The sequence below is a fragment of the Hungatella sp. SL.1.14 genome (assembly GCF_024460495.1).
Classification (GTDB): Bacteria; Bacillota; Clostridia; order Lachnospirales; family Lachnospiraceae; genus Hungatella; species Hungatella hathewayi.
This window is the reverse complement of the sequence record NZ_JANFYJ010000002.1, coordinates 1-115,343: the sequence shown is the minus strand read 5'-3', so window position 1 is coordinate 115,343 and position 115,343 is coordinate 1. Positions and strand designations below refer to the sequence as shown.

The following is a 115,343-nucleotide window of genomic DNA, read 5'->3' as shown; positions in this document are numbered from 1 at the left end:
CAAGAATTGAGAGAGCATCGGGAATCCGGATGCCCATCTGTTCAAAACGCCGGATCATCCCCAGCGCAAACTCATCGTTAAAGCAGATGACGGCTGTAGCGTCACAATTACGGGCCAGAAACTGGTCCGCACAGTTCATCCCCTCCTCAAAGAAATTTTCTCTGGCAAAGGGCAGACGCGCTTTTCCGGTATTATCGATCACATAATCTTTTAACCTTTTTCCATAAACCGGCCTCATCTGATTTCCAAAGGCCACATGCCTTGGATTGACCCTGCTGTCTCCAAAAAAATCATAAGGAGTTGCAAAGGCTGTTTTTTTATGTCCCATCTTTTTTAAATATGCCAGCCCGATCTCCACTGCATCGTGTGTATCCACATCCACATACGGAATCCGTTTCAGACTGACAATGGGGGAACCATAGGAGGCGGTTACGATGGGCATAAAAAACTGTTCCCCAAGAAGTGCCTGCACCTTCTCCGCCACAGTATCATTCTCCACAATCATGCCATCCATCAGCATGGTCTTAACCCGCTCCTCGTTAAATTCAGAAAAAAGGAACATCGTATACCCCCGCTCCGCGGCATAATCGGACATATAATTAAAAAGTTCCATATAAAAGGAATTGTAAATATCGGCTCCAAAAAAGCATAACTGATACGTCTGTCTGTTTTTCAAAGAATGACTGAGTGGATTCGGCCTGTATCCCAGTTCCTCCACCGCCTTGTAAATCGCTTCTTTCTTATCCTTTGCAACGTATCCCCTGTGATTCATGGCCCTGGATACTGCGCTGACTGATACTCCTGCCCTTTTCGCCACATCTTCTCTCGTGATCACGGAATCATCTCCCTCCTCACTCCCTATTTTACCGTATCTGTCATTTATTTCAATTCTTTCTTATGTGCACAGATGAGTCATAGTGCATAATCCCAAAAAATATGCGCCAGAGTCTTGTGAACTCTATGCGCATATTTTTCGAATCCCTATTTCTGTTCTTCGTAACTGTATTTCAACAATTCATAGATTTCATCCGTCACCGGATCATCCTTAAAATATCCATCCAGCAGACTGATTATCTTCTCCGCAAATTCCGATGGAGCCTGACGTCCTTTCAAAGCGGCGTTTAAATCGGCTTTCATCTCGCTGACCATCTCCCGTTTTTCCGGAATCGGCAGACCATATAATTTGCAGAGCATGCCGATTGCCGCACATGCCTCATTGGGTGAAGTGAGCGGCGCATTTTCGAACCGCGTCTTGATCTCCACCGCCTGCTTATTGATATAAAAAACCATAACATTCTCCTCCTGTTTACCGCTGCGTACCACCTGCCAGATAATTCGTGCGGTACGCTTCCACACACTCTGCCATGTCCATCTTGTGGATCATGCGGTTAATTACATCGACCGGCACGCTCCTGTCCCGAATCATATTCCGTTTCAGAATTTCTGCATAGGGCATTTCCAGATACTTAAGATTCACCCTGGCGCCATAGGCCGCGCACATCCTGCATACCTTCTGCCGGTTATCCAGAATCAGATTCGTAGCATTCCAGACAAAGGGAGTCTTGGCCCGCAAATACGCCTTCGCCCGCTCCCTGGCTTCCGCTGCCACCGGCCCTGACGGCTCATCCGGCCGGATCCCCATTTCAGCCCGGATAGCGTCAAGTGAAACTACAGGAAAGCCTGCCAGTTCTTCACTTATGTACGTATCCTTTCCCGCCAGCGGAAGGCCCGCCATCACATAGACATCGAATTCCGATGCGTCATAAAGCCTGTCTCCGTACCATAAATCTCTTTTCTCAAAATAGGAAAAACGCGTGTACTCGTTGGCAAAAGAAATCTTCTTTCCGTAACACCCCAGTTCTCCTGCATACGTTTTAAAGTACTCCGTGGTTTCCAGCGCATTCTTCTGATCAGAACACACCCGTCCCTGTACATCAGACCTTCCGAGCTGATACAGAAGCGGCAGGGAGACGCTTTCCGCCGCCCGTATCAGATCATAAGAGGGATCAGCCTTTTCCATAAACAGAAGCGGCAGCCCATGATAACGGATCAGCCACGCGGTCTCTTCCCGCATGGAAAACGGAATCTGAAACCGTCCCTCCAGTTCCCGGTAACAGACCTCCCGAAATGCCTTCGCCCCCGCAATCGCGTGACCGGGGGAAATAATTCTTCCCGAAGGATCCTGCATGGTCCTGCTCTTCTTGCCGATGTCATGGTACATGGCTGCCATATAGAGCACCGCTCTGTCCCGTTTATTTAAATTTTTCCACTCTGTTCCCGAAACCACGGCCCGGCAGACTCTTTTTGTATGCTCCAGTACACTGCCCTCACCGTGGTATTCCGGATCCTGCGCTGTCTCATCCAGTGCCATAAGTCCGGGAAATTCCGGCAGCAGCGCTTCCCATTCATACCCCTTTCGTTCCAGGAAATCCTCCAGCTTTTCCATCAGAGACCACTCTCCCCTCTGCCAGCCGGATTTTCAAACAAATGGATTCCCGGTGCCAGCCTGTTGGGAATCACGGGGCGGTTCAGCCAATGAGTCTCAGAATCGAGAATCGTATTTAAGAATGTACTTCTCACATATTTAAACCGGTCCGTTACCATATCGTCCTCTTCGACCTTAATATAGATTCCTTCCATCAGGTCGGACCTATCCGTCTGCCGTTTCACCAGATCCCAGTTCTGCCCCTGTTCTTCGCACTGCTCCCTCAGAGATTCCTCATACCGGTCCGATTTGAAATGCGATCTGCCCAGATAAGAGACCAGTTGATTCAGGGAATCCAGACGGCCCTCATACAATACGAGAACCGATTCCACAAAGGGACACTGCCTCAACAGCTTTCTTCTGGCCGCAGTGCTTAGATACACCCCGTTCTCTTTATCATAGATATCAAACTCCATGAAGTAATGAGTAAGCCGGTCATAGTATACCGTATGCTTGGCATACAGCCATTCCCCGTACATGACGTAGCGTTTTTCCAGCATCTCATATAATTCCGTCTGAAAGCAGCCGGCCCACGTCTTGAATAAATCGAACTGACGCTCACCGTAGCCGCCGTTTAAAAAATGGCCTCTGCTCTGAAGCATCAGTTTTCCCTGATCAGAAAAACTGATTCCGCAGTTGGCTCCATCCACCTTTTCCTCCAAAACGACAAATCGATTCCGGATCTCTTCAAATCTCACATTTTTTAAATCCTCATCTCCCGCCTGGATTCTGGAGCCCTCAATATGACGGGTTCTCGGATACTTATAAATCATTTCCATTGTTATTCACTTCTTTCTCTCTATGTTCCCGTTTTTACACCACGGCTTCATTCTTCCTGTGAAACAAAAAAGCTGTGGCCCATACCTATCCACAACACAAACAGACGAAAAAGAAGTTCTTTTTCGAGCGTGTGCACGGTGTAAAAGTATCGTTTATAAGGGTATCAAAACAAGACGGCCCGCATAATGCGTTCCATCCCAGGTTACAGATTCGCTTATAAACTAACCATTACATCGTTCTCACCCTCTCTTATTGATCCAGGGTAATATTACCATCAACCGGGGGGAATTGTCAATTGTTACTGTGCCGCTGAAAACAAGGTTCCATCTAATGCATTTTTCTGCAATAAAATACATCTGTAAGGAATCCCTTTATCCGGTAACTTACAGATGCATCTTAATTTTAATAATACAAAAGTCAATATACATTTTTTCCATATAAATATTTAACCATCGTCCTTTCACTGAAGATTATTTGTTTGCCAACCACATGCTTTTACCTATTCTTTTATTGCATTTTTTAATCAAAGTGATAGAATGATTGATATCAATCGGTGATTTCAGAGGAGATCTCCTGTAGAAGAGCCTGTATCCTGTCGATTCAAATAATGCCTGTAAAATTTTATGAAAAATGAGATTTTATGAAATACAACTATAAACCATGAATCAGGAAAGGAAGAATGACATGTCACAATGTAAAGTTACAAAAGAATTTATCTATGGTTTACCCAAAGCAGAGCTTCATCTCCATTTAGAAGGAACTCTGGAGCCGGAATTAAAGCTTCATCTGGCACAGAAGAACAACATTGATATTGGACAGCATACCATCGAAGAGGTGAAAGCAGCGTATCAGTTTGATTCCCTGACATCATTTTTAAAAGTCTATTACCCTGCCATGAATGTTCTGCAGCATACAGAAGATTTTTGTGCCCTGGCATTGGATTACTTGAAAAAGGCCAAGGAACATAATATCAAATATGCGGAGCTGTTTTTCGATCCACAGGCTCATACATCACGCGGCGTCCCCATTGAAGCTGTAATTAATGGATACTATGAGGCAACACAGCAGGCCCGTGAATTTGGAGTAGAGGCAAATCTGATTATGTGCTTTTTGCGTGACATGTCAGCAGAATCAGCGATGGAAACTTATCTTGCCGCATTGCCTTACCGCAGCAAATTTATTGGTATCGGCCTCGATTCCGATGAACGCGACAATCCGCCGCAGAAGTTTGCACAGGTTTTTGCTCTGGCAAAAAAAGACGGCTTCCATATCACCATGCACTGTGATATCGATCAGGAGGGCTCCATCGAGCATATCCGCCAGGCACTGATGGATATCAGCGTGGATCGACTGGATCACGGAACCAATATTGTAGAAGATCCCTCTCTCGTCGCCTATATAAAAGAAAAAAAGATCGGTTTAACCTGCTGTCCTGTATCCAACAGCTTTGTAGTGGACGATATGAAGGGCAAAGAAATTCTGGAACTGCTGCATCAGGGAATCCAGGTAACCGTCAACTCCGATGATCCGGCATATTTCCAAAGCTATATTTCCGATGATCTGTATAGCCTCGCTGAGGCTTACGAACTGTCTCGGGAAGATGTGATTCAGATCGTCAAAAACGCCTTCTCTATTTCCTGGATTTCAGAAGAAAAGAAGAATGGTTACCTGAAAATGGTTGACGAATATGTGGCGTCATTTGAATAATTATTAGATCATCTTTCAGTTTAAATACCAATGGAGGAGCATTCAATGACGAACTATATTCTCATTTATGACGATTGCTGTTTCTATGAAATTGTACTTTTGGGGTATTTCATGAGATATTCCAATATGGGGGAACAGCCATGCTCCTACTGCATGGCCGTACCGGCAGAAGGTCCGCACAGGGACACAATCCGGACAGCAGAAGGATTCCGAGTTCAGGCCGACACTTATTTAGAGGATATCGATCCGGAGGAAGTAACATCCTTCATCATCCCGGGCGGCGATATCTCCCGTGTCAGGGGAGAGGACTTAAGCGCCTTCCTTCACAGCCTTGACCGGGACAAATCCTGTATCTTCGCCATCTGTGCAGGCGTCGATCTTCTGGAGGAGTACGGTTTTCTGGAAGGAAAAAACAGCATTCGGACAAGCCCGGAACTGGCTGTGAGCGACGGACTTCTCGTCACCGCCAGACCAAACGGATATGTGGACTTTGCAGTAGAAGCAGGTAAGGCAATCGGCCTGTTTACAGACGAGGCCGACATTGCCGAGACTCTGGACTTCTTTAAATTCCATAAATCAGAGAGCTAAATCAGAACGGCAGCCACAGGTATTTCCCCCTGTGACTGCCGCCCGTCTGCCATTTAAACCGTTGCAATATCAATCAATGTCAATTCATTTGCCCTGTTTTCCATACTGGTCACAAGGGCCGCCGCCGTATCGAGTGAGGTCAGCACGTTTACGCCTGTCTCGATGGCATTTCTTCTGATTATGAAACCGTCACGGCTCTTATCCGCACCCTGCGGCGGGATATCGATAACCAGATCGATCTCGTGTCCCAGAATCAGATCCAGCAGGTTCGGGGACTCCTGTTCCAGCTTTCTTACCGCCAGCGCCTTTACTCCATGACTGTTTAAGAACTTCGCAGTTCCTGCGGTGGAGAAAATCCGGTATCCCTGTGCCTGGAATCTTCTTGCTATATCCACGGCCTCTTCCTTCTCGGAATCGCGGACCGTGATAATCATATTTTTATACTTCGGAAGGCGCACGCCTGCTCCCTCAAATGCCTTATAAAGCGCCTCATTGAAGGTCTTCGCAATTCCCAGACACTCTCCGGTAGACTTCATCTCCGGCCCGAGGCTAATATCGGCGCCACGGATTTTTTCAAAGGAGAATACCGGCATCTTGATGGCGATATAGTCCGCGGAAGGCTGAAGTCCCGGCGTATAGCCCAGCTCCCGGATGGTCCGTCCGCAGATGATCTGCGTCGCCAGCGGCACGATGGGGATTCCGGTAACCTTGCTGATATACGGCACGGTACGGGAAGAACGCGGATTCACCTCGATGATGTACACGTCGTCTCCGTCCACAATGAACTGAATGTTGATCATTCCTTTCACGTGAAGGGCTCTCGCCAGCTTCTCCGTATAGTCTACTAAAGTCTCGATGTTCTTCTCTGTCAGATCCTGAGCCGGATAGACGGAAATACTGTCGCCGGAATGAATACCGGTCCTCTCGATATGCTGCATGATTCCCGGGATCAGAATGTCGGTGCCGTCACAGATGGCATCAACCTCGATCTCTTTTCCCATGATATACTTATCTACGAGTATCGGATGCTCCTGGGCAATCTGGTTGATGATTCCGATAAATTCGTCCACATCCTGGTCGCTGATGGCGATCTGCATGCCCTGGCCGCCTAAAACATAGGATGGACGGACCAGCACCGGATATCCCAGCTTATGGGCCGCTTCTTTAGCCTCTTCGGCAGTGTAAACCGTATGACCCGCAGGTCTCGGAATACTGCATTCCTCCAGAATCTTATCAAACAGCTCCCGGTCCTCCGCCGCATCCACATCTTCCGCGGCCGTACCGAGAATCGGAACACCCATCTTCATCAGACTTTCCGTCAGCTTGATGGCCGTCTGGCCGCCGAACTGAACCACTGCCCCATCCGGCTTCTCGATGTCCACGATGCTCTCCACATCCTCCGGTGTCAGCGGCTCGAAATACAGCTTATCCGCAATATCGAAGTCGGTACTTACCGTCTCCGGATTATTATTTACAATAATCGTCTCATAACCCTCTTTGCTGAACGCCCAGGTGCTGTGAACTGAACAGAAGTCAAACTCGATCCCCTGGCCGATACGGATCGGGCCGGAACCGAGGACAAGCACCTTCTTCCGCCCGCTGGTATATGCGGCTTCATTCTCGCTGCCAAAGCAGGAATAGTAGTAAGGCGTCTCCGCCGCAAATTCAGCCGCGCACGTATCCACCATCTTAAACGCGGCCACAATGTTGTTATCCTTACGCATCTGATGAATCTCCTGTTCGGAGCTTCCTGTCAGTCTGGCGATGACGTTGTCCGGGAACTCGATTCTCTTGGCTTCTCTCAGCAGATCCACCGTCAGCGGTCCCTTCTTAAGCGCCTCTTCCATCTCCACGATGATCGCCAGCTTATCGATAAACCAGACATCGATCTTTGTGATCGCATGGATTGTATCATAAGTGAAGCCGCGTCTTAACGCCTCCGCAATCACCCAGATTCTCCTGTCATCCACGAGGGCCAGCGTCTCTTTTAATTCCTCGTCGGAAAGCCCCGTAAAATCATAGGACATCAGGCTGTCAACATGCTGCTCTAAAGAGCGGATCGCCTTCATTAAACCGCCTTCAAAATTCGTGCAGATGCTCATGACCTCTCCGGTCGCCTTCATCTGGGTTCCCAGTGTCCTTTTGGCACTGATAAACTTGTCAAACGGAAGGCGCGGCATCTTGACCACGCAGTAATCCAGCATCGGCTCAAAGCTGGCGTACGTCTTCTTCGTAACCGCATTCTTAATCTCGTCCAGGGTATAGCCCAGCGCAATCTTGGCCGCAACCTTGGCGATCGGGTAGCCGGTAGCCTTGGAAGCCAGCGCGGAAGAACGGCTCACACGCGGATTTACCTCGATGACGCAGTATTCAAAGCTGTCCGGATTCAGGGCATACTGTACGTTGCAGCCGCCGGTGATTCCCAGTTCGCTGATGATTTTAAGTGCTGAGGTACGCAGCATCTGGTATTCCTTGTCGCCCAGAGTCTGGGAGGGAGCCACTACGATGCTGTCCCCGGTATGAACGCCCACCGGATCGATATTTTCCATGTTGCAGACGGTGATTACATTTCCCGCGCCGTCGCGCATTACTTCATATTCAATTTCCTTCCAGCCCGCGATGCAGCGTTCCACCAGAACCTGGCCCACACGGGATAAACGAAGGCCGTTTTCCAGAATCTCCGCGCACTGCTCCGGATTCTCAGCGATACCGCCGCCGGAACCGCCCAGTGTATAAGCAGGACGGAGAACTACCGGATAACCGATCTCTGCCGCGATCTCCAGACCGTGTTTTACATCCTCCACGATATCAGAGGGTGCTACCGGCTCACCGATCTTTTCCATGGTCTCCTTGAACATCTCACGGTCTTCCGCCTTTTTGATCGTGAGAGCCGTGGTTCCGATCAGACGCACATTGTGATCCCTAAAGAATCCGGCGTCCTCTAACTCCATGGCAAGGTTTAATCCCGCCTGGCCGCCCAGAGTCGGGAGCACACTGTCCGGTTTCTCTTTCAGAATCAGCTGTTCCACCACTTCCACGGTCAACGGTTCGATGTAGACCCTGTCTGCAATATCCTTATCCGTCATAATGGTCGCCGGATTGGAGTTTAAGAGAACAACCTCGATGCCTTCCTCTTTTAAAGAACGGCACGCCTGGGTTCCCGCATAGTCGAATTCTGCCGCCTGGCCGATGATGATCGGGCCGGAGCCGAGAACAAGTACTTTTTTAATATCAGGATTCTTCGGCATTACTTTCCCTCCTCCATCATGTTTAAAAATCTGTCAAATAAGTAGCCGGAGTCCAGCGGTCCCGGACATGCCTCCGGATGGTACTGAACTGTGAAAATATTTTTATTTACGTATTTTAAGCCCTCATTGGTGCCGTCGTTGACATTGACAAACGCCGGAACGGCCGTCCCCGGATCGATCGTATCCATGTCCACCACATAGCCGTGGTTCTGTGACGAGATGTAGACGCGTCCAGTCTCTAAATCCTTGACCGGATGGTTTCCGCCGCGGTGACCGTATTTTAACTTGTGAGTATCCGCCCCTGTAGCCAGCGCCATCAGCTGATGGCCGAGGCAGATGGCAAAAATCGGAACATCTGATTCATATAATTTACGGATTTCGGTGATAATATCCGTACACTCCTTGGGATCTCCAGGTCCGTTGGAAAGCATGATTCCGTCGGGATTGCCTGCCAGAATCTCTTCCGCCGCCGTCGTGGCCGGGTATACGGTTACCTGGCAGCCTCTTTCATTTAAAGAACGGGCTATGTTCATCTTGGCGCCTAAATCGAGAAGCGCCACCTTCTTTCCATCTCCCGGAAGCACGTATTTCTCAGCGCAGGTGGTTTTCTTCACCACACCGGTAACTGAATATTTTTTCATGCGGGCAACAGCCTCATTACAATCAAAATTTTCATTGGTTGTAATCATGCCGTTCATGGTACCTTTTTCTCTTAAGATTTTTGTTAGGGCTCTCGTATCGATACCACTGATACCTGGAATATCTTGTTCCTCTAAGAAATGCTGAATGGTATCCCCGCTTCTGAAGTTGCTGGGGATTCTAGATAATTCTCTGACAATGTAGCCGTCCGGCCATGCTTTCCGCGATTCCATATCGTCACGGCAGATTCCGTAATTACCAATAAGCGGGTACGTCATCACCACGGCCTGCCCTGCATACGAGGGGTCGGTGAGGACTTCTAAATAACCGGTCATGGAAGTATTAAATACGATTTCGCTGATCACTTCCCTCTTCGAACCAATGCTGGTCCCTGTGAATACGGTTCCGTCTTCCAGTATTAAAAAAGCTTTCATACGTAAAGTCCCAATCCTTTCTTAATGCTATGAGTTATGCTGTATACTATGGGTTGTCCGGGCATTCTGAAAATCAGCCCAAATTGAATAGATTATACATGATTTCACGACATTTTTCAACTCTTTTCTTCACGATTGTCTGCCTATCTTTTCGCGTGACAGACCCTTTCTTTTAAACATATTATACAATTTCCACTTTACGCCATGAATATGGATGGTTCTTCCGGCCGTGGCTTTTACATCCTGAAGGAAAAACCGTCCTGGCGAATAATCCGGCGTAAATCTGCAGAGACTATTTGCGAGGTGATGTTCATGATAGATAACAGTGAAATGCCCATCGGCTTTACGATGGAACTGGCACAGCATTCCGACATTCTGACCCGCTTTGCACAGCTTCCGGAATCCAGACGGAAAGAGGTCACAGACGGAGCCAGAAACGTTGAAAGCCGGAATGAAATGCGTAACTACGTAGAATCCATGTTCCGGTAAACCGGCCGGAAATTCGGAATCCCTACAGTCAGCCGGGATTCCCGGTCTGCGGCGCCTGCCCCCCTCTCAGCAGAAAAATTCTACGCCGCAGCCCGTTTTCCGAAAAACCGGAACATTTGGGAGACAGCCGTCATATACTGTCAGTAATCATCCAATAAAGGGGCAATCTATGAGAAAATATATGACCGCTGCCGCACTGGAACCTACTGATACCGGCTCTCTCCAGGTAAACGTAGTTTCTGCCGAAAACAATTTTCCTATCCGCGATGCCGAAGTTTCCATCGCCTACAAAGGAGATCCTGAAAGTACTGTAGAATCGACGAACACCAATTCTTCCGGCCAGACCGGGGAAATCCGCTTAGCCGCTCCTCCGCTGGAATACAGCCTGTCGCCCGGCTTAACCCAGCCCTATTCCGAATATACCATCACCATCCGGGCGCAGGGCTTTGCGGAAGTCGCCATCTCCGGAACGGAAATTCTGCCGGACGCTCTCGCGATCCAGCCGGTACGCATGACACCACTGGCCGACGAGACATCACCGGACACCCCCATCGTCATACCGGACCACACGCTCTATGGATACTATCCTCCTAAAATTGCTGAAGCTGAAGTAAAGCCGGTGGCTGAAACCGGTGAGATCGTCTTAAGCCGCGTGGTGGTTCCTCAGACCGTCGTGGTACATGACGGAGTCCCAACCGACTCTACCGCCCCCAATTACTACGTTCCATACCGGGACTATATCAAGAATGTAGCCTCCAGTGAAATCTACGCCACATGGCCCCGCTCCTCTATAACAGCAAACGTTCTGGCCATTATGAGCTTCACGCTGAACCGCGTCTATACGGAGTGGTACCGCAACCAGGGCTACGATTTCACCATCACTTCCTCCACAGCCTATGACCATAAATGGATTTACGGCAGAAACATCTTCCAGTCCATCTCTGAAGTTGTGGATGAAATCTTCGACAACTACTTATCGCGTCCCGAGGTCAAACAGCCGATTCTGACCCAGTACTGTGACGGCAACCGCGTATCCTGTCAGCACAAGGGCTGGATGACCCAGTGGGGCTCCGCCGATCTGGGTGAGCGCGGATACAGCCCCATTGAAATTCTGCGCTATTTCTACGGGGACGACATGTATATCAACACGGCAGAGCAGATTTCCGGAATTCCCGCTTCCTGGCCCGGCTACGATTTAACCATCGGTTCCAGCGGCCAGAAGGTACAGCAGGTGCAGGAACAGCTGGATGCCATTGCCACTGTATACAGCGCTATCCCGCATATCACACCGGATGGAATCTACGGACCGGCAACAGCGGCAGCCGTACGGGAATTCCAGTCCATCTTCGGCCTTCCGGTGACGGGAGTCATCGATTTCCGCACCTGGTATAAGATTTCCCATATCTATGTGGGAATCACAAGAATCGCTGAGTTAAATCCATAATCGGATTCTATGGGAACGCACCCATAGTAAAACGAAAAACTGATGCATCGTCTGCCCGGCAGAACGAATGCATCAGTTTTTTGTTTCCTATTGCTATGAGTGATCTGTTCTCCGCTCACCCTTCTCCGCCGCATCGGACTGCCGCCACATATCCCAGCAGACACAGGGAGATCCCTCCCAGCAGCTGATAGAGTTCGATCCGGCTCCAGGCCACATCCCACAGAATCACCACCGGCGAAGAAAATACCAGACCGATGATGACGCAGTACATCTGGCGCTCGTGATTGACCAGCAAATGTTCCACGATTTTCGCAAACAGAAAGATTCCGAGGCCCAGCCCTGTAAAATAAGGAAGCAGAACCAGTCCGTCGGATAAAAGCGCCGGAAAATCAAACGCGGCCGCAGCCCTGATACAGCCGTTCGTCGTCTGCAGCAGCGGTTCGTACACTCCGATCATCATCATAATCATGGATCCGCTCACTCCCGGTACCACCATGGTTCCCGCAGCCAGTATGCCTACCAGGAACATGGAGATAATCCAGAACCGGCCGGAGGAGAGATACTCTGCTCCGGTCTTAACCGTCCCAGCACCGCCATGGGAGCCTGAGGCGATGGACATTCCGCCTGCCACGGTGATAAAGATCACCACAGCGGCTGTAACGCAGATCGTCATCACGCCGCGCCTCCTCTCCCCCGGCTCCTTCGTCTTCTCAAACAGAGCCGGAAGGCCGCCTCCGATGAGTCCGATAAACGCCAGCTTCGTCTGCAAAGGGAACGTCCCGAATAAGTATTCGAATACCAGGGACAGGCTGATGATGCCAGCCACGGCCCCCAGACCGTAGGGAAACAGCGTTCTTATGCTCTCCACCGGTTCCTTAAAAAGCCGGTTCACCGCATGGATGATCGTGTCGTACACGCCCATGGATATGGCCAGCATCCCTCCGCTGATACCGGGAAGGATGTTGGCAATTCCTATGACCACGCCTTTCAGCAATTCACCGATATACTCCAAATGATTCCTCCTTGTATTAATCCACGCCCGGCAGCTTCCCAGAATACGGCTGCCGTCAAGGTTGTATATCGTATTTTATGCTTCCTTCACCACTTCTAATACCTCTTTCACTCTGGCAATATGATAATCTGCCAGACTCTGGTCAAAATTGTAGCGGTTATCGATCACCGCCGCGATCTTCATCCCGGCTCTGCTGGCCGCTGTAATCCCGATGGTGGAGTCCTCCACCGCCAGACACTCTTCCGTCCTTACGCCCAGCCGGGATGCTGTATACTGGTAGATTTCAGGGTCCGGTTTGCTCCGCTTAAACTGGCTGCCGCTGACCACCACCTCAAAATATTCCCGGATCTCATTTTCACGAAGGACCCGTTCCACCAAGTCCAGCTGGGTGGAGGAAGCCAGTGCAAGGCGGTATCCCTTTTCCTTCAAAGTTTTTAAAACCTCCGTAACTTCCGGCCGGTAGATCTCTCTGTAGTCCACTTCACTGTAAATATCGCGCCTGCGGCACTCATCTCTAAGTTCCTCCCACGTCTGGCCATTATCGACCGCACGCTCCAGTACCTCCCACGCCTCTTTTTTCGTCGCGCCAACCATTGGATAGAGCTGCTCGATGCGCACGTTCGGGTTTTTCTTCTGCGCAAATTCCAGCTGAAATTCCAGATATTTTCCCTCACTGTCGATGATCACGCCATCCATATCAAAAATTACTGCCTTAACCATGTGTTTCCTCTCTCCTGTCCCTCTTCCTGTATTCCCGGTATTTTCCCGTGCTTTCCGGTGTTTTCCGATCCTTCCATTCCCGGACCCTTTTCGTTCTTCTGCCAGCCCGGATGGCTCTATCATATCACACTCCCCCAGGTTTTCACAATAGATCATTTTCCGTCATATAAAAGCGGCGGGAGCCGTGCACAACAGCAGGCGGCACAGTCCAATCTGACTGTGCCGCCTGTGCTTAAATTTTATAGCCTCTGATCTTTATGTACTCCTCAATCATTCTGACACTTCCCTTAATCCCCGTCGTCGACGTATTGATCAGCAGATCGTAGTTTTCCGGGTCTGCCCAGCCTCTCCCCGTATAATAACGGTAATAATTCCGGCGTTCCTTATCAATCCGCTTCACGTTTTTCCTGACGTCCTCGGGCGCATACAGTTCCTTCTCCCTCACTCTTCTGATTCTCGCATCCATGTCTGCGTAAATGAAGACCCGAACCAGTTCGATATCATCCGCATCCTCCAGCACGTAATCCGCACACCGGCCCACAATGACACAGGACTGCTCCTCTGCCAGCTTCCGGATCACCTCCGACTGAAACCGGAACAGATTGTCCGCCGAGATCAGATCCGATCCGAAGCTTGGCTCTCTCATCTCCGGCGTCATGCCGCTGACGATCCGGTACAGAAGCCGGCTCCCCGCTTTCTCATCCGCCAGGTGAAAGTAACTCTCCTTGATACCGCTCTCGTCGGAATTCATACGCAGAATATTCTTGTCGTAAAAATCAATTCCCAGTTCCTCCGCCAACTTCCGACCGATTTCATTGCCGCCGCTGCCATACTGACGGCCAATGGTAATAATAAGTTTCTTATCTCCCATGTGAATCCCTCCTGTGCATGCGTGACCGTTGATTTGTTGTTTTTCTATCTCTATTATACCACACATTTACGGCCGCGGACACTATTTTCCCGGAATATGCGAGATACCGCCGTGTCATCACGGCTGCTATTCCCCCGGTCCCGGATTCCCAGCCGGGACCATATTCTCTGCAGGAATACGGTCCCGGTCCGGTCTCTTAAGAAACAGCCGGTCTTCTGACGAGAAATGTATTGTATCCATACCGTCTCAGTTCCTGCTCCATGCGCACAGCGTTATCCAGTTCCCGGAAGGCGCCAGCCCGTACCTTGAATAAACCGTCTTCACTGACGATAAAGGCAGGAAATCCCTGGGACCGCAGCGTATTTTGCTGCTGTTCTGCCAGTGAACGGATGCGGTAAGCTCCCGTCTGAATCTGGTAGTACTCCGGCTGCTCTGCCTCGCCTTCCCGAATCGTTGTCAGAATGCCGTTGGCAATGGCCTCTGCAATGGCGTGTAAATTGTCATCAAAGAGCTGATTGTCGGCTTCATTGTCGATAAATCCCACCTCTACCAGAACAGCCGGCATTTCGGTTCTCCGAAGCACCACCAGCCCCGGCCTCTCGATGATGCCCAGGTTGGCAAACCCCGTATTGGCCAGTTCCTCATTGATATTGTTTGCAAGCTGGGCCGGAACTCCCTTATTTTCAAACACGAGGCTCATGACTCCGGAGGCGCTGCCCGGTATCGGCATTGCATTGCGGTGAATTGATACGAAATAGTCCGCTCCCGCCTCATTCGCCATCGTGGCTTTTTCCAAAGGCGTATTATACGTATCGTCGGTTCTTGTATATCTTACATCTACCCCATTCTGCGACAGGATGTTTCCTACCGCCAGCGCCAGCCTCAGGGCGTCGTCCTTTTCCTGTCTCCCTTCAAATTTTGCGCCGGGATCAGCGCCGCCGTGACCGGCATCTATCACTACTATCTTTCTTTCAGCCAAAAGAAAAACTCCTTTCACATACCTCTATATTATAAAGTATGTGAAAAGAGCCCTGAATGTACCACTTTTGATCGATTCCCGCAGGTTCTTCATATCCCGGCCGTCATGACGTCCGCTCCCCTCGGACCGACCGGCGTCGAAAATACGATCTGCGTGTTTGTCTTCCCGTACTTCTGCACTTCACCGATAAAAACGTCCAGCTCCATAGTGCTCTGAAAGGCCACCTTTAACAGCATGGAATAGTCTCCTGTCACACAATTGCATTCCAGCACATTGGGAATCTCCGCCATCCGGGCATAGAATGCGGGCTTTTCTCCCGGCAGAACGTCCAGATTCACAAATGCAATGATGTGGTATCCCAGCTTGACCGGATCCACCGCCGCATGGTATCCGGTAATGATGTCTTCCCGCTCCAGCCTGCCGATTCTGGAAGAAACCGCCGGTGAAGACAGGTATGTATTCTCTGCAATCTTTTTAAGAGAATACCTTGCATTTTCCTGCAGCATCTGCAATATTTTCTTATCGATCTCGTCCATTTTGTTGTTCTCTCCTTCTTTTCAGGCAAATTACGACAGGACACACGTTACGAAGAAATCCCGCAAAATGGATTCTCTGCCTGCGGCGGGCCGCTTTCGCGACATGATTCCTGACCACCGCAGGGTAATCCTGTCCGGAGGGCTTTTTAATACCACGGGAGCACTTTCCTGTGATATTAAAAAAAGCGTCAGCACCACCAGGGTACGAACGCTTTTGTCCTTTTTATTAATAACCATATTCTTTATTTTCTTTTTTCACACCTATCATACCCACTTACAGACCGGTTGTCAACGTTATTTTCTTAAAGAAGGCATATTTTTGATGCGTTCCACGGCTTCCACCGTGTTCTCATATGTGCCGAAGGCCGTTAAACGGAAGTATCCCTCGCCGCTGGGGCCAAATCCGCTTCCAGGAGTTCCCACTACGCCGGCTTCATTTAAAAGGCAGTCGAAGAACTCCCAGGACGTCATTCCATCGGGTACCACGAGCCAGATATAAGGGGCGTTGACACCGCCGTATACCTCGCATCCGGCCTCCTTCAGCCCGTCATAAATCACCTTCGCATTTCTCATATAATAGGCCACCTGCTCCTTTAACTGTGCTCTTCCTTCCGGAGAGTATACGGCCTCACCGGCCTTCTGAACGATATAAGGAGCGCCGTTAAACTTCGTTCCGTGGCGCCTCGCCCACAGAGAATGAAGTGTAACGCCTCCGCGGACCAGATCCTTCGGAATCACGGTAAATCCCAGCCGCACGCCGGTAAAGCCTGCATTTTTCGAGAAGGAGCGGAACTCTATGGCACATGTTCTGGCCCCCGGGATTTCGAAGATGGAGTGCGGGACCGTGTCCTCCGCGATATATGCCTCATAAGCCGCGTCGTAAAGGATCACAGCGCCTGTTCTGTTGGCATAGTCGACCCACACCTTAAGCTGGTCTCTCGTAAGCGTGGTTCCGGTGGGATTGCACGGAACACATAAGTAGATCAGGTCAGGAGTCTCCTTTGGCAGTTCCGGAACGAACTGGTTCTCTGCCGTACACGGCATGTAAATGACTCTGCTCCATTTCCCCGTCTTCTCGTCATACTCCCCTGTCCTTCCGGCCATAACATTGGAGTCCACGTAAACCGGATAGACCGGATCACACACGGCAATTACCGCATCCTCGCTGAAGATTTCCTGGATATTGCCGCAGTCGCATTTCGCACCGTCGGAAACGAAGATTTCATCCGCATCGATCTCACAGCCGCGTGACGCGTAATCGCCTGCCGCAATGGCCTCCCGCAAAAAGCCATAACCCAGATCCGGCGCATAGCCATGAAAGGTTTCCGCGTTTCCCATCTCATCCACGGCATCATGAAGCGCCTTTATGAGAGCCGGCGCGATGGGCTGCGTGACGTCGCCGATTCCAAGACGGATGATCTTCTTATCCGGATTTGCAGCAGTATAGGTATTCACCTTTTTTGCGATGGCCGAAAACAGATAGCTTCCCGGCAGTTTTAAATAGTTGTCATTTACTTTTACCATTGATGTCCTCCTGTAAGCGTATTATAGATTTTCTGGCTGAAACTCCCCCTGAAATACTTCCACGGCCGGTCCTGTCATATACACATGGCCGCTCTCCCGGTCCCAGGTAATCTGTAAGGTTCCCCCCTTTAGCTCCACCTCCACGGTATTCTCCGTCCTGCCGCTTAAGACGGAGGCCACCGCGCTTGCCGTTGCTCCCGTGCCGCAGGCCCACGTCTCTCCGCTTCCGCGCTCCCACACGCGCATGCGGAGATGACTTCTGTCGACCACCTGGATAAACTCGGAATTGGTCCGCTCCGGAAAACGTTCATGTGTCTCAAACGCCGGCCCTATCGCTTCCAGATCCAGGTCGTCAATCTCATCCATATAATAAATGGCATGGGGATTCCCCATGGATATTCCAATAAACTCATAGGACCGGCCGTCGACCACGATCGGCTCCGGCACCTTTCCCGTCACCTCCGGAATTCCCATGTCCACCGTGATAAGCGCTGCTTTTCCGCCCTCGTCCGTGACCTTTAAGTGCTTGATTCCCGCCTTCGTCTCCACATCGAATTCTTTCTTTTCCACAATATGGTGGTCATACACGAATTTCCCCACACAGCGGATTCCATTTCCGCACATCTCACTCTCAGAGCCGTCGGCGTTAAACATCTTCATGCGGCAGTCCGCCTGCCCGGAAGGACAGATCAGAATCAGGCCATCCGAACCGATTCCAAAATGGCGGTCGCTGACTTTCACCGCCAGTTCCTCCGGCCGCTCCACCGTCTCCTCAAAACAATTGATATAAACGTAGTCATTTCCGGTTCCCTGCATCTTTGTAAACTTCATGGTATCCCCCCTTATCTGTTAATCAGGCTCATAATCATCTGCGCGGTCTCCACCATGTTGGTTCCGCTGTCCATACTGCATTTCTGCAGATAGCGGTGGGCATCCGTCTCCGTCATATGGTTTCTGTCCATCAGAAGCTCCTTCGCCTGTTTGATTAATTCCTGCTCCTCCCTGCTCCGCTCCAGGGGCTTCACTCTCTGTTTTTTTCTCCTCCTGACCAGCGATTCCATCATCATTTCCAGAGTACTGACCAGATCGTGCACCTTTAAGGGGAGTCCGAGACAGACCACATCCTCCGGAGCCCTTCCGTTCCAGAGTCCCGGAGATGCGACTAAGAGCATCCGGACCCCGGGCGGCAGGCAGTCATGGAGTTCATCGTACACCATATCCGCAAATCTGCCTCCGCAGACCAGAATCCCGCTCCCCAGTTCATCGGCGCAGTTAATGGCCTGTGCGCCGGAAGTACAGACCGCCGCGACGGCAAAGCCATTTTTCGCAAGAATATTTCTAATATTTTTCGCGTCCTCCGGTTTGGAAAACGCCACAATCACATTGGCCAAGCGCACTCACCTCCAGGGTATCGAATCAGCTGCGAAACAAAACGGTCAATACTTATATAAGTACTCCTTTGTCTCCCAATCCGTTACGTACGCCCGGAACATACGCCATTCGGCCTCCTTGGCTTCCAGGTATTTGGTATAAATATGCTCTCCCAGAACCTTTTTCATAAACTCACTGCTCTTAAATTCCTCGATGGCCTCCCCCAGTGTCTCGGGAAGTCTGGAAATCCCGCGCGCACGGACCTCCTCCGGCGCCATGGTATAAATATTAGTATCCACACTGTCCGGCGGTACCATTCCCTTTTTGATTCCGTCCAGTCCGGCTGCCAGGCAGGCCGCCAGCGCCAGATAAGGATTGACGGAAGGATCCGGGCAGCGAAGCTCGATTCGGGTGCTCTCTCCTCTTGAAGACGGAATTCGGATCAGGGGACTGCGGTTTGCTTTGGCAGACCACGCGATATAGACAGGAGCGTCATATCCCGGCACAAGCCGTTTGTAGGAATTCACCAGCGGATTCGTTAAAATGGTCATTTCCTTCATATGGCTTAAAATTCCGGCCATAAACTGATAGGCAATCCGGCTGAGCCCCAGCTGATCCGTCTCATCCTCAAACAGATTTTTGCCGTTTAAACCGGACAGGGACATATTCAGATGCATCCCCGATCCGTTGACTCCGGCCTTCGGCTTCGGCATAAATGTGGCGTGAAGGCCGTGACGCTTCGCTATGGCTTTTACCGCCATCTTAAACGTCATGACATTGTCGGCCGTCACCAGCCCTTCCGCGTACTCGAAGTCTATCTCATGCTGCCCCGGCGCCATCTCGTGGTGGGAGGCCTCTATCATAAAGCCCATATCCTCCAGGTTGAGCACGATATCCCGGCGCACATTCTCTCCCTGATCGATCGGAGCCACATCGAAGTAGCCGGCTATTTCGTGGGTCTCTGTCGTCGGCCGTCCTTCCTCGTCGGTCTGGAAAATGAAGAATTCACACTCCGGCCCGGCGTTGAAGACAAAGCCCATATCAGACGCTTCCTTCAGCACCCGTCTTAATACATACCGCGGATCCCCCTCAAACGGAGTCTTGTCAGGACGGTAGACATCGCACATCAGCCGCGCCACCTTTCCCTGCTGCGGCCGCCACGGGAATATCTCAAAGGTATCCAGATCCGGATATAAATACATGTCAGATTCCTCAATCCGCACAAAGCCCTCGATGGAGGACCCGTCAAACATACAGCGGTTATCGAGCGCCTTTTTCAGCTGGCTCGATGTAATGGCAACATTTTTCAGCATTCCAAAAATGTCCGTAAACTGAAGCCGGATAAACTCCACGTCCTCCTCTTCCACGATTCGGAAGATATCTTCTTTCCTGTATTTGCTCATAATGGCGTCTCCCTTTCCTCTCTTATTCCTGTGAAACGAAAAAGGGGCGTGATGTGCCAGAACCCCTGACCGGAGCGTTCGCCCCGGTGAAATTCTCTCACATCACCCCCGTTATATGTGTAAAATATAACAGCTTGAAAAAAGTTTGTCAATGTATTTTTATTCATAATCTGGAAGCAAAGTAACCGTTCAGCCTTCAAAAGCCTTATCCCGCGCCTTCTTATAATTCAGCGCCCGGATGGCATTCAAGATCGCCAGTACCGAAACCCCCACATCGGCAAATACCGCCGCCCACATGGTCGCAAAGCCCAGTGCCGTAAGAATCAGTACCAGCACCTTCACACCGATTGCAAATATAATATTCTGTTTCACAATCCGCATGGTCTTTCTGGCAATCACGATGGCGTCCACGAGTCTCGATGGCTCATCTGTCATAATAACCACGTCGGCCGCCTCCACTGCCGCGTCGGAACCGATTCCGCCCATGGCAATGCCGATATCCGCCCTGGCGAGAACCGGGGCATCATTGATCCCGTCGCCGACGAATCCCAGCGTGCTGCCTTCAGGCTTGGCAGTCAGGAGTTCCTCCACCTTTAAAACCTTATCCGCCGGCAGCAGGCCGCCGTATGCTTCATCGAGACTCAGCTTATCCGCAACCGCCCTGCCCACCTCGGGCTTATCTCCGGTCAGCATGATCAGGCGTCTCACACCGGCTCTTCTGAGTCCGTGCAGTGCATCCGGAACATCTTCCCGCACCGTATCAGAGATGATGATGGAGCCGAGGAAAACACCGTCCTCCGCGATATAGAGGGAGGTTCCCATAATCTCCGGCACCTCTGTTATGGTAATTCCCTGTGCCTTCATCAGCCGTTCGTTACCGATATATAAGTCTTTTCTGCCGTTCTCCAGCTCCAGCACGGCATGAATCCCATGTCCGGCAATCTCTTTTGCCGTAACAATCCTGGATTCCTCCACGCGCTTTCCATACGCCTCCTTCACCGATATGGCGATCGGATGATTGGAGTGGAATTCCCCGTAGGCTGCCAGTTCCAGCAGCTGGTCCTTCGTTCCCTCCGCCGGTTTTACCCGGGTTACCTGGAACTTCCCTGTAGTCAGCGTTCCCGTCTTGTCAAACACAACCGTGTCGAGTGATGCCACGGCTTCCAGATAGTTGCTCCCCTTCATCAGGATTCCCTGCCTGGAGGCCGCGCCCAGGCCTCCGAAAAAGCTGAGCGGAACAGAGATAACCAGAGCACACGGGCAGGAAACTACCAGGAAGCTGCACGCACGGTATATCCAGATTCCCCAGTTTCCGCCTGTAAGAAGAGGTGGGATAACGGCAAGAACCAAAGCCAGACAGACCACCACCGGAGTATACACTCTGGCAAATTTCGTGATAAAATTCTCGGCCTTTGCCTTTCTGGAGCTTGCATTTTCCACCAGTTCCAGAATCTTTGCCACTGTGGAGTCATCAAACAGCTTCGTCACCTGCACTTCCAGGAGCCCATTTAAATTGATGGAGCCGCTGATGATCGGATCGCGTTCCTTTACCTCCACCGGCATGGATTCTCCGGTTAAAGCCTTTGTATCGAGACTGGAGCTGCCTTTTACAATCACGCCGTCGAGCGGCACCTTTTCACCCGGTTTTATGATGATCGTGTCTCCGATTTCAACTTCATACGGATCGACCTTCTCCTCTTTTCCATCCCGGACCAGATTTGCATACTCCGGGTTGATATCCATCAGCTCGGTGATGGACTTTCTGGATTTGTTGACCGCATAATCACTGAACAGTTCACCGACCTGGTAAAACAGCATAACCGCAACTGCTTCCTCCAAGGCCCCGCAGCCGATTGCTCCAAAAGTCGCCACTGTCATCAGGAAATTCTCATCAAATACCTGACCATGGAAAATATTGCGCACTGCCTTAAGCGGAATATCATATCCGGCCGACAGATAAGAAATCACAAACGGGATCCAGGCATAAGCCGTACGCCCTTCCATCAGGGCTCCCGCAACCAGAAATACTGCACTGACCGACAGCCTTGCCGCCATCGTTTTCTGTTTCTTCGTCATAGCTGCTCCTTTATTTACCGGAGTACCTTGAATTCTGCTTCCGGTTCTATCTTATATGCAATTTTTCTGCTCTCCTCCACGATCGCATCCGCACGGTCATCCTCTGCTTCTATGGTCAGTCTCTGTGTCATAAAGCTGAGTGCCGCAGACTTCACGCCTGCTAACTTAGATACCTCCGTCTCGATCTTTGAAGCACAGTTGGCACAGCATAAACCTTCTAATTTAATAATCTTTCTCATACCTTATTCTCTCCTTTTCCTCTTCTCTTATTCACTGATATGTTCCATGCCCTGGGCCAGAATCGTCTCGATATGGCCGTCGGCAAGGGAATAAAATACGGTTTTCCCGTCCCTGCGGAACTTCACCAGACGCATCTGCTTCAAGACCCGCAGCTGATGGGAAATCGCTGACTGCCCCATCTTTAAGAGACCTGCGATATCACACACGCACATCTCGGACTGGCTGAGTACATACAGAATCCTGATTCGGGTGGAATCCCCGAATACCCGGAAGAATTCTGCCAGATCCAGCAGCTGCTGGTCCGCCGGCATCACCTGCATGACCCGGTTCACAATGTCCTCGTGGACCGATATAAAATCACAGTGAGGGGCCTCGCTGTCCTGCAGATCCATTCTGTTTTCGTCCTCCATGATTTACCTCCTTTTTGTCTGGTTAACTGGCTGCATCAGTGTCTTCATACTCTTACTTTATGCTATCATATGAATAACTGTTCATATGTTTATATTATCACTTTTTACGAATAAGTCAATACCTGTTTTCCACTTTTTGACCCTGATCTTACGGTTTGAGCGGAGGTTGACTTTTGTTCCTGCCGGTGCTAAAATTAAATTCCTTTCTCCCGCAGTCATCCCATTCCGGGAATCGGGAAAAGAGAATATTGATACCACGGTAGAGTCCCCGGAAGCAGACATTTCTGGCTGCGAAACAGACAGGCCCCGGAGAGGAATGCATTTTTACGGCATTCCACCGCTTGGCAAGATATTAGAACGCACTCACTGTTACGACAGATCAATCACCGGCTGTCCTCTGTCAGGAAGTCCACGTTCCATAATATTACTACCAGGAGGAACCATTATGATTCAAGTGGAACATGTGAACAAGACTTACAAAGTCGCAAGAAGGAGCGCCGGCTTTTCCGAAGCGGTCAGAGCGCTTTTTCACAGAGAAGTGGAATACGTCCATGCGTTAAACGACATCACCTTCACCATAGGAGACGGGGAGATGGTCGGCTACATAGGCCCCAACGGCGCAGGAAAAAGCTCCACCATCAAAATCTTAAGCGGAATACTGACTCCCGACAGCGGAACGTGCCTCATCGACGGCCGGGTCCCCTGGAAGGAACGAAAAGAACACGTAAAAGAGATCGGCGTCGTATTCGGCCAGCGCTCGCAGCTCTGGTGGGACGTACCCGTCATCGATTCCTTCGAACTTCTCCGCGATATCTACGAAATTCCCCAGCCCCAATACGAAGATGCACTCGACGAACTTGTGAATCTGCTGTCCCTGAGTGAAGTCATGCGGACGCCTGCCAGGCAGCTGTCCCTCGGCCAGCGGATGCGCTGTGAAATCGCCGCCTCCCTCCTGCACCGTCCGAAAATCTTATTTCTGGATGAACCCACCATCGGTCTGGATGCCGTCTCCAAGCTGGCTGTCCGTGAGTTTATCCGAAGACAGAACAGAATTCACGGCACCACCGTCCTTTTAACCACCCATGACATGCAGGACATCGAAGCCATGACTGACCGTGTCATGCTGATCGGAAGAGGCCGTCTGCTTTTGGACAGCTCCTCCCGGTCACTGAAAACCCAGTGCATGCAGGAAGGCGGGACTCTTGATGAAATAGTTGCGGACTTATACCGCAATTACCGGATTTAGGAGGCGCCCATGAAAAAATATCTTTCCTTTTTCCGTCTTCGCTTTATCCATGGGCTGCAGTACCGGACCGCCGCAGTATCCGGCATGGTTACCCAGTTTGTCTGGGGTTCCATGGAGATTTTATTGTTCCGGGCCTTCTATCAGGCGGACGCCTCGTCATTTCCCATGACCTTTCAGGCGCTGTCGTCCTACGTCTGGCTTCAGCAGGCATTTCTGGCCCTCTACATGGCCTGGTTCTGGGAAATGGAGCTGTTCGATTCCATCACCACGGGCAATGTGGTCTATGAGCTCTGCCGCCCGATACGCCTCTATGACATGTGGTACGTCCGGAGTCTGGCCGTCCGGCTGTCAAAGGCGGTGCTGCGCTGTATGCCGATCCTGGCCGCAGCCCTTCTTCTTCCAAAGCCCTACGGCCTCACGCTTCCCTCCGATGCGGGAACCTGGTTTTTTACCATACTCTCTATGATTCTGGCGCTGCTTGTTATCACTGCGCTTAACATGGTGGTCTATCTGTCCGTTTTCTATACCATTTCCTCTCAGGGAATCCGTCTGATCGTCTCGTCGCTCTTCGATTTTCTCAGCGGCGCGGTCATTCCTCTCCCCTTTCTGCCGGGAACTGTAAGGGCTGTCGTCAGCCTGCTGCCCTTCGCCTCCGTACAGAATGTGCCGTTTCGCATCTTCAGCAGCGATTTGGCGGGCCGGGAGATGTACGTAAGCCTTTTGCTGCAGGCCTTCTGGCTGCTTACACTGCTGGCCGCCGGCAGAGCCATGGAACGCCGCGCATTGCAGCACGTTGTCATACAGGGCGGTTAATGGAAGGAGGACTATCATATGAAAGCAATACGGCTTTATCTTCGTTTTTTTGTAATACAGCTGAAAAGCATGATGCAGCACAAGGCCTCATTCTTTTTCACCGTACTGGGGCAGTTTCTCGTCTCGTTCAACGTATTTCTGGGCGTCACCTTCATGATGGAACGGTTTCATGAAGTTCAGGGATTCACCTACCCGGAGGTACTCCTGTGTTTTTCCATCACTCTGATGGCGTATACTCTGGCGGAAACATTTTTCCGCAGTTTCGATACCTTTAACCAGATGATTGGAAACGGAGAATTTGACCGAATCCTGCTGCGGCCGGGCAGCTGCATCTTCCTGGTACTGTGCAGCAAAATCGAACTGACAAGGATCGGACGGCTCCTCCAGGCCGCCGTCATGCTGGTTTACGGAGTGACAAAGAGCGGTATCATCTGGACTCCGATGCGGGCGTTCACACTTTTCCTCATGATCCTTGGGGGGACTCTCGTGTTTGCCTCCATCTATATCATCTTCGCCTCCATCTGCTTCTTCACCCTGGAGGGCCTGGAGTTCATGAACGTATTCACGGACGGCGCACGGGAATACGGAAAATACCCGGTCTCCATTTACGGAAAGACGGTGCTTACGATCTGTACCTTCCTGGTGCCGTTTGCACTGTTTCAGTATTATCCGTTTCTCTATCTGACCGGAAAAACGGTCAGAGACTGGTACGCCCTTCTTCCGATCCCCGCCTGCCTCTTTCTCATTCCGGCGGCCTGTCTGTGGCGTTTCGGACTGTCCCATTATCAGTCCACAGGGTCTTAAGGAATCCGCTCTTTTGAGAACGGAAAAAGGCAGAGGAAGTAAAAGGTTCTGACTTTTACTTCCTCTGCCTTAAAACGCTATGGCTTCTTATGCCTGATTCTGTTTTTTCTTCACGCAGCGATGGGAACGATAGCTGCTATCTGCTCAATTATATTATCACAGTTATCTGTATGGAAGATAACTTCTACTGTTCTCGATTTAGCAAGGGACAGCACTCCAACAATCGACTTCGCATCTACTATACGGCTTCCCAGTTTTACGTCCGCATCAAAATCACATTTGCTCATAATTTTTACAAATGAAAAGATCTGTTCTGCCTGGTCAAACGTTACGAAAATATGCTTCATTTTTATCACCCCTTTGTTTTCTGACAGTTTATATCATAACACGACAGGAATCGACATTTCTACGGTAATATTTTTCTAAATACTGGAAAATATTTCGTTTTTGCCTTTTCATCCTGTTTCACAGGCCGCTGCCGCTCTCATCCGGCGTGAGCGGATCACCCGCCGTCACCTCCAGACCGCCTCCGGCGCCCTTGTGAATCAGATACTCCCCACCGTCTTCCGTTCTGAATACCTCTCCTTCTCTCACTGTAAGTTCCTGATTCACCAGCGCCATGGATACCTGGGCTGACAGTCTTCCCAGAGCTGCCGGATTCCAGAAATTTAACGCCGGACAGACACCGGTATCGTCAGAAACGGTTCCGTCCTCAGACTTGGCAGGAATGCCAAGCCCCGTCACCCGGATCTGTCCCTCGAGTCCCTGCTCCCTCACCACATCCGCGGCAGCCTGGATTCCCACCGTGGTAGGCGCGCAGATCGCCCGGAGCGCCGGGTACTTTTCAATCAGCTCTCTCGTTCTGGCTGCGGACGTCTTATAATCATCCTCCCCATATACAATATCCACGAGACGCATCTTCTGATACTCCGGCTTTTCCAGTTCCTCCATCATGGCATGTATCCACTGGCTCTGATTGGCTGACCGGGCCTGGGCTGAAAGAATGGCCCACTGGCCCTCCCCATCCATGCAGTCTCTGACCGCCTGCACCAGTCCGGCGCCTGTCTCCTTCGGATCGGCCGGGCTCACAAAAATGCTGCGGCTGTCCTTTTCCGTATCAGAATCTAAAGTTGTGATCACAATTCCTTTGGCCATCGCCTCCTTTAATACGGGAGCGAGCGCATGTTCGTCGCTGACCGCAATGGCGATGGCTTTCACCCTCTCCCGCATCATCCGGCGCACCAGAATCACCTGGTCCTGGGCTCTCGCCGTCTCCGGATACAGCACCTCGCAGCGATATCCCGCTTCCTCCGCCGCCTGGCGGAAAGCTTCCGCCACTTCTTCATTATACTGGTTATCTTTCGATTTCATGATAACTGCATATTCCGGGTTTTCTGCCACCATACCCGCTGCACTGCACGCCGCAATACAAAAAATAGTCAAAATTCCTGCGATCAGCCAGAACCGTTTCACCGTTTTTCCTCCGCCGTTTCTCTTTCGTTTCCAATATATTCCAGTATACTACCCATGGGGTAATTTGTCTATTTTCGTTGCATATTTCCCATTTCCTGTTACAATATTGATATACCATATTTGTGGAACATGAAACTGGGAACGATGTGATGTTCCAGCTTAGGGAAGGAGAAAGATACGATGAAACTGCTGATTGTAGATGACGAAAAACTGACCCGCGAGGGAATCCGTGACAGCATCGCCAGGCTTTCTCTGCCTTTTGACTCCATACTTCTCGCCGACGACGGGGTACACGGTCTGGAGACTGCGGTCTCCGAGCGGCCGGATATTGTCTTAACTGACGTCAGAATGCCCCGGATGACCGGTGTTGAGATGGCAGAAGCCATATTGGAACAAAATCCTGATACCGCCATTATTTTCATGAGCGCCTATTCAGATAAAGAGTATTTAAAAGCGGCCATCAAGCTGAAGGCGGTTCGTTACGTAGAGAAACCACTGAGCCTCTCCGAGCTCGATGACGCCCTGGCCGAAGCCCTGTTAAACTGTCAGGTACGAAGTCATACGCGCAGTGCCGTGATGATACAGGAAAAGGAACAGAAGGGCCATTTAGCCCACCTTTTGACGCTTCCCGACAGCGAGCCGGCCGCTCTGGAGCTGAGCAGGCATCTGGGCCTGGCCATGGGTCCGTCCACCTTATTTTTTACGATCATCGTGGACAGCGTGACGCCGCTCTCCGAGCTTCCCGAAATCCCGATGGATGAGGCGCGGGAGAATTTTTTAATCCTGTTAACGGAGCTGGGATTAAAACAGGTCTATGCCTTTCGCTCTGACCGCTATGTAATCGTACATATTTATTCCGAAAAAAAGCCGGATAAGGAGGCGGTAAAACGCTGCGCCCTGTTTTTACAGCAGAGCTTTGACAAATACTGCCGTTTTTTCCTGGCGGTCGGTCCCATCGTCACGGGGACCGCTTCCGTCCACCTCTCCTACGAGAAGGCGAAGCTCCTCCTGGAAAACAGCTTCTTTCATGACTTTAACTCCATTCTGACTGAATACGATAAACCGGCCGCCCTCTGTCCTCCCGCCGATGTGCTGATGGACTTTGATCTGGCGCTCTCCGGAAAGCAGAAGGATAAGGCCCTGGAACTTGCCGGGCAGCTCCGCGATTCCATCTTAAACGGACAGCCGCTTCTGCCCAGCCAGGTCAAGGATATCTATTACAAATATCTGGTAAAGCTGGATGAAAACGGCATCATGAACTACGTCTCTCTGTGGAATAACGAGGGCGTCAATCCCCAGTCGATCTGGGACAGCGTACTCCGCTGCAGCACCTTTTCCGAGCTGCACAGCCTGCTGCTGGAAAAAGTCGAACAGTATTTTGATCACCTGACCCGGAATACAGGGGAGAATCCTCTGGTCTTTCAGATTAAGGAATACCTTCACCAGAACTACGCCATCTCCTCGCTCTCCGTACTGGATGTCAGCGAATACGTGAACCGCTCCTCCAGCTACATCTGCACGCTGTTTAAAAATGAGACGGGACAGACGTTAAACCAGTACCTGACCGACTACCGGATCAAGAAGTCCAAACAGTTTTTAGGCGATCCCCGTTATAAGATCGCCGATATTTCCTCCAAGGTGGGCTACAGTGACGGCAACTATTACAGTAAGACCTTTCGGAAGCTTGTGGGCCTGTCCCCTTCTGAATACAGGGAGAAAATGCTCTCATGAAAAACTTTATCAACCGAATCCTGCGCCACTATACGTATGACCTGAAGCTGAAGAATAAGCTTGTCATCTCCCATGCCCTTTTAATTCTGTTTCCCACAGCCGTGTTATCAGGCTTTATTTTCGTCCGGCTATACGGCATCGTCATGGACGACTCCATCCGTTCCGAGCAGGCTCTGTCTGCGCAGACCGCGGCGTCGATTGAAAATCTGGTGTCTCATGTGACCTATGTTTCCGACGCACTGAGGGATTCGTCCTCGATCCACCGCCTCTTCTATCTCTCGGAGAGCGACGCCGCAGCGTTTGAACCGGAGCAGAACCGGATGGACAGCCTGTTTCATCTGACAGACAGCCTGACCGACAACACCATGATTACCGGAATCCGCATCTACTATGATGATTCCGTCTATCCTGATCTGATGAAGTACAACACGGAGAAAAACCGGCTGTTTGCCCCGGTCTCCACGGTCAGCAGCAGCTACTGGTACGGAATCTGCAGCACCATGCAGAATAAGGATCTGCTCTGTCCGGAACTCTATTTAAGTCCGTCTGAAGCAGAGAAATTCGGCCGCCTGGCCTACATTTCCAGAATCACCTATCTGCCTCCTGCCGGCTCCGAGCAGGAAAGTTTGCGGGCTTCCGCTTATCTGGCTGTGTACTTTAACAGCGAGCCCTTCGATTCCGCACTGATTAACAATGCCTCGGTCAAGGGAGAAGCCGCCTACATCATCAACAGCCGGGATGTAATGGTGTCCGCTTCCGATATGGCCCTGGCCGGGATATACTACATTCCCACAGACGAGTTTCTGTCCAGGATCGGACCGGAAAAGACTTTCACCCTGGTATCGTACCCGGATGGCGCCGCTTACACGGCTTATTTCCCGGTCAGGAACACGGACTGGTATATGGTCTCCCTGCTGCCCTCCAGCCACATCACTGACGCCGGAACGCGTCTGATGATCCAGCTGATTGTGGCCTACCTCCTCTTCACTGCGTTGGCTCTTTCGATCGCCCTGAAGCTCTCTGTCTCCATCGCCGACCGGATCATCGCGGTTGCCTATCAGATGGAGTCCGTTCGTACGGGCCGTCCCATGCCGATGGACACCGTTGAAACCGGCTGTGACGAAATCGGTGTTCTTACCGATACCTACAATTATATGACAGAGGAGATCAACGATCTGATGAACAGCCGGGAAAAGGCCTCTGAAGATTTACGGCTGGCGGAGTTCCGCGCTCTTCAGGCGCAGATTAATCCGCATTTTCTCTATAATACACTGGATATGATTAACTGGCTGTCCAGAACCGGACGGAAAGAAGATGTTACCAGGGCGATTCAGACGCTCTCCCGCTTCTATAAGCTGACGCTCAGTAAACGGGGGCTCATGAACACGATTGAGGAAGAGCTGGAGCACACAGAATTGTATGTGGAACTTCAGAATATGCGTTATGACAACTGCGTCAGCTTCGTCGTGGATGTGCCGGATGAACTGTCCGAATACACCATCCCAAAGCTGACCTTCCAGCCCATCGTGGAGAACGCATGGCTCCACGGAATCATGGGGACGGAAGAAAAAAGAGGCAACATCCTTCTGACAGGCTGGCGTCAGGGTGAGGACATTATCTTTCTCATCTCCGATGACGGCATCGGAATTACCCCTGAAACGCTGGAGTCCATACTGGCAGAAGAAAACGGAGATCCCATGCCGAATGGAACCTCCGATTCTGTACACATCGGCGTCTATAACACCAACCTCCGTCTAAAGCGTCTCTACGGAGAGTCCTACGGTCTTACCTTTCAGAGTTCACACGGAACCGGAACGGAAGTCACCATAAAGATTCCCGCGAAACGGCGGGAAGACAGCCCTGTTTAATGCAGCGTGCAGTACGTAAAACGTCTAGTGATGGCAGCTTCCACCGCCATGATGGCAGTCGTGCCCTTCGCCTTCATGGTGGTGGCTGCACATGGTGTCCGGATCATAGGAGAGCGTCCCCTTTAAGAGTGCCTCCACAGCCTTGTCTGCATCCCCGCTCACTCCCGGGTACAATTGGATTCCTGCCTCGTCCAGTGCATTTCTCGCACCTCCGCCGATTCCTCCGCAGATCAGAGTCTCCACTCCCATTTCTTTTAAGAATCCGGCCAGCGCGCCGTGACCATTTCCATTGGTTCCCACGACCTCCGAGGATACGACTGTTCCTTCTTCTGCCTGATAAATCTTAAACTGTTCACTGTGTCCGAAATGCTGGAACACACTGCCGTTCTCATACGTTACCGCAATTTTCATGATTCCATCCTCCATTCTGATATTCCTGCCCGTCACACCTGCGGCCGGGGCAGAGACGTTTTCTGCAGTCTTTTTTGCAGCAGCCTCCTGCCCTGGGACATACCTCATAGTTTCCGCCTCCGATTGAAAGAGCGCTTCCCTCCACCAGCATGGCGGCCATCTTCTTCCGCGCGGACTGATACACAGCCTGCACCGTGGTCCTGGCCACGCCCATCTGTTCGGCGCATTCCTCCTGGGTACGGTCCAGATAATCGATAATCCGAATCGTCTCATACTCTTCCAGCGTCAGGGAAATGAATTGCTCCGCCTCCGGGCCTGTCCCCGCTTCCAGCGGTCCAAACTGCATCCTTCCCGGTATTCCACATATTCGTCTCGCCTTTACGGGCCGTGCCATATCGTCTCCTCCTTCGGCTTTTGCAGATGTTACTGACATATGTCATTTATTATAAGGCAATTTTTGACATATGTCAATTACAATCTGCCGACATACCATTTCTGCTTTCAATTCTGTTTTACCGAATCGATCCCATGATCTCATCTGCCATGGCCTTCCGGTACGGATCGTAGACGATCTCGATCATCATAACGGACTCGTCTGACCAGCAGAAATACAGGTCCTGATTGAGAAGCCCCGTATAGATTACCGGCAGTTTTGCATATTCCCGGTCTCCAAGGGTCACCATCTCCACCTCTCCGATCTGCATGTAGTCGTCGTATCCGCCCAGTCCCTGTCCCATCACTGCAGCCAGCTGACCGGCATCCATCCCCTTAAATTCCTCATCCATCTTGTCATACGTGACCACCACCATGGAAACCGTCATATCCGGTGCGGCCACGGATAAGTCCAGGGTCATGGTGTCGTCCACGGATAAGTCCATATAAGATTCCAGCGGCATGAAGCCTTCCGGAACCGTCACCTGATAGCCCAGCCTGGAACTGGTGAATGTCAGTCCATTCCAGCTTCCTGCTTCCGGGACACTGCCCGGCTCTTCCGCCATGGCGCCCCCGTTCGTACCGGGCCCCGGCTGTTCTGCGGCCTGATACTGCCACGTCTCTGCGAAGGCCTCTCCCGTACCCATGGCACTGAATAAAAGTACTGCGGCTGCGGCAATCCATTTTCGCATCACTGCATTGTTCCTCCTGTCCGGACTCTGTTTACGGCATGTTCCGCCGTCCAAATACCGGCTTCCGGTTGATAATCCTGTCGATGACAAGGAAGTAGATCACCACCGATACGGCTGCGCTGATAAAATCGGAAACAGGTTCCGTATAAAAGATATATTTGATTCCCATGGCTGCAGGAATCAGAAATGCGCCGCCGAGGAAGATCATCTTCCGGAACATGGACAGTGTGATCGCCACCCGCGCGATCCCCATACCGGTAAACCCGTCCACTACAGTATATTGTGCAGCCAGCGGAATTATGCCTAACGTGTAGATTTTGATGGCCCAGACGGTCAGCTCCACATACGTTTCATTCTGCGTAAAGATCCTGACGAAGAACTGCGGAATGGTGTGCGCGATCAGGAACATCACCGTGGTAAATACCAGGCCCAGCGCCGCGATATGAACCTCCGCCTTCTTGATTCGTTCCGGCCTTCTCGCACCGTAATTATAGCCCAGGATGGTCTGTGTCCCGCTGGTAATCCCGCCAAGCGGCATGGTAACCATCAGCATAAAGCTCTGAACAATGGTCATGCAGGTCAGCAGCATATCTCCCTGCTCTGCTCCGCCGTACTTCTGAATCACCGTATTCAGCGCAATGATCAGGATGTTGTCAAATGCAATGATCAGAAATGGGCTTAACCCGATGAGAAGGACCCGCTTCATAATCTGCCAGTCGTACTCACCGAAGGTGATCCGCACCGGCGCCCGCCTGCTGAAGAGGAACCGAAGCACATAGGCGCAGGAAGCCATCTGGGAAAGCACCGTGGCCACAGCCGCGCCGCGCACCCCCATGTGACAGCCAAAGATAAACACCGGATCCAGTATGATATTGCACACCGCACCGATTAAGACCGATTTCATCCCCACCTTTGCAAAGCCCTGACAGATGATGAACTGGTTCATCCCCGTCGCCAGAAGCGCAAATACCGTTCCCAGCAGATAAATCGTTATGTACGCGTTCGCATAAGGAAACGTCGCCTCACTGGCTCCGAACCACATGATCAAATGGTTTTTCACCAGCAGGGAAATCACTGTAATCACCACTGACAACACGGTCAGAAGCAGAAAACAGTTTGCCAGAATCTGCCTGGCTGCCCGTTCATTTTTCTCTCCAAGCCGTATGCTCATGAGAGGGGATCCACCGACACCCACTAAAAAAGCAACAGAAGAAATCAGGGTCACAATCGGGCCGCAGATTCCTACTCCTGCCAATGCGATTTCGCCGGTTCCGGCGATATTACCGATGTACATTCTATCCACAATACTGTAAAACACACTCACAAACTGGGCCAGCATGGAGGGAAATGCAAGCCTCCATACCAGTCCTCTCATATCATCTGAATCTAAATTATTCTCTGCCTTCACCTTCTGTAATCCATCCTGTATCCCTATTTTCTTTCTCTTATTCCGCCATCGCGCCATCGGGGCCAAAGGTATAAGACGCCCCGTCAATGGTCATGGTCGTATCATGAATCATGGCACCGTTGGAATCCAAGTAATACCACTTCTCTCCAACCTGTACCCAGCCGGTCTGTTTCACGTAATTCTTTGTATAATACCAGTTTCCATCCACGTGTTTCCAGCCTTCCGGCGGAATCAGCGCTGCGTAATCCACAAAGGAGAATTCGATCGTCACGTCGCCTGTGATTCCATCTACCTTTCCTTTATCGGTACACTGCCATATGGTTCTGTTCTGGCAGTTGTTGATGGTTCCGTACCTCGCATACCAGATATCGTACGGAATCTGGCTGATGTCCATGTGATTGGTCAGCCATTCATTGTTTGCATAGACAACAGGACGGTATCCCGCATCAGATATGACTTTGCAGAACGCATTGATATTATCCGTGATCTGCTGCTTTGTCAGCCCGTTGTCCAACAGGTGCTGTGATTCCACGTCATACGCGATTGGGTACGACACCGGATAGTCCCGCACCATCTTCAGGACGTAATTCGCCTCGTCTACGGCACTCTGCGTGTCAAGCGCCTGCGTATAAAAAAATACGCCGGTCTTGATCCCGTTTGCAGATGCGCCCTGCATATTCATGGAATAGTAGGGATCCATATCTTTGTAATATCCGATTCTTATCATGGCGAAATCCACGCCGTCGGCCGCGACCTTTGCCCAGTCGATGCCTCCCTTGTCCGCATTCGCCCGGTTCTGGTACTTCGTCACCGTAATGCCTTTTTCCAGAGCGCCCGCTATGGGTGTTCCGGATGCATCCACATACTGGCCGTTCTCCTTTTCCCACGGCTCTGCCGCAGCGGCAGGGAACGGCACGGCTGCCATCATCATGACGGCCATCAGCCCCGCTGCCATACGAATTCCTTTTTTTCTGTTCCTGCTTCTCATTCTTTCCTCCTGTTCGTTCCTTTCTTTTATCTTTTCATTATGGTATTACGCTGTCCTTCCCGTCAGTCCGGTCCCCGCCGGAATGCATTGATATCGTGAACCAGCGTCTTCACACTGCTGATCAGGGAATCAAAAGCCCCGAACTCATACAGATTCAAAAACAGCATGCCGATGGGGACAGCCAGCACCATACCTGCGATTCCGTTAAACTTAAATCCCAGATACAGAAACAGCAGCGTCGCCAGCGGATCCAGTCCCATGGTGTCTCCCACGATCTTTGGTTCTATCACACGTCTCAGTACCTGTGTCAGAACGTAGAGCGCAAGCATCCCCAGAGCAAAGTAGGTATCTCCGGAAAAGAGCCGGATCACCGCCCAGGGAACCAGGATCGTCCCGGTTCCCAGCACCGGAAGGAAGTCCAGGAAAGCCACGATAACGGCAATCAGTAGGGCGTAATCGACCCTCAGTACCAGAAAACCGACGGCAAGCACGACTGCTACTACAAACATAATCTTAAACTGTGCAAGAAAGTAACCGCCAACCAGATGCCTGACATCTTTTCTCAGATATTTATAATACTTAGATCCGCCCTCCGGCATATATTTCTTAAAAAAGTCCAGTATCTTATCCCGGTTCACAATGAATAAGTAAGACGAGAAGATCGTGACGATGGTATACACCAGCGCCGCGGGAATGCTCTTTACCACATTGCCGGCAACCGTTACCGTAGGGCTTGCGATCTTCTGCACTGCCAGATTCAAATACTCTCCGATATGTCCGAAGAACTGGTTTACAGAATCCGAAACGCCCTGGGGCAGGAACTGCAGAAGCCGTTCCACGGAAAGCAGCATTTTCTGAACCTCTATGGAGGCCGATTCATAATACTTTGGTATATCCCCTACAAAACCGACGGTCTCCGATACCAGCTTTGATATGACAAAGTAAAGAAGCGTGATAATAAGCGCCAGAACAGCCACCACAATCATCATGGAGCTGTGCTTTCTCACAATCTTCACCCGCTTTTCCAGAAACTTTACAAGCGGATTGGCAATCATCGCAATAATCCAGCCGATCACAAACGGCAGGAAAAATTTTAATAAACGCGGTCCTATAAAACAGACCAGCCAGATAACAAGCAGGGGGATAACAATATTCAGAATTAACCTGCAGTACTTCTTCCAATGATTCATGTTCATCACCTGTCCTTACTATACACCCCGGCCGGAACCATGATAAGCCAAATGCCCCGCTGCCCGCGGTAACGCAGCTCTAAAGATATTCCTCCAAAAATCGATACAGCGCCTCCATCTCCTCATCCGTACCGATGGTAATGCGCAGATAATCATCAATCCCCGGCTGGTTAAAATACCTGACAAAGATGTGATTCGCCCTGAGCGCCTCATAGATATCCTTCGCCATAGCCGTTTTGTGGGAAGCAAAGATAAAATTCGCCATGGAGTCAGGAAATGTGAAGCCAAGCTCACGAAGCCTTACCTTTGCCTGTTCTCTCGTACGGATAATCTTCTCCGTCGTCTCTTTAAAATACGCCTGGTCTTCCACAGCCTTGGCCCCCAGGATCTGGGACGGCATATTCATGGTATAGGAATTGTAAGAGTATTTCACGTCATTTAAGGCACGGATTAAGTCCGGATTTCCGATGGCAAAGCCGATTCTCATGCCGGCCATGGATCTCGACTTACTGAAAGTCTGCACCACCAGCAGATTTTCATACTTCCTTGTGAGGGGAAGCGCACTTTTTCCGCCAAAATCGATGTAGGCCTCGTCCACGATCACTACGGACTCCTGGTTATGGGAAATGATGTCCTCCACCTCGGAAAGCGGCATATAGAGCCCGGTAGGCGCATTGGGATTCGGAAAAATAATCCCGCCGTTCTCACGGTAATAGTCTTCTTTTACAATCTGAAACTCCTTATTCAGCGCCGGCTTCTCACAGGGCACGCCGAAAAGCTCCGCCCACACCGGATAGAAGGAGTAGGAGATATCCGGAAAAAGCACCGGCTTTGAAGAATTAAAAAATGTCATAAACGCCATCGCAATCACATCGTCGGAGCCTACCCCTACAAAGATCTCATCACTGTTTACATTATAATATTCCGCAAGTGCATCCACAAGAACCGAAGCTGCGGGATCCGGATATTTTCTGAACAGATCGTAATCCATCTCCTTCAGCGCCCCGCTCACGAAAGGAGACGGCGGATAGGGGTTCTCGTTGGTATTCAGCTTAATTAAATGGCTGCCCTTCGGCTGGTCTCCCGGCACATAAGGAATTACTTTTCTGATATTTGCCTTCCATGGTTTCATCGTTCACCCTCCTGCTGTGCAAGCCCGTACTCTCCGGCAACTGCCTGAAAAGCCGGCAGAGACCGCTCAATCTGCTCATAAGACACACAATAGGAAATTCTCACATAACCGGGACAGCCAAAGGAGGTTCCCGGCACAACCAGGAGACGATGCTTTTTGCACGCTTCACTGAAAGCCCTGTCGTCCGCCTCCGGCGATTTTACGAATAAATAGAAGGCGCCCTCCGGCCGGATGCACTCAAAGCCAAAACCGCGCAGTCCGTTGTACAGAAGATTCCGGTTCCTGTCATAGGCTTCCACATTTACCTTCTCATCGATACAGCGCATGATGACCCGCTGCATCAGCGAGGGAGCGTTTACACAGCCGAGGACACGGTTTGCGATGGACGCTGCGGCAATAACCGCCTTCGAATCCTCCAGTTCATCCGGAATGACCAGGTATCCAATCCGTTCCCCTGGTAGTGACAGGGACTTGCTGTAAGAGTAGCAGACAACGGTATTATGGTAAAACGGCGTCACATAAGGCACCTCCACACCGTCATAGGCCAGTTCCCGGTAGGGCTCATCTGACAGCAGCACGATGGAAGTTCCATACTCCGCCTCCTTTTCCCTCATGACAGCGCCAATCCGCTTCAGCGTCTTTGCCGAATAGACCACCCCCGTAGGGTTGTTGGGCGTATTGATGATCACCGCCTTCGTCCTGCCGGTTATTTTCTCTTTGAACTCCTCTATGTTGGGCTGGAATGAGGAGATATCCGGAGACACGGTCACCAGCACTCCATCGTAATTTCTCACATAGGCACCGTACTCCATAAAATAGGGGGCAAATACGATCACCTCATCTCCCGGGTCCAGAATCGTCTTTAAAATAACGTTCATGCCGCTGGCAGCGCCCACGGTCATCAGAATATTCTCCAGATGAAAATGCGTGCCGAATCTCCGGTTCAGCGACTGTGCCACTGTATCCCGGACATCCTCGAAGCCTGCATTGCTCATGTATCCATGAACCATGGTGGAGGCTTCTTCCGCCACAATATCCGTAATCGCCCGGTTCACTGCCTCCGGTGCCGGCACATTGGGATTGCCAAGGCTGAAATCATAGACATTCTCCGGTCCATAGATGGCCGCCAGTCGTTTTCCTTCTTCAAACATGGCCCGAATGGCAGAATTATTTTCAACAAGGGGCCTCATCTTCTCAGCTATCATATCCTCATTCCCTCACTTTTTATGTAATTGCCGGTAAGGTTTGTGAATTGCCTTACCAAGTGTTCCTAGTATACCATACCCGTAACCCAAGGTCTATAAAAAAAATGAAGAGCCGGGGCAGCCGCAGGCGTCTTTCCACACCTGGCAGCGCCCCGGCTCCCCGTCTGCCATCAGGCTAATCCGTAATTTCCTGCCCGCAGCGCATGCAGATGCCTTTTCCCCGGGCAGACGCCATTTTTAACGCCTGTCTGGCCTTTTCGTAAAGGTCATCAAAATCTGTATCTCCGCCTGCGGTCATCACGTAACCTGCGTTGATGGACGGCCGCACCCCGGCGGACTCAAGGGCCAGTTCCAGCTTCATGTCCGCCATCAGCTGTTCCAGCTTCCTGCGCATGTCACTCTCCCCGATATTCTTGCAGAGAACCAGGATTTCATATCCGCCGATCCGGCAGACGATATCTTCCTCCCGGAAAAAGCGCTTCAGCTTCTCCACGCTGTTCACCAGAATCCGTTCTCCGTTTATCTGGCCCAGTTCCTCATTCACTGCTTTGAAACCGTCAAACCGGAACAGTACCAGGGCGGACGGCTGTCCTCTGCGCCTGGCAATCCATTCCTTCATCAGAGGAACTGCCGTCTTCCCGTTATGGAGACCAGTCAGAGGATCCGTCTCCGCCAGTCTGCACCGCTCCAGCTCTCCCAGACGTTTTCTGCATTCCTTCACCTCACGGCTCAGAGCCATGATCTCGTCAAGTCCAAATTCCGCTTCCTCTCCATTGATATTTAACACATCCGCGAGAATTTTCCGGGATGCATTCAGCTTTTCCTCCCGGCGCTTCCCCTCTGTCACATCACTGACTGATCCATAAAACAGCCTGTGCTCATCTCTCTCCTTTAAGAAAAAGATCCGCAGGGAGATCCACATCAGTTCTCCGTTCAGCCTGTAACGCCGTATGGTACCGTCTGCCCCCTTTAAAGGATTTTTATACGCCGTCTCGAAAAGGTCAAACACCTTATCGCGGTCCTCCTCATGGATCTGAGCCAAAATCGATTTCCTGCGCTCCTCCAGATCGACAGGATTGCAGCCGGTCACCCGGTAATATCCCTCGTTCACTTGAAGCAGCTCGATCTTATCTCCGCAGACATCGTAAAGGGCCATCCCTCCCAGCATATTATTGAGGATCGCATCACTGGTCACATCTTTATTGACCAGATCCTCCAGCCGGAGTTCTTCCAGCTGATGCGCCAAAATCCCACGGTAATCCACATTCTCTTCATCCAGAAGCAGCGGTTCAAACTGTTCGATCGGCATCGGGCGGTAATAGTAATAGCCCTGGCCGTAGATACAGCCTACATTTCTCAGGAAATCCACATGCTCCTTTTTCTCCACTCCCTCCGCGATCACGCGGAGCTGCGTCAGCCTTGCCATGCGGACAATGGTCTCCAGGATTCCCATACCGCGGTTCTGGCTGTGCTCGTTCATATCCAGAAACTTGGTATCGATCTTAATGACATCCACATTCACATCCTTCAGCATGTTGAGTGAGGAATACCCGCTTCCAAAGTCGTCCATAAATACGGTAAATCCCGCTTTTCTCAAATCGATCACCACCTGGCGGATGAGATTATAATCTTCCGCATAGGCGCTTTCCGTGATCTCGATGGCCAGAAGCGCCGGGTCGATCCCGTACCGGCCCGTCAGTTCCACAAAGGTTTTCGTAACATTCATGGAATAAATATCGATTCTGGAGACATTGACTGCGATCGGCACCGGCTTGTGCCCTGCGGCAATCCAGTCATGGAGCCGGGCGCAAACCATATCCCACACGTATAAGTCTAAATTGGTGATAAAGCCATTCCGCTCCAGCAAAGGAATAAATTCCCCCGGCTGCACCACGCCCCTGACGGGATGCTTCCATCTGACCAGGGATTCCAGTCCGATAATCTTTCCTGTCAGCATATTGCACTGTGGCTGGGCGTAAAAGATAAACTCATGGTTGTCCAGGGCCCTCTGAACCTCCGAAAGCAGGAGCTGGTCGTCCTCCATCTTCTTTTTCATTCCGGCATCGTACCGTCCCATACGGTTTAGGTAGTTTCCTTTCACCGAGGCGAGGGCGATGGAGGCTCTGTCATACATCATACTGACCGATACGTCCCACTCCTCAATCTCATAGACGCCGAAGGCGGGAAGGAAGCCGACGCTCCCCCCATACTGCTTCACAAAATGCCTGATTCCCCGCTCCAGATTCCGGAGAACCGATTCCTCTCTCGGAATAATAATGGCAAAATCGTCGCCTCCCATATAACCGGCCATGGAATCATACTGCTTTTCCACTTCTTTTAACTGCTCTGCAATGCTGGTCAGAAACCGGTCCCCGGCCTCTTCCCCGTACCACTCGTTAAACAGTTTAAAATGTTCGATATCTATGGCGACCATGCTGAACTTACTTCCGCTCTTTTCCCTAAGGAACTGTTCCGCCCTCTCGAGAAACGGGCCATAACGGTACAGTCCCATCATGGAATCTTTTTCTTCCAGTCCGCTCTTTCCGCTGTTCGCGGCCGCAATCTCCTGCTTCTTCTGTTTGTCGATGTCCTGGATGAAAACCATAATAACCGTTTTATCCTGCTCCCCTGTATGCAGCTGTATGGCCGTCTGGGCAACCCAGCAGTATTCCCCGGATACAAGAAGTTTCCGGAACTCCCCTCTTATGGTGTGGTTGTTCCCGCTCAGCCGCTGAGCCAGCGTATCGAAATTCCAGAACTCCAGGAAACGTTCCCGGTCCTCCGGACAGATCATATGATCCGCCACCTCCATGCACATGGAATCCAGTCTGCCCTCCATGTCGGGAATTACATATTTTCCATTCTGGTGAAAGAGTATCTTATAGGTATTCTCTGCCAGGTTCAGTTCGAACAGCTCCTCATAGGCACTGGTCTCCGTCAAATCGTAAAAGAGACTCATACTCTGCCGGTCCACGACCTTAAAGAGCATCAGCCGGCACCTCCCGTGCCCCGGCCATTCAATCCGCCCCGAAGATAATTCTATCCACTGCCGGTTTACCGCATCGTACAGCAGAAGCCTGCTGCAGTCCTCGTTCCTGTCCGGGCAGCTGCTGCATGGTGCGCTTCCATTACAGATCCCCCGGTAGCAGAGATCCCCCACTCTCAGATTCGGACAAACCGCCTTTGCTGTTTCATTAAAATAGACTACTCTGAATTCTCCATCTATCACATAAATGCCGGTACCTTCTCCAGCTGCTGGCAACTGATTCATAACCCCGCCTCCCTGCCGCAGCCAGAGCTGCAGACATTCAATCACAATTATTATCTATTATAATCTATGAAGCGGCAATACGTCAACAAAACGGGATTGATGTTTCTGTTTATCCCGATGTTTCCGTTTATGGTCTGCTGTCCGGTACGGCGGTCCTTCACCGCCATCGGCAAACGCAGATAAAAAAGGAAAAGAGAAGGGATACCATCTGAAACCGGTCCCCCTTCTCCTGAAATCTGTTATAGTATTCTACAAACTGCGCAGCTGCTCTGTCATCTCATGGGAGAGTGTAAATTTCCCCACATAGCCTACGTCTCCGGTCATCAGGACGGAGCCGTCTTCCTCGATTTCCACCTCGAGAACCCCGCCCGGCATATGGACGTACATTTTGGGATCTGTAAGTCCCATCTTATAGGCCGCCCCCGCAGCAGCACAGCCGCTGGTTCCGGAAGCCAGAGTATAGCCCGCGCCTCTCTCATAAATCTCTATTTCGATGTTGGTTCTGTCCACCACCCTCAGAAGTTCCGTATTAACCTTCTCCGGGAAGCAGCCCGCTGCTTCGGAATGGCGGCCGATCCGGCAGACCAGATCCTTTGAAATATCATTCAGCCAGATTACGCAGTGAGGATTGCCGATGGAGACGCAGGTCACCCGGTACGGAATGCTGCCAAACGTCAGCGTCTCATTCAGCACCTCCCGCCTCGGCCCCGTCATCGGGATTTCGTCGCTCCAGAAACTTAGATGTCCCATGGAAACCTTGATTCTCGTCCCCTCCTCATTCAGATAATGAATCTGCTGCTCACCGCTTAACGTGTTGACCGCAAAATGGTTCTTCTGTACATAACCTGCATCCTTTAGATACTTTCCGAAAATCCGGACACCGTTGCCGCTTAGCTCCGCCTCGCTGCCATCCGGATTTAAAATCTTCACCTCCATCTTATTTTCCCCTAATATCGGGCCGACGAGGAGGCCGTCCGATCCGACGCCGAAGTTGCGGTTACAGATCAGCCGTACCGCCTCCTTTGTGAGCTTCCATTCATTTTTATTCGGATCAAAGATCAGGTAATCGTTTCCGAGTCCATGGTATTTTTCTAACGTAATCTTCATAATGCGGCTCCTTTCCCATTATTAACAATTGCTTCGCATAATTCATGATATGTAATTCCGGCCGCCTTCGCCTCCTGAGGAAGAAGGCTGAGAGGCGTCATACCCGGAAGCGTATTGGCCTCAAGACAGTAGACGGCGCCGTCTTCGTCCATCATAAAGTCAACTCTGGAATAGTATCCCAGCTCCAGGATACGGTGGACTGTCAGGGCTGTTTCCTTCATCTTTACTTCCTGCATGCCATCGATCCAGGCCGGGCAAATCTCCCTTGTCATGCCGGGCTGATACTTATTTTTATAATCGTAAAACCCACTCTCCGGTATAATCTCTATGGCAGGCAGGGCTCTGTCACCCAGTACGCCAACGGAGAATTCTCTTCCTGTAATCTTTTTCTCCACCAGCACGCGGCCGCCATGGGAAAACGCAGCTTCCAGCGCCGCAGACCACTCCTCTTCCCGTTCCACGATTGTGACTCCCACACTGGAACCGCAGTCCAGCGGCTTTACGACACAGGGCAGGAAATCCGGCCGGCTGGTTTTTCCCTTTTCTGCAAGATACCAGTCGGGAGTTGCCACTCCGGCCGTCCGCATAAAAATCTTGGAAATATTCTTATCCATCGCCAGCAGGCAGCCCTTCCAGCTGCTTCCCGTATGTGGAATTCCGTATGCCTCCAGAACCGCCTGAATCTGTCCGTCCTCCCCTGCACCGCCGTGGAGCGCGATAAACACCATATCCGTCTCCCGGCATGCTTTAAGAACGCCGGGACCAATCAGCGTCTTTTTCATCCCATGCCCTGCTCTAAGCTTTTCCAAGTCAGGAGCCTCCATACCGATTTCACTGGAAAAATGATATCCCTCTTCCCTGGTTCTGTAACGGACTTCCTCCCCCTCCCTTATTCCAGGCCAGGGATCCAGAAAAAACACTTCATGGCCCTGCTCCATCAGCGCATTGGCAATTAAGGAACCCGAGGACAGGGATACCTCCCGCTCCGGACTGTATCCGCCAGCTAAAACAATAATCTTCATTATGTGTCCCTTCTTTTGTCCTATCTTCTTTCCCTTTATTATAAACAGCATTATTTAACATTTCTATCGATATTATGCTGTTTTTATTGCATATTGTGTTTATTCCTGTATAATAGAGCTAACAGACGAAAGGAACCTTGAACTTATGACTGGTTATGAAAAAAGAGGATACTTAAACAGCGACTTCCGGCTGTTCCATTTGACCGATACAAAAAAACAGGATTTTGAATATCACTACCATGATTTTGATAAGATTATCATCTTCATACGGGGCCGTGTCACCTACCGGATCGAAGGCCAGGAGTATCAGCTGCAGCCCTATGATATCGTGCTGGTAAGCCATAATGATATACACAGACCGGACATCGATCCATCCGTTCCCTATGAACGGATCATCGTCTACCTCTCCCCCCGCTTCATCACGTCCTACCGTTCCGATACCTATGACTTAAGCGACTGCTTCCACAAAGCGAAGGAACTCCGTTCCAACGTGCTGCGGATTCACTCCCTGGAGAAAAGCGGTCTGTTCAAAACCATCACCGACTTAGAATACGCCTGCGCTCACGACGGCTATGCAAAAGAACTGTACTGCCAGGTAGTGTTTCTGGAATTTATGATCAAGCTAAACCGCGCTGCCCTGACCGGACGGGTGGAATATCTCTCTCCCGGTACCGGCGACCGCAGAATCTCAGCGGTCATGGAATACATTTCCGGCCATCTGACCGAAGATCTGTCAGTGGACCAGATCGCCGATGCCGCTTACTTAAGCCGCTACCACCTGATGCACTTATTTAAGCAGGCTACCGGCTATACTCTGGGCAGCTACATAACAGAAAAGCGCCTGCTTCTGGCGCGTGATCTGCTTCGCAGCGGAACACCCGTTACAAGTGTATGCTTTGACTGCGGCTTTAAAAACTACTCTACATTTTCCAGGGCGTATAAGAAGTACTTTGAATCCACGCCTTCCGATGCAAGGCAAAAGTAAAGCAGGCAGCCCGTTATCCAGGCTGCCTGCCGAAAGGGCCTTTTGCTTCACTTACACGTGACAGTTGCTGATTCGTCAGTCCGGGATCTTCATCGTATGCAGAATTTGATCAATCTCCTGCCATCTCGACGGGATAAACACGGTCTCGATCATCAGGACATAGGAGCCGCAGCGTCTGAAATAGACGTCGGCAACCCCGTCCTCACTCTGTACCAGAGTAATCTTTGCAAAGCCAAGATCGTTGAATGACGCACCGATGACATCGCTGTCACTTCTGTATATGTATTTAAAATAGTAAGCCAGTTCCTCGTCGGACCAGTTTTCTCCATCCAGTTCGGACATATTAATGACCGCGGTAACAATGATGCTGTTTCCATCCGGTGCAGCGGCAACCATGTCATACTGCGCATTTTCCGGCAGGGAAACAGAATTTCCCGAAACAGCCTGATAGGAATCCGGAAGCGTGATCTGATATCCAATCAGCCGGTTCACATATGTCGTTCCGTTCCAGCCGTCATTCAACCGTACCTGCGGCTGCATCCACGCGCCGGAACCGTCAAACGTATAATCGGTTCCCCCGATATTCCTGGTGGTATTGGAAGCCATGGCTCCCGTATTCTCATCGAGATAGTACCAGACTCCGGCTGCGTCCTGATACCAGCCGGTCTTCATAAAGCCATCCGGCTCTACGTAATACCAGTTTCCCTGGTCTTCGACCCACTGGGCTGCCGCATAGCTGCCGTCATCGTTGTGATACTTCCATCTTCCCTCCTGATTCTCCCACGTCCCTGCAAATGCCGATGATGCGATCGCCACGCTGAGCGCTGCGGCAAGAACCGCCGTTATCCACTTTTTCCCCATCTTGTTTCTCCCTTTCCCGCACCGGAGTCTCCCGTAAAAATCCCGTGCGATTCCTTTTTTATAAGACTATGGTACCGCCTTTTATATAGACTGTCAAGTGTTCGTTTTTTTTCTTCTATTTTGTTTTTATCTGTTTCTTTTTCATTTTTTCTTAATATTTTTCTAAAGATCTAATGTTTTCTTAATCCTTTATTACTTCCATTGCAATCCATTTTCCGCCATGGTATTCTCTAATCAGAACCAAATTCAATCCATTCTCAGGGAGGAGAATCATTATGAAAAAAATGGTTTATTTTTTAATTCCGTTCTTTGCCGCCGCAGTCGGAATCACCGCATGCGGGGCAGCCAGCAAATCTGTGATGGTTGCAGAGACAACCGGGGCCTACTCGGAAACGGCCGCTGAAACCGTATCGAACGATTCCGAAAGCTACGACTATGCATCCCAGAAGGCGGAAGGCGGCACCACGCTGAACACAGAATCCTTCAGTACCCCGAAGCTGCCGGAAGGCCGCAAGCTGATCCGCAATATCACCATGCAGGTGGAGACAGAGGAATTCGACAGGATGATATCCGGTGTCAATGCCAAACTGTCTGAGCTGGGCGGCTACACAGAACAGTCTGATATCTCAGGCACCAGCTTAAACTATCGGGGCCAACCCATTCCCCGGTACGCCAACATCACCGCGCGTATTCCCGACGATAAACTGGACCGTTTTGTGGGAGCCGTCAGTGACAGCGGAAATGTCACCAACAAATCAGAATCCACCCAGGACGTCACGCTCCAGTACAGTGACATGGAAAGCCGGAAAAAATCACTGGAAATCGAGCAGGAGCGCATCTGGCAGTTTTTGGAGAAAGCTGAGTCCATCGACACCGTCATCACACTGGAGCAGCGTCTCTCCGATATCCGGTATCAGCTGGAATCCATGGAATCCCAGCTTCGTCTCTATGACAACCAGGTAGACTACAGTACCGTCTATTTAAACATCGCAGAGGTAACAAATTATACGCCCGCCGCCCCGGAATCAGCCGGAACGAGAATGAAAAACGGGCTTGCAAAAAACTTCGAGTCCCTGATCACGGCCCTGACGAATCTCCTGATCTTCATTATCACCACCTGTCCGTTCTGGATTCCGCTGGCTGTCATCGCAGCAGTCATCCTTTCGGCAGTACGGCGTCATAACCGGAAGATTTACCGGATTTCAGAAGAAGAAAAAGTCAGATCATCCGCTCCCCGGAAGTCTGAAGAACTGCCTGACGCAGAACAGGATGACACCTCCGATAACAGCCGGGACTGATAGAACAGAAATACAGTTCCGTGATAAAAAACATCGGGAATATTACCTGCTGGTAATACTCCCGATGTTTTTTATCAGCACGGATATGCTCCCATCCGCATTTGTGATAAATTCTACAGAATTCCTGTTCTGGTATTCCTCCATTGGAATCTTGATCTCAATTCCGGTATCTGTGGTCAGATATTGCTTTTCGAACTTTCTGGTAGTGGAAGGATTCTGAGGCGTCACCTGTTTTTCTGAAAGATTGTATTTTTCCATCTTTTCCGTAAATTCTTCCTTCAGTTCCGGTTTTTCGTGGAAGATCTTTTCCGCTACGGTCGGGATATCGATGGTTCCCTGTTCCGCCAGTTCCTGGCTTAAGATGCTCTTCGCCTCCATATGGGCTTCCCACTGTTCCGACTCATCATAGTATCCCTTCTGAACCTGTTCCACCGCCCTGGTAACGATAGAGAGCTCCGTCTTCGGAGACATGCTGCCGTGGCACTGCAGAAACATCTGAGAAAAGTAATTGGTCTTCACGCCGTTAACCTCATACTTCTTCTCCATCACTCGCAGCGAATAATCATTTAAGTCGATCAGGCACGCCTCAGCCAGCTTCTGATTTTCCGCCGGAAGAATAGCATTCTGCCGGATAATGTCGTTGCAGTTTCCATTTTCCGTATAGTTTGTCATATGGGTATAGGATGACTTGTAATTCATCTTAAGCAGGGCGATGCCGCACTGCTGTCCCGCATCGTAGCGCACTACCATCAAATCCGCAGACGGAATATCGATGTTGGAATACATGATGTCAAACAGCTTCTGGGCAATCTCCTGGGACTTCTGGATAAACGTGTCCTCATCCATCTCCGAGACCATCTGGTATACCGGAGAATCGCCGTCAAACTGACAGGATTTCCCCTCGTCACTGGTCATCACCCGGTAAATATGGCTTCTCACAAAATCGGAAAAATCGGAACCATGCTCTAAAAGGCCCCCCGACATCACCGCCGTCCCCACGGTGGAATCCAGAATATGTATAATGACGTGTGTTACTCTGATATCTTCTTTTTCCATTTTTCACTCCTCTTTCTGTAAATACCGGCCCTACGAAATACGCAAGGCCCTGATGCCGGATAACAGGCGAAAGACACGGGATTCTCCCGCCTCTCAGGATTACCCGTGTCTTCCGTCATTACGCCAGGAACAAAAGCCCCAAAGCAGGCCTGTCACGATCAAATAAAACCAGGTAGCCGGATTGCTGAACCATGTGGTGAAAAAAGACAACACCAGATACATGGCAAACTGGGCATAAAACAGATATCCCACCGGATTGCGTATCCGCTTCATCATCCGGACCAGCAGAAATGCGGCCATACCCAGAATACAGGAGAACAGAACGACACCGACGATTCCGAAATCATAGAAGGAATCGTAAAACAGCGTGACCGTCGTCAGTTCTTCCTTCGTCACATAGATGGGAAAATCCACCAGGGATGGCACCAGGAACTTAAGCCCGGTCAGCGCCCATAAGGGAAACAGCATCCGAAGGCCGAAGGTGTGGGATGGAAGCCATTCCACCATGCAGTTAAAGTTATCATAGTTGTTGGCGATATACATGTACGGCTGCGTGATAAAGATCGGCATCTCGCTGTTTTTCATCTGGAATATCCCATTCAGATACGAGACGTCATGGCCTCTCGCAAAGGTCAGCAGCACATAGATCGGTATCATTCCCAGCACCAGACCTATGGCATAGGAAATCTTCAGCCGGTTGTCCATGGCAATATACGTGAGCACGGCCAGTCCCACAGCCAGAATCAGCTGGAACCTGGAGACGCAGAGAACCGGAATCGCACAGGCAAGGATGTCCATAAGGATTACCAGCACCATACGCACACCGTTCCGTCCCTGCTCAATGCAGAAATAGAGCACGGACAAGGCCGGTACCAGAACGCATGAGACCGTAAAATAGTGGACTCCCGTGATATGGAAGGTCGAATAGGCATGCGGTACGCCCCGCACGAAAAACGGAACGAATCCCAGGATCAGAGCCTCTGCCAGAAACGCGCCCAGAGACACCGCGGTAACGATGACCATAGACCAGAACAGCGGCCTCTCATATCCCTGGAAATTAAACCATCTGGAGCGCTGGCCTCCCGACTCGCCCTGTGCCCGCATCAAAAACTCATACGTCACCCAGAAGCCCAAAAGCGCCGCCAGGAAACAGAGCCAGGTGACAATATTCCAGTCCGACGAAAGCTCAGACAGCTTCAGACACGCAATCCCCTGGCCGCCAACCCAGAACAGGGAAAAAAGGCCGCGAAGATGAATGATATTCTCCGTCCTCCTGTAATCATACCAGTACAGCCAGAGCGCAGCCAGGATTAAAACAAGGCCCGAAAGCCAGTAATACCCCGCCCTCGCAAACAGATAACTGGCTGCGTAACAAATCAGATAAACACCCATAATTAATTACTCTCCTTCATCACAGGAAGGCAGCCGCCAATGCGACAGCTGCCTTCCTTTCAGGATTTTATAATTCGTAAATTCAGCTTTGACTTTGCAGTGCACCTCGACTCCGCTCCGCTTCGTGTCGGTCGCGGGCATTCGCTCGTTTTCGCACTGCTCACTGCTGTTCGCGCATGTATGCCTCGACTTCGCCCGCTGTCACGAATGACATGGCTTTATCAGCGATAGCCTGCAGTTCTGCGATGCTGTAGCCCGTGATCAGCTTTCTGGCGTTTAAGACTGCGGAAGCGCTCATACTGAACTCATTTAAGCCAAATGCCAGCAGCAGCGGAATCATCAGCGGATCGCTGGCTGCTTCCCCGCACATTCCGACCATGATCCCCTCTTTCCGTCCGCACTGAATGATATGGCGGATGCTGCGGAGTACGGCAGGATTCAGCGGCGAATACAGATAAGATACCTTATCATTTCCTCTGTCCACCGACATGGTATACTGTGTTAAGTCATTCGTTCCGATGCTGAAGAAATCTACTTCCTTTGCAAACGCATCCGCCATTAAGGAGGCTGCGGCTGTCTCCACCATAATACCCACCTGGATATCTTTCTTATAGGCAATTCCCCTGGAATCCAGCTCTGCCTTGATTTCTTCAATCATTGCCTTTGCTTCCCGGAATTCCTCCAGACAGGTTACCATCGGAACCATAATCTTAATATTGCCGAACGCACTCGCGCGCAGAAGTGCACGAAGCTGCGGTCTGTATACATCTTCCCTGCGGTCCAGGCAGAAACGGATGGCCCGGTATCCCAGGAATGGATTCTCATCTTTCTTTAATCCCATATAAGGAATCTCTTTGTCACCGCCGATATCCAGTGTACGGATGATCACCGGCTTGCCGTTCATGGCAATGGCTACCTTCTGGTACGCCTCGAACTGCTCGTCCTCCGTCGGCATGGAATTCCGGTCCATAAACAGAAATTCTGTACGGAACAGGCCGATTCCTTCTGCATCATACTGAAGAACCTTATCCACATCCTCCGGTTTTCCGATATTGGCCACCAGTTCGATGGTAACGCCATCCTTTGTTACGGTTGGCTTGCCAATGTACTGATCCAGTTCCTTCTTTTCTTTTAAATAAGTGGTTCTCTTTGCCTCATATTCCGCAGTGACAGCTTCCTCCGGATTCACAAATACAACGCCTTCCGAGCCGTCCAGAACCACGGTATCTCCATCTTTCACACTGTTTAAAAAGCCCTCCACCGCAACCACTGCCGGAATCTCCAGGGCTCTTGCCAGAATCGCGCTGTGAGAGGTCTTTCCGCCTAACTCTGTTACAATCCCACAGACATTTGCCGGATTGATGCCGGCCGTCATGGATGGGGTCAAATCCTTCGCAACGATGACGCTGCCTGCCGGCAGTGAGGCGATATCCACGGAACTGACACCGAGTAAGATTTTCTGCATACGCGTCTTAATATCACGCATGTCGGTTGCTCTCTGCTGCATCAGCTCGTCTCCCATGGAGGCAAACATATCGGCATACATGTTGCAGACATTCTCGATGGCGTATTCACTGCATGCATTCTCCCCTGCAATCGTGTTCTCAATCTCACCTGTCAGCATTGGATCCGAAAGAAGCATTAAGTGGCCGTTTAAAATCTCCGCCTCCTTCTCCCCCACTCTCGTGGCCAGATCCTTCGCCAGAGCCTCCGTCTCCTCCATCGCCTGTTTTAAGGCTGCCTGGAAGCGTTCCTTCTCGGCTGCTGCGTCTGAGATCGTCTCCTTCTTAATTACCAGTTCTGTCTCTTCCACGATAGCGGCTTTCCCAATGCCGATACCTGCAGATGCGCTTGTTCCTTTCATCATAACAAGACCTCCTTATTAATTATAAAATAGATTTATTCGCCCAGTCCGTCTTCGACAGCCTGAACCATGGCAGCCAGAGCCTCCTTTTCGTCCACTCCCTCACAGACGAATTCAATCTCATCGCCGCTTTTTACGCAGGCGCCCAATACGCTGAGCACGCTCTTTGCATTGGCGGTGGTATTCTTAAAACGAAAATTCACCGAAGACTTGAAGTTCATAGCTTCCTTACAAAGAATCCCTGCCGGTCTTAAATGAAGGCCGGTAGGATTCTTTATGACAACTTTAGCACTGACCATATTATTTCCCTCCACACATCGTCATTCTTATTCTGCTGCTTTTTTTGAAGTGCCGGCGGTTGCCGGTTCATCTGTCCCCTGGTCAGCAGTCGTCTGTCCGGGACCTTCACTCTCATCCTCACCATCAGCAACAACCATCACATCAAAGTCAGAATAATTCACCACTTCAAATCCTTCTCCCACCTCGAAAGCAAGCTTTCCCGGATGGGTTCCAGGCTCAAGGCCAGTCATATCGAGCACGGCATTCAAATCACTGACATCCAGTGTATCCAGATCCTCCTTCAGCCCCCTGATATTTACATCCACGCTGTCTCTGCTGAAGGTATACTCATAATCGGGGTCGGTACCGCGGCTGGCCAGCTCGGCCAGATTCAGAGTATAGGACTTTGTAGTCAGCGGTTCTACCTTCAGGGTAACTGTTACCTCACTCTGAGCGTTCGGAACAATCGCCGTACTCGGCGGCAGATAATTGTTCAGATCGAGATGGATCACCTTATCTGCAGTCGCACCTTCAATGGTAAGCTTATCATCCGCGACGGAAAGCGCATTGACTGACGCCAGCACGGACTTCGTCGCTACTACAGGAACAGATTTTAAATCACTGTCCACTCCTGTGAACCGGTATCCCGGGGCGACTGTCCCTTTCACTTCAAAATTCAGGGTCAGTTCCTTTGCTTTCAGGATTGCCATATTATAATGAATGGTGTTCGGAGTAATTGTCAGCTTATCTCCGAGATCCGTCAATTCTTTATCGTTGGCATCGTAACATTTGGGTACTACATCGCCCTCCAGATCTGCGTTGGCGCCTTCCCGGCTGATTTCCACACCGATGGAAGCAATCTGGCCAATCACGGATTCCGGACCGCGGGCTACCACGTAATCGGAGGACAGGGTGGTAATTCCCGACGCATAACCGTCTTCCACTTCTCCGACGTAATTCACCTTTAAGTCGAATTTCTTGTTCTGCATGGCTTCTGTCTTTACATGGAGAACCATCGGCTTGGCCGTCACTTCCCCGTCTCTGATCAGGGATTCCTTGTTTTTATTCACCTCTATGGTAATCGGCACTGCGCCAGTCACATCGTTATAGTCCTTTAAATCAATATACGCGCTGAAATCGGAGGCCCGGAACAGGGAACTGTTTCTCGTATTTACCTGGTAATTCACCGTAACGCTGTCCTTTTCGACAATCTCATACGTCAGATTGGCATTATCCAGGATTTCCTCATTGCGAACGTCCACCGGAATCGTAAACGGCTGTCCGGAGACAACTGGATTAGAGATATTGACAATCGCCATCCAGATAACAAAGGCAAGAACGAGAGAAACGACTTTAAGGCCGAGATTATTTAGCAATTTTTCCTTCATTTTTCCGCCTTCCCTTCAATATCTTAAATCTGCTTCCTTCTCCTTCCACATGTTTGAGATCCATGAGCAGTTCCCGCAGCGCATCAGCGTCAACCGCGCGCTTTAAGCCGCCTTCCGAAGCGACAGACACGCGTCCTGTCTCCTCCGACACCACGATGGTCAGACTGTCAGTCACCTCGCTGACGCCGACCGCAGCACGATGCCTCGTTCCCAGCTCCTTGCTGATGGACATGTTGTCGGACAGCGGTAAGTAGCAGGTAGCCGCCGCCACCCTGTTTCCGTGTATCACCACCGCGCCGTCGTGAAGCGGTGTATTGTGTTCGAATATATTAATCAGGAGCTGGCTGGATACCAGACCATTAATCTCAATACCGGTTCGCTCGATCTCCTTTAAGGAGTCGCCCCGCTCAATCACCATGAGCGCTCCCGTCTTCACCTTGGCCATCTCAAACGTGGCTTTCACCAGCTCGTTGATGGTCCTGTCAGTAAAACCGGAATTATCCTTCCCGTCATCAAAGGTAAGAATTCCTGTGAGCGGGTTTCTGCTTCCCAGCTGTTCCAGCGCCTTTCGAAGCTCCGGCTGGAAAATCACGATCGCCATCGTCACCGCAGGCGTCGCAATCGTATTCAAAATCCACTTGATATTATCAAGACGGAAAATATAGGTCAGCACATAGAAACATAATATTAACAGAATTCCCTTTAGGAGAGTCCAGGCTCTCGTATTCATAATCCAGACAAGCAGCTCATACAGAAGTACTGCTATGATAATAATCTCAATGAGATTCGTCTTGGTTATCCTTGGTAAGAATGAAACCCAGGAATATAATCCATCTATAATATCTGCCACGAAAGTCCACCTCCCTTTTTCCAGTTTCGCCTAACGCTGTGGTCTCTGGAGTTTTCTGGCATTTATTTTCTGAACCTTTACGTCGGGCGTGCTCACCGTCAGCTTCGGCACTGCCTTCACGTAATAATAATAATCGTCATCCTCGAACTGGACGTATTCCGTCCGCGAGTAGTCCACTGCAAAGACGAAAAACGTGTAAATCCCGGACAGAATCAAAGAGACTGCCACTCCTATAATGAGCTCGCTTACCGGAACTGATACATCAAACGTGATATCACCGATAAAAATCACCACCAGCTGGGCGATGGTTCCCGCCACGATAGCGATGATCCAGGAGTAATCGAAGGACATATTCTTAAGAATAAACACGACTACAATCGCAGCCGCAAACGCCGCAATCAGCACTAACATCAGTTGATTGCCGAAGAGACTCTTCACAATCTGAGAAAACCGCTGCATCATATCAGCTGAGAACTCATTGGTCAGAACTCCTGCATTCTGTTTCACATACAGCAGCGTATAGTAGATAAAAACACCGCAGCCCACCGGGATCACGGAAACGATACCGCCTGACAGGCCGACAATCAGAGGAATCGCATATGGAATCTTCAGTACGAAAAAGATCGGCGTGAGGATCAGCAGACAGCTGTCACCGGGATGGAAGCCGTAATACAGAAGTGCAACCACCAGAACAAACACCGCCATAACCAGCGTAACCTCAAAGGATACCGCCCATAAGTGGGCCAGCATAAACACTGCAGCCAGAAAGCTTACCGCACTGTAGGGCAGAAACGAACACACCAGAGCCAATACCAGAGGAACCAGCGGATTCGTGAGTTTTGCCATGAAACCAATATTCCGGTTCATCAGCCAGAACGCAAGGTAACTGTACACAAACTTGATTACCGGCGTGATATAGATGTCAAATTTTGTATAAAATTCCTTTAATCGTTCCTTGAATACGAGAAGACTCATCATTGGGTCCGTCCTCCTTTAGTCCGTGCTCCGGGTCTGGAATTGCCTTCATACCGTTTGTCCAGCCTTTTCAGCTTTGCCATATAGACCTTCATCCCGCGGCTCGCATAGTCGTACCGCTTCGCATATACACACAGGCTTATGATGAGATATACCACAAGTCCGGCCAGATAGATCACGCCCGCCTTCATGCCCACTTCAATCAGAGTGTCAATCCGCAGGACATTCATCCACTTCTCAATATCACAGAGCACCCACATGACAAGGCCTAAAAGGAAGCTCAGGGTATAACTGAAAAAGGAACGCAGCAGTTTGCTGCTGATATAATCACTCTTAAAATACCGGTTTACAGGAAATATCCTGTTCCCCTCATTTTTTTCGAACATGGCGAGGTTCGTCATGATTTTGATTTTTTCTTCACTCAGCATAGGCTCTCCTCAATACACCGTAACATATCATCTTATTATAGCATAGAACTTTTTACTTGGCGAGCCCCATCTGGAGATTTTTATAATTTTGTAAAGTTCAAAACCGGGAAAATCCCTGTAAAATACAGGAAAATTCCCGGCTGCACACACTTATTTCTTCATGATTTCGAAATTTTTTATTCGTACCGAAGCGCGTCAATGGGGTCTTTTTTCGCCGCCTTCGACGCAGGATATAGACCGAAAAACAGACCGACCAGAGCCGAAAAACCTACTGCGACAAGGACCACCTGGGGTTTTACTACCACCGAAAGACCGAACAGCGCTCCGCCTGCCATGACCAGTCCCGCACCGATGACTACGCCCAGAATTCCTCCAAACGCGGACAAAATCGCTGATTCCGTCAGAAACTGGATCATGACATCGTGGGTTCTCGCTCCCAGAGCCTTTCTGATTCCGATTTCCCTGGTCCGCTCCGTGACGGATACCAGCATGATATTCATGATACCGATGCCTCCCACCAGAAGAGAGATCGCAGCGATGCCTCCCACCGCAGCGGAGAGTCCGCCCATCATGGTATCCATACCGCTCATCTCGTCAAGCGCCGAGTAAAATGTCACATCCGCAGGCTGCCGGTCCTTAAGCCTCGCGATATAAGGGACGATCCGCCCTTCAAATTCCTTCATATCTGTCCCTTCCCTGGCGAAGAGATTCACCTGGAACAGATAATCGTTGGGCCATGTCAGAATCGTATACGGAATAAATGCTTCCTTGGTCTGACCGGTTCCCATCATCATGGCCTCGATCGGAGTCAGCTCCTTCTTATAAACTCCTACCACATTGTAATCATCCGTCTCGCCGTAGACGGTGGTGCGGAACGTTTTTCCAACCGCATTTTCCGTCCCGAACAGCTCCATGGCCCCTTTGGATTCCAGAACCACATTTTTCTTGCGGCCCCTGACATCGGCCTCGTTTAAATTGCGGCCATAAATAATATTAATCTTCTGTACATCCGGATAGTTGTAATCGATTCCCTGAAACTGAAATTTCACTTTATTGCGGCCGTGAAGCGCCTCACCGCTGTAGTAGGCGTTGCTGTCGATATATTCAATATCGTCCTGAAACACTTCTTTGATCCGTTCCATCTGTTCCATATTAAAGTAGTCACTGTCCCGCTGGTCACTGCCGTCGGCCGGCCAGATATAGATCAGAGCTCTGGTCATGCCCACGTTGGCGTACAGACCGGCTACCATGGAACGCATGGTATCTCCTATGGACACGATTGCTATCACAGACCCGATGCCGATGATGATTCCCAGCATGGTGAGAAAGGAACGCATCTTATTGGCTCTGATGGCATGCAGTGCCATAAACATATTTTCAAGCAGCATGATGGTCTCTCCTTTCCCTATTCATAGCGCAGGGCATCAATCGGATCGGCCTTTGCCGCCTTCGATGCCGGATACAGTCCAAAGAAGATTCCAACCAGTGCGGAGAATCCTACCGCCACAAGGATTACAGATACCTTCACAACAGGAACCATCCCCATGGCGCTTCCGCCAATCGTGACAATCCCGACTCCCAGTACGATTCCGATGATGCCTCCGCAGGCCGACATAAGTGCAGACTCTGTCAAAAACTGCATCATGATATCACGGGTACGGGCTCCCAGGGCCTTCCTGATTCCGATCTCCCTTGTTCTCTCCGTAACGGACACCATCATAATGTTCATGATCCCGATCCCGCCTACCAGCAGGGAAATCGCTGCAATACCGCCTACCGCGGCAGACATTCCGCCCAGTACGGTATCCACGCTTCCCATCTGTTCCACAACCGACTGGGTCATGATTTCAGATACCGGTCTTCCTTTTATCTTTGCAACGTAGCGGGCAATCTCAGGCAGAAATGACTTCATATCCACTCCGTCTTTTACATAAAAGTTTAAATCCTGGAAATAATCGCTGGGACGCGTGAGGATCGTGTATGGTATAAAGCCCGACTGCGTGCGTCCGTTGCCCATCATCATCGCCTCCAGCGGAGACAAATCCTTGCGGTAGACACCGACCACGGTAAATTCCTCCGTAGCCTTATTGATGGTCATACGGAATGTTCTGCCGACACAGTTGGCTGTTCCAAACAGCATCTCCGCGCCCTTGTCTTCCAGTACTACATTATTTCTTCGTCCCTTTACGTCAGCTTCGTTCAGTTCACGGCCATAGATAATATTCATGGGCTGTACCTGGGGATAATTATAATCAATGCCCTGAAAGCTGTATTTCACCTTATTTCTGCCATAAACCGCATCGGTGCTGGCATAGGCGTCGCTGTCCATGTATGCAATCTTGTCTTTAAATACTTCCTTTGCCCGGTCCAGTTCATCCAGAGTGAAATAATCACTCATCCGGAAATCATCCACATTCCAGGATACCAGTACAACCGCCCGGTTTACCCCCACATTTTTATAGGCATCCGCATAGAGGGACCGCATGCTGTCACCGACGGAAACAATGGCGATCACCGACGCGATACCGATGATGATTCCCAGCATGGTAAGGAACGAGCGCATCTTGTTAGACCGGATGGCGTGGAGCGCCATGGTCATATTTTCTAGCAGCATGGCGTCCCTTCTTTCTTCATTTTAACTGCTTCCTCTTCCGTAAGTTCCTTCGGAATATTCCGCTTGTCACTCACTACCTGGCCATCCCGGAACCGGATTATCCGTTCCGTGAATGCGGCGATGTCTTCCTCATGGGTAACCACGACTACCGTAGCGCCTTCCTTATGCAGCCGGGAAAACAGCTCCATGATTTCCACAGAGGAGGCGGTATCCAGATTACCGGTGGGCTCATCGGCCAGGATCAGCGGCGGTTCATTCGCCAGAGCCCTCGCAATGGCAACCCTCTGCCGCTGTCCGCCGGAGAGTTCATTGGGCATGTGTTCATACCTTTCTCCCAGGCCCACCCGTTCCAGAAGCTCCAGCGCGCGCTGCTCCCTCATTTTCTTGGATTTGTGAGCGTACGTCATGGGGAGCTCTACGTTCTTCAGCGCCGATGTTCTCGAAATTAAGTTAAAGGACTGGAATACGAAGCCGATCTTTCTGTTCCGGATCGCAGACAGCGCATCCGGACTCATGTCAGCCGTATCGATTCCATCCAGGTAATAATGGCCCATGGTCGGCCGGTCCAGGCAGCCCAAAATATTCATCAGGGTAGATTTTCCGGAACCGGACTGACCCATGATCGCCACAAACTCTCCCCGCTTAATGGTTAAGTTGATTCGTTTTAAGCCCAGAACCTTAATGGAACCGGTATCGTATATCTTCACCATGTCTACAAGCCGGATCAGATCATCCGAGGCTTTTTCGTTCGTGCAGGAAGGAAGCTTTTTTTCCCTTTTCCACATATTGCTTCCTCCTTTTCTATGCAGCCGGAACAGCTACAACGGCCATGCCGTCTGTAAGATACGCCGCCGGTGTCTCGATGATCTGCATTCCCTCTGTCAGCTTTCCTTCCTCTGCCGGAATCACCTGCACCTGGATATCGCTCTCGACTCCTGTGGTCACGGGGATCATATGGGCAATGTTGTCTTCTACGGCTACGATCGCGGTGCTGCCATCCGGCTGCTGATAAAGGGCCGAAACCGGAACCACCCATGCATCCTCTGCCTTCTGAAGTTCAATCTTCGCCTTCGCTGTAATTCCTGCGATCAGGCGGGTATTCTGATCAATAATACGGATCGTCGTCGGGATTACACGCTCCGTGGAGCCGTTTCCCTTCTCCTCACCGGTCGGAGAAATGGCAGTCACCTCGCCCTTAACGTTCTCTCCGTTTAGAATATCCGCACTGATCTCTACCGGCTGGCCGATCTTAACCTTGCCGATGGAATACTCGCTGACATTGATCTTCATCTCCAGGACATCCAGATTTTCAATAATGAACATCGGCTTGTCATCATCCGTCTTATCTGCGAAACGGCCCACCTTACAGTTCACACGGACCACGGTGCCGGCGATGGGGCTGGTAACCTTTGTGTTGGCCAGAAGTTCCTTCTTCTGGTCCAGTTCAAACGCCGCATTCTCAATCTGAAGGGAATACGATTCGTTAGCCACCGGTCTGCCGTCTTTCAGCGTAAATGTCTTGAGTTCGCGCTGCGCGTTGTTCATTGCATCGGAAGCATTCTCCAGCTCCAGCTGAGATGCGCTTCCCGCCTGGAACAATACGTTCGTTCTGTCATAATTGGCCTTTGCCGCATCGTAGTCCTGCCTGGCCTTCGCATAGCCGTTCTCAGCCTCGATCTGTTTTTCATTGTATGTAGTCACTGCAAGGTCATAGGCGTTCTGGGCGATATCCACTTCTTTTTTCGCGTCCTTCTCATCCAGAGTGGCCAGCAGTTGTCCCTTTTCCACACGGTCTCCTTCTTTAACCGGAATCTCCAGAATCTCCGCGTGTAAATTGGATACAACTTCCACACTGTCAGTTCCCTCCACAGGGCCGCTGACCGAAAGCATCTCCACCACTTCGCCCCTGCTCAGCGGAAATGTGGCAGCCATCATCTGGGGCGCCTTGCCTCCTCCCATCACTTTGGAAGCACCAAAAATGACTACCACTGCGGCTCCGGCACCGACAAGGATTTTCTTCCTGACGCTCCATTTTTTCCTGCGTCCCCGTTCTCCTTTTTTCTTCTTTTTCTTCTTTTTCTTTCCGGAGTTGTCTTCCTCCATGAGCTCCTTCAGTTCTTCATTAAACTCCTCGTCGCTCATCTGTTCTTCCATCTCCGGCTCAGACTCCGCGCCGCCCTTCCGGTTCCGGTCCGGATCCGCTGATCTTTCTTCCGCCGCAAACTTCTCAGCATCGGCTACGACATCATCCATCTTTACCTGGATGGCGTCCGCCTCTTTACCGTCTATTTCCACGTGGTTGAATTCGTCTTTCATACGTCTCTTTCCTCCTGATTAATATCTCGCTCCATTCTCCCCCATTATAATGGCATCTCATAATCTTTTACAACAATAAATTCTTATAATTTTCTAAAGTTTTTACCAAATTTGCCATTATTCTGGAAATAATCCATCTGTTTTGGCAGATAAATAGAAAGAAGAGACCTGCCGCGGCCTCTTCTCTGTTACCGTTCCTTCAATGTTACCGTTCCTTCAAGAAATCATGCTTCCCAGAATTTCTTTTCAAATTCCTCCTGAAGCAGTGGTTTCGATATGTAATATCCCTGAATGCAGTCGGCCTCTAAGGAACAGACCGTATCCAGCTCATTCTTACGCTCTACGCCTTCCACACATACGGATATTCCCACTCTGTGGCAGAGCTGGATCACCGAACCGATAAACGACCGGTTAAATTCATTCTCTTTGTCTCCGATGGCAGTGATAAACAGACGGTCAATCTTCACGATATCTGCCGGCGACTGGGAAAGCATGCCCAGAGAGGAATAACCGGTTCCAAAATCATCCATGGCAATCTGTATCTTTAAATTGCGAAGGAGCCGGAAGGCTTCCTTAAGCGCCTCCATGTCCGTGACGAAGCAGCTCTCCGTCAGTTCCAGGACGATATGGGCGGGAGGAAGATTGTATTGATTCAAAGTCTGCTTCACGAAATCTATAAATGACTCATCGAGCATCTGCAGATACGAAATATTGACATTCATGATAAAATCAGGCTGATACGTGAGCCACTTTTTACAGGTTCGCACCGCTTCCTCCAGAACCCATTTTCCGACGGGTACGATCAGGCCGCCTGCCTCCAGAAGCGGTATGAACTCGACCGGAGAAACCACGCCGTAGGGCTCACAGGACCATCGAAGCAGAGCCTCCGCACCAGAAACCTGCAGGGTATCCGAATGCACAAACGGCTGGTAGGCAAGATGAAAGGACTCCATACCGTTCATCACACTGAGCTGAAGGCGGCTGGAAAGCTCCAGCGCGCGCCTTCTGGTGTGCATCATATCCTGCGAAAAGAACGTAACTGTATTCTTCCCGTTCTGTTTGGACACCTCCAGAGCGCTTAGCGCACAGGTCAGCAGCTCCTGATAGCCGTTACCGTCTTTGCCCATCATGGCTACACCGACGGATACCGTGAGAAAATACGCACTGTCGTCGATCTTATGGGGCCGGTTGCAGTACACGTGAATCTTCTGATACAGAGCACGCAGTTCCGCTTCCCCGGCGCCGGGATAGACGACCGCGAATTCATCGCCGTCAAACCGGTATATGGCTGCCTCAGGCGGAAGAAGCTGCTGAACACTCTGTGCAAACTGGCGCAGTACGGCATCGCCAAAGATATGGCTGTTCAAATCGTTGATTCTCACGAAATCGTCCAGACCCAGAAGAAGAATTCCTCCCTCTGCATGTTCTTCACTGTCGAAAATCCGTCCGACTTCCTTCTCACATTCCCGATTGGTAAACAACCCTGTCGTATAGTCAATCTTCCCCTTACTGCCCAGGTCCGTGACCACTCCGGCGAAAATCACAGGCTCGCCTTCCTCATTTCTCTTAAGGACACCGCGGCAGCATACCCAAACATACTCCCCTTTACGGTTGAGCACCTGATACTCCACATCGTGAACATCGGTCTCACCGTCCAGCATCTCCTCAATCGATTTCGAATACCGTTTAAAATCCCTGGGATGGACCAGATTCCCCCATACGGTAACGAGTCCCGGCACCAGCCTGCCTTCCAGCTCAAAGTCTCTCTGCATATTCGGGGATACCAGCGCGACATCAGTCTTCATGTTAATGATATAGATATAATTATCCGTGCTTCTGACAAGCGCGCTGTAAAACATGCCTGCATCTGCGCCAAACCCGGCAAAAAGTTCATCCTCTGAAGCCATTGTCTCCCCTTCTTCCTGTGTACGGTTTTCTAATCATATAATTTCTTTATGTTTATCCTAAGCTGCCTTCTATTCTTTGGTGTTTATCTTTCCATTTCATTAATACATTGTACTATAATAGATACAATCCAAACTGTCAAGAAAATTGTCAAAACCGTAATTACAGAACCATTCAATACATATTTTACCATAATTGCGTTTCTTTTACTACCGGAATTCAGTTTAACTTCTTTAAGCAGGAATACGGACCGGATAATGAAACACTTTATGCGTTAAATTTAACTCGAAAAAGCCAGCGTAGTTATTCGCTGGCCAATCCAATAAACCTATTAAAATTTCACATTCTTACAGTCAATCAGTATCGATACTCCTCTTCCACAATCTTCCCCGTCTTACCATCTCTCCTGAACTGCTTGAAGAAGTCCCACAGGAGTTCTGCCATGAGAACCGGCGGCCAGTGGGGATTATTTTCCACCGCAACATAGCGGAACGCATTAATATGCTCCCTGTTCCAGATATTCAGCGTGTAATATTTATAGCCGTAGTGCCAGATAATCTCCTCCTTGTCCCCATAAAATCCCAGAACGTGATGAAGTTCATCCTCCGGAGTATTCAGATAAGAGATACACGTTTTTGAATCCCTTGGTTCACAGTTTAAGGTATCCATGCGCTTGTTTAAACGGCCGATCATCCATTCGTGCCTGTCTTCCCCCTCAGGCGGTACCGGCATATCGCTGAACCGGCGGCGGCCGCCGTGGATCCGGGTCGGGTCCTTTGAGTCGTCGCGGCGGTCATCCAGATACGTTTCTCCGCTGCATTCTCTGCCCCAGTCCTTCCTCGGTTTCCAGTCATTAATCGGAACAAAGCTGGAGGCCTCGCATACTCCTACCACCTGCATAAACGGCACCAGAGCATTCTTTAAATTCTGTGTTTCCTCCTCCGTATAGGGTACGTTAAAATTATCGTATTCCCTGTAGATATCATTTCCGCAGGGTCCCACCGCGGTCAGCTTCCATGGAATTCGGAAATAAGCAGATGTGACCTGATATCCCCCCTGAGAATAGCCGCAGAGATAGACACGTTCCCGGTCCAGAGGGTATCTCTCACTGATCAGCTCCAACACACGCTCAAAGTTCTCCCAGTTGGTATTCTGTAAATAAGCCACCATAAATTTATCTCTTCCCGCTAATTCAGCAAATCCCAGAGAGAATTCCTCGCACTCAATGGAATTGCCGCCGCCGTGGTTATAGAAGACAATCGGATATTTTTTCTTTCTGCCTTCCTCCGTCTCCATTTCCACAGGTGTTAAGATCACCCAACGGGCATAGTAATCCTCACCGTCGTACATCTCTTTTTTTAGACCGCAGCCCCTGTAATACTCCATAGCGGCCTCACCCATGGCATCATGTTCATATTTAAAACGGAGCTGCATCCGTCTGGCACACGCTTCTCCATATGGACTGTCAATCATGCTGTCGATATCCGCGCTTCCGTTATGGGCGGTATGGAAGTACTCCAGCACTCTGGCAAACTTCTCTCCTGTCTCCGGATTCGTCTCCGGAGACCAGTAGTCTTTTCGATTCATCAAACTGCCTCCTCTTTCTCCTGCCCGGCTGAATTAATCCTGGTTCGGAACATAAGCACGATGACCAGTGCTAATGCTACCGGAAGGATCATGATTCTCCACATGGCTGCATAGCCGAAGCGACCGGCCAGAGAGCCTGCAATCAGTGGTCCCACCAGGTTTCCAAGATCCTGGCCAATATAGTTGGTGGAGCTTCCGGCTCCCCGCTTTTCCTTTGGTACACATTTCATGCACAGCGTCTGCACTGATGGTTGACATGCACCATATCCAAACGCCGAGACAAAGGCAGCCAGCAAAAACATCCATATGTTGGTTGCAAAGCTGATCAGCAGAAATGCCAGCGCAAAGCAGAACATGGCGGGAATAAAGATTTTTACCAGGCCGTGTTTATCGCCGAATCTGCCAATCACCGGCCTGGTAACCAGAAGCGTCACCGCATATACGGTGAAAAAATACCCGATGTTTACACCGCATCCCCTTTCCTCCGCGTAAATGACAAGAAATGTTGTGATGTTATAATAAACCATACAGAGCAAAAACATCAGTACAGCAGGAAGTATCGCCTCCCTGGCGATTATACTGTCAAGGGAAATGCTGTACCGTTTTACGGATTTGACGTGCTTGTTGCGGATCCGGCTGGCCGCCACCGCCGCCAGACACATGGTAACCGCCCCGATCATAAATGTATAATGGTAGCCGATCGTTCTGGATAGTGACAGACCGATGGTAGGTCCTATAGACTGGCAGATAACCTGAGCCAGGGAAAAGTAAGAAATACCGGTACCCAGACGATTCGGAGGCAGAGTGTCCGTAGCCAGCGCCAGGCAGCATGTGGCCGAGAAGGCCTGCCCCGCCCCCTGAAGAAGCCTGCTGGCCAGAAGTACCGGGATGGATCCGGAAAAGCTGTATCCGGCATAGGACGCCGCCATAATCAGCATGGCAAATACCAGAATATACCGTTTGTTAAATGTGTCTATAGCTGGTGCTGCGAAAATCTTGAAGATCAGTGCTGTGTAAGCAAACGCGCTGGTCACCAGTCCCACGATGATGGGTGCGGCTCCCAGATGGTTGGCATATTTGGCCACCAGGGTGTTCATCATCTGCTGTCCCATAAACATCAGCATATTGGCGATAAATACACTGATGAAAGAAGCGTTCCAGATTTTGTCGGGGATCTTTTCTTCTGTTTTACTCGTTTTTAGTGCTATACTGCTGCTCATTTCTAGTCTCCTATTCTGCTGAATACCGGGTTACAGGCCACCTATTTCTCTGGCACGGCAGCAGGAAACGAAATGGTTCGGAAGCAGTTCCTCCAGATGCTGTGGCTCGTGGCATTTATCACAAACATAGGGACAGCGCGAAGCGAATCTGCAGCCTGGTTTCGGATTAACCGGAGAAGTGATCTCCCCCTTTAATATAATTCGCTCTCTCTTCGCATGGATATCCACTGATGGTATCGCAGAGAGCAGTGCCCTGGAATATGGGTGCAGCTGCTTTTCAAACAATTCACCGGACGGCGCCGTCTCCACCAGCTGGCCTAAATACATGACGCAGATATCATGGGAAATATGACGTACAACTGACAAATCATGGGTAATAAACATATAGGTCAGATGGTATTCATCCTGTAAATCCATAAGCAGATTCAAAATCTGCGCCTGAATGGATACGTCCAGAGCGGAAACCGGTTCGTCACATACCACAAACTTCGGATTTAGGGCCAGCGCCCGGCCGATTCCCACACGCTGGCGTCGTCCCCCATCCAGTTCATGAGGGTATGCATTTCTTAAACGCTCCTCGATTCCCACCAAATCCATGATCCGGACGGTCTCAGCCTCTAAGGAACCTCTGTCTGAGAAGCGCTTCGACAAAATCAGCGGTTCCTGGATGATAGCTTTTACCGTCATGCGCGGGTTCAGCGAAGCATACGGGTCCTGAAATATAATCTGCATCTTCTCTCTGAGCCGTTTTAATTCCTTGTCCTTTACTTTTGTCACGTCTTCTCCCTCAAAATAAATTGAGCCCTCTGTGCTCTGCAGAAGATGGATCATCGTCCGTCCCAGAGTTGATTTACCGCATCCGGACTCGCCAACCACCCCCATGGTACGGCCCGGCATGATTTTAAATGACACATCGTCCACCGCATGCACTTTTCCTTTTGGAGAATCAAAATGCTTTTTGAGATTTCGCGCTTCGATTAATGCCTCCATGTCAATCCTCCTTTTTCTGAACTGTACCGTTTTTTAAGCAACGGTTCCAGTGACCCGTTTCTACTTCCCGTAAGGGAACCGGGTGTTTTCTGCACTCTTCTGTGGCGTATGGACATCTTGGGTGAAACGCGCAGCCTTCGGGCAAATGGATCGGATCAGGCGGAAGACCCTCAATGGGATTCAGCCTTCGGACTTCCTTGCTCAGATCCGGCAGGGCACCAAAAAGTCCCCGTGTATAGGGATGGGAGGGATTATCATAGACAGCTTCCTTGGATCCGTATTCTATAATCTCTCCTGCATAGACCACCGCCACATCATCTGCTACGTCAGCGACAACTCCCAGGTCATGGGTGATCATAATCATAGCCGTATTCATCTGATCTCTCAGGGCTTTAATCATCTCCAGCACCTGCGCCTGAATCGTTACGTCCAGGGCTGTGGTCGGTTCGTCCGCCAGCAGCAGGTCAGGGCTGCAGGCCAGCGCCATGGCAATGACTACCCGCTGTTTCATTCCACCCGAAAACTGGTGCGGATAATCGTTTACACGGTCATCCGAGATGCCCACCATGTTAAGCATATCGCAGGCACGGTTTAAAGCTTCCGCCCGGCTTATCTTCTGATGCTGCCGGATTCCCTCGGCGATCTGCTCTCCTACCCGTTTGACCGGGTTAAGCGCCGTCATCGGATCCTGAAAAATCATGGATATCTTATTCCCCCGGACCTTTCGCATCTCCTCCTCTTTCAGCTGCAGCAAATCTACACCATCTAAATAGACACTTCCGGACGGCACTCTGGCAGGCGGATCAGGAAGGACACGTAAGATCGCCTTTGCAATGGATGTCTTGCCGGCTCCCGTCTCTCCAACCAATGCCAGCGTCTTCCCCTTTTCCAGATGAAAAGAGACTCCATTGACCGCATGTACGACCTCTCCCTCCATTGTATACTCTACGACCAGTTCCTTTACTGACAGGAAGGAATCTGTTTCGATCTTTTTATTTATCATATACACACCTCTTTGTTATGAGTTACTTATTCAGCTTTGGATCAAGCGCATCACGAACTGCGTCCCCGATCAGATTAAACGACATGACAACAATCATGATAAACACACCCGGACAAATCATCAGGTATGGATACTGCCGCACGTAGGATCTGGCATCAGACAGCATGGCCCCCCACTCCGGCAGCGGCGGCTGGACACCAAGACCGATATAGCTTAAGGTCGCCGAAACGATCAGGCCGCCGGCAATCGCCAGAGTACAATGAACAATAAACGGCGTGATTGCATTAGGGATGACGTGCCGGAAGATAATTCTTGCATTTCTGCAGTTGATAGACTCCGCCGCCTCTATGTATTCCAGTCCGCGGATGGCCAGGATATTAGCGCGAATCGTCCGGGCAAAGTTAGGGATGCCAGCGATTCCCACTGCAAGAACCGTCTTAAAGAACCCGGCTCCCAAAACGGAAGAGACACAGATTGCCATGAGTACCTGGGGAATCGAGTGAAAAATATCCAGGAAACGCATGATTAAGTTATCCACCTTCCCTCCGAAAAAACCGGCGATCGATCCCAGAATCAGCCCTCCAGTTCCTGAAATCGCCACGGAGACGATTCCGACAGAAAGGGAGAATCGTCCGCCGTACAGGATTCTCGAAAGCATATCTCTGCCCATGGAATCCGTCCCCAGCCAATGCTCTCTCGAAGGTGGTGCAAACGCATTCTGTAAATTCATTTCTGCGTAATTGTAGCGGCAGATGTATGGGGCCAGAATTGCCAGAACCGCCAGGATAATCAAAATGGACAGACCAAACATGGCTTCTTTCCGTCTCGCCATTCTTCTCAAAAAGATTGAAAACATGGATTCATTTTTTCTCTTCGTACCGCCCGCAGCAGCAGACGCAGTATTATTTTTTATTTTTTCCATTCTTTGTACTCCTCTGCTTATTCTCATACTGGGCTTTGATTCTGGGGTCGACATAGGCGTAGATAACATCCACGATCAGCATGACCACACTGAAAGTGATCGCCGAGAAAATAACAGATCCCTGTACTGCCCCATAATCACGGTAATTGATTGCCTGTACCATATAGGTACCAATTCCAGGAATCGTAAATACATTTTCGATGACTATGGCGCCTCCTAAAAGGCCGGAGAACTGTGTACCCGCGTAGGTGATAATCGGTATCATGGAGTTTGGAAGAATATGCCCCATAAGAACCTTCTTCTCGCTCACCCCCTTAGCCCTCGCTGTTGTCACATAATCCGCCCGGATACACTCCAGCACACTGGACCGCGTCTGTCTGGCGAATCCGGCGATTCCGCCAAAGGAGTTGGCGATAGCCGGAAGGATATAAAATTTTAGCCCTCCGATTCCATAAGAGGGAAGCAGCCCCAGCTTCATGGAAAATAAAAGTACCAGCAGAATCGCCAGCCAGAAGGAAGGCATGGATACGCCAAACATGGCAACAATCATGGAGGCACGGTCGGAAACCGTATTCTGGTGGGTTGCCGCAATTACCCCAAGCGGCACCCCCACACAGATGGAGATCAGCATACTGGCCACAGCCAGCGTAAATGTTCTTGGAAAACGAGTCAGCATGTCCGCTGTAACGCTGGTTCCGTACTGAAAGGAGGTCCCCAGATCAAAACGTAAAAACACTCCGCTGGCGTAATTCCAGAACCGGTGGAGATACGAGCCGTTTAAGCCCAGCATCTCTCTTGCCTGTTCAATCTCCGCCGGCGTTGCACTGGATCCAAGCATGATAGCCACCGGATCACCAGGAATGAAGAACATGATTGTAAAAATCAGAAATGTCACACCCATAATAACCGGAATCAGCCACAAAATTCTTTTCGCAATATATTTACCCATTGAATAGACCTCACTTAAAATTCGTATAGTCACACGCCGGTCCTACCAGCTGTCCCCACGGGTGATTGACGAGACCAATGGTGTCACGTCCAACAGAGAACGTATAGGACTGATAGAGTCCGTATGCATATGCATTATCACGGACGTAATCATGCAGCGCTTCCACTGTCTCGTCGCCGTGTGTGCTGATTTCATGAGCGGCTTCCACCAGATTCTGTAATGCTTCATCTTTTACAAAGCACTTGGGAGCTTTCCCATCTGCACCGGCGTCAAAGATTCCATCGTAAATACTTGTCACGTAACACTCCGTTCCCTGTATGAATACATATAAATCCCACTGAGCCGGGTCATACTGATACGTAGCCAGCAGAGAGTTATCGTAAGCGTTGATCTCTACATCCAGTCCAGCTGCAATCAGCTGACTCTGAATCACTACCGCAGTGTCTTTGTACTGCTGATCGATCAGCAGGCGGATATGAAGAGGGGCCCCCGTTGCCGGATCAATCCCTCCCGGATAGCCTGCTTCGTCAAGCATTGCTTTCGCCTGGTTCAGATCAAAATCATAGTAATCTTCATTGTTCCAATCCGGGTTGTAATCGCCGCAGAGCTTATCGCCCAAATCCCTGATGGCCTCGCCATTCCCTCTTAAGCCACCGGCAATGATGTCTTCCTGATTGATGGCATAGCAGATAGCCTGACGCAGCGCCAGATTACCGTCGAACATCTGGCCTTCGTCCATGTTAAACGCAAGAATCATGGGGGCTGAGGATAGCACCTTATTTACACTGTATCCCTCAGTCGGTGTACCGTCCTGGTTCATGAAGTAACCGATCTCAGCATTGTTGCAAACAGTAATGATATCGTCTTCCCCCATCTGAAGAGCAATCGTTGCCTGGCTGGCTTCCGTGACAATGTTGTAAACAAGTTTGTCAACACCCTGATCGTACGCATTGGCCGCATAGCTTCTCAAGTTCTTATCCGTCTGCCAGTAATCCGGATTTTTCTCCAGTACATAATAGGAACCGGAAACACATTCTGTCACCTGATAGGCTCCTGAGGTAATCGGTTTTGTGGAAAACTGATCCTTATATTCTTCATATGTCTTCTGGCTCACAATACAGCACTGGGCCAGCATATATTCGAAAGCGCCCACAGTAGTTGTCTTTAATTTGATTTCCAGATTATAGTCATCGATCACCGTGGCTGATTCCATATAGTTTGTAAACCTCGTGAAGTTTCCCGATTGCGAAATGCTGTTTAAACAGAACACCACATCGTTTGCATTAATCGGATTTCCCAACGCATCGTGTATATAATCATAAAGTTCAATCTCAAACGTTACGTCGTCCTTCTGCTCGATATTCTTTGCCATAATCCACTGCATCTGATCCCAGCTGGTTCCGAAATCCTTGAAAATGGCAATATTGTCATAGACAGCGTACCGCAGAAAATTACGCCCCTGCGTAGGAGGTGCAAACGGATCTAAGTCCCCCATTGTAGTCGTCATCGCAATGTTAACAATTTTTTCCCCCTCTGCAGAAGCTTCCTTCCCCACCGGAGTCTTTACCGCCGTTTCACCGCTTCCCCCGTTGCCTCCACATGCTGTCAGACTTCCCAGCATGGTCACTGCCAGAGCCACTGCCAATACTTTTTTCAGCTTCATATACCTTCCTCCTTATTCTGGTCACAATTGTGACTGTCTGTGTTTAGACTCTTTGATGATTAAGATACATTTAAAATACAAATTCATATCTAATTCATCTTTTACAAGATTACCATAATAGCCTCATTTTTCAATGGTATTTTTTCACAATAATGGTCCTATATTTTTATGAATTTTGCTATTTTGTTTGTTATAACGCGTTTTTTTCGTATGTTTCGTTGTATTTGTATCTATTTTATGATATGTATAGTAATGTATAAGGTATCTAATACATACTTGTTTCCCCTTTAGGATTCATTTCATTTTATTTCATGGAGGTATCTTTTGATGGTACAGACAAAGAACAAATTAAAATATATGGAAATTTACAGAGATATAAAAGAAAGAATTGCTTCCAGAAACTATGGGGCAGGCAGTCTTCTTCCCACAGAGGACGAACTTACACAACTGTATTCTGCGAGCCGTACCACCATAAGAAGAGCAATTGCTCTCCTGCAAGAAGATGGGCTGGTAAAAACCGTGCAGGGAAAAGGTACAGAGGTAATCAGTCCTAAGAAATGGTCGCGGCCTTATCCATTTCAGGAGTACAGAAATTTAAATCACGCAACAAGTTTTCGCGGTTCTCCTCTCATGGAAGGAGAAATCATCACTCAGGAAGCCCTTGTTGATATGGTACCGGCAGAAATAAAAATCGCCGAAGCTCTTTCCATCGCCATTGGCTCTGATGTCTACAGGATTCAGCGCATCAAAAGTTTAAATGACACAGTATTTGCCTATGTCATCAGCTATGTCCCATGTTCTTTAGCCCCAGGCCTGGAACAGTACAGCGGGAAATTCTTCATCCTGTATCATTGTCTGCAGGAATACTATGGTCTCGTCGTTACGAAAGTGGAAGAAACCATCGCCTCGGCCAGTTCCGGTTTTCTGGAATCACGCCTGCTTGGAGTCACGCCAGGATCTCCGCTTCTTACATTTCAGCGAACCGCTTACTGGAAAGAGGGAATTATGGAATATTCTGAATCCAGTTTTCGTCCAGATATATACCAAATTGCGGTGACCATCGAAGGACCTTTTGAATGGACAAGCTCAGATCAGCTTTCTTAGAACAAAAATCGTCATTGAAGATCACAGCCTGTCCGTCAAAGGTCGAAACAGATACAGTAAAGGTATTCAAAACATACCCTTTATTTCTGCAATCTATTGACTTTCTTCAATACGTCTTTTATAATGGCCTGATGAACAACTTTTTATTTGGACCCACACCGAAAGGAGGCAATCATCTTGGATAAAAATGCGCCAAAATATGTATCGGTTTACAATGCGATTAAGGCAGATATCTTATCTTCAAAATATCCGACAGATTCCTTTCTCCCCCCGGAAAACGAACTGATGGAAATCTATGGTGTCAGCCGGACCACCATACGAAACGCCGTTAACCTGCTTCGGGACGAACATATCGTGGAAGTTCACCAGGGAAGAGGCACCAGAGTACTCCAGTCAGCAAAATACATTACCCCTTATAAATTTTTGAGTGTAAAAAATCAGGCCTCGGTCACGACGCAATTTCGCCTGGAAGGAAGCTGTTCCGTCAGCGCACAGGGAGCCGTTATCGATATCATTCCAGCCGAACTGAAAGTAGCCAGGGCATTAAACATTGAGAACGGCAGTGATGTGTACCGCCTTCAGCGTGTTAAAATGGTGAACGACACGATATTCGCCTATGTGGTCAGTTACGTCCTGCCCGAAATTGCCCCCGGTCTGGAGCAGTATAATGGGGAAATCTACTTTTTGTACCGCTTTTTAAAAGAGAAATACGATATTAATTTTGAGAATGGCAAAGACATCATCTCCGCAGGAATTGCCGGTTTTATGGAGTCACGGCTGTTGAATATCAACCCCGGATCCCCTCTTCTGATCTTTAACAGAACGACATACCAGCACGGAACCCCCTTTGAATATTCGGAAAGTATCAATCGAGGCGATCTGTTGGAACTGGTGGTAGACAGCTTTGCATCTTCACCGAATTCTTATTATTAGGAATGATGATCATAAAACGCAAAAATAGCCGGTAGAATTATTTCATCGGCTATTTTTCATGTTTTATGCGGTACTGTTGTATTCCTGACCTAACTGTATCTTCTCTTACCCAATACTCTCCCCTTCATTCGCCGTCTCCACCAGCAGTTCTTCTCCCGGAAATTCGTCGATGAACTCTGCTGAAAAGACAGCCTGCGGCCAGTTAAGTCCGGCTCTCACATGCTTTCCCTTCTGTTTTGCAGCCTCCTCCAAAAGAGTTAAGAGTTCCTCCACCATGGCCCGCGTCAGATAGCCGCCTCTCCAGTGGAACACAAGCGGCTTTCCCTTTTTTACCGCCTGCGCGGCACGTTTGGCCACATCTTCCGTCTTTGTGAAGGACAGCTTCTTTTCCCTGTAATAGAAATGGTCTCCGTCACTGCACGGCGGCGCCGGATAAAGGGCTGGCTCGTGATCGCGGAACAGCTGCTTATCATCCAGGTTAAAGTAGTCGTAGCGGATGGTCTCCCCATGACCAAGGCTGTTGTCAAAGGTGGCATCCAGATGGTAATATCTGCCGCCGATTCTCACAATATTCCATGCATGGCGGTATTTGATGTTCTTCTCCGGATTCGCTTCGGATATGGCGATCATGCACCAGATTCCCAGGGAGTCGCAGAGAATCTTTACAGTCTTTGCTATCCCCTCGCAGACCCCCACCCCCTGGCCCAAAGGACCGATGATCTCATGGGAATACGGTTTTTTCAGCTTATCGTAGCGGACGCCGGTGCAGATAAAATCGTGGATATACCGTTCCTTCTCCCACTCTGTCAATGATTCGGCAGGGCGGGCCAGCTTGGCGATTCTGGCCTTCATGGCCTTCTGATGGTCCTTCACCTTTCCCTTGTCAAATAAGTATTCCGGTATCATCTCCACGCTGCCTGAATTCTGGTAAAACCGGTAATGGAATCCGGTTCCGTAAAAAATCTCAGGGCAGTCCAGCCGGAGCCTGAAAAAGATATCCGCCAGTTCTCTGTTTTCCAGCCGCGGAACCGCGAAGGAAGGAGCGAGGGCTGTCAGCCCGGTTTTCATAGCATGATATGCGCTCTGCTCTGTCCTGTTCATTCGGCTGTAATAGTATGGTTCCATGGTTAATCGTTCTCCTGCCTAATCATTATCGTCTTTTGCCTCTTCCATAAGGCGCATACCCGCCGTGCTCGTCACCGGAAGTGAAAAAGCGACGGCCCGGGCCTTGCTTGCAGGACCCGCTTTTTCCATAATGTTCTTCATGACACGGTTCTTCATGCCGCTCTTTACGACGATAAATACCATCTCCTTCTCCGCCACAAGGGAGACGCCGAGATATTTCTCCGCCCGCTCCAAGCCAGTGCCTCTGGCGTGAATTACGGTTCCTCCGACTTCCTCCACCTCCCGGGCAGCGTCCATAACCATGTTCGTATATCCCTGGTTGGCAATCACAATCAGGAGTTCATATTTCGTGTCTTTCAATGAGCTTTCCTCCCCTTTTTCAAAATTCTGATTCTCTGTCAAAAACAGCAGCGGCTTCTTGCCGCCAATGCTGCTTAACGGAATGATAAAGGCTATGCCCGTGCCGGGAACGTCAATTTTTAAATGCTTCTGTAAATCCGATTTTATCTCTTTCCACACAGTGCCTGTCACGATGGACAGCATCACGGCCTTCTCCGTCTCCTCGAGACCTAAATAGTCCAGAGTCTCACTGACCGCGGTTCCGTTTCCCACAGTGATGAAGGTGACGTCCGCTCCATGGTGCCCATACAGAGTATGAAACTTCTTTACTCCGGTTCTTTCCGTGATTGTAACCATTAAATACAATTCGCTCATACTGCAGTCCTTTCTTTCGAAATCGTATCTGTGCCGCTGCTAAAGCTCAATAATTGCATCATCATCAAGCTGGTCGAAACCTGCCGCAGGCTCCGGTAAAGTCTGGTCCTTCGGCGCGGACCGCTGCTGCATCTGATAGATCATGCCCAGGATCTGTATGGTGATGAGCGGGGTCATGGCTACCATGGCTACCACGCCGAACGCGTCCGTGACAATATTCCCGCCCACAGCGGTACAGGCTCCCTGCGCAAACGGCAGCAGAAATGTGGCGGTCATCGGACCGGAGGCCACCCCGCCGGAGTCAAAAGCGATGGCTGTAAAGATCTTTGGTACAAAGAAGGAAAGCCCCAGCGCGATCGCATATCCCGGGATGATGAACCACAGGATGGAGATCCCCGTCAGCACCCGCAGCATGGCCAGACCGATGGATGCGGCCACGCCGATGGAAAGGCTGATACTCATCGCCCTGGCCGGAATGGCACCATCCGTAATCTCTTCGACCTGTTTATTTAATACGTAAACAGCCGGTTCCGCCTTAACGATAAAGAATCCGATCAGCATGCCGATCAGAACAATAATCCAGTTGTAATCCAGGGAGGCAATCACCTGTCCCAGGTAATTACCGGCCGGCATAAAGCCCACATTGGCGCCTGTCAAAAACAGCACGAGGCCGATGTACGTATAGACAAGGCCGACAATGATTTTTCTTAAATTTCTCTTTGAAAGTTTGAGAACTGCGATCTGGAAAATACCGAAAAACAGGATTATGGGAAAAAGCGATACGGCAATTTCTCTAATATAGGTGGGAAGTCCAACGCGGAACAGCTTCCATAATTCTACGGAATCGCTGATCTCCGGAAGGACCGGTGGAATGTAGGCACTGTCAGCCGGCCTGTAAATCATTCCAAGAATCAGTACTGCAAGAATCGGACCGATGGAGCAGAGCGCCACCAGACCGAAGCTGTCATCTGACGCATGGCGGTCATTACGTATGGCGGAAATACCGATACCAAAAGCCATAATAAACGGAACCGTCATCGGGCCCGTCGTCACACCTCCGGAATCGAAGGCCACCGCCAGAAAGCTCTGTGGAACAAACAGCGTAAGGAGGAATGCCAATATGTAAAATGTAATCAGCATGTGGGGCAGCGCTATGCTGAACAGCATGCGCAAAAGTGCAATGACGAGAAATACGCCCACTCCCAGTGCGACCGAAAAAATCAGCGTCCTGTTCGGTATGGACGGCACCTGTTCCGCCAATACCTGGAGATCCGGTTCCGAAATCGTGATGATGAATCCCAGTACAAATCCCAGTATCACGATGATGCTCAGCTTTTTACTCCTCGTGACGGCTGTGCCCAGCCGCTCTCCCATGGGAGTCATGCTGATCTCCGCCCCCAGCGTGAAGAACATGGTACCTATGACGATCATGGCCGCGCCCATAAGGAAGCACAGCAAAATACTGGAGGAAATGGGAGCGATCGTAAAACACAGGACCATGACGATCCCGATGATCGGGAGCACGGAATGCAGCGCTTCCGACAGTTTCTCTCTCAATTTCAGCAGGGAATTTTTCAATAGATCAACCTCAGTCCTTTCTATTCTTTATATTTACCTGTACAGTATAGCATGAAACCGCTCCTGCCGTAACCTTTAATTGCGTCCGCTGCGGATTTAAAACATTTATTAACGTTTTTTTAACAGGAATCCTTCACCGGAACCGTCCAGTCACTTCCATAATGCAGTTCCGTCATACACGTTCCCTGCACTTTCCCAGTATCCCAGCCTTTTGCATTCCTGGATAACCAGCCGGTGAATCTGCTGAAATATCCCGGCGGCACGAGCGGCAAAACGCTTCTCTTCCCCCGCCTTCAGCATTCCGGCCGCTTCCATGCACTGACGGTAAAGTTCGCTGTTTACAGGCGTCTTATCTTTTTGTACCAGTTTGGGGATCCCTCTTCCGATGCTGAAATTCTTCAGCAGCAGCTCATAAACCGATTTAAGAGCATTGTAGCGGATATGATCTGTGATGAATTCCAGCAGTGTAAGCGGTATCAGCTGATGGCAAAACGGATCGTTCCACTGACGTTCCATAAGCGCCAGCATACGGCGCGTCTCATCTGGTTTTGCATGGAGTGCCGCATGTTCTGCCACCCCCTCAACGGTCAGCGCCACCAGCTGCAGGCTGTCAAAGTAGCGCCTGACATGACCGGCGATCTGCTCCGGCGCTATATATATCTTACGCAGCCCTTCCAAATCTTTTGCTACGAAAATTCCGTTTCTCGGGGCCGCCGTTACCACTCCCCAGTCCTGCAGAACTCTGATTGCCCTGATCGTCGTATCGATGCTGACTCCGTATATCTCCTGCAGCTGCTCATGGGTCGGAAGCCGGTCGCCCGGCTGATAGCGGCCCATGGCAATCAGTCCCAGAATATCCAGGTACACGCTGGAATACCGTTCCTGCGATCTCCTGAACTGCTGCTCGAAATTCTTTGTCCCCACCCTCAAAGGGGAATCCGGAGTCACACGGCAGACCGGTTCCCCCTCGATACGGTCTATGACAATGCCATAAAGAGAGAACAGAGCATCGAAGTGAACTTCCTCCGGTCTCCCTCCTCTCTTTATCGTCTGGATCAATTCCTTTAAACTTTCCAGATAATCAATCCGGTTTTCCCTGGTACCAGGCAGAGGATCCACCTCCCCAAGCCCCAGGCTGTCCACTGCGCGCAGCGCCAGTTCATTTTCATTTCTGCAGATAAAAAATCGCCAGAGACGGTTGGACAGGCGCCAGAATCCGGTCGGATCGTCCGGATTCATATTTGCCACTATCGTCTCCGGGATCTTCCAGTCATCGCCTCTGCACAGAAGCATTCCCCGGCGGTTGACCGGATAGCAGAGAAGAATCCCCGATTTTAAGATATCATTAGCCGCAACGGCATCGGCCGTTTCCCGTTCGTCCTGCTCCTCCCGGCGTTTATCCAAATAACCGCAGGCAACTACGGGCCGTTTCTTTGGAACGACCTCCAGAAAACCTTCCTGCACCAGTACCTCCACGGCCCGTCTCACAGTCCGTTCCGACGTATGGAACTCCCTGCACAGCTTCGCACGCCCCGGCAGTGCTGTACCCGGCGGAAGAAGGCCGCATATAATCTTGTTTTTTAATATTTCACAGATCCGTTCATATTTTACTACGTCATTTTTCATCCTTTATCCCTACTGTTCTTCGTCAGTCCCTCACCGCAAAGCCGGTTAAAAAGAGTTCCAGTTCCGTCTGCGGCAGCGGTTTTGAATAGTAGAAGCCCTGAATGTAATCGGCCTCTGCGTCAATAATCGCGCGCCGCTCTTCTTCATTTTCCACACCTTCTACTACCACTTCAATATCATTGACCTTTGCCATGGCAATAATCGCTTTCAGCAATGCGTACTGTTTTGGTGAACCGTTGATTTTACTTGTCATGGACCGGTCGATCTTTAACGAGTGCACCGGGAGATTCATCAGATAATTTAAGCTGCTGTAACCAATCCCGAAATCATCCAGAGATATTCTGATCCCGTTCTCCGATAAATCCCTGATAATCCCTTCCGCTTTTGACATGAACTGTATCAGGATCGTCTCGGTAATCTCAAGAACAACCTGCCCTGGATGGACACCCGTTTTTTTAATCGATTCGAGAAGATGTGCTGCGCTGTCCTCAACCAGAAGCTGCTGGACAGACAAGTTGATTCCAACTCTCCCCAGCCCCAGCGCCTCCCCCTTCTCTTTCATAAAGGTACACGCCTGGTGTATCACATATTCCCCAATCTGGCAGACAAGTCCGTTTCTTTCCGCAACCTCTATCATCTGTCCCGCGGAGATATAGCCGCCAGTTCCATCCGGCAGACGAACCAGCGCTTCCGCTGCCGTAAAACGGCCTGCCTTCATCTGATAAATCGGCTGATACCATACTTCCAGTGTCCCGTCATGGATACTGTCCCGGATCAGCTGAAGAATCTTTCCCTCTCTCCTTCTTATCTCCAGAAGCCTGTTGTTAAAGATTACGATACCGTCCGTCACCCCATGTTCAGGCACCTTGCCGTAGTTGATGGCAGACTGAAGACACTCTAACAGCTTCTCCGGCTTCCTGGCATTGGCCGGATAATCGCAGACACCGACACACGCATCCAGGGTGATAACAGCCTCCTGCACCTTAACAGGAATACGAAAAGCCTCCTGAATCCGGGAGATCATCTCGTCATTCTCTTTATCCCTGCTGGCGTGATCAAGAGAAATTCCCAGGAACACATCGCCGTTAATCCGGTACAGATTACTTCCAAATATAGCGCTCAGCCTTTTGGTTACCTCCCTCAGCAGCGCATCCCCCGTCTCCACACTGAACAACTCGTTATATTTCCCAAAGGATCGGATGTCCACGCCATACAGACGGAAACGTCTTCTTTCATCATAGGCAATCATCATATCCGCATCCCGGATATACTTCATTCTGTTCCCGATCCCAAAGACCGGATCGTAGTAAACTGCCTGTTCCACCTGCTTCCGGTAATGATTGATCGCCTGGGATAAGTCTGTAATCCAGGGTTCTGCGTATTCGCCGAATTCCACATCGCTTCTTCCCGCAGCAAGCTGGCGGCATTTTTCCGTCAGTTCACGGATCGATGATTCCCGAAACAGTTTGCTGTAGTACTTCTCGATCAGATTCCGCAGAAGCGTCCTCACGTCATTCCCTTCCTCCGGATAAGAAACGTACTGGTATTTGGCATTTAAAAACACCTTTCCGCCCTGGTAACGGATCTTCCAGATCATCTTCAGTGACAGCCCTTTGGCAAATTCAGACATTTCGCCTTCCGTCATCTCTTCTTTTACAGCAACAAAAAAACTCTCGCCGGATATTCGGGCGGCGGCGTATGGACCTTCGATATAATCCTTCATGATCACAGGAATACTCTTTAAGTACTCCTCTTCTTTCTCAGGCCCCGCAAGCAGGGCAATCCGGTTGTAATCTTCCAACGCAAAATAAAATACGGAAAAAGCCTTTTCCCCCTTCCGGATCCATGTATTCAGTTCCTTTCCAATCCCCTGTCTGTTGAGCATTCCGGTCTGCCAGTCGGTATTGCCGATGTTTCTGTCATACTGATATCGTTTTGCCAGCGTGGTTGAAAGGACAAAAAGTGACGAAAGGAGAAACCACAGAAGTATGCTTTCTGCCGCATACAGGAACTGTCTTTTCCGGGGGATCCAGCCTTCTATGGGCATGATACTCAGGTTCCACTGGGAAGGAAGATAGAATTCTGTTTTAGCCGCATGGGAATAGTCTATCATCGCATTGGAGGACGCCACCACCTCTTTACTTCCGTCCTGACTGTTCACCTTCCATAAGTAGTATTCGTATCCCAGCTGATACAGGCTTTCCAGATTCATCTTCTCTTTTACGTATTCTTCAGACAGTGCAAGGGCAATTTCTCCCTGGTATGCCCTGCCCTCCAGTACCGGCTGAAGGAACAGGAATACCGTCTCGCCCGTCCCCTCCATGATGACCGGCCCCTCTACCACCGGTTCTTTTACTACCTTTGCCAGGGTATAAAGATAAGAAAGATCCTTTAGATTTCTGCCCGCCATAACTTCCTGTACACATTCAGGAAATGCTTTATAAACCGTGTCTCCCTCAAATACAAGAATACTGCTGACGCCATCCATGGCCATGAGTTCTTCGGCTTTCCACTGAAACCACTCCGAATCCTTCATGGTCCCGGATGCCAGGCCAACCAGTCCCTGAGCGTAATTCAGCTGTTCCCTCATAACCAGAACGATATTTTCCCTGTATAATTCCAGAATGCTTCCGGCATCTGCCTTCCGCTCCTCTGCGTACCTGCTCTGAGTTTCCAGACCGAAGACTGCCGAAATCAAAAGGAATAATGTAAGCACAAAAAAATAGATGATCCGTCTTCTTTTTATGATCCTCTTCATCTGCTCCCTCAATCCTGATAAATTTTATAATATCCCTTACCATTCTGCTTCACAAAATACAGGGCTTCGTCTGCGTGGGCGATCATTTCATCCAGCTTCTCTCCCGGCTGTCTTACCGCAACTCCGACACTGCACTGTATCGGCAGCGGAATTCCGCCTGTACCGATATCGGAATGAAGCCTTAGCACAAGAGATTCCATAACCCGTTTCAGTTCCTTCTCATCGTCGATATCAGTAAGCAGCAGTACAAACTCATCTCCTCCGTACCGTCCCACAACGCCGTCATACTTCTTCTCATATTCCCTGAGAATATAACCGATGCTTTTGAGCGCCGTATCTCCCACCGCATGGCCATGTGTATCGTTCAGTTTCTTTAAATTATCAAGATCCACAAAACACAGGGCAACGAGCCTTTCCTCCGGCACCTTATCTAACTGTGCTTCCGCCTGTTTGAAAAATACAGACCGCGTGACTACGCCTGTCAGACCATCAGACAGCCCATTGCTGGTCAGCCGGATAATTTCTTTAAAGTCTACATTGTCAGGCCGTTCATTCTGATAGATCTTTTCTTCCAGCTCTTCAATGGAGTGTACCAGCATATTAACCGCCTGCTTCTGCTCGTTCACAAACCGCTTCGTCAGTCTGACAGCAAACGCACACAGCAGCAGAAGAAAAACACTGATTACCAGATAGGCCGGTACCTGTGTCTTATAGACATCCCAAAATTCTATCACCGTCAGCAAATCCCAGTTCGTGTTCTTCACATTGCTGTAAATCGTATAGCAAAGGCGCCCCTGTCTGATACTCCAGTATGCTCCCGGACGCTTGGCTAACAGTTCGGTTTCCAGCTGATCCGTCGTAATCCCCAGATTTTTCGCTTCACGCACATGATCCAGATACGGTTCCCCGTACTGCAGATTATTCGTCGATGACATAATCTGGCCTCTGGAACCGATCAGTACGGCCTGGGTACCGCTGAAACCGGACGCCTCCTTTAAAATATTCACGATTTCATCAAAATAAATGGCGCAGAAAAGACAGCCTGTGATTTCCCCGTTCTGTTTTAAGGGGTAAGCTACCGTATAGTTTAAAGTTATCCCATCTGCCCCTGCTGCAAAACTGTCTGTAATCTGCGGCTGGCCAGTGGAAAACAGCTGCTGCATATACTCCCTGCTGGCAAGGCTGGCCGGCTCTTCTCCTATTGTATAGACATTAATATCCGAATCCACAAAACAGATCATGATATAACCGTAAGTTTCCGTTATCCGGTCCAGTTTTGCCACCTTCTCCAAAGGAGGGACCGACGGATCATAGAACTCCGGCTGAATGGCCATGGATTCCAGTAATTTTAATGATTCCTCCACCCGGTTGGAAACCTGGGCCGTAACATTTTCATGGGCGGCGGCAGCTTCTTTCTTCATTCTCTGAAATGCGATAGCCAGACCGCCTGCTGCCATAATTATGATTGTCAGGATACACAGCAGAATGATGATTTTTAAAACCGGCATATAGGTATATGTCATCTCATTCTGCTTTTCCCGTCCATTTTTGTATTTCGTCACTGTTCCGCCTCCTTTCTCCTGCGAAAAGGGGGTTTTGCATTCCCCTGACAACTTGGTACATATACCGGATATTTATGGCAAAAACTGGGATCGTATACCATATATTAAGCATTCAAAAAAACTCATACGTTGTTTAATTATACCATTACAGTAACAGAAAATCAACTCAGGAGTTTGACTTTTGGAAAAGGCCAGCCTATAATATCAGCTTAAAACTTTCTTTTCTAAACAACAGAAGGCCTGCATGGACCGTGCAGACCTTCTGTTTTCATATTCGAAATCAGGAATTCAGCTTCGCGGCAAAATCCGCCATAGCCTCTGATATCTTAATCTGCTGCGGACATACAGCCTCACAGCTGCGGCAGCCAATACAGGCGTTGGGATGTTTATCCTCCGGCACCGCCATTAACGCCATCGGAGCAAGAAAACCGCCGCCGGTAAAACAATGCTCATTGTACAGCTCCAGTAATGCCGGAATATCCAGCTGCTTCGGGCAGTGGCTTACACAGTAGCGGCAGGCCGTACACGGCAGAGCAGACTTTTTAAGCATCTCATCGGCAATTGCCAGAACTGTGTCCATCTCCTCTTTTTGAAGCGGCTTATCCTCTTCAAAAGTATGTATGTTTTCCTGAAGCTGTCTGAAATCGGACATGCCCGAAAGAATCATCGTGACTCCCGGAACAGACTGCAGGAATCGGAACGCCCATGCTGGGGCCTTTTCTTCAGGACGGAATTGATTCAGTCTCTCCATCGCTTCGCCGGACAAAACCGCCAGCTTTCCGCCGCGCAGCGGTTCCATAACCCAGACAGGCAGACCACAGCTGCGCAGCAGTTCCATTTTAGCCTCCGCGCTCTGGAAGGACCAGTCCAGATAATTGAGCTGAATCTGGCAGAATTCCATCTCACTGCCGTATGCCTCCAGAAAACGCTTCATCACCTCGCAGCTTCCGTGTGTCGAAAATCCCAGATGACGGATTCTCCCCGCCTCCTTCTGTTTTAACAGATACTGAAAAATTCCATATTTTTCGTCCAGGTATGCATCTATATTCATCTCACATACGTTGTGGAACAGGTAAAAATCAAAGTATTCCACACCACATTTCTCAAGCTGCTTCTCAAAAATCGCCTCCACCTGATCCATATTGGAAAGGTCGTATCCCGGAAATTTCGTCGCCAGATAAAAACTCTCCCTTGGATACCTGCTGAGTACTCTTCCCATCACTTCCTCGGAATGTCCGCCGTGATAGCCCCAGGCAGTATCAAAATAGTTGATTCCCTTTTCCATCGCATATGCGACCATTTCTGCTGTGGCTGCCTCGTCAATGACGGAATCGTCTCCTTCCGTTACCGGAAGGCGCATGGCCCCCATCCCGAGGGCAGACAGCTTTAAATCCTGAAACTCTTTGTATACCATATCCCGCACTCTCCTTTTCTCTGTTCCCATTCCACATATAAGGTTCTGCTCATGGCATGCTCTTCTTTCTGACGTTTCAGAGGGGATTTCCCCTCAGAATTCTTCGCATAAGCCGCAGCCACTTTTTTATTATACTTGTTGAAGTGGACTTTAAGTCAAGAAGTTTTTGCAGTCTTCCTTCTATGCTTCCTCCGCTCCCCACGCAAACTGGGAATTGTAGAGCTGGCTGTAGAAACCGTTCTGTGCCATCAGGCTTTCATGGTTCCCCATCTCCGCGATATCCCCATCTCTGAGAACGAGAATTAAATCCGCGTTTTTAATAGTAGAAAGCCGGTGGGCGATGACGAAACTGGTCCGGTCCTTTAAAACTGTATACATGGCGCTCTGCAGCATCTTCTCCAGACGGGTATCCACCGAGGAAGTGGCTTCATCCAGAATCATAATCTGCGGATTCTTTAAAATAGCCCTGGCAATCGTCAGAAGCTGCTTCTCGCCCTGGGAAATGTTGCTTCCCTCCTCGTTAATCACCATGTTATAGCCCTGAGGCAGAGTACGGATAAAATGATGAACATTGGCCATCTTCGCGGCATCGATCACCTCATCTTTTCTGGCCGACAGATTACCGTAACGGATGTTATCAAAAATCGTTCCGGAGAACAGCCAGGTATCCTGAAGTACCATACCAAACATGGACCGCAGATCTTCCCGGTTCATATCGCGGATATCCACACCATCGACGAGAATCCGGCCGCTGTTTACATCATAGAACCGAAGCAGCAGATTGATCAGCGTAGTCTTTCCCGCCCCCGTAGGGCCTACGATGGCCACCATCTGGCCACTCTTAACCGTAACATTGAAGTCCCGGATGACCGGTGTGTCCCCATAGGAGAAGCTGACGTGTTCGAAGGTAACCTCGCCCTTTGCAGGCCCCGGAAGAAGGCCCGCGGGAGCAGATTCTGTTTCCTCCGGTTCATCCAGGATTTCGAAAATACGCTTAAGGCCTGCAAATGCAGCCTGTATCTGGGCGGACAGCTGGGACACCTGGGTCAGCGGATCATTGACCTGCCAGATATATCGGATGAACGCCTGCAGATTACCTACTGACAGCGTACCGGCCAGTATGGCAAAACAGCCGATCACCGCAATGATCCCAATGCTCAGATACGTGGTCAGAGAGATCAGGGGGCTCATAAGTGACGAGAGGAACTGTGCCTTAAAGGCATGTTTCTGCAGGCTGTCATTGACCGTCTCGAACTGTCTCCTGGACTGCTCCTGCTGCCCGAACAGCAGAATCTCATTGTAGCCGGTGTACAGCTCCGTAATTGCTCCGTTCATATCTCCGAGAGAGTCCTGCTGGGCCTTAAACTGGCTCTGGCTGATCTTTACGATGCCGCGGGTAATAAGGGCTCCCACAGGAATGATCAAACATGCGATACAGGCCATCACCCGATTGATGGAAAACATCATCCAGAGAGCCAGAACCAGAGTAAGGATTCCGCTGATCACCTGGGAAAAGCTCTGCTGGAGCGCATTGGAGACCGCCTCCACATCGTTGGTGACCCGGCTTAAGACATCGCCGAAGCTGTTGGTATCAAAATACCGGACAGGCAGGCGGCGGATCTTGTTCTGAACCTCATTCCGCAAATCATGCATGGCATTCTGAATCGAATTAGTCAGACAGAATGCACCCACGATCTGGGAAACCGTCTTGATCAGATAGATAGACAGAAGTACCAGCAGGATATTGCGGATCACCTCAAAATGAATGCGGGCGCCCGCCGCACCGGAGGCCAGCCCTGCCACGTCCGCGGCCAGCCGGCTGGTAATCATGCCTTCGATCCGCGGAGCGGCCGTAATCGCTGCAATACTTATCACAATCATAAAAACTGAAACAAAAAGCTGAAAACTGTAAGGCGCCAGAAACGGTTTCAGTTTCCCCAGCATCCTTCCAATGTCTTTTATTTTTTTACGCACGGGATAATTCCTCCTCACTTAACTGGGATAATGCAATCTCACGGTAAATGCGGCAGTTGTTCAGCAGTTCCTTATGGGTTCCTGTTCCCACGATACTTCCTTCATTCAAAACAATGATCTGATCGGCATCCATAATACTGGAAATACGCTGTGCCACTACCATCACGATGGCATTCCCCGTCTCTTTCTTCAGCATACGGCGCAGCTTCGCATCCGTCTTAAAATCCAGGGCTGAAAACGAATCGTCAAACACATAGACATCCGGTTTTCTGATCAGCGCCCTCGCAATGGACAGACGCTGGCGCTGGCCGCCGGAAACGTTGGTTGCACTCTCCGTAATCTGCTCGTCAAACCCGCCCTTTTCCATGATAAAATCGTATGCCTGCGCAGTCTTTGCCGCCTGAACCAGGTCCTCCATCGTGGCATCCTCTTTCCCGAAACGCAGATTATCCGCAATGGTCCCGGAAAACAGCATTGCTTTCTGAGGGATAAAGCCAATGGCGCGCCGCAGGCTCTCCAAGTCATACGTCCGGATGTCTTTTCCATTCATCAGCACGCGGCCCGCGCTGACATCGTAAGCCCTGGGAATCAGGTTAATCAACGTACTTTTTCCCGATCCGGTACTGCCGATAAACGCGATTGTCTCTCCCCTCTTCACCGAGAATGATACGTCCTTAAGCACCGCTTCCTCGCCATCCGGATAGACGAAATCCACATGGTCAAACACTATTTCATCAATATGCTCCACTGATTGGGCATTCGTCTCAGGATTTTTAATCGACGGCTCCGCGTCAAATATTTTCTGAATACGCCCGGCGCTGACTGCAGCCTTCGGATACATCATAAAGACCAGACAGAACAGCATGATGGAGAACATCACATGGAACAGGTAGTCCATAAATGCCACCAGCTCCCCGATCTGTAAGGTTCCCTGACTTAACATGATACTGGCAATCCAGTAGATCACCATACCGGCCAGATTCATCAGAAGAAAGAAAACCGGCTGAGTCACGGACATCAGCTTAAACAGTTTTTTGGAATTCCCCATATAACTGGAATTAGCGCCGTCAAAGCGCTGCTTCTCATAATCATCGTTGGTAAACGCACGAATTACCCGGATACCGCTTAAGTTCTCCTTGGAAATCCGGTTTATGTCTTCCAGAGAGGACTGCTGGCGCTCGCTGATCGGTTCCGAAATTCTCGCCACCAGAATCACTCCGCCCACAATCAGCGGAATCGTTGCCAGAATAACGACAGAAAGACTGAGTGAAGCCCTCAGAACCAGAAAAATACTTCCTATCATCATAACCGGCGTCATAAGAGCGGTCCTCAGCAGTATATTCATGAACATCTGAATCTGAAATGCATCGTTGCCCGTTCTGGTAATCAGGGACGCGATGCCGAACTCATGGAATTCACTGTGGGAGAATTCCTGGGTTTTCTTAAATATGTCGTTGCGTATGTCTCTGGTCACGGAAGTCGAGAGATACGCGCAGCAGTAGCCCAGCAAAATAGTGCCTGCCACCCCGGCAAACGAAATCGCGGCGATCACCAGCCCCATCTTCCATATGTAGGCCGGATTCCCCCGGCTTACTCCGTTGTCGATCATCTGTGCCACAATCGTCGGGATTCCCAGCTCCACTAGCGCAAAGCCCAGTACGGAGACTACATTAAGCAGAAACATTTTCTTGTAGTTTTTTAAGTAGCGGATAATTAATTTCATATAAAACCTGTTTCCTCCTGATGAAAATGTCTTAACGATTTACTCGCATCTTCCTAGCATAAACTATATGGTAACCCTATAGTCAAGTGGATTTTCACGTTTTTCTGACATATTATTTTCCGCCCTCGTATATGGCAGCGATATCCTGTATTCGGCGCCTCATCTCCGTGCGGATGTGTAACGGCTCCAGACACTCGCATTTATCGCCAAAACTGAAAAGAATATTGTAGTAATAATCGTTCTCAATGAAAGGAAAGCTGACAATGTAATGCTCATCGCCATCCGGAAAAATCTGTTCATCCGTGCAGTAATCCAGTACTCTTTCCCTGACGGATTTGTGAATACGTATTTTGATTCTGATCTGCATCGAAGACAGAATATCTGCGAATTCCAGCTGTGGTTTCTGATATTCCCCCGGTGTAAAAAATTCATCCTGTATATGCAGGTTTGATATGCGGGACAGCTTAAATAAGCGGAAATCATTTCGTTTATGGCAGTACCCCTGCCAATACCAGTGACTGCCTTTCAATACAAGCTGATACGGTTCTGCGGTCCGTGTGGTTTTATTTCCGTGGCGGTCTTCATACTCAAAGGAAAGAAGCCTGCTCTCCTGTAAAGCTGTTTTGATCATTTCCAGATAAGGCTGTGTATTCCTGCTGCCCATCCAGGGAGTCAAATCGACGGCTATCTGATTAGACTTCAATTCAATATCCTTTGCCCTGTCAGCAGGAATAAAACTCTTTACTTTTGCAAGGGCATTTACCAGTTCCTCTCCCCGTATCATATTGGAAAGACTGGAAAGCCCCATCAGAATAGCCGAAAGATCGGCTGCCGAGAACACATTTCTGTCAATCTTGTAATTTTCCATGATCTCAAAGCCGCCGCCCACTCCCGATGCCCCCCGGACAGGAATCCCTGCCATGTTGATCGCATCTATGTCGCGGTAAATTGTGCGGGGTGAAACTTCAAACATATCGGCTAACTCCTGTGCGCCCACACGCTTTTTGTCAAGGAGCACCATAATAATGCTGACAAGCCTGTCTATCTTCATCAACTGTCCGCCTTCCAAAATTTATTTTTATCATAATAGATTGCTGCCATACTGTTGTCAACAATTGCCGGTTATAATAGAAAAGCAGCTAAATAATCTACCTGTCAGGAGGACACACAATGCAGAAAAAAGCTTTGGTAATTATTGACATTCAAAATGATATTACAAAGAATTACAAGGACATCATCGGCAATATCAATCAGGCGATTGACTGGGCAGTCAGTCATATGATTCCCGTTGTTTATATAAGGCATGAGAATTTATCAGCGGGCACGAGAACCTTTAAGCCCAATACCTATGGGGCAGAATTGGCATCAGATCTGAACGTGGTGTCTAAAAATATTTTTACAAAATATAAAGGGAACGCATTGAGCTGTGAAGAATTTACAGACTTTATCCGAACAAATGAACTGTGTGAATTCTACATAGCAGGAGCTGATGCAGCCGCCTGCGTTAAGTCGACGTGTTACAACTTATGCAAAGCAAATTACGGAGTCTATGTCCTGTCCGACTGCATTACCAGCTATGATAAGAGAAAGATTGACGAAATGATACGCTATTACGAACAGAAAAGCTGTAAAATCACGGGTTTACAGGACCTGGTATTATAGTGTAGGGCGGCGGGCATTTTCCACCCGCCGCCCTGCTTATGGATCGTTTATATCATACGTGCTGCTCAATCGATATCCGCGCTGTTTCGGCCGCATAATTGTTTTTCCATCATCTCATAGATCAGTATGGCATTATTTCCAACCTCAATTCTTCCGTGCCCCACGGTTTTATATCCCATATTTTCATAAAAATGAACCGCAGGCAGAGAGGCATCCAGGCATATGAAACGAAATTCCTGTGCGATTTCACCTTTCAGCTTCTCCATGATACAGCTGCCGCACCCCTGTCCCTGTAATTCCGGAGCAACGAAAACTCTGGTGATATGGTTGCCTTTACGGCTTCCGGTTCCAACCAGCCGGCCGTCTTTCCACAGCACACGCACACAGCCTTCCTCTATATCACGGTTAATATTGTCTCTGCTGTGAATGCCGCAAAAAAACTCCACAACCGGTTTCGGGTAATACCGCGGATAGACCGCGTTAATTGTATCCTGTACCAGATTGAAAATCAGTTCTCCATGTTCCTTGGATGCTTTGAAATATTCCATCCAAACCGCTCCCGTCAATCAGTCTTATTTTGAATCTCTCAGCATGACATCATGTGCGCCGCCCTCAACAATACTGGTTGAGGAAACCAGCGTAATCTTTGCTTTGCTCTGCAGCTCCGGAATCGTCAGCGCGCCGCAGTTGCACATGGTTGAGCGCACTTTGCTCAGGGTAAGATTCACGTTATCCTTTAAGCTGCCTGCATACGGTACAAAGGAATCCACGCCCTCTTCGAAAGAAAGCTTCTTCTCTCCGCCCATATCATACCGCTGCCAGTTTCTTGCCCTTGCGCTTCCTTCGCCCCAGTACTCTTTCATGTAGCTTCCGTTGACATTGACTCTCTTGGTAGGGCTCTCATCAAATCTGGCAAAGTATCTGCCCAGCATTACGAAGTCAGCTCCCATGGCCAGGGCCAGAGTCACGTGGTAGTCGTGAACAATGCCGCCGTCGGAACAGATCGGCACATAGACTCCCGTCTCCTCGTAGTAGGCGTCTCTGGCCTTTGCCACCTCGATCAGAGAGGTGGCCTGTCCCCTTCCGATGCCCTTCTGTTCACGGGTAATGCAGATTGCTCCGCCGCCGATTCCAACCTTGACAAAATCCGCTCCGGCATCGGCCAGGAAACGGAAGCCTTCCGCATCCACCACGTTGCCGGCGCCCACTTTTACACTCTGTCCGTAATTCTTCCGGATATAATCAATGGTAATTTTCTGCCACTCGGAAAAGCCTTCCGAACTGTCGATGCAGAGCACATCCGCCCCTGCTTCCAGAAGTGCGGGAACACGCTCCTCATAATCTCTGGTGTTGATGCCGGCGCCCACCATGTAGCGTTTTGAGCTGTCGATCAGCTCGTTCTCATTTTTCTTATGGCTGTCATAATCCTTGCGGAATACCAGATACACCAGCCGCCCTTCTTTATTTACAAGAGGAAGGCAGTTAATCTTGTGTTCCCAGATAATATCGTTGGCTTCCTTTAAGGTGGTATCTTCGTCTGCGTATACAAGATCACCAATCTGAGTCATAAACTCCTTTACCTTTGTATCAGGCGTCATACGGCTGACGCGGTAATCCTTATTGGTCACGATTCCCAGCAGTCTGCCGCCAGGTCCGCCATCATCTGTAACGGCAATCGTCGAATGGCCTGTCCGCTCAGTAAGGGAAAGCACATCCTCCAGCGTCATCTCGGGAGATACATTGGAATCACTTACTACAAAACCGGCCCGGTATCGTTTCACCCGGTTTACCATCGCTGCCTGCTCGGCAACAGTCTGGGATCCATAAATAAAAGACAGGCCGCCCTCCTGTGCGAGAGCGACAGCTAATCTGTCGTCCGACACCGACTGCATGATCGCGGAAACCATGGGAATGTTAATATGCAGTGCCGGCTCCTCCCCCTTTTTGAATCTGACCAGAGGGGTCCTCAAATTCACTTCTGCAGGAATACACTTTGTCGATGAATAGCCCGGAACCAGAAGGTACTCACTGAATGTTCTGGACGGTTCCTCATAATAAAATGCCATTTTAATTCTCCTTTTCTGACTGCTTTTCTCATATTCTACTACATTTTCCAACAAATTGGTAATCTTTTTTGAATTTATGCAAAAAACCACATTGGTACTAATACTACCAATGTGGTTTGAACGTTCCTTTAATGCTGAATCTCATCTCCCATTTCCGCCATCACAGCCGCCAGGTCGAACTTCGGCGATGACTCTGCGTGCAGCTTCAGCAATCGGTTGTCGTGGTTATGACGAACCTCGCAGACGCGGTCAAAGATCATCGTCGCCTCGTCGTCCTCCCGGGAAGCGGGCCACTGAGGGAGTCCGCCGTATTCCGGTTTTCCGCTTCGGGCGAAGGCCATAACAGCGCCGAACATCTGCTCCTCCAGCCGGTCGGACACCTCCGGTATATTGGCAACCGGAACCAGTTCCGTATTGTGGAAAACAAATGGAATATCGGAACAGTGCCATGCCGTCTTCTGATTCTGGTATGGGAATTCCAGTGCGAATAAATAGGAATAGACACTTCCTCCCGCCGCGGCCAGGGAACGGACAAATTCTTTCGTCGGCCCGCGGAAAATGGTATCCAGTGTGAGTAAGTCCACCGGGCTCTTTCCCGGATATGCTTCGGCGAAGACAGCCTTCAGCTCCTTCCCATGCCCCTGGAACCGTTTATCTAAAATTTCATCCAGTTCCGCCTCTGATATCGTCTCCTTATTGAATGGCAGCGGCATCATTGCGAACTCTCCGAAAACAGTACCGACCATCACCGGTATGGTCTTCGCATGGTCCGTAAACCCAACCGCCGGCCCTTCTCCTTTGTAGAAATCGTCCGGTCTGGGCGTGCACCCAATATAACCGCCCGCTCTGGCAATCGCCGGACTTACCCGGTTATAGGCCGCTGCCAGATCATAATACGGTACCGTCTCCAGCCGTCCGGCTTCCTGCTCCGCAAGGCCCAGTTCCTTAAGCATTGCCTGGATCAAAGGTCTGGAATCTCCGGTAGAATACGGAAGAACGTCTCCCGCCACACCGCTCATAATCATCGCCCGGTGAAACAGTCCGTCAGCTTCCGGCGTCTGCATCAGGCCGCTTACCTTCATACCGCCGCCCGACTGCCCGAAGATGGTCACATTGTCCGGATCTCCTCCAAACGCCTCTATGTTGTCCCTGACCCACTTAAGGGCTGCCACCAGATCCGCCTGGCCTGCATTGGCGGAACCCGCATATCGTTCCCCGTAGGGCGACAAATCGAGATATCCCAGGATATTCAGTCTGTGGTTCACGGTGACAACCACCACATCCCCGTATCTGCTCATATTTTCCCCGTTATACGCCTTCTGTTCGATGGAGCTTCCCATGGAAAATGCACCGCCGTGTATCCAGAACATCACCGGTTTTTTCGCGCTCCGGTCCAGAGACTGACTCCAGATATTTAAGCTTAAGCAGTCTTCATCCTGCGGCCAGTAGCGGTGGGGAACGAGTAGCTCGCCCTGTGGATGATCCCTTGTCAGCATCGGGCACACGAAGCCGTAGGAGGCGGCCTCCTTCACTCCCTCCCAGGGCTCCACCTCCTCAGGCAGCTGAAAACGGTTCGCCCTCGCATATCGGATTCCCTTGAAAATATAGGTTCCTTCCCATTGATACCCTCTGAGTTTCCCTGCCTTCGTCTCCACAACCGGAAGGCTGTCGTACAGAAACTGCTTTGCCATTATTTCGTCCTCCTTCTGCTCTGTCTTCCATATTTTTCGGTTCTCACGTCTTCTATTACGCCGTCATAATTCATACCGAATCCAAATTCATAAATATGGCCCTCGCTGTCCTTATAACATTCCATATCGAATGCCTCATCCTCCGCCTGCCGCTCCACGGTATCCATGTCTGCCGGCATCTGAAGCGGAAGCAGGCCGCAGGGGGTAAATCTGCCTGTGATTACATCCAGCACCGCCTGGGGCGATACCCCGTAATCCACTAAGACCGCGTCTGCATACGGCTCCAGCTCCGCCATTACCATGGGGTTTTTTAAGTTTACCGATACAATCACCGGCCGCTCTGCCATACGTTTTTTCGTTTCAATGACCAGATCTAAATCTTCCTCATTGGCCGCAGTGTTCCATTTTCCGCGATAGCTCCGGTCATCGGAAGTCTCCAGCGGATCTCCTCCCGCCAGACTGTGCAGCCTTGCCTGTTTCGCCTCGTAGGGCCTGTACTGAAGCGTGACCGGGACATACCCGCTGCCTCCCCGCTTCCTGTCTTCCGGATCATACCCCACGGAAATGGGCGATTCGATGAAGCAGACCGCAGCGTCAGCCTCTTCCGGCGTATCCACCACCACAAAGTAATCGGCAGCGGCTCCTTTTCCGGCTGGTTCCACAGATACATCCGGTGTCATGGAGCTCATAAAATTTAAGTATGGGCGGATATGGCGTCTCGGAATATACACCTTGATTTGCTCCGCAAGCGGCAGCACTCCGCCCCGGTTCTTCAAAAGCGTGACCGATTTCAGCTGGGAGAGGTAGCCTTTTTCTGAAAATTCTCTGCAGCCTACCACCTGGCAGGAATGTTCCATATCCAGATATGGATTTTCGAACAAACCGGTACGGAACATATTCAGAAGCAGCCTGGCCGCGGACCGTTCAAAACGGCTGCGCATGGCCTCTTCCCGGTACTTTTCGCATCCCAGCCGGTAAGCCTCCAGCACCGGGCCGGCATCGTTGTTTCCGCCGAACTGATCCACGCCGGCCTCCAGGGCCTTTAAATGGCGTTCCGCCTCTGTGAGCCCTTCCACGCCCCAGCATTTTCCTGCAAACTCCTCTTCCGTTTTTCCCATATCGTGGGTAATGCCCCAGTCTGTACACACGACGCCGTCATAGCCAAGGCGCCCGCGAAGCAGGTCATTTACAATATATTTGCTGAAGGAATTTCCGACATTTTCACCGTAGGTCTGATCCACGCCGTAGGAAATGGTATAGTAAGGCATCACGGCGCTGGCCGTCTTCGTACCGCCCTTCAGAGAGAAAGCGCCCTCTGTAAACGGCCTTAAATGCTCTTCAAACTTTCCGCCGGGATACACCGCATACTTTCCGTAGGCGTAATGTCCATCGCGGCCGGCCTCACAGGGTCCCCCTCCCGGGAAATGCTTGACCATCGTATTGACACTCTCGTCTCCCCAGCCATCCGGGCTGTTCTTCGTGGTCTGGAAGCCCTCACAGTAAGCCCTCGTCATTTCCACGGTCAGCTCCGTATGTTCTCCGAAGGTGTCCGCAAACCGCATCCATCTCGGCTCCGTGGCCAGATCAATCTGCGGAGACAATGCCGTCGTGATCCCCAGCGCCCGGTATTCCGCTGCGCCGATCTCCCCGAATTCTCTTACCGCCTCCGGCTCAAAGGCAGCCGTCAGACCGATCCCGTTCGCCCATTTGGATATGGGTTCTCCCGTTACGCCCATATACTCCGCGGAAGAGCCCGCCCCGTGCCTCGGGTCAGAACTGTTGTTGGCAGGTATTCCAAAACCGGTGTTTTCCGCCAGCGCCTGAAGTTTATTGTTCCATCTGACAGCAGTCTCCGTGTCCTGAAGCTTCATAATAAGTACGTGGCGCACCCGGTCTTTCACGATAAATTCCTTCTGCTGGTCTGTCAAATCCCACGGACTCGCCCCGCTCTCCTCGAAGGCTTTCCCATCGTACGTGCCTCCGAAAGCCGCCGCCAGCGGCCCCTTTGCAGGGATCAGCTGGTGAGCGCTGTAAAGCATCAGACCGGCGATATCCTCGATCGAGAGCCTGGAGGCTAAATCAGCCGCCCGCTCCCCGGCAGGCAGTCTCCAGTCCTCATACGGTACGATCTTTCCCGTTCCGAGAAAGTCTTTGAATGCATAGCCATCCTCTGATAGAATCGCCACCCTGCTGCCGGAAGAAATTCCAAGATCCTTTCCGCCTTCATTGTGAATGAGACGGTATCCATCCTTTTCCTCCTGACTCCATTTCTTTTCCATTAATTTCTCCTTTCATGGATCTCGGCCAGAATTTTTTCATATTTTTTGTCCAGGTCATAGAACAGACTGAGTATAACCACTACAATGAAAAAAATGACAGGAATCCAGATAAAATTCATTTGAATGGCGCGAAGCGCGCCTTCCGTCTGTACCGAGTTTTCCACATATCCGCCAAATTTCAGGATCTGGGCACCTACCACGCCGGACATCGCCATGCTCAGCTTTACACCGAAGCCCATGAGGGCAGTCATAATTCCCTGCGGACGCCTTCCCGTCTGCCACTCGGAGTAATCAACCGTCTCCGCTCCCATGACAAATGTGACTCCCATTCCAAGGCCCAGGCCAATTCCGCATAAGACCGTACCGGCCAGAATTCCCGTCAGATTTGTTTTGGATATCAGAACCAAAAGGTTTCCTGCGATGGTCACCAGTCCGCCGGACAGTATACAGTTTCGTTTTCCGATTTTCTTTGCAAGAGCCGGGATTATAAATGCCATCAGGAAGGAAAGCAGGGTCGGGATCGTCATCAGAAGGGAGGCAATTCCCTCATTATTTAAGTAATATTTCGCATAGTACATGGTCGACTGATTTTTCAGAATCATGCCTGCAAAGGTAAAGAACGTGATTCCGCAGAGCAGAAGCCAGTATTTATTCTTTACGGCAACCTTTATGGCACCCGTCACGGAATCCTTTTCCGTCTCCGGTATGATCCGCTCTTTCGTATTTTTAAAGCAGATCATCAAAAGGAGGATACCCACAACCGCATAGAGAACCACGGTTCCGAAGAAGCCCTTTTTCTGGTCTCCCTGTCCGAACACGGCAACCAGCGTCAGGGTCGCACCCATGACGATAAAACCGCCAAGGCTGGCTCCGAGTGATTTGAACATATTAAAGGAAAGCCTGTCGGAGACATCATCGGTCATACAGGACAGCATGGTGCTGTAGGGAATATTGAGGGCTGTATACACAATACAGAACAGAATATAGGTAATCAGGGCATAGATAAACTTTCCGGTTCCGCCGAAATTCGGTACCAGGAACATGGATGCGCTGATGATTCCGAAGGGAACCGCCATCCAAAGTACATACGGCCTTGCCTTCCCCCATCTGGTGTGGGTCTTATCGATGATTACCCCCATCATCGGGTCCGTGACCGCGTCCACCACTCTGGCAACCAGCATAATCAGACTGATCGCTCCCAGTCCGATTCCCGCCACATCGGTATAGAAAAACATCAGATACGCCGTAATCAGCTGAAACATTAAATTGCAGGCCAAATCTCCCAATCCATAACTGAATCGTTCTTTTAACGAAATTTTCTCCATTTTGAAATAACCTCTCTTTTTTTGTTAAGGACGCGTCTCATGTTCCTATTGTATCGGATTCCCTTTGTGAAATCTTTACATAATTTATTGAAAACAGATACGTTTCTTGACATTTTGTAAAAAGAGGAATTCATCCGGACATTCATCCGCACCTTACGGTGCGTCCACCACCCTGATATGCGGCGGGTATTCCGCAGAGGCCGCTTCCTTTGCCGCTTCTCTCCTGGCGTTCTTTTTCCGGTACTGGGAAGGTGTCATACCGTACGTGTCACGAAAGACATTGATCAAAGACCGCGTATCCGAAAATCCATTGCGCATGGCTATTTCCAGTACGGAGTAATCCGTCTCCAGCAGGTCCCGGAACGCCTTGCTGACACGGACCTGATTCAGATGGGTCTTAAACGTGTTGCCCGTGTACTTCTTTAAAATTCTCGCCAGATATTCCATGGACACGCTGAAATGGTCCGCTACTCCCTGCAGCGTCAGCGGTTCCCGGTAATTCTCCTCCACATAATCCAGAACCACCCGCAGTCTGTCAATATACTTCTGGCTCTTTACGGACGACTGGTTCTTCGGCTCCTTAAAATATGTAAGAAGAAGATACATCAGGGAATGGAGCATCGCATTTTTCTTTAAGTAACCGTATTCCTCAGGAGGGGCCAGTTCCAGACGAATCAGGCTGTTAAAAACCTCCTTCAGCTCCTTCAGCCGCTCTTCCTGCCCCTCCAGTTCGAAGGTGATCTGATCGATCTCCGGACATATCTTCTTCAGGAATTCATAGGATATGAACAGGGAAATCCCATGAATTTTGTCTTCCTCTTCCGTATCCACCGGTACTTCCCTGGGCTCCAGGGCGTGAATATCCCCGCTGTTGATCAGCGTAATACTTCCGGCAGCCACCTGCTTCTTTTTTCCGTTAATATAAAAATCTGCTTCACAGTCCAGCAGATAGTCGATCTCGATACTCCGGTGCCAGTGCTCCAGAATCATATAATTGATCTGCCCCCTGTGCAGGCGAAGCTGCATCGGCATCTGCTCATTCTGTGTAAACGTCTCATGATAAAATAAATCCACGGTGTACCCCCTTCTTCCGTACGACTTCACTTTGCTGCTTCTATTCTATCACAGAGCACATATGGCTACAACATGGAAGACAGCGGCAAAAGTGGTCCGGCTGCTCTTTCTTTCTTGCAACGGCATGCGAAATATGGTACTCTTAAAGTTAAAAGAAATTACAATGACACTGAACCCGGAGGCACCCATGCAAAAGAAAATATTACCTGTTATTTTGGCGATAGCCCTCATTCTCTCCAGCACCTTTTCGATCTTATGCTTTCACAATTTACAGGGCAATGCGAAGGTGATCAACTACGCCGGCATTGTTCGCGGCGCGACCCAGCGTCTCGTGAAGGAAGAATTAAATGGGATTCCCAATGACTTGCTGATCGAAAAGTTAGACGGAATACTGGAGGAACTGCAGTCAGGGAAAGGCGTCTATGGGCTGATCCGCATGAACAGCAGTGATTTTCAGGATCTGATACTCCGGATGGAGACAGACTGGAATCTTCTGAAGGAAGAGATTTACCTCGTCAGAGCCGGCGGAGATACCGAGAAGCTCTTTGAAGACAGTGAATCCTATTTCGATCTGGCCGACCGGGCCGTGCTGGCAGCGGAACAGTTTTCCGAAAATCGGGAGCTTCTGGCTGAAAAAAGCCTGCTTCTGCTGAACTGCTTCTTTCTTCTGGTAGTCTTCCTCTTCTGCCTTTACAGCGCCGGTCAGGCGAGACGCCAGAGAGAGCTTCAACGGACGGAGGAGGACAGCAGAAAAAAGAAAGAACACCTCTCCCATATGGTGGACAGTCTTCTCGGACCCATGAATGAGATTTCTGAACTGGTCTACGTCTCGGATATCGAAGATCACACTCTGCTCTTCGTTAATAAAGCAGGCATGGAAACGTTTCACATCGATGCCCTGGACAGCCGCAAATGCTACCAGGTCCTGCAGGGATTCGATTCCCCGTGTGAATTCTGCACCTCCTCCATCTTAAAAGAGGGGGAAACCTATACATGGGAATACACCAATCCGCTGACCCGGCGTCATTACATTTTAAAAGACCGCCTGATCCAATGGGAGGGCCGGACCGCCCGAATGGAGCTTGCCTTCGATACCACAGAATCCGAAAAAGAAAAGCTTCAGCTTAAACTTACGCTGGAAGCCAATGAGATGATTACGAAATGCGTCCAGACACTGTATCAGTCAGAAGACATTGACACCGCCATTTCCCAGGTTTTAGAGCGCCTTGGCAGCTTTCTCTCTGCCGACCGGGCATATATTATCTACATAAGACATGGTAAAATGTACAATGACTATGAATGGTGTACCGATGGTGTGGAACCGCAGCGGGAAATGCTGCAGGATCTTCCGCTCAATCTGATCACCCGCTGGATCACATATTTTGATAAAAAAGAATGTATGATCATTGAAGATCTGGAGGAGATCAGGGAACCCTTCCCGGAAGAATACCAGATTCTCCATGCCCAGTCGATTACCAGCCTGGCTGCTGCACCTATGGAACAGGATGGCACATTAATCGGGTATTTAGGAGTCGATAATCCGTCCCCTGCCCGACTTCAGAATATCAGTCCCCTGCTGCAAACGCTGTGCTACTTCCTCATGCTGGCAAGAAACCATGCGGAAAACAAACAGCTGCTGACTCATTTAAGCTACTACGATAAACTGACTGATTTTTATAACAGGAATAAGTACATCGTCGATACCGGAGCACTGGCCGGCTCCAACCAGCCTGTGGGAATCGTCTATCTGGATGTCAACGGGCTCAAGGATATCAATGATCATTACGGTCATGAGTCCGGAGACCGCGTTCTGATCGAGTGTGCCAAACGGATCAGGGCCGCGTTTACACAGGCAGATTTCTATCGGATCGGCGGGGATGAATTTGTCATCATCTGTCCCGGAATCCCCCAGGAGGTCTTCCAGAATCAGGTACGTGATCTGAAGGAAAAATTTAAAAATGACTCGGACTGCCAGGCCGCCATCGGCTGCCAGTGGAGGGAGCACATCGATAATATCGACCGGATTATTGCCGTGGCCGATGCAAAGATGTACGAAAACAAGAAAGCATTTTACCGCATCAATCCCGTTTCCCGCCGGTACCGCCGCTGCAGCGACCAGCTGCTGCAGCATTTATCCAATTCCGATACCCTGCGGAAAGAGATTGCTGAAAATCATTTTCTCGTTTATTTTCAGCCTAAGATTTCATCTGAGAGCCGTATGATCGTCGGCTGTGAAGCGCTTATCCGTTATACGCCGCAGCCCGGTGTCCTGATTACGCCCGGTGAATTTCTTCCCCTGCTGGAGGAATTCCATACCGTCAGCCTCATCGATTTCTATGTTTTCCGGTTCGTGTGCTCCAGACTTAAGTCATGGCAGGATCAGGGCAGACAGATTTTCCCGGTTTCCGTCAACTTCTCACTTCATACACTGCGGGAAGCAGAGCTTTCCAGACGGCTCCTGGAGATCTGTAACCAGTACGGTATTCCGGCAAATTATCTGGAGATAGAGATCACGGAAAAGGTCCGCAATGAAGAAACGATTGATATCAAACAGCTGATCGCAGAACTGCAAAGCACCGGTTTTACTGTTACACTCGATGATTTCGGTACGGAGTGTGCCAATGTCGCTCTCATGTCTGAAGTTAGCTTTGATGCGCTGAATTTAGATAAGAGAATGGTAGACCACATCACCACGAATTCCCGGAACCGGGCGATCGTGGAATCCATTTCCGAAGTCTGCCTCAAGCTTGGAATCCGCATGGTGGCAGAGGGAATCGAGAATGAAGAGCAGTATGCGGTCCTGCGTGCCTGCGGAATCGATCTGTTTCAGGGGTATCTATTCAGCAGGCCAATCCCTGTGGAGGAATTTGAACGGGACTATCTGGGGAAGCCGTAAACGGATTGCTTTTCAGTATTTCATAGTCTGCCCTGCTGCTCCGCCGCCATTTTTCCGATCTTCTTCCAGTTTTTCGAGAAGAAATAGCTGAACATGCAGAGCATTCCGAATACAAAGCTGATGGGCAGACAGGCCATCACATAGCCGCCGTCTATATAGCTGGTAATCAGCCAGGCACATGGAATCCGCACGGCCCACAGCATCAGGAGGTTGACCACAGTAGGAAATCGGACCTCCCCCATACCGTTCACGAAGCTGATGATGCCGTTAAAGACCGCATAGGCCCACGTGAACGGCAGGACAATCCGAATATACCGGACCGCTATGTCGAGAACCTCCGCATCCCTGGTAAAGAGTTCCAGAAGCGGGCGGCAGTAAAACGTCACGACCAGCCCTGCGATGCAGGTAATGAGACCTGAAAACAGCGGAATCCGTATCCCGCCTTTCTTTAAATAGACGTAATTCCCCGCTCCCAGGTTCTGGCCTGAGAACGTCGTGGCCGCCGAGGATAACGAGGTGATCGCCACGTTGGCAATTCCCGTGACCTTGCTGCTCACCGAACAGGCGGCAATAAATACGGAGCCCTGCAGATTAATCAGAGACTGCATCAGAATATGGCCCACGGAATAGATCGAGCTGTTCAGCCCCAGCGGAAGTCCGATCGCCACAATACTTCCCAGCATCCGCCTGTTCATCCGGTGCGGCAGATACGTAAAGCCGAACTCCGGATACTTTTTACGGATGTAGACGATGCTGAACAGCCAGGAGCAGTACATGGCTATGGTAGTCGCCAGCGCCGCACCGGGCACATCCATGCCCATACCGGCCACAAACAGGAGATCCAGGACAATGTTCACAACACAGGATACAATCAAAAACAGCAGAGACGCGTTGCTGTCTCCCATTCCCCGCAGGATTCCCGCATTCATATTGTACCCCATATTCCCCAGAGTTCCGAAAAAAATGATGCTGATATAAGCATTGGCCAGTTCCCACGTATCATCCGGCACCTGCATGAACCGCAAAACCGCCGGACCGGCGAACTGCCCGATGATCGTCAGCGGTATGGAACACAAAAATAAAAAGGATATGGCTGTCGCTCCGATCTCTTTCAGGCTTTCCATGTCACCCCTGCCGGTAAACTGCGAAACGAGGATGGATACCCCTGTGCCCAGCCCCAGGAATACGCACAGCAGAATCTCCACCGGCTGGCTGCTGGTGCCCACGGCAGCCAGCGATACGGAACCGCAGAAATTGCCGATTACCAGTGTATCGACGGTACCGTACAGCTGCTGCAGCACGTTTCCCACACAGATGGGAAGCGCAAATAACAGCACCCGTTTCATGATGGACCCCTGAGTCATATCTATTTTCTTTGCGGCCTTCATATGACATTCTCTCCTGTTCTGTCTTTCGTATGGTTATCAGTATACCGCTTATTAAAAAAAAGTTCTACTGAGAATCCGTCCTGCATTCCTGTTCTACAGAAAATTTGTCATATTTCTAACAAAGAGCAGTTAACTCTCCTGTTACAGAATCCATCATAAATCCCCGAATCACAAGATCCTTTGGCATCAATGGATGGTTTTTCAGGCTGTCTACCGACTCCTTCACTGCCTCCTTTGCCGACTCAAATCCCCCCAGCCACTGTTCCAGATTGATTCCGCTCTTTCGTATGATATCGATATGCTCTTCCGGAATCCCCGTGCTTTCAGCTTCTCCACCATTTTTTTGCCATCCATGCCCTGGACGCCGCAGTCTGTATGGCCAATTACCATAATCTCTTCCACACCCAGTTCCAGAACCGCCACCAGAAGGCTCCGCACCGCACTTCCATAGGGGTGGCTGATCACGCCTCCTGCATTCTTAATAATCTTGGCATCTCCGTTGTGAATTCCCAGCGCCGCAGGGAGAAGCTCTGTCAGCCTTGTATCCATGCAGGTCAGTATTGCCAGCTTTTTATCCGGATATTTGCTGGTTTCATAGGGTTCGTAGTTTTTTTCAGCCACAAATTTACGGTTGTAATCGATCACATCTTCTATCATCGCATGTTTTCCTCCTGTTCTTCTCTACACATTATAATCATTTCAGAGGAGTGCTGCAAGTGTTCAGAGACGGAACCCGTGATATGTTTTTGCTAAAATTTGGTGTGCTGCATTGCCCATGGGTTACAAATATGATATAGTTGTTATTAAGCAAGCATATTATGTAACTTTTTGTAAAGACAGAACGATTCCAAAAAGTCAGAAAAAACAGAGGATAACACGATGGCTGATTTAAAAAATGAGCAGTGGATAAAAGCACGTTATGAAGAAATATGCAGTAAAAATCCCGACGACTACGCCCTGATCAGCATGAAAGTCAAACGGTTTCGTATTTTCAACCGTATGTTCGGACGGGAAGCCGGGGACCGGCTGACTGCCATGATTTATGATTGTGTTGAGTCCTGGCTGAACCCCGGAGAATATATTGCCCATATCCATGCCGGCTACTATCTCCTCCTGGTCCATATTCCGAAGGACTACGATGATATTTTCCACTATACCATTGATATCAATACGAGAATCCGTGACTGGCCCTATGGCGAGCAGTACGGAAAAGTATATATGGGCTATGGAATCTTCCTGCTGGGCAGCGATCCCCCGGACTTTTTGACCGCCCAGTACAATGCCGATATCTGCCGTACGGAAAGTGCGGAAAGCCATCTGCGCAACTCACACATGGAAGTATACGGTCTGACTTACAATGATACGAATCTGGGAAATTACAACATGGAGCAGGATTTCCAGCCAGCGCTGGAACATGAAGACTTTAAACTTTATCTCCAGCCGAAAGTCAATCTGCGCACAGGGGAGGTCACGGAAGCGGAAGCACTGGTACGCTGGATCAATCCTGAAAAAGGAATGATTCCGGTAAGTGATTTTTTGCCGGAGCTGGAAAAAAACGGTCTGATCGGCGATCTGGACCTGTACATGTTCGAGCATGTATGCCGCACCATCAACCGCTGGATAAAGCAGTATAATAAGAAGATCAAAATCAGCGTCAATCTTTCCAGCAACATGTTTAATTACCGTTATTTCCTTGACCTGTACAAGCAGGTCTACGAAAAAGCGCCCTGTCCCAAGGACTGCATCGAATTCGAACTCCTCGAAAGCATTGTCTTAAACCAGATCGATCTGGTACAGGTCGTGGTGAAACAGCTGTATCATTACGGATTTTCCTGTTCTCTTGACGATTTCGGAAGCGGCTATTCCTCATTCAGCGTCCTGACAACTACAGAGCTGAAGACCCTGAAGATTGACCGCTCACTGTTTTGTAACTACTCAGATCCCAGAGAACGCGTTCTCGTCCGACACATCGTCGAGACCGCTAAAGAACTGAATTTGAAGACGGTTGCTGAGGGAATTGAAACGAAAGAATATGTAGAGTTTTTAAAGAAACTGGGATGTGATTACATACAGGGATTTATTTTCTATAAGCCTATGCCGGTGGAAGAATTTGAACGGCGGTTTTTAGTGAATTGTGAGCGGGCGGAGGTATGACAGGATACCAGATATTATGTTACGTATCTGATATCCTGTCGTCATCTGAATATCGGAACTCGTTTCCGAACCCGCTTAAGTATCATACATGAGAAAGAAATATTAAACTATTATATAATCAGGAAGACAAATTGTAATATTGTATTTTTTCAGATATTCGTGATAGATCATTGACTTTTCTATATCTGACAAGATCAGCAGTTTCGTATATTTCGGATACTTTTCACTCAGGGAACCAAGAACAGCGTTAATATTTGTCCCCCCAGAAATATTGGATTCCAGCCATTCTTCCGTTACCTTTTTCATGTCTATTTGAGAAACCAGATTTTCATTAAATAACATTCCATCCAGATCCGGATTCTGTTCTTGTAAAGCAAGAATTTGATTTACAACATCGCTGTAGCTATACATTCCCTCCATACTTTCACTGACATCAAACAGTACCAAATCATATTTTGATACAGGTTTAATCTTCTGCCTGTAAAGAGTCTCTGTTACAAGCGTTTTAAATGTATCAATAATACCTGATTTGCCTGGTCGAAACTCTGAAAATAGCGCTGTCTTGGAAGGCTCGTTGGAGAGTTGAGGAAATACATCATAATTAACAAAGATATTTTGGATACTTTTTTCCGACTCATCTTCATATATCTTAATATTATTTTCTAAAACCTCCTTTTCCATATTAATCCTTTGCTTGCACTCAACAATCAGCCTTGTATTTTCCCCTTCCTTATAGTCTTCCTTCGCAATCCTGATGTCTGGCCTGATACTTTTTCTATTGGGATTAACCTTTGCAGGTGTACCGATTTGTGCAACTACTGCAAAGTCTTCTCCGCCCTCAGTTTTAAACTTCGCAACGACAGATGCTTTACTACAATTCATTTGTAAAACATGATCCTTATTGATGTTTAATTGAGGACTATATCTTTCTATTGCCTGAATCGTCATACAAGTAACCCATATTTCGTATAAATACCATCGTTTTTCCCAGAAAGGAAGGTTTAAGAGCCGTTCGAAAATCTTTATAATCTTTTCGCTTTCCTCTGTTGAGGAATCGATATGATCCTTGACAGAATGGAATAGCTTTATTGCATCATTGACTTTACAATGATCAGCTAACCCCTTTTTTTCTATTTGTCCAACCAGACAATTATACCTGCATACTAAAAATGGAAAGAAATTATATATAAATGGGTTGCTGATAAACGTATCATTGCTCAGGGTCTGATCATCTTTATAGTTTTGAATTACTTCCTCTGTATGAATCAGCAATTGGTATATATATTCCAAAATATCATAAAACTCTTTATTATCCATATCTACCGGGGATAAAATATTGGGGTAATCATACCGATCACAGGAATCCATTGATTCGTCAGAATGGATGGAATCTTCAAATATATCAAAGAAATTTAACAGTTTCTTATAATCGCTGTACTTCCAATAGTTTACCTGATTGTCAATTCGTACCTTTTTATATACTTTTAAATGTTCTTCAAAGCATGACAAATTAAGCTCTTTTAATACTTTATCATCATCGCTCAGCCTGATTTTAATAGCCTGATCTGATTGATAGACCTGATACTTCTCCATGGTCTCATATACATTTTTATACATCGCTGCGAAAGGTTCACTTATTTGTAAAAACGCGGAAAGAAAATCATATGCTGTGATTTGAGTTTCTTTTAAATACGAAATTAATCCTTTGTTATCTGGGCACTTAAGGGCTTTCTTTAACTCATTATAAAGGCCTGTATCTCTGCCATCTTCTTTTCCATTCCCGGCTTCGAATCCATAATTCTCCATGATACGATACAGTTCGCATCCGCTTTCAATTATTTTATTATGAGTCATTTTATCTTTCTCCGGTTCAGTGTATTTCCATAACGCTGTTCCATCATAAACCTCAACTGCCGGCTCAAAATATCCGAGCCGCCTGCATTCCTCCTTTACCAGGCAGTAGATATTCCCGAACAGCTGTACGTTTTTTTCTGTGAACTGCTCATGGCTGCCTGCCAAAAGAGCATCGATCACCGCGATACATTGTTCATGGATTTCGCAGTTCACCGGTGTTTTTTCTGTGGTCAGTAATCCCGGAATGCTGCGGCCGATTCGGAAATTTCTCTGCAAAAGCTCATAAATGGTACTGAGAGCCTCAATTCCGATATGTTCCGTAATAAAATCCAGAAGAATGGCCGGCGTGCGTCCATACAGATACTCCTCATTCCAAAAACGTTCCATTTTTTCTTTTACCGCCAGCAGCTCCGGCTTCGTAACGCGCGCAGCGGCACAGGCAGCCGCTCCTTCTATTGTCAGTTCCAAAAACTCCAGCGTATCCAGATAACGGCGGACATGACAGGCGATTAAATGAGATGGCACATGAATCTTTTGAATGTCAGCCGTATCTGCAGTCACAAATATGCCAACGCCGCGAACCGTCTTTACAACACCCCATTCCCGCAGAATCTGTATCGCTCTGGTCGTAGTATCTACGCTGACGCCATATATTTTTTGAAGCTCCGCGTGCGTTGGAAGCTTGTCTTCCCGCTGATAGCTGCCGGCAGCAATCAGACCAATAATATCCATATACACAGCGGAATATCTTACCTCTGAATCCTCCAGCAGTTTTTCCAGCTGCTTTTTTCCATGAATCACAGCGGAATCGGGAGCGGCCTGAAAGGCCGGGGTATTTCCCTCCGTCATCCCATAGATATCTGACATATCATCAAAATGGACATGTTCTGGAACACCTCCCGTCTCAAGGGTCCTCATAAACTCCTGCACCTGCTCATAATATCTGGTTCTGATCTGTATATCGTCACGCAGGGGGCTCAGGTCTGAAAGTCCCAGGCTGTCAACAGCCTGTAAAATCAAAGAATTCTCATTTCTGGCAACAAAAAACCGGTAAAAAAGTTTCGACAGTCTCCAAAACTCCTCTGCGTTCCCACTATCCATATGATCCACTATTCTGCGTGGAATTTGAAGGTCTTCCTGACTGCAGAGCGCGATCCCCTTTTTAATCACCGGGTAACACAGCAGTACGCCTGCTTTTAGTACATCGCTTGTGATATCTTTATCTATTTTTTCAAGAGCGAGCACGGTCGTCCTGTGACCGGTATTTTGCATAAAGCTGACCGTGGGACGTTTCCTCTGTGTTGTTTCAATAAGCCCCTCTTTCTCTAACATGGCTAAAGCCCGGCGAACGGTTTTTTCCGAGGTTCCAAACTCTACACATAACTTTGCGCGGGAAGGAAGGCTTGATCCTCCTGGTAACAGTCTGCTTACAATTCTGTTTTTTAGAATTTCATAAATTCTGTCATACATCAACATGTCTGTCTATATCCGCCTTTCGCAGTTTCCAGCTCCCTAAAACTTCCAGGTAGGCACTGGTGATGTCATTCAATATAAATGGCTTTGCAATATGTGCATTCATGCCGCTGTCCAGACATTTCTGAATGTCCTCGCGGAAGGAATTGGCCGTCATGGCAATGATGATGGTGCATTTCGCATCCGAACGGGGAAGCGCCCGGATTGCCTGTGCTGCACTGCAGCCATCCATCACCGGCATCTGAATATCCATCAGGATCAGATCATAAAAGCCCTCCCGCGCTTCGGAAAACCGTTCAACCGCTTCCTGTCCATTTTGGGTGGAAGTAACAATGGCACCCGCATCCTGAAGCAGTGCAGCGGCAATCTCCAGATTGATTTCATTATCTTCTGCCAGCAGAACCTGCTTGCCGGTCAGAACAGCTGACTGTTCTGGTTTCGTCTGGTCCTGATTCTGTCCCGTCACTACCGTCATAAGTACTGCAAGATCTGAATGGAATACCGGACGGCACAGAGTCGCATCGGCACCACATAGAGCAGCCATGTCATCCAGATCGTCCTGGTCCTGCCCTGTCAGAATGAGCTTCAGATCCGGATTGTCTGACTCGCTTCGAATCTTTGAAGCAAACAGCTTCATCTCCTGGCAAACGTCCCACTTTATGAAACACAATTCATAGGGCGTGCCATTTTGCATCGCCGCATGGATCCTGCACAGGGCCGTCTCCTCATCAGATACGGAATCCACCCGGAAATTCTCCTTTCTGAGCACATCAGTGAGATTATTTTTCAGTTCTTCTATCTGATTCACAACCAAAACCGACTGGCCGCTTCCGCAGGGTTGTGCGTCCTTGTATACGTCATCCGGTGCACAGTCAAAGGGCAAATCAACGGTGAAGACGCTGCCCGCCCCCACCTCACTGGACACAGTAATGGATCCGCCCATCATTTCCGTAAAGCTTCTGGTGATGGGAAGGCCAAGTCCTGTGCCGCCATAATTCCGGGCAATCCCGCTGTTTTCCTGGGTAAAAGGTTCAAATATACGGTCGATATTCTCCGGTGCGATTCCGCGGCCGGTGTCCTTAACCTCAAAGCGCAGCCATATCCTGTGATCATCACGGCGCAGCGTTTCTATGTTCAGGTTGACACTTCCCTGCGCCGGGGTAAATTTCACAGCGTTGGAGAGCAGATTCGTCAGTATCTGGTTCAGGCGAAGCGCATCGCCAACCAGATACTCCGTGACCTCTCCCCGAAGAAAGATCTGAAAGTCTATCTGCCTGTTAATCGCCTGCACATGGAACACCGTCGTTAATGCACGCAGAAGCTTTCCCAAGTCAAACAGCTCCGGATGCAGTTCGATTTTTCCGCTCTCAATTTTGGACATGTCCAGGATATCATTGATCAGGGAGAGGAGGTGTGCGGACGAAAATGTAATTTTGTCCAGGCAGTTACGCATCCGGCCGGGTTCATCAATATGGTTCTTCCCAAGCTCCACCATCCCCATAATGCCGTTGAGCGGAGTACGGATTTCATGAGACATCTGAGACAGGAAGTTGCTTTTCGCACGGCTGGCTGCCTCCGCCCGTTCCTTTTCCAGCCGCAGCAGCTCATTGCTGCGTTTCTCACTTCGTCTAAACAGAAGGAAAAACGTTATCACAGTGGCGAATATGACAAAAAAGATCCCTGCGCCTACTCCCGCCATAAACTGGCTTAAATAGACAATCTGGTTGTTGACAGTCTCGTATGACATACTGGTTACCATGTACCAGTCCGTCCCCTGGATTGGCATATAGTAAAGGTACACGTGGTGCGTGCCGACAGTCAGCAGCGTCAGCCCGCTTTCCCCCGCATCGATGGCTGCGTGGAAGGACGGAAAATCATATCCCTTGTCAAAGACTGCATGCTGTTCATAGACCGTCAACAAGTTGCTTCCATATATGACCTCCTCTGAAGAGGCGCTTTTGATCACAAAATCCCCGTTTCTGGTCACGATATTGGTGTAGGAATCTGTTGCCGTCTTACTGTCCATTCCCAGTCTCGAGCCAATATCAGAAGTATGGATTCCAATAATCACGGCGACCAGCCGGCAGTCCTCGAACTCCACGGGAGACATGGCAGCCCCCAGCAGAATCGTGCCGCTTTCCCAGATCGTTTCGTTGACTGAGATCAGTTCTCCAGAACCAGACAGCAACTGATCCAGTCCGGAGATTTTGGACATCGCAGGTACGACGCCTTCTGAAGAATAGGCGATTCCCTTATCGCTGATGAACGCGATGTGTGTGAAATCATTGTCTGACTGCGCGCGTGCCAGGAAAAGCTTCAGGCTTTCTTCATCCTTTAAGTCACTCTCTGACAGGGCGTTTGTGATCGTGCGGAGCTGAGAAAACTGGCTGTTTAAGTTGGTTTGGAAATGGCTGCTTAACTGCGTCGTCATTTCCCGCAGGTAAACCCCGCTGATGTTGGTCACCGTGCGTTCCGATACCTTTTGATAGTTTATCACCGCAAGGGTACACAGGATCGCAATCATCAAAAGCAGTCCGGGGACAAAAATCAATACGATATGCTTATCAGTCTTTTTTTTGTGTCTGTTCAATCCTCCCCCTCCTTTCCGCCCGCAGGGTCTTTTTATTTGTCCTGCGCCAAATCGCTGATTCTTCCTTCCAGCATGGTCTCCACAACGCTGTCCCGATGCCGTTCAAAATACTGTGCTAAAGCGTCACGATAAAGCAGCCCGGTTTCTTTCACCAGCGCAACACGGCCCTTCGGGGTGGCGTCATCATAATAATTAAGCATTGTAAAGCCGTCTCCGTTGCCTTCCGCGTAGGTTCTGGAACCGGCCATATAGTCTGTCACAGCTACCTGGCAGTCTGCATCCAAATCCAGTGCCGTACCATCGGGAAGTGTCACGCTTACCAGCCTGCTGCCGGCCGGTTTGCTGCTGTCAAAGGTATAGCGGAGCCCGGATACCTGTAAAAATCGGCCGCCTGGAAACTCTTCCGTACAGACAGACAGGCCGTTTTCCAGCATATCCCACAGAGTTTGCCCATCCATTTCCAATACAATGATTTGGTTGTTAAAAGGACACACCACCGCAAGATCTCCTCCATAGACCACCCCCTGATAGAAGCTGGCCCGGATTCCGCCGCCATTGACCACTGCAATGGGCGCTCCTGACGCTTCTGCTACGCAGTCTGCTATAAAATTGCCAAGTTCCGTCTCCCTGCGGCGCACATTGAAATTATCCAGCAGCAGATCATGACCTACCATCCCGATAACAGAAAAATCATAGGAATTTTCGTCCGTCCCCTCATAGTAGAATTGGTCAATCGACTGCAGGGCTTCTTCTAGCGAGCATTGGCCGGACATGACATTTCTCACATACCCGCCCAGGTATTCCACGGTTTTACCTGGAAATAAGACATTATATACATATCCTGATTCCACATACGTTTCTACTCCCAGTGGAATTAACTCCTCCTGCTGCTGATAATCAGTAAGGCAGGACATTCCTCCGCCCATATCCTCAATTAAAGCGGCCTGCCCTTCCGGTGTCGAAAGTAATTCCAGAATACGCTTGCAGGCATCCTGTTTTTCTTTACTAATGCTATTATTGACGCCCATAAAGGCGGACGGCGAGAACAGAAACCAGGGTTCATTTCCCTCATCACTGAAAAGCGGGAGCATCCGGTAGACATATGCCTTTGACGTACCTTCCTTTACCGCCTTCTGGTTTTCGGCAACACACTCATAATATAGTGCAGAGTCTCCGAAAGCTGCCGCAAGAGTTCCCTGGCTCAAACGCTTCTTACAGAGAACGATATTGCGCTGATGGGCAATATCAGCGGGATCCATAACGCCTGCGGCTACAAGGGCATCTGACAGAGTGAAGCTCTGTTCCCAAACACCGGTAAAGGTCGCCTGTTTATCTCTAAAATCCGCCAGCCATTTGACTCCCTCAACGGTCCCCAGGAAATCAGGCACCATATTTCCGACATAGAACAGGCCTACCGCCGTATTATAGTCGCTCATGATGGAAAAACTCACGCCATCCTCTCCAGTGCCAAGCCCTCTCTCTTTTAGTTCGGTAAGAGCGGTTACCAGTTCATCATTATTTGTGGGCAAAGCGATTCCTGCCTGCTGAAACAACGTTTCATTGACTACATAGCCACTGTACACACCGGGCAGCGGGATCATATACGTCTTTCCATCTGTCTTCCAGGCATTCATAATGGTGCCGTCATAGGCGGCGCTGGCCTTTGTGTCGCTGATATCCAGTAAATGCTTCCTCACCATGTTTGAATCGGGCTGCGCCGTGATCACCAGGTCCGGCCCAACGCCTCTGTCCAAACGGCGAAGCTGCTCGCTGGTATAAAGCGACAGTTCCGTCTGAAGCTCGATATCGCCGCAGGCAGACTCTACCAATTCCTTTACCTGATTAAAATTTCCATTATAAAGAATTTTGATCACAATTTTTTCTTCAGGTACCGATATCTGTCTGCCGCATCCAGTCAGTACCAAAAGTATCAGGACCGCACCCAGCATACCTGCCATTCCCCTGTTTCCGTTGCGCTTCATCTCGTTTCCTCCTCATTAATCTATCAGTTTACCGAAAAGCTTTCAAGGACTGGTCATGATAGACGGGCAATACGGAAATAACTCCGTGTACGATGCAAAGGCACAAAAAGCCATCCAGATGCTGAAAAAGGATCCCTGCCCCATTCCGTCGTCTGGATGGCTTTTTTAGATGATACAAAGTGACTGATGCCCGGTATGTAGAACACGTGTTCTGTCAGATTATGTATTCTGTCCATATTGATTACAACTTCTTTCGCTTATTTTCTGAATATGAAACCATAATTTAAATATTAAGCTGAGTTCTTATGAATATTTCATAAAAATTCTTGGTACCTAATCCATATTATACTTTATAATTCTATATTTTGCAACTGGAAAGCATGGGGCATGGGGCATTCCATATGGCCTGATTAATGCCAATGAGCCCACTGCTCAACGAAAAAGTTCATTGAGGCAGTCAGGAAATTGTATGAAATATTGTATGAAATATAAGAAGATACGCCGCCAGGCATTTTGATTTCTCTCCTGGCGGCGTATCTTTTCGTTTATCAGCGCAATCTGCATGATTTCCGGATTTCCCATGGTGTCATACGCAGAGAGATCCGAAGTAATATGTCCTAATTCCCGGGAATCCATCTTTTATCTGGTTCATTTGATCCTTTCCTTTACAAGATAGCGGAGCCATACGGCATCTCCCTCCAGTACGTCAGCACTTTTCAGAGTAAAGCCAACCGGTTCCTCTGTGCTTAATCCTGCCCTGGCCTGGAACAGGGTCTGTGTCTCTGCAGAGCCATCTGCACAGGGCGCTATCATCACACTGATCTCATCGCACATCCCCGCCTGGATAAAGGACCAGTTCAGCACACCGCCTCCTCCTAACATCACAGTCTCAATTCCAAACAAGCGCTTTAATTTCATCAGAGCTTCACTGTAATCCAGGGTTTTCTTTCCTGCAATGATGTAGGAAATGCCCAGTTTGCGAAGAAAGGCTTTGTATGCATTGGAGGCCTGTTCCGTCAGCACCTCCAGTACATGAGCGGTGGTATCAATATAGGTAAGCGTATTTTCTTCCCATCCGAGTCTGCCGGACGGATCAATGGAAACATAATACATGGGTGCTTTCTCCGCAACAAAGTCACCCTCCGGCACTTCGGGCGCTTTCTCATCCAGCGCCGGTCTGCGGTACATGGTAAAATTATCATCGGTGGTCACACGTCCGGACAACCATCCCTGATGCAGGTATTTTGGTTTTTTACCGAAAGCGATTTGATAAAAAGCGTCACCGGCAGGACCGGCCTCCGGCGCTTCCATATAGTTTCCCATGATCTTACCGTCCAGCGACGTCATCATATGACAGAAAACATAGGGTCTTTCCATTCTTTATTCCTCCTTAATCTCTGCCGTCCAACGGTCGATTTCTGCAATTGAGGTCTGCATCTGATCTCCATCGAAACGGATATTCAATCCCTGTTTTACGTCAGCTCCGGCACAGGCCTTCTTCATATCACGAAATGCATGGCCAATCCATCCGCCGTTTGTGGCAAACGGATAAACCGTTTTTCCATTCCAGTCAGCGGCGGAAAGAACCGTCTTTACAGCCGGAGCAAAGGTATACCACCAGACAGGGGTTCCCAGAATCACCGTATCATAATGGTTTAGATCCTTATCAAAGGGGCGGACCGGCGGCTCGTATCCTTCCTCCACTTCCCGTTGTCCCTGACTGACAACCGAATTGTAATCTCCTGAATAGGGTGTCACAGTCAAAATTTCCTGTACATCACAGCCCAATATCTTTTGAATATGCCGCGCAGCACGGTGCGTATTTCCACCATAAGAGTAATATAACAATAAGATTTTCATAAATGCCTCCTTGTTTAACGATACGATTTTTCGTAAATTGCTGCACATTCTTCATCCGTAAGCAGAATGCGGTCGCATTCAAGCATTGCTTTCTTTCCCGGCATGATCTGGGTATGCAGATCATTCAGACATCCAGCGCCAAACAGGATACGGGTTGGAATGTTCCCATTAAAATTCATTTTCTTTACCTCCATCTTGACTTTATTATTTCTGCATGTTACTCTTTGCTTATAAGTTCAATCAAACTATACAACTTAAAGTCAGGTTTAAGTCAAGATTTTTTTTCAGTTTTTAAGTATTCAACTTTTCAGGAATGGAGATCATCATGTTTTATACGGTAGGTGAAATGGCAAAAAAAATGGGTGTGGCGCCCTCTACTTTACGCTATTACGACAAGGAAGGACTTCTGCCCTTTGTGGAGCGATCCGGCGGGGGAATCCGGATGTTTAAAGATGCAGACTTCCAGTGGCTGTCCATCATTGAATGTCTGAAAAAAGCCGGTCTGCCAATCAAAGAAATTAAAACCTTCATGGATTGGTGCATGGAGGGCGACAGTACTATCGATAAACGTCTGGCACTGATGCAAGAGCAGCGGGATATTGTTAAGAAGCAAATTGCCCAAATGCAGGATACCCTCGCAATTCTGGATTATAAGTGCTGGTACTATGAGACTGCCAGGGAGGCAGGAACCTGTAAAATCCATGACTCCCTGCCTGACGAGGCCGTTCCCTCCGAATTTGCAGCTGCAAAGGAAAAAACTCAGACACTTTGATTTGAGCTTTCTTCCTGGGGCCTAGGGGGGCCGTAATAATAGTTGGAAGTCGCGCCGCCATCAATAAGGAACGTAGCGCCGGTAATAGATGCTCCTTTATAGCTCATCAAAAGTTCCACCGCATTGGCAGCCTCATCCGCTGTACCTGGACATGCTACAGGACATTTTGCAAACATGTTTTGTAAAGTTTGCCGCGGGATCCGTTAAACTCCTCAATCGCTAATGGTGTGACGATGATGCCTAGTGCAATATCATTAATGCGTGCTTCACGCTCTACTTTGCAGCCTCAGCCATGACACGATTTTCATTACAGCGTTTTGCCGGCTGATAGGCATGCAGCGTATCCCGGATGTTCCTCTGCTGCAGGATATTCAGTGACAGAAGTTCTTCTGTGGGGGCATCACCAGCATGACTATCTTACCGTACGTTTGCGCCTCCGCAATTAAACTGCAGATTGAGCTGCGGGAAAAGAGATCCATCTCATATGCAAGCGCATCAAACCTGGCTTCATTCATAATCTTCACAGCGGCCTGTGCCGGTTAATAATATCACTTCTTTTTTATCTGTAAGTCCCCCTATTTTTTAACTGGTGATCCGCCAAACATACAGGATATTTTCCTTTGTCCAAGCTACTTATCAATATCTGCTATTTTCTCTGTTGTCAGGTTCACCTCGACAGCCCCCGCATTCTCCCGGAGGGGGCTTTCTTTGTGTGAAACTGGTATCGGCACAATGTACATTTATTTGCCCAAAGTCCATGTAAGAAAAAGCTGCCTCAGTGGTATTCTTTTTCTCTGGTAGCCATCTAAACCGTTCTGTCAGTTCCCTGTTTTCATCTTAAACCTGCGCTGTATACTGTAGCATGAAGCTACGGAAATCACCTGCTCCTTTTCTTTTCTTGTTTACTTAAAAAGTATGAGAATAAGAAGCAATCTGATTTTCATGGTCTTTTAATAAGATAAGTTTATCCAAAATTGATTCCGTCATTTGTAAGCGCCAAGTATTAGGGAGGCTGGCGCTTTACTACCAAATACTCCATAATAGTAGATAGCCAGATGCAAGCATTTTACTCTGGAATACAATAAATCCCATTGTCAGATGCGAGCACTTCACTACATATTTGTGGAGGTGTTAAAAAATGTCCAATTACAATGCCAGAGTACCAGCTGACAAGCAATACCAGCTGATTATGGAATGCAGGAGCAGCGGTCTCACTGATTTTCAGTGATGCAAGGAACATGGGATTCATCCCGGGACCTTTTACAACTGGGTCAGCAGACTCAGAAAGAAAGCATGCCGTGAGATTCCTGAATCCATTTCCAAAGCAGCACCATCGCCTGTCTAGGAGGTAGTCCGTTTAAATTTCAATCCAAAGGCAGAAAGGCCGGAATCCATGTTTCCAGTCCAGCCAGCGTTAGAGGATCCATACAGAATTCCAGAAATATCTGCAAGCATAGAGATATCGCTTGGCA

The 115,343-nt window shown here is 49.5% G+C and carries 92 protein-coding genes and 1 pseudogene (1 of these 93 running past the window's edge); 17 read left to right on the top strand and 76 right to left on the bottom strand.

The features are described 5' to 3' along the window. The 4 genes from NE473_RS32770 to NE473_RS02770 all read right to left on the bottom strand — a co-directional run. On the bottom strand, window positions 1-835 hold the 5' portion of the coding sequence (locus tag NE473_RS32770) for a LacI family DNA-binding transcriptional regulator (protein WP_055650309.1). Its footprint begins 206 nt before the window's first position; 835 of the gene's 1,041 nt are visible here — the first part of the coding sequence; it begins with the start codon at window positions 833-835; its stop codon lies off the left edge, out of view. A 146-nt stretch (window positions 836-981) separates the two neighbouring features. Continuing rightward, complete coding sequence (locus NE473_RS02780; RefSeq protein ID WP_022033043.1) at window positions 982-1,290, bottom strand: DUF3837 family protein; 309 nt, start codon at window positions 1,288-1,290, stop codon at window positions 982-984. A gap of 16 nt (window positions 1,291-1,306) precedes the next feature. Continuing rightward, window positions 1,307-2,446 carry an AAA family ATPase gene (locus NE473_RS02775; RefSeq protein ID WP_055650310.1) on the bottom strand — a complete coding sequence of 380 codons (1,140 nt, stop codon included), beginning with the start codon at window positions 2,444-2,446 and terminating at the stop codon, window positions 1,307-1,309. Further along, window positions 2,446-3,264: an RNA ligase family protein gene (locus NE473_RS02770; protein WP_055650311.1), complete on the bottom strand. Its 819-nt coding sequence runs from the start codon at window positions 3,262-3,264 to the stop codon at window positions 2,446-2,448. Before NE473_RS02770 ends, NE473_RS02775 begins: the two co-directional genes overlap by 1 nt. A 685-nt stretch (window positions 3,265-3,949) precedes the next feature. Here NE473_RS02770 and add point away from each other — a divergent pair. Beyond that, a complete protein-coding gene (add, locus tag NE473_RS02765) occupies window positions 3,950-4,972 on the top strand; it encodes an adenosine deaminase (protein WP_055650312.1) in 1,023 nt (340 codons plus the stop codon). A 45-nt stretch (window positions 4,973-5,017) separates the two neighbouring features. Then, window positions 5,018-5,560, top strand: a complete 543-nt coding sequence (locus NE473_RS02760) for a DJ-1/PfpI family protein (RefSeq protein WP_070102793.1) — start codon at window positions 5,018-5,020, stop codon at window positions 5,558-5,560. A gap of 53 nt (window positions 5,561-5,613) precedes the next feature. On the opposite strand, the gene carB is transcribed toward NE473_RS02760, so the two are convergent. Both carB and NE473_RS02750 read right to left on the bottom strand, forming a co-directional pair. Continuing rightward, window positions 5,614-8,808 carry a carbamoyl-phosphate synthase large subunit gene (gene carB, locus NE473_RS02755; protein ID WP_055650314.1) on the bottom strand — a complete coding sequence of 1,065 codons (3,195 nt, stop codon included), beginning with the start codon at window positions 8,806-8,808 and terminating at the stop codon, window positions 5,614-5,616. Beyond that, window positions 8,808-9,881: a carbamoyl phosphate synthase small subunit gene (locus tag NE473_RS02750; RefSeq protein WP_006773070.1), complete on the bottom strand. Its 1,074-nt coding sequence runs from the start codon at window positions 9,879-9,881 to the stop codon at window positions 8,808-8,810. Before NE473_RS02750 ends, carB begins: the two co-directional genes overlap by 1 nt. Before the next feature lie 312 nt (window positions 9,882-10,193). Here NE473_RS02750 and NE473_RS02745 point away from each other — a divergent pair, with 312 nt between their 5' ends. Together NE473_RS02745 and NE473_RS02740 are read left to right on the top strand one after the other, a co-directional pair. Continuing rightward, window positions 10,194-10,370 (top strand): hypothetical protein, encoded by a 177-nt coding sequence (locus NE473_RS02745; RefSeq protein ID WP_172682263.1) that lies wholly within the window; start codon window positions 10,194-10,196, stop codon window positions 10,368-10,370. Window positions 10,371-10,539: 169 nt separating this feature from the next. Beyond that, window positions 10,540-11,814, top strand: coding sequence for a peptidoglycan-binding protein (locus NE473_RS02740; RefSeq protein ID WP_006773068.1), 1,275 nt, complete (start codon window positions 10,540-10,542; stop codon window positions 11,812-11,814). A 115-nt stretch (window positions 11,815-11,929) separates the two neighbouring features. On the opposite strand, the gene NE473_RS02735 is transcribed toward NE473_RS02740, so the two are convergent. The 12 genes from NE473_RS02735 to NE473_RS02680 all read right to left on the bottom strand — a co-directional run bounded on the left by NE473_RS02735 (window position 11,930) and on the right by NE473_RS02680 (window position 22,938). After that, entirely contained in the window at window positions 11,930-12,826 is an 897-nt protein-coding gene (locus NE473_RS02735) for a DUF368 domain-containing protein (RefSeq protein WP_006773067.1), read from the bottom strand. Window positions 12,827-12,901: 75 nt separating this feature from the next. Next, window positions 12,902-13,669, bottom strand: a complete 768-nt coding sequence (locus NE473_RS02730) for an HAD family hydrolase (RefSeq protein ID WP_341465604.1) — start codon at window positions 13,667-13,669, stop codon at window positions 12,902-12,904. Between the two features lie 109 nt (window positions 13,670-13,778). Beyond that, window positions 13,779-14,417 carry a cytidylate kinase-like family protein gene (locus NE473_RS02725; RefSeq protein WP_022033059.1) on the bottom strand — a complete coding sequence of 213 codons (639 nt, stop codon included), beginning with the start codon at window positions 14,415-14,417 and terminating at the stop codon, window positions 13,779-13,781. A gap of 196 nt (window positions 14,418-14,613) precedes the next feature. Next, complete coding sequence (locus tag NE473_RS02720; protein WP_022033060.1) at window positions 14,614-15,396, bottom strand: N-acetylmuramoyl-L-alanine amidase; 783 nt, start codon at window positions 15,394-15,396, stop codon at window positions 14,614-14,616. 89 nt (window positions 15,397-15,485) lie between these two features. After that, a complete protein-coding gene (locus tag NE473_RS02715; RefSeq protein WP_022033061.1) occupies window positions 15,486-15,932 on the bottom strand; it encodes an Lrp/AsnC family transcriptional regulator in 447 nt (148 codons plus the stop codon). Window positions 15,933-16,226: 294 nt separating this feature from the next. Beyond that, a complete protein-coding gene (locus NE473_RS02710) occupies window positions 16,227-17,456 on the bottom strand; it encodes an LL-diaminopimelate aminotransferase (protein ID WP_055650316.1) in 1,230 nt (409 codons plus the stop codon). A gap of 21 nt (window positions 17,457-17,477) precedes the next feature. Then, window positions 17,478-18,287, bottom strand: a complete 810-nt coding sequence (dapF, locus tag NE473_RS02705) for a diaminopimelate epimerase (protein WP_055650317.1) — start codon at window positions 18,285-18,287, stop codon at window positions 17,478-17,480. 11 nt (window positions 18,288-18,298) lie between these two features. After that, window positions 18,299-18,847, bottom strand: a complete 549-nt coding sequence (locus NE473_RS02700) for an ANTAR domain-containing response regulator (protein ID WP_055650318.1) — start codon at window positions 18,845-18,847, stop codon at window positions 18,299-18,301. A 45-nt stretch (window positions 18,848-18,892) separates the two neighbouring features. Further along, window positions 18,893-20,230: a type I glutamate--ammonia ligase gene (gene glnA, locus NE473_RS02695; protein ID WP_055650319.1), complete on the bottom strand. Its 1,338-nt coding sequence runs from the start codon at window positions 20,228-20,230 to the stop codon at window positions 18,893-18,895. A 189-nt stretch (window positions 20,231-20,419) separates the two neighbouring features. Beyond that, window positions 20,420-22,306 (bottom strand): heavy metal translocating P-type ATPase, encoded by a 1,887-nt coding sequence (locus tag NE473_RS02690; RefSeq protein ID WP_055650320.1) that lies wholly within the window; start codon window positions 22,304-22,306, stop codon window positions 20,420-20,422. A 14-nt stretch (window positions 22,307-22,320) separates the two neighbouring features. Continuing rightward, entirely contained in the window at window positions 22,321-22,545 is a 225-nt protein-coding gene (locus tag NE473_RS02685) for a cation transporter (RefSeq protein WP_006773054.1), read from the bottom strand. Window positions 22,546-22,572: 27 nt separating this feature from the next. Further along, the gene (locus NE473_RS02680; protein ID WP_039891456.1) at window positions 22,573-22,938 is read right to left on the bottom strand and encodes an ArsR/SmtB family transcription factor; all 366 of its coding nucleotides are present in this window, start codon (window positions 22,936-22,938) and stop codon (window positions 22,573-22,575) included. Between the two features lie 463 nt (window positions 22,939-23,401). Between NE473_RS02680 and NE473_RS02675 the strand changes: the two genes are divergently transcribed. The 3 genes from NE473_RS02675 to NE473_RS02665 are packed head-to-tail and all read left to right on the top strand — an operon-like array spanning window position 23,402 to window position 25,819. Continuing rightward, entirely contained in the window at window positions 23,402-24,202 is an 801-nt protein-coding gene (locus NE473_RS02675; RefSeq protein WP_055650321.1) for an ABC transporter ATP-binding protein, read from the top strand. Between the two features lie 9 nt (window positions 24,203-24,211). Beyond that, window positions 24,212-25,015 (top strand): ABC transporter permease, encoded by an 804-nt coding sequence (locus tag NE473_RS02670; RefSeq protein WP_055650322.1) that lies wholly within the window; start codon window positions 24,212-24,214, stop codon window positions 25,013-25,015. A gap of 18 nt (window positions 25,016-25,033) precedes the next feature. Next, on the top strand, window positions 25,034-25,819 hold the full coding sequence (locus NE473_RS02665; protein ID WP_055650323.1) for an ABC transporter permease: 786 nt from the start codon (window positions 25,034-25,036) through the stop codon (window positions 25,817-25,819). A 110-nt stretch (window positions 25,820-25,929) separates the two neighbouring features. Here the strand turns inward: NE473_RS02665 and NE473_RS02660 are convergent, their stop codons facing one another. Together NE473_RS02660 and NE473_RS02655 are read right to left on the bottom strand one after the other, a co-directional pair. Continuing rightward, on the bottom strand, window positions 25,930-26,166 hold the full coding sequence (locus tag NE473_RS02660) for an HPr family phosphocarrier protein (protein WP_022032777.1): 237 nt from the start codon (window positions 26,164-26,166) through the stop codon (window positions 25,930-25,932). A 118-nt stretch (window positions 26,167-26,284) separates the two neighbouring features. Next, window positions 26,285-27,292 carry a substrate-binding domain-containing protein gene (locus NE473_RS02655; protein ID WP_022032778.1) on the bottom strand — a complete coding sequence of 336 codons (1,008 nt, stop codon included), beginning with the start codon at window positions 27,290-27,292 and terminating at the stop codon, window positions 26,285-26,287. Window positions 27,293-27,472: 180 nt separating this feature from the next. On the opposite strand from NE473_RS02655, the gene NE473_RS02650 reads away from it, so the two are divergent. Both NE473_RS02650 and NE473_RS02645 read left to right on the top strand, forming a co-directional pair. Continuing rightward, window positions 27,473-29,023: a response regulator gene (locus NE473_RS02650; RefSeq protein WP_055650324.1), complete on the top strand. Its 1,551-nt coding sequence runs from the start codon at window positions 27,473-27,475 to the stop codon at window positions 29,021-29,023. Continuing rightward, window positions 29,020-30,891 (top strand): sensor histidine kinase, encoded by a 1,872-nt coding sequence (locus tag NE473_RS02645; protein WP_055650325.1) that lies wholly within the window; start codon window positions 29,020-29,022, stop codon window positions 30,889-30,891. Before NE473_RS02650 ends, NE473_RS02645 begins: the two co-directional genes overlap by 4 nt. A gap of 24 nt (window positions 30,892-30,915) precedes the next feature. Here the strand turns inward: NE473_RS02645 and NE473_RS02640 are convergent, their stop codons facing one another. From NE473_RS02640 to NE473_RS02590, 11 genes are all read right to left on the bottom strand, one after another. Continuing rightward, window positions 30,916-31,302 carry a NifB/NifX family molybdenum-iron cluster-binding protein gene (locus NE473_RS02640; protein ID WP_006773039.1) on the bottom strand — a complete coding sequence of 129 codons (387 nt, stop codon included), beginning with the start codon at window positions 31,300-31,302 and terminating at the stop codon, window positions 30,916-30,918. Then, a complete protein-coding gene (locus NE473_RS02635; protein WP_055650326.1) occupies window positions 31,280-31,696 on the bottom strand; it encodes a DUF134 domain-containing protein in 417 nt (138 codons plus the stop codon). Before NE473_RS02635 ends, NE473_RS02640 begins: the two co-directional genes overlap by 23 nt. Before the next feature lie 118 nt (window positions 31,697-31,814). Next, entirely contained in the window at window positions 31,815-32,429 is a 615-nt protein-coding gene (locus NE473_RS02630; protein ID WP_155521590.1) for a hypothetical protein, read from the bottom strand. Between the two features lie 28 nt (window positions 32,430-32,457). Next, a complete protein-coding gene (locus NE473_RS02625; RefSeq protein ID WP_055650328.1) occupies window positions 32,458-33,834 on the bottom strand; it encodes an MATE family efflux transporter in 1,377 nt (458 codons plus the stop codon). A 37-nt stretch (window positions 33,835-33,871) separates the two neighbouring features. Beyond that, the gene (locus NE473_RS02620) at window positions 33,872-34,822 is read right to left on the bottom strand and encodes a glycoside hydrolase family 25 protein (protein ID WP_006773034.1); all 951 of its coding nucleotides are present in this window, start codon (window positions 34,820-34,822) and stop codon (window positions 33,872-33,874) included. A gap of 62 nt (window positions 34,823-34,884) precedes the next feature. After that, window positions 34,885-36,018: a sporulation integral membrane protein YtvI gene (gene ytvI / locus NE473_RS02615; protein ID WP_022032785.1), complete on the bottom strand. Its 1,134-nt coding sequence runs from the start codon at window positions 36,016-36,018 to the stop codon at window positions 34,885-34,887. A 73-nt stretch (window positions 36,019-36,091) separates the two neighbouring features. Next, a complete protein-coding gene (gene hisC / locus NE473_RS02610; protein ID WP_055650330.1) occupies window positions 36,092-37,144 on the bottom strand; it encodes a histidinol-phosphate transaminase in 1,053 nt (350 codons plus the stop codon). After that, a complete protein-coding gene (locus tag NE473_RS02605) occupies window positions 37,141-38,349 on the bottom strand; it encodes a pyridoxal phosphate-dependent aminotransferase (RefSeq protein WP_055650331.1) in 1,209 nt (402 codons plus the stop codon). Before NE473_RS02605 ends, hisC begins: the two co-directional genes overlap by 4 nt. Window positions 38,350-38,524: 175 nt before the next feature. Beyond that, window positions 38,525-41,620 carry an EAL domain-containing protein gene (locus NE473_RS02600; RefSeq protein ID WP_055650332.1) on the bottom strand — a complete coding sequence of 1,032 codons (3,096 nt, stop codon included), beginning with the start codon at window positions 41,618-41,620 and terminating at the stop codon, window positions 38,525-38,527. Window positions 41,621-41,869: 249 nt separating this feature from the next. Beyond that, window positions 41,870-42,727 carry a diaminopimelate epimerase gene (gene dapF, locus NE473_RS02595; RefSeq protein WP_055650333.1) on the bottom strand — a complete coding sequence of 286 codons (858 nt, stop codon included), beginning with the start codon at window positions 42,725-42,727 and terminating at the stop codon, window positions 41,870-41,872. After that, on the bottom strand, window positions 42,724-43,749 hold the full coding sequence (locus tag NE473_RS02590) for a D-alanine--D-alanine ligase family protein (RefSeq protein WP_196411654.1): 1,026 nt from the start codon (window positions 43,747-43,749) through the stop codon (window positions 42,724-42,726). Before NE473_RS02590 ends, dapF (NE473_RS02595) begins: the two co-directional genes overlap by 4 nt. 145 nt (window positions 43,750-43,894) lie before the next feature. On the opposite strand from NE473_RS02590, the gene NE473_RS02585 reads away from it, so the two are divergent. Next, window positions 43,895-44,734, top strand: a complete 840-nt coding sequence (locus NE473_RS02585; RefSeq protein WP_006773135.1) for a helix-turn-helix domain-containing protein — start codon at window positions 43,895-43,897, stop codon at window positions 44,732-44,734. 75 nt (window positions 44,735-44,809) lie between these two features. On the opposite strand, the gene NE473_RS02580 is transcribed toward NE473_RS02585, so the two are convergent. Further along, the gene (locus tag NE473_RS02580; RefSeq protein ID WP_055650335.1) at window positions 44,810-45,595 is read right to left on the bottom strand and encodes a choline-binding protein; all 786 of its coding nucleotides are present in this window, start codon (window positions 45,593-45,595) and stop codon (window positions 44,810-44,812) included. 275 nt (window positions 45,596-45,870) lie between these two features. On the opposite strand from NE473_RS02580, the gene NE473_RS02575 reads away from it, so the two are divergent. Then, window positions 45,871-46,893, top strand: a complete 1,023-nt coding sequence (locus tag NE473_RS02575; protein ID WP_055650336.1) for a DUF4349 domain-containing protein — start codon at window positions 45,871-45,873, stop codon at window positions 46,891-46,893. 42 nt (window positions 46,894-46,935) lie between these two features. Here NE473_RS02575 and NE473_RS02570 read toward each other — a convergent pair whose 3' ends face one another. The 20 genes from NE473_RS02570 to NE473_RS02475 all read right to left on the bottom strand — a co-directional run bounded on the left by NE473_RS02570 (window position 46,936) and on the right by NE473_RS02475 (window position 70,294). Next, on the bottom strand, window positions 46,936-47,949 hold the full coding sequence (locus NE473_RS02570; RefSeq protein ID WP_022032793.1) for a nucleoid-associated protein: 1,014 nt from the start codon (window positions 47,947-47,949) through the stop codon (window positions 46,936-46,938). 99 nt (window positions 47,950-48,048) lie between these two features. Next, entirely contained in the window at window positions 48,049-49,341 is a 1,293-nt protein-coding gene (locus NE473_RS02565) for an O-antigen polymerase (RefSeq protein WP_055650337.1), read from the bottom strand. 160 nt (window positions 49,342-49,501) lie between these two features. After that, window positions 49,502-51,208 (bottom strand): phosphoenolpyruvate--protein phosphotransferase, encoded by a 1,707-nt coding sequence (gene ptsP, locus NE473_RS02560; RefSeq protein ID WP_055650338.1) that lies wholly within the window; start codon window positions 51,206-51,208, stop codon window positions 49,502-49,504. Window positions 51,209-51,240: 32 nt separating this feature from the next. After that, window positions 51,241-51,504 carry an HPr family phosphocarrier protein gene (locus NE473_RS02555; protein WP_002603149.1) on the bottom strand — a complete coding sequence of 88 codons (264 nt, stop codon included), beginning with the start codon at window positions 51,502-51,504 and terminating at the stop codon, window positions 51,241-51,243. Window positions 51,505-51,531: 27 nt separating this feature from the next. Further along, on the bottom strand, window positions 51,532-52,872 hold the full coding sequence (locus NE473_RS02550; RefSeq protein WP_022032796.1) for a CdaR family protein: 1,341 nt from the start codon (window positions 52,870-52,872) through the stop codon (window positions 51,532-51,534). After that, window positions 52,850-53,722 carry a diadenylate cyclase CdaA gene (gene cdaA, locus NE473_RS02545; protein ID WP_006773143.1) on the bottom strand — a complete coding sequence of 291 codons (873 nt, stop codon included), beginning with the start codon at window positions 53,720-53,722 and terminating at the stop codon, window positions 52,850-52,852. Before cdaA ends, NE473_RS02550 begins: the two co-directional genes overlap by 23 nt. A gap of 30 nt (window positions 53,723-53,752) precedes the next feature. After that, the gene (locus tag NE473_RS02540; protein ID WP_006773144.1) at window positions 53,753-54,700 is read right to left on the bottom strand and encodes a hypothetical protein; all 948 of its coding nucleotides are present in this window, start codon (window positions 54,698-54,700) and stop codon (window positions 53,753-53,755) included. Further along, window positions 54,697-55,125, bottom strand: a complete 429-nt coding sequence (locus NE473_RS02535; protein WP_006773145.1) for a hypothetical protein — start codon at window positions 55,123-55,125, stop codon at window positions 54,697-54,699. The genes NE473_RS02540 and NE473_RS02535 overlap by 4 nt, the downstream gene beginning before the upstream one ends. Window positions 55,126-55,301: 176 nt before the next feature. Then, window positions 55,302-56,513 (bottom strand): ABC transporter permease, encoded by a 1,212-nt coding sequence (locus tag NE473_RS02530; RefSeq protein WP_055650339.1) that lies wholly within the window; start codon window positions 56,511-56,513, stop codon window positions 55,302-55,304. Window positions 56,514-56,530: 17 nt separating this feature from the next. Further along, entirely contained in the window at window positions 56,531-57,739 is a 1,209-nt protein-coding gene (locus NE473_RS02525) for an ABC transporter permease (RefSeq protein ID WP_055650340.1), read from the bottom strand. Continuing rightward, a complete protein-coding gene (locus NE473_RS02520) occupies window positions 57,730-58,524 on the bottom strand; it encodes an ABC transporter ATP-binding protein (RefSeq protein WP_006773149.1) in 795 nt (264 codons plus the stop codon). The genes NE473_RS02525 and NE473_RS02520 overlap by 10 nt, the downstream gene beginning before the upstream one ends. 16 nt (window positions 58,525-58,540) lie before the next feature. Then, window positions 58,541-60,055: an efflux RND transporter periplasmic adaptor subunit gene (locus tag NE473_RS02515; RefSeq protein ID WP_081034887.1), complete on the bottom strand. Its 1,515-nt coding sequence runs from the start codon at window positions 60,053-60,055 to the stop codon at window positions 58,541-58,543. A gap of 224 nt (window positions 60,056-60,279) precedes the next feature. Further along, on the bottom strand, window positions 60,280-61,962 hold the full coding sequence (locus NE473_RS02510; RefSeq protein ID WP_055650341.1) for a bifunctional diguanylate cyclase/phosphodiesterase: 1,683 nt from the start codon (window positions 61,960-61,962) through the stop codon (window positions 60,280-60,282). 355 nt (window positions 61,963-62,317) lie between these two features. Continuing rightward, window positions 62,318-63,547, bottom strand: coding sequence for an alpha/beta hydrolase family protein (locus NE473_RS02505; protein WP_006773152.1), 1,230 nt, complete (start codon window positions 63,545-63,547; stop codon window positions 62,318-62,320). Continuing rightward, a complete protein-coding gene (locus NE473_RS02500; RefSeq protein WP_055650342.1) occupies window positions 63,547-64,767 on the bottom strand; it encodes an MFS transporter in 1,221 nt (406 codons plus the stop codon). The genes NE473_RS02505 and NE473_RS02500 overlap by 1 nt, the downstream gene beginning before the upstream one ends. A 30-nt stretch (window positions 64,768-64,797) precedes the next feature. Beyond that, complete coding sequence (locus NE473_RS02495) at window positions 64,798-65,757, bottom strand: ABC transporter ATP-binding protein (protein ID WP_055650343.1); 960 nt, start codon at window positions 65,755-65,757, stop codon at window positions 64,798-64,800. Between the two features lies 1 nt (window position 65,758). Further along, window positions 65,759-66,760 carry an ABC transporter ATP-binding protein gene (locus NE473_RS02490; protein WP_006773155.1) on the bottom strand — a complete coding sequence of 334 codons (1,002 nt, stop codon included), beginning with the start codon at window positions 66,758-66,760 and terminating at the stop codon, window positions 65,759-65,761. A 22-nt stretch (window positions 66,761-66,782) separates the two neighbouring features. Then, window positions 66,783-67,682, bottom strand: a complete 900-nt coding sequence (locus NE473_RS02485; RefSeq protein WP_055650344.1) for an ABC transporter permease — start codon at window positions 67,680-67,682, stop codon at window positions 66,783-66,785. Then, on the bottom strand, window positions 67,663-68,631 hold the full coding sequence (locus NE473_RS02480) for an ABC transporter permease (RefSeq protein WP_055650345.1): 969 nt from the start codon (window positions 68,629-68,631) through the stop codon (window positions 67,663-67,665). Before NE473_RS02480 ends, NE473_RS02485 begins: the two co-directional genes overlap by 20 nt. 10 nt (window positions 68,632-68,641) lie before the next feature. After that, window positions 68,642-70,294, bottom strand: coding sequence for an ABC transporter substrate-binding protein (locus NE473_RS02475; protein WP_055650346.1), 1,653 nt, complete (start codon window positions 70,292-70,294; stop codon window positions 68,642-68,644). A gap of 327 nt (window positions 70,295-70,621) precedes the next feature. On the opposite strand from NE473_RS02475, the gene NE473_RS02470 reads away from it, so the two are divergent. Both NE473_RS02470 and NE473_RS02465 read left to right on the top strand, forming a co-directional pair. Continuing rightward, window positions 70,622-71,398: a GntR family transcriptional regulator gene (locus tag NE473_RS02470; RefSeq protein ID WP_006773159.1), complete on the top strand. Its 777-nt coding sequence runs from the start codon at window positions 70,622-70,624 to the stop codon at window positions 71,396-71,398. A gap of 177 nt (window positions 71,399-71,575) precedes the next feature. Continuing rightward, window positions 71,576-72,331 carry a GntR family transcriptional regulator gene (locus tag NE473_RS02465; protein ID WP_039891469.1) on the top strand — a complete coding sequence of 252 codons (756 nt, stop codon included), beginning with the start codon at window positions 71,576-71,578 and terminating at the stop codon, window positions 72,329-72,331. A gap of 105 nt (window positions 72,332-72,436) precedes the next feature. Here NE473_RS02465 and NE473_RS02460 read toward each other — a convergent pair whose 3' ends face one another. From NE473_RS02460 to NE473_RS02415, 10 genes are all read right to left on the bottom strand, one after another. Continuing rightward, window positions 72,437-73,456, bottom strand: a complete 1,020-nt coding sequence (locus NE473_RS02460) for a transglutaminase domain-containing protein (RefSeq protein WP_055650347.1) — start codon at window positions 73,454-73,456, stop codon at window positions 72,437-72,439. Window positions 73,457-73,474: 18 nt separating this feature from the next. Beyond that, window positions 73,475-74,170: a P-II family nitrogen regulator gene (locus NE473_RS02455; RefSeq protein ID WP_006773162.1), complete on the bottom strand. Its 696-nt coding sequence runs from the start codon at window positions 74,168-74,170 to the stop codon at window positions 73,475-73,477. 39 nt (window positions 74,171-74,209) lie between these two features. Beyond that, complete coding sequence (locus NE473_RS02450; protein ID WP_172682264.1) at window positions 74,210-75,748, bottom strand: DUF1538 domain-containing protein; 1,539 nt, start codon at window positions 75,746-75,748, stop codon at window positions 74,210-74,212. A gap of 150 nt (window positions 75,749-75,898) precedes the next feature. Continuing rightward, entirely contained in the window at window positions 75,899-77,374 is a 1,476-nt protein-coding gene (locus NE473_RS02445) for a GntR family transcriptional regulator (protein ID WP_055650349.1), read from the bottom strand. Window positions 77,375-77,396: 22 nt separating this feature from the next. Beyond that, window positions 77,397-80,132, bottom strand: coding sequence for an EAL domain-containing protein (locus NE473_RS02440; RefSeq protein WP_055650350.1), 2,736 nt, complete (start codon window positions 80,130-80,132; stop codon window positions 77,397-77,399). Window positions 80,133-80,140: 8 nt separating this feature from the next. Beyond that, window positions 80,141-81,655 (bottom strand): sensor domain-containing diguanylate cyclase, encoded by a 1,515-nt coding sequence (locus tag NE473_RS02435; protein ID WP_055650374.1) that lies wholly within the window; start codon window positions 81,653-81,655, stop codon window positions 80,141-80,143. 319 nt (window positions 81,656-81,974) lie between these two features. Then, window positions 81,975-83,108 (bottom strand): aldo/keto reductase, encoded by a 1,134-nt coding sequence (locus NE473_RS02430; RefSeq protein ID WP_055650351.1) that lies wholly within the window; start codon window positions 83,106-83,108, stop codon window positions 81,975-81,977. Between the two features lie 180 nt (window positions 83,109-83,288). Further along, window positions 83,289-85,082 carry an ABC transporter ATP-binding protein gene (locus NE473_RS02425; RefSeq protein WP_022032805.1) on the bottom strand — a complete coding sequence of 598 codons (1,794 nt, stop codon included), beginning with the start codon at window positions 85,080-85,082 and terminating at the stop codon, window positions 83,289-83,291. Further along, complete coding sequence (locus tag NE473_RS02420) at window positions 85,075-86,805, bottom strand: ABC transporter ATP-binding protein (RefSeq protein ID WP_055650352.1); 1,731 nt, start codon at window positions 86,803-86,805, stop codon at window positions 85,075-85,077. Before NE473_RS02420 ends, NE473_RS02425 begins: the two co-directional genes overlap by 8 nt. Before the next feature lie 112 nt (window positions 86,806-86,917). Continuing rightward, the gene (locus NE473_RS02415; protein ID WP_055650353.1) at window positions 86,918-87,856 is read right to left on the bottom strand and encodes a helix-turn-helix transcriptional regulator; all 939 of its coding nucleotides are present in this window, start codon (window positions 87,854-87,856) and stop codon (window positions 86,918-86,920) included. 119 nt (window positions 87,857-87,975) lie between these two features. Between NE473_RS02415 and NE473_RS02410 the strand changes: the two genes are divergently transcribed. Beyond that, window positions 87,976-88,467 (top strand): cysteine hydrolase family protein, encoded by a 492-nt coding sequence (locus NE473_RS02410; RefSeq protein ID WP_055650354.1) that lies wholly within the window; start codon window positions 87,976-87,978, stop codon window positions 88,465-88,467. A 65-nt stretch (window positions 88,468-88,532) separates the two neighbouring features. Here the strand turns inward: NE473_RS02410 and NE473_RS02405 are convergent, their stop codons facing one another. The 6 genes from NE473_RS02405 to NE473_RS02380 form a co-directional block, all read right to left on the bottom strand. Next, window positions 88,533-89,015 carry a GNAT family N-acetyltransferase gene (locus NE473_RS02405; RefSeq protein WP_055650355.1) on the bottom strand — a complete coding sequence of 161 codons (483 nt, stop codon included), beginning with the start codon at window positions 89,013-89,015 and terminating at the stop codon, window positions 88,533-88,535. 24 nt (window positions 89,016-89,039) lie between these two features. Then, window positions 89,040-90,533, bottom strand: a complete 1,494-nt coding sequence (locus tag NE473_RS02400) for an IMP dehydrogenase (protein WP_022032809.1) — start codon at window positions 90,531-90,533, stop codon at window positions 89,040-89,042. 128 nt (window positions 90,534-90,661) lie between these two features. After that, the gene (locus NE473_RS02395; protein WP_055650356.1) at window positions 90,662-92,224 is read right to left on the bottom strand and encodes a carboxylesterase/lipase family protein; all 1,563 of its coding nucleotides are present in this window, start codon (window positions 92,222-92,224) and stop codon (window positions 90,662-90,664) included. Continuing rightward, window positions 92,224-94,503 carry a glycoside hydrolase family 3 protein gene (locus tag NE473_RS02390; RefSeq protein WP_055650357.1) on the bottom strand — a complete coding sequence of 760 codons (2,280 nt, stop codon included), beginning with the start codon at window positions 94,501-94,503 and terminating at the stop codon, window positions 92,224-92,226. Before NE473_RS02390 ends, NE473_RS02395 begins: the two co-directional genes overlap by 1 nt. Further along, window positions 94,503-95,828 (bottom strand): MFS transporter, encoded by a 1,326-nt coding sequence (locus tag NE473_RS02385; RefSeq protein WP_055650358.1) that lies wholly within the window; start codon window positions 95,826-95,828, stop codon window positions 94,503-94,505. The genes NE473_RS02390 and NE473_RS02385 overlap by 1 nt, the downstream gene beginning before the upstream one ends. A gap of 153 nt (window positions 95,829-95,981) precedes the next feature. Continuing rightward, entirely contained in the window at window positions 95,982-96,902 is a 921-nt protein-coding gene (locus NE473_RS02380) for an AraC family transcriptional regulator (RefSeq protein WP_155560699.1), read from the bottom strand. Window positions 96,903-97,089: 187 nt separating this feature from the next. Between NE473_RS02380 and NE473_RS02375 the strand changes: the two genes are divergently transcribed. Then, window positions 97,090-99,798 carry a sensor domain-containing phosphodiesterase gene (locus NE473_RS02375; protein ID WP_055650375.1) on the top strand — a complete coding sequence of 903 codons (2,709 nt, stop codon included), beginning with the start codon at window positions 97,090-97,092 and terminating at the stop codon, window positions 99,796-99,798. 20 nt (window positions 99,799-99,818) lie between these two features. Here NE473_RS02375 and NE473_RS02370 read toward each other — a convergent pair whose 3' ends face one another. Together NE473_RS02370 and NE473_RS02365 are read right to left on the bottom strand one after the other, a co-directional pair. Next, on the bottom strand, window positions 99,819-101,186 hold the full coding sequence (locus NE473_RS02370) for an MATE family efflux transporter (protein WP_055650359.1): 1,368 nt from the start codon (window positions 101,184-101,186) through the stop codon (window positions 99,819-99,821). A gap of 115 nt (window positions 101,187-101,301) precedes the next feature. Beyond that, window positions 101,302-101,843 (bottom strand): annotated as a pseudogene (locus NE473_RS02365) (beta-class carbonic anhydrase). A gap of 222 nt (window positions 101,844-102,065) precedes the next feature. Between NE473_RS02365 and NE473_RS02360 the strand changes: the two are divergent. Next, window positions 102,066-103,340, top strand: coding sequence for an EAL domain-containing protein (locus NE473_RS02360; RefSeq protein WP_055650360.1), 1,275 nt, complete (start codon window positions 102,066-102,068; stop codon window positions 103,338-103,340). 102 nt (window positions 103,341-103,442) lie between these two features. On the opposite strand, the gene NE473_RS02355 is transcribed toward NE473_RS02360, so the two are convergent. From NE473_RS02355 to NE473_RS02330, 6 genes are all read right to left on the bottom strand, one after another. Beyond that, complete coding sequence (locus NE473_RS02355; RefSeq protein ID WP_256265164.1) at window positions 103,443-106,664, bottom strand: GntR family transcriptional regulator; 3,222 nt, start codon at window positions 106,662-106,664, stop codon at window positions 103,443-103,445. Continuing rightward, the gene (locus NE473_RS02350; RefSeq protein ID WP_055650361.1) at window positions 106,657-109,257 is read right to left on the bottom strand and encodes an ATP-binding protein; all 2,601 of its coding nucleotides are present in this window, start codon (window positions 109,255-109,257) and stop codon (window positions 106,657-106,659) included. The genes NE473_RS02355 and NE473_RS02350 overlap by 8 nt, the downstream gene beginning before the upstream one ends. A gap of 32 nt (window positions 109,258-109,289) precedes the next feature. Next, window positions 109,290-111,239 carry an extracellular solute-binding protein gene (locus tag NE473_RS02345; protein ID WP_055650362.1) on the bottom strand — a complete coding sequence of 650 codons (1,950 nt, stop codon included), beginning with the start codon at window positions 111,237-111,239 and terminating at the stop codon, window positions 109,290-109,292. A 648-nt stretch (window positions 111,240-111,887) separates the two neighbouring features. Next, on the bottom strand, window positions 111,888-112,616 hold the full coding sequence (locus tag NE473_RS02340) for a dihydrofolate reductase family protein (RefSeq protein WP_055650363.1): 729 nt from the start codon (window positions 112,614-112,616) through the stop codon (window positions 111,888-111,890). Window positions 112,617-112,619: 3 nt separating this feature from the next. After that, window positions 112,620-113,099: a flavodoxin gene (locus NE473_RS02335; protein WP_055650364.1), complete on the bottom strand. Its 480-nt coding sequence runs from the start codon at window positions 113,097-113,099 to the stop codon at window positions 112,620-112,622. A 14-nt stretch (window positions 113,100-113,113) separates the two neighbouring features. After that, window positions 113,114-113,278: a hypothetical protein gene (locus tag NE473_RS02330; RefSeq protein ID WP_172682262.1), complete on the bottom strand. Its 165-nt coding sequence runs from the start codon at window positions 113,276-113,278 to the stop codon at window positions 113,114-113,116. Window positions 113,279-113,424: 146 nt separating this feature from the next. On the opposite strand from NE473_RS02330, the gene NE473_RS02325 reads away from it, so the two are divergent. Next, window positions 113,425-113,871: a MerR family transcriptional regulator gene (locus tag NE473_RS02325; protein ID WP_055650365.1), complete on the top strand. Its 447-nt coding sequence runs from the start codon at window positions 113,425-113,427 to the stop codon at window positions 113,869-113,871. Window positions 113,872-115,343 lie beyond the last annotated feature (1,472 nt).

Coding starts and splice junctions, on each gene's coding strand:
- NE473_RS02780 (WP_022033043.1), bottom strand. CDS start 1,290: ATGGTTTTTTATATCAATAAGCAGGCGGTGGAGATCAAGACGCGGTTC.
- NE473_RS02775 (WP_055650310.1), bottom strand. CDS start 2,446: ATGGAAAAGCTGGAGGATTTCCTGGAACGAAAGGGGTATGAATGGGAA.
- NE473_RS02770 (WP_055650311.1), bottom strand. CDS start 3,264: ATGGAAATGATTTATAAGTATCCGAGAACCCGTCATATTGAGGGCTCC.
- add (WP_055650312.1), top strand. CDS start 3,950: ATGTCACAATGTAAAGTTACAAAAGAATTTATCTATGGTTTACCCAAA.
- NE473_RS02760 (WP_070102793.1), top strand. CDS start 5,018: ATGACGAACTATATTCTCATTTATGACGATTGCTGTTTCTATGAAATT.
- carB (WP_055650314.1), bottom strand. CDS start 8,808: ATGCCGAAGAATCCTGATATTAAAAAAGTACTTGTTCTCGGCTCCGGC.
- NE473_RS02750 (WP_006773070.1), bottom strand. CDS start 9,881: ATGAAAGCTTTTTTAATACTGGAAGACGGAACCGTATTCACAGGGACC.
- NE473_RS02745 (WP_172682263.1), top strand. CDS start 10,194: ATGATAGATAACAGTGAAATGCCCATCGGCTTTACGATGGAACTGGCA.
- NE473_RS02740 (WP_006773068.1), top strand. CDS start 10,540: ATGAGAAAATATATGACCGCTGCCGCACTGGAACCTACTGATACCGGC.
- NE473_RS02730 (WP_341465604.1), bottom strand. CDS start 13,669: ATGATAGAGCCATCCGGGCTGGCAGAAGAACGAAAAGGGTCCGGGAAT.
- NE473_RS02725 (WP_022033059.1), bottom strand. CDS start 14,417: ATGGGAGATAAGAAACTTATTATTACCATTGGCCGTCAGTATGGCAGC.
- NE473_RS02715 (WP_022033061.1), bottom strand. CDS start 15,932: ATGGACGAGATCGATAAGAAAATATTGCAGATGCTGCAGGAAAATGCA.
- NE473_RS02710 (WP_055650316.1), bottom strand. CDS start 17,456: ATGGTAAAAGTAAATGACAACTATTTAAAACTGCCGGGAAGCTATCTG.
- dapF (WP_055650317.1), bottom strand. CDS start 18,287: ATGAAGTTTACAAAGATGCAGGGAACCGGAAATGACTACGTTTATATC.
- glnA (WP_055650319.1), bottom strand. CDS start 20,230: ATGAGCAAATACAGGAAAGAAGATATCTTCCGAATCGTGGAAGAGGAG.
- NE473_RS02690 (WP_055650320.1), bottom strand. CDS start 22,306: ATGACGAAGAAACAGAAAACGATGGCGGCAAGGCTGTCGGTCAGTGCA.
- NE473_RS02685 (WP_006773054.1), bottom strand. CDS start 22,545: ATGAGAAAGATTATTAAATTAGAAGGTTTATGCTGTGCCAACTGTGCT.
- NE473_RS02680 (WP_039891456.1), bottom strand. CDS start 22,938: ATGGATCTGCAGGACAGCGAGGCCCCTCACTGTGATTTTATATCGGTC.
- NE473_RS02675 (WP_055650321.1), top strand. CDS start 23,402: ATGATTCAAGTGGAACATGTGAACAAGACTTACAAAGTCGCAAGAAGG.
- NE473_RS02670 (WP_055650322.1), top strand. CDS start 24,212: ATGAAAAAATATCTTTCCTTTTTCCGTCTTCGCTTTATCCATGGGCTG.
- NE473_RS02665 (WP_055650323.1), top strand. CDS start 25,034: ATGAAAGCAATACGGCTTTATCTTCGTTTTTTTGTAATACAGCTGAAA.
- NE473_RS02660 (WP_022032777.1), bottom strand. CDS start 26,166: ATGAAGCATATTTTCGTAACGTTTGACCAGGCAGAACAGATCTTTTCA.
- NE473_RS02650 (WP_055650324.1), top strand. CDS start 27,473: ATGAAACTGCTGATTGTAGATGACGAAAAACTGACCCGCGAGGGAATC.
- NE473_RS02645 (WP_055650325.1), top strand. CDS start 29,020: ATGAAAAACTTTATCAACCGAATCCTGCGCCACTATACGTATGACCTG.
- NE473_RS02640 (WP_006773039.1), bottom strand. CDS start 31,302: ATGAAAATTGCGGTAACGTATGAGAACGGCAGTGTGTTCCAGCATTTC.
- NE473_RS02635 (WP_055650326.1), bottom strand. CDS start 31,696: ATGGCACGGCCCGTAAAGGCGAGACGAATATGTGGAATACCGGGAAGG.
- NE473_RS02620 (WP_006773034.1), bottom strand. CDS start 34,822: ATGAGAAGCAGGAACAGAAAAAAAGGAATTCGTATGGCAGCGGGGCTG.
- ytvI (WP_022032785.1), bottom strand. CDS start 36,018: ATGAACATGAATCATTGGAAGAAGTACTGCAGGTTAATTCTGAATATT.
- hisC (WP_055650330.1), bottom strand. CDS start 37,144: ATGAAACCATGGAAGGCAAATATCAGAAAAGTAATTCCTTATGTGCCG.
- NE473_RS02605 (WP_055650331.1), bottom strand. CDS start 38,349: ATGATAGCTGAGAAGATGAGGCCCCTTGTTGAAAATAATTCTGCCATT.
- NE473_RS02600 (WP_055650332.1), bottom strand. CDS start 41,620: ATGAATCAGTTGCCAGCAGCTGGAGAAGGTACCGGCATTTATGTGATA.
- dapF (WP_055650333.1), bottom strand. CDS start 42,727: ATGAAGATTACGTTAGAAAAATACCATGGACTCGGAAACGATTACCTG.
- NE473_RS02590 (WP_196411654.1), bottom strand. CDS start 43,749: ATGAAGATTATTGTTTTAGCTGGCGGATACAGTCCGGAGCGGGAGGTA.
- NE473_RS02585 (WP_006773135.1), top strand. CDS start 43,895: ATGACTGGTTATGAAAAAAGAGGATACTTAAACAGCGACTTCCGGCTG.
- NE473_RS02580 (WP_055650335.1), bottom strand. CDS start 45,595: ATGGGGAAAAAGTGGATAACGGCGGTTCTTGCCGCAGCGCTCAGCGTG.
- NE473_RS02575 (WP_055650336.1), top strand. CDS start 45,871: ATGAAAAAAATGGTTTATTTTTTAATTCCGTTCTTTGCCGCCGCAGTC.
- NE473_RS02570 (WP_022032793.1), bottom strand. CDS start 47,949: ATGGAAAAAGAAGATATCAGAGTAACACACGTCATTATACATATTCTG.
- NE473_RS02565 (WP_055650337.1), bottom strand. CDS start 49,341: ATGGGTGTTTATCTGATTTGTTACGCAGCCAGTTATCTGTTTGCGAGG.
- ptsP (WP_055650338.1), bottom strand. CDS start 51,208: ATGATGAAAGGAACAAGCGCATCTGCAGGTATCGGCATTGGGAAAGCC.
- NE473_RS02555 (WP_002603149.1), bottom strand. CDS start 51,504: ATGGTCAGTGCTAAAGTTGTCATAAAGAATCCTACCGGCCTTCATTTA.
- NE473_RS02550 (WP_022032796.1), bottom strand. CDS start 52,872: ATGAAGGAAAAATTGCTAAATAATCTCGGCCTTAAAGTCGTTTCTCTC.
- NE473_RS02540 (WP_006773144.1), bottom strand. CDS start 54,700: ATGATGAGTCTTCTCGTATTCAAGGAACGATTAAAGGAATTTTATACA.
- NE473_RS02535 (WP_006773145.1), bottom strand. CDS start 55,125: ATGCTGAGTGAAGAAAAAATCAAAATCATGACGAACCTCGCCATGTTC.
- NE473_RS02530 (WP_055650339.1), bottom strand. CDS start 56,513: ATGCTGCTTGAAAATATGTTTATGGCACTGCATGCCATCAGAGCCAAT.
- NE473_RS02525 (WP_055650340.1), bottom strand. CDS start 57,739: ATGCTGCTAGAAAATATGACCATGGCGCTCCACGCCATCCGGTCTAAC.
- NE473_RS02520 (WP_006773149.1), bottom strand. CDS start 58,524: ATGTGGAAAAGGGAAAAAAAGCTTCCTTCCTGCACGAACGAAAAAGCC.
- NE473_RS02515 (WP_081034887.1), bottom strand. CDS start 60,055: ATGAAAGACGAATTCAACCACGTGGAAATAGACGGTAAAGAGGCGGAC.
- NE473_RS02510 (WP_055650341.1), bottom strand. CDS start 61,962: ATGGCTTCAGAGGATGAACTTTTTGCCGGGTTTGGCGCAGATGCAGGC.
- NE473_RS02505 (WP_006773152.1), bottom strand. CDS start 63,547: ATGAATCGAAAAGACTACTGGTCTCCGGAGACGAATCCGGAGACAGGA.
- NE473_RS02500 (WP_055650342.1), bottom strand. CDS start 64,767: ATGAGCAGCAGTATAGCACTAAAAACGAGTAAAACAGAAGAAAAGATC.
- NE473_RS02495 (WP_055650343.1), bottom strand. CDS start 65,757: ATGGAGGCATTAATCGAAGCGCGAAATCTCAAAAAGCATTTTGATTCT.
- NE473_RS02490 (WP_006773155.1), bottom strand. CDS start 66,760: ATGATAAATAAAAAGATCGAAACAGATTCCTTCCTGTCAGTAAAGGAA.
- NE473_RS02485 (WP_055650344.1), bottom strand. CDS start 67,682: ATGGAAAAAATAAAAAATAATACTGCGTCTGCTGCTGCGGGCGGTACG.
- NE473_RS02480 (WP_055650345.1), bottom strand. CDS start 68,631: ATGGGTAAATATATTGCGAAAAGAATTTTGTGGCTGATTCCGGTTATT.
- NE473_RS02475 (WP_055650346.1), bottom strand. CDS start 70,294: ATGAAGCTGAAAAAAGTATTGGCAGTGGCTCTGGCAGTGACCATGCTG.
- NE473_RS02470 (WP_006773159.1), top strand. CDS start 70,622: ATGGTACAGACAAAGAACAAATTAAAATATATGGAAATTTACAGAGAT.
- NE473_RS02460 (WP_055650347.1), bottom strand. CDS start 73,456: ATGGAACCATACTATTACAGCCGAATGAACAGGACAGAGCAGAGCGCA.
- NE473_RS02455 (WP_006773162.1), bottom strand. CDS start 74,170: ATGAGCGAATTGTATTTAATGGTTACAATCACGGAAAGAACCGGAGTA.
- NE473_RS02445 (WP_055650349.1), bottom strand. CDS start 77,374: ATGAAAAATGACGTAGTAAAATATGAACGGATCTGTGAAATATTAAAA.
- NE473_RS02440 (WP_055650350.1), bottom strand. CDS start 80,132: ATGAAGAGGATCATAAAAAGAAGACGGATCATCTATTTTTTTGTGCTT.
- NE473_RS02435 (WP_055650374.1), bottom strand. CDS start 81,655: ATGACATATACCTATATGCCGGTTTTAAAAATCATCATTCTGCTGTGT.
- NE473_RS02430 (WP_055650351.1), bottom strand. CDS start 83,108: ATGGTATACAAAGAGTTTCAGGATTTAAAGCTGTCTGCCCTCGGGATG.
- NE473_RS02420 (WP_055650352.1), bottom strand. CDS start 86,805: ATGAAATTAATTATCCGCTACTTAAAAAACTACAAGAAAATGTTTCTG.
- NE473_RS02415 (WP_055650353.1), bottom strand. CDS start 87,856: ATGAAGATAGACAGGCTTGTCAGCATTATTATGGTGCTCCTTGACAAA.
- NE473_RS02410 (WP_055650354.1), top strand. CDS start 87,976: ATGCAGAAAAAAGCTTTGGTAATTATTGACATTCAAAATGATATTACA.
- NE473_RS02405 (WP_055650355.1), bottom strand. CDS start 89,015: ATGGAATATTTCAAAGCATCCAAGGAACATGGAGAACTGATTTTCAAT.
- NE473_RS02400 (WP_022032809.1), bottom strand. CDS start 90,533: ATGGCATTTTATTATGAGGAACCGTCCAGAACATTCAGTGAGTACCTT.
- NE473_RS02395 (WP_055650356.1), bottom strand. CDS start 92,224: ATGGCAAAGCAGTTTCTGTACGACAGCCTTCCGGTTGTGGAGACGAAG.
- NE473_RS02390 (WP_055650357.1), bottom strand. CDS start 94,503: ATGGAAAAGAAATGGAGTCAGGAGGAAAAGGATGGATACCGTCTCATT.
- NE473_RS02385 (WP_055650358.1), bottom strand. CDS start 95,828: ATGGAGAAAATTTCGTTAAAAGAACGATTCAGTTATGGATTGGGAGAT.
- NE473_RS02375 (WP_055650375.1), top strand. CDS start 97,090: ATGCAAAAGAAAATATTACCTGTTATTTTGGCGATAGCCCTCATTCTC.
- NE473_RS02370 (WP_055650359.1), bottom strand. CDS start 101,186: ATGAAGGCCGCAAAGAAAATAGATATGACTCAGGGGTCCATCATGAAA.
- NE473_RS02360 (WP_055650360.1), top strand. CDS start 102,066: ATGGCTGATTTAAAAAATGAGCAGTGGATAAAAGCACGTTATGAAGAA.
- NE473_RS02355 (WP_256265164.1), bottom strand. CDS start 106,664: ATGTATGACAGAATTTATGAAATTCTAAAAAACAGAATTGTAAGCAGA.
- NE473_RS02345 (WP_055650362.1), bottom strand. CDS start 111,239: ATGAAGCGCAACGGAAACAGGGGAATGGCAGGTATGCTGGGTGCGGTC.
- NE473_RS02340 (WP_055650363.1), bottom strand. CDS start 112,616: ATGGAAAGACCCTATGTTTTCTGTCATATGATGACGTCGCTGGACGGT.
- NE473_RS02335 (WP_055650364.1), bottom strand. CDS start 113,099: ATGAAAATCTTATTGTTATATTACTCTTATGGTGGAAATACGCACCGT.
- NE473_RS02330 (WP_172682262.1), bottom strand. CDS start 113,278: ATGAATTTTAATGGGAACATTCCAACCCGTATCCTGTTTGGCGCTGGA.
- NE473_RS02325 (WP_055650365.1), top strand. CDS start 113,425: ATGTTTTATACGGTAGGTGAAATGGCAAAAAAAATGGGTGTGGCGCCC.